We start from the raw sequence: 115,343 nt of genomic DNA on the forward strand, positions 1-115,343 counted from the left end.
CGGCAGATCAGCGGATTGTGTTGCACGCCCAAGACCGCGGCTGCACCCACCCCGACTGCACCGTGCCCGGATACCTCTGCGAAGTCCACCACATCACCGAATGGGCCGATGGCGGCCCCACCGACATCGACAACCTCACCTTCGCCTGCGCACCCCACCACCGCCTCCTCAACCACGGCTGGACCACCCAAAAACACACCAACGGCACCACCCAATGGATACCCCCACCACAGCTGGTTCGGGCGTAGCGTCCGACCAGCTCCGCCCGGTTCCTGTCGCCCCACTTCTCTAGTGGCTCCAGGGCGGCGCTCATCGACGCCAGCGACGCACGCGGCGAGACCGTCACCAGTTACCGGCTGATACGCGGTGACTGATCGGGCCGCGCCGTGAGGTACGCCCTCGACAACGCGAGGGCGATCACCACCACGACGACCAACACGTACACCGGCAGCAGATGCTCGAAATGCGTGTACCCAATGGCGAAGTGAATGGCCAGGACCGGCACGGTGCCGAACGCGCACCCGATCAACAACGACCACCACACCCAGCGCTCGCCCCGGCGCCAGCCCCACAGGCTGATCAGAAGCACCGCCAATCCGGCGCCCATCAACGCACCACCGAAACCCGCGCGGTCGTGCGCGATGAAGGACGGCAAATGCTGGTTGGCGGTATGCAGCGCCTCAGAGCTGGTACCCAGGAAATCGAGATCGGTGGGGACGAAAACCGATGTCAGCCCGATCGTCGAAATCACCGCTCCGGCAACGAACAACCCACCGCCCACACCGATCATGAGTAGCTGTCCCCACAGCGCGCACCGCCGCTCCGATTCGGGCCCTTCCACGATGGGCGGCCAACACGGGGCCGTGGGCACACGCCACACCGCGAGCAGCAGCAGGGGGAACAACCCGACAACGACGAGCGTGTGCAGTGGCTCGAGGAAACCCGTCACCAGGAAGTAGAAGTACGTCAGGAACGCGACCAGCCCCGAAATCAACAGCGCGTTACGGGCCCAGCGGTGCCCTTCTCTGATCCCACCCCAGGCCAACCCCAGATACAGAACACCGATACCAATCATGTTGCCCGCCATGGTGAGCCGGTCATGCTGCAGAAACCCGACCAGATGATGATTCACGCCGTGCAGGCCGTCGACCGACAGCCCCAGGTAGTCGCGGTCGTACCACAGCAGCACGGGGCCCAAAGAGATGGCGGCCGCCCCGATACCCGCGATAATAAGACCCAGCCCAACTAGTACACCCCATAGCCACGCGGGCCATCCGCGCGGGTCAAACTCGATATCGCGCAATGCCTTTGGCGGCGAAGTCGGCGTAGCGGCCTCGATCACCCGGCTGAACCAGCCCGGCCCGGCGTCAATCAAGACCGCGGGTGTGGCGAGCACGGTCGCCGACGGATCCGCCAGCGCGCGCACCGCGGCGTCCATCGATGGTTCGGTCAGTCGCACCGTCCCGGCATCCCCGGGCCAGGACACCGCGTCGACGAAGGGCGCCACCGCATCGGCCACCTCGGTGGTAGCGACGAGCGCGACAACCCGGCATCTGCGGTCGGCGGCCGCCCGCCGCACCGCGTCCACGTCGGCAGTGCCCACCGGTCCGATCTCGACGACACTGGCCCCCTGTACCGGCAACACCGCGACGGCCTCGCGCGCGATCGACGGCGGAACCGTCGCCCCGAACCGGCCGTGCCATTGCGGCGGAACCGGCGGATGGTCAAACACCCACGGAATCCAGCGCCGCCCTCCGGCGCACGTCACCACCGCCGCCAGGACCTTCATCGCCCAAACTCGTGTCCTGCGTTCACCGAGAACGGACGACGCGATCGGGCTCAGCGGGTGATATGTCCAGTCCGGCATTGGCGAATTCTCGCACCGCGACCAGCAACGCACCGCGGATCTGAACTCGGTATCCAAACTCGATGAGCCGACCACCCTCGAACGCGACTAGGCTCACAACGTGACCCTTCCGGCCGACCCCGCACCTGAATTCGCCGCCTACGCCCACCCAGAACGCCTCGTCTCCGCGGACTGGCTGTCCGGGCACCTAGGCACCCCCGGACTGTCCATCGTGGAGTCCGACGAAGACGTTCTGCTCTACGACATTGGGCACGTTCCCGGCGCGGTGAAGATCGACTGGCACGTCGACCTGAATGACGGCACCGTCCGCGACTACATCGACGGCGTGCAGTTCGCAGAGCTCATGAACCGCAAGGGGATCCGCCGCGAGGACACAGTTGTCATCTATGGCGACAAGTCCAACTGGTGGGCCGCCTACGCACTCTGGGTATTCACGCTGTTCGGCCACCCCGACGTCCGGCTCCTCGACGGTGGGCGGGATCTGTGGATCTCCGAGGGACGCGACACCACACTCGACGTTCCAGCCAAGTACACCGAGGGCTACCCCGTGGTGGACCGCGACGACGCACCGATTCGCGCGTACGCCGACGACGTGCTGGCCCACCTCGGACATGGACCGCTGGTCGATGTGCGTTCCCCCGCGGAATACACCGGCGAACGCACCCACATGCCCGATTACCCGGAAGAGGGAGCATTGCGGGGTGGACACATCCCCACCGCTGTCTCGATCCCCTGGGCCAAGGCCGCCGCGGACGACAGCAGGTTCCGGCGCCGCGCCGAACTCGACGCCATCTACGGCGATGTCATCGCCGCGGACGGCGACATCGTCGCCTACTGCCGCATCGGCGAGCGTTCCAGCCACACGTGGTTCGTCCTCACTCACCTGCTGGGCGTCGAGGGTGTGCGCAACTACGACGGCTCGTGGACCGAATGGGGCAACCGGGTCCGCACGCCGATCGTCAAGGGCGACAAACCAGGCGCGCCCCCTGCAGCATGAGCCTCCCTGCCGAACTCGCCGAGATCGTCGCCGATTTCAAGGCCGTCGACGGGCAGGACAAGCTTCGCCTGCTACTGGAATTCTCGGCCGAATTACCTGAGTTGCCATCGCATTTGGAACAGGCGGCGATGGAGCCGGTGCCGGAATGCCAGTCACCGCTGTTCCTGGACGTCGACGCCAGTGACCGCGATGGCGTACGCCTCTATTTCAGTGCGCCCGCCGAAGCTCCAACGACACGCGGGTTCGCCTCGATCCTGCACCAGGGTCTGGACGGCCAGTCCGCAGACGCAATCCTGGCGGTCCCCGACGACTTCTATGCGGACCTCGGATTGGCAGCGCTGATCAGCCCGCTGCGACTGCGCGGAATGTCGGCGATGCTGGCACGCATCAAGCGACGACTGTCCTGAACCTACTCGTCAGTAGGTAAAAACTTGGGGCGGCACACCCCATCCCGGATGTGTGTTTGATGCCACGGATGCATAAACTCACTGCCGAGACTCTAAGAAAGCACTAAAACCAGGAGGCCAGGTGCCCAATCACGCCAGCTCGAAGATCAGCAAGGTACTCGTCGCCAACCGCGGTGAGATTGCGGTCCGGGTTATCCGCGCGGCGAAGGATGCTGGACTGGGCAGCGTCGCGATCTACGCAGAGCCCGACGCCGACGCACCCCACGTCCACCTGGCCGATGAGGCCTTCGGTATCGGCGGTAACACCGCCGCCGAGTCCTACCTGGACTTCGGCAAGATCCTGGAAGCCGCCGAGAAGTCCGGCGCCAACGCCATCCACCCCGGTTACGGCTTCCTCTCCGAGAACGCCGACTTCGCCCAGGCCGTCATCGACGCCGGGTTGATCTGGATCGGGCCCAGCCCGCAGTCCATTCGCGACCTCGGCGACAAGGTGACCGCCCGCCACATCGCGGCCCGGGCGCAGGCCCCGCTGGTCCCCGGCACCGCCGACCCCGTTAAGGACGCGGACGAGGTTGTCGCCTTCGCCAAGGAGCACGGTCTGCCGATCGCCATCAAGGCGGCATTCGGTGGCGGTGGCCGCGGCATGAAGGTGGCCCGCACCCTTGAAGAGGTACCCGAGCTATTCGAGTCCGCCACCCGTGAGGCCGTCGCCGCCTTCGGTCGTGGTGAGTGCTTCGTGGAGCGCTACCTGGACAAGCCGCGCCACGTCGAGGCCCAGGTCATCGCCGACCAGCACGGCAACGTCATCGTCGCCGGTACCCGCGACTGCTCGCTGCAGCGCCGCTTCCAGAAGCTAGTCGAGGAGGCGCCCGCGCCGTTCCTCACCGACGCGCAGCGCAAGGAGATCCACGAGTCCGCCAAGCGCATCTGCAAGGAGGCCGGTTACTACGGAGCCGGCACCGTCGAATACCTGGTGGGCCAGGACGGCCTGATCTCGTTCCTCGAGGTCAACACCCGCCTTCAAGTGGAACACCCGGTCACCGAGGAGACCGCCGGCGTCGACCTGGTGCTGGAGCAGTTCAAGATCGCCAACGGCGAGGCCCTTGAGTTCACCGAGGACCCGACCCCGCGCGGCCACTCGATCGAGTTCCGCATCAATGGCGAGGACGCCGGCCGCAACTTCCTGCCGGCTCCCGGCCCGGTCAAGGTCTACGACACCCCCACCGGACCCGGCGTTCGCCTGGACTCGGGCGTGCAGGCCGGTTCGGTGATCGGCGGACAGTTCGACTCGATGCTGGCCAAGCTGATCGTCACCGGTCGCGACCGCAATGAGGCTCTGGCCCGCTCGCGGCGTGCCCTGGCCGAGTTCAATGTCGAGGGCCTGGCCACTGTCATCCCGTTCCACCGCGCAGTCGTCTCCGATCCCGCCTTCATCGGCGACGAGGACGGCTTCACCGTGCACACCCGCTGGATCGAGACCGAGTGGGACAACACCGTCGAGCCGTTCACGGCCGACGCCGCTGAGGCCGACGCGGACGAGGTTCTGCCCCGCCAGAAGCTGGTCGTCGAGGTTGGCGGCCGTCGTCTCGAGGTGTCGCTGCCCGGTGACATCTCGCTGGGCGGTGGGGGCGGTGGCGCCGCGAACGGTGTCATCCGTAAGAAGCCCAAGGCCCGCAAGCGCGGTGGCCACGGTGGCGGCGCCGCCACCGGCGACTCGGTGACGGCTCCGATGCAGGGCACCGTCGTGAAGGTCGCCGTCGAAGAGGGCCAGGAGGTCGAGGCCGGCGAGCTGATCGTGGTGCTGGAAGCCATGAAGATGGAAAACCCCGTCACCGCGCACAAGGCCGGCACCATCACCGGGCTGAGCGTCGAGGCCGGTGCCGCCATCACCCAGGGCACGGTCATCGCAGAGATCAAGTAGGACTTTTGTCGCCGAGCGTGAAGCTGTGGCGGGATTCGCACCGAATTGCCGCCATGGTTTCACGCTCGACGCATTTCTAGACTCATGGAACCCATCGAAATCAACGCGGGCGCGTGGTATTTGCGCGCCCTGCGTGCCGACGAACGCGTGGACGACCGTCCGGCATTGACATCGCTTGGTGTCGACGACTCCGAGTACGTGTCCGCACGCACGGCCGACTGGGACTCCGATCACCTCTACAGCTGGGCCGTCTGTGAACCCACCACAGCCGAGATGGTCGCCGAGGTGCTGCTCGACCCCGCCACCGGCACCATCGAGTCGAGGGCGCGCACCGACTATCCCGGCTCATCGGGCGCAGAGCAGGAAGCCGTCGCCGCGGTGCGTCGATTCGCCGACGCGATGCTCGCGTGACGGAAAGAATCCACTTGACCTCGAGTGCACTTTAGGTACGACGATGGGCGCGTGAACACGTCAACCACCCCACTGCGCCTCGCCGTGATCTGCGCCAGTACGCGTGATGGTCGGTTCGGTCCCACCGTAGCCAATTGGATCGCAGAAAAGGCCCGGCATCATCCGTCGTTCCAGGCCGGATACATCGACCTCGCGGAGTATCCACTGCCCCTTCATCTTTCCCGAAGAGAGGGTGCCGAAGGCACCGCCCAGCTGGCCAAGGTGACGGCACGGTTACGTATCGCCGACGCCTTCCTCGTGGTCACTCCCGAGTACAACCACAGCTTCCCCGCCCCGCTGAAGAATCTGATCGATTGGCATCACAGCGAGTGGCAGGCCAAGCCGGTCGGATTCACGTCGTACGGCGGCATGTCGGGCGGACTGCGCGCCATCGAGCAGCTGCGGCTGGTATTCGCCGAACTACACGCGGTGACCACCCGGGATGTGGTGAGTTTCCATGGTGTGTGGAGCCAGTTCGACGATGCCGGCCGATTGGTCGACAGCCGCGATGCCGAAACCGCCGCCAAGACAATGCTCGACGAGCTGGCGTGGTGGGGCTCGGCGCTGCGGACAGCGCGGGAGCACTCCCCCTACGCCTGGTGAGACAGCACCCTCGATACCGCGGCGACGGCGGCGTCGATCTCCTCGGCGCTGACGATCAGCGGTGGGCGGAATCGGACGCTGTTCTTGCCACTGGGCAGCAGGATCACGCGCTCCTGTGACCATAGACGCTGCACCAGGCGATCGCGCTCGGCGGAGCTCGGCAGGCTGAAGGCGCACATCAAGCCACGGCCCCGCACGTCGCTGACCTCACCGTGCCGCAGCGCGAGGGTCTGCAGGCGGTCGAGCAGGTATTCACCCATCCGCGTCGCGTTGCCGAAAAGCCGCTGCGACTCAATCACTTCCAGAATGCGGCGGGAGCGCACCATGTCGACCAGGTTTCCGCCCCAGGTGGAGTTGATACGCGAGCTGACGGCGAAGACATTGTCGGCCACCTCGTCAACGCGCCCACCCGCCATGACCCCGCACACCTGGGTCTTCTTCCCAAAGGCGATGATGTCGGGGGTCACGCCCAGCTGCTGGAAGGCCCAGGCTGTTCCGGTAAGACCACACCCGGTCTGCACTTCGTCGAAGACGAACAGCGTGTCGTTCTCGTGACACAGCGCACGCATGGCGTGGAAGAACTCCGGACGGAAGTGGTGATCTCCGCCCTCGCCCTGGATCGGCTCAGCGATGAAACATGCGATGTCGTTTGGATTTTCGGCGAAAACGCGGCGCGCCTGCTCCAGCGCCGCGGCCTCTAGCTCTTCGATATCGGCGTCGGGACGCAGGTATGGTGCGTCGATTCGCGGCCAATCGAACTTGGGGAACCGCGCCACCTTGTTGGGGTCGGTGTTCGTCAGCGACATGGTGTATCCGCTGCGACCGTGGAAGGCCTCCCGCAGGTGTAAAACTTTGGTGCCCAACGCCGGATCAATTCCGTGCGCCTCGTTCCAGCGGCTCTTCCAGTCGAAGGCGACCTTCAGCGCGTTCTCGACGGCCAGCGCGCCGCCGTCGACGAAGAACAGGTGCGGAAGCGCCGGATCGCCGAGCACGCGCGCGAATGTGTCGACGAAACGGGCCATCTCGACGGTGTAGATATCCGAGTTGCTCGGCTTGTTGATGGCGGCCCGGGTCAGTTCGGCACGGAACTCGGCGTCCTCGGCAAGCATCGGGTGATTCATACCCAGCGCCGACGAGGCGAAGAAGGTGAACATGTCGAGATAGGTGGTGCCGTCGCGCGCATCCACGAGGTGCGCCCCACGCGAACTCTCCAGGTCGAGTACCAGGTCCATTCCGTCGGCCAGAATGCTGCGCCGCAGCACCTCATGCACCCGGTCCGGTGTCACCGATTCCGGACGTGTTACCTCGCCATCGACCGTGGAACCAGCCTGGGCCCCCGGAAACATTAGTGCGGTCATGAGGCCAGACTAACGCAGTATTTACGACTTCTCTACATCAAGACAAGAATATTTACGGCACAAGCTGGCGGCCATCGTAAAAAGTTTGTAAGATGATGGTGCTTCGGGTGCGAACGTTGGCTGTGGTGCGGATCAGCTGCAGCAGCTCTTCGAGCGCACGAGGCGAGGGCACCCGCACCAGGAGGACGTAACTTTCCTCGCCCGCCACCGAGTAGCACGACTCAATGGCGTCGATGTGCTCAAGCCGTGCCGGAGCATCATCGGGCTGTGAAGGATCGAGAGGGGTGATTGCCACGAACGCCGACAGCATTTGGCCCACCGACTCCGGATTGACCCGGGCCGCGTACCCGGTGAGAACACCGCGAGATTCCAGCCGTCGCACGCGGGTTTGCACCGCCGAGATCGACAGCCCGGCTTTGGCGGCCAAATGGGCGAGAGTCGCCCGGCCATCGCGAGCCAACTCGCGCACCAGAATTCGATCGACGTCGTCGAGCGGACGCTCGGGTGCTCTCTCGGAATCCGCAGTCACGGGGGCAGAGTACCGCGACCAGCGACGACAAGGAACGGACTTGCGCAGGCCAATCACCTCAACTCTGAGACGAATACGATGACGGCACTCATCCCATGCTGGGAACTCCGGGCAGGTTTCGCGGCGGCACTCTCGCGGATGTATGGGACAGAGGTTCCCGCATACAACACGTTGGTCGATGTCAGCACCGAGGTGAACCAGACTTACGCCACAACACATCCGGATGCCGAGCGGCTCGGATCGGTCGAGCGGGTGACCGCCGAACGCCACGGTGCGATCCGCGTGGGCAGCCCACGCGAACTCGCCGCCGTTGCCGACCTGTTCGCAGCGTTTGGCATGTACCCCGTCGACTTCTACGATCTGCGTGATGCCGCGTCCCCGGTGCCCGTGGTCTCCACGGCGTTCCGTCCCATCGACGAAAAAGAATTGGCGCTCAACCCATTCCGTGTGTTCACCTCGATGCTCGCGACGGCTGACCGCCGATTCTTCGATACGGGCCTGCGCACCCGCGTGGAAAACTTCGTGGAGCAACGAGAACTGTTCGATCCCGCGCTGCTGGCACACGCACGAATGATCAGCGCCGCCGGAGGAGCCACCCCGGCACAGGCCGGGGATTTCATTCGCGAGGCCGTCACGTCCTTCGCGCTGTCCAGCACCCCCATCGACCGTGCCTGGTATGACGAGCTTTCCGCGGTCTCACCCGTCGCGGCCGATATCGCCGGTGTGAGCGGCACGCATATCAACCATCTGACCCCGCGCGTGCTCGATATCGACGACCTCTACCGGCGGATGACGGCACGCGGCATCACCATGATCGACGCGATTCAGGGACCACCCCGGTGGCATGGGCCCGACGTTCTCCTGCGGCAGACCTCATTCCGGGCGCTGGCCGAGCCACGCCGTTTCCGCATGAGTGATGGTTCCGTGGCCAGTGACACGCTGCGGGTCCGGTTTGGCGAAGTCGAGGCCAGAGGCATCGCCCTGACCCCCGCCGGTCGCACCCGCTACGACAACGCCATGGCCGCCATCGATGCCGCGCACGCAGATCCCGAACGGGCCGCGTCCATATGGGCCGATCACTTTCCCGATACCGAAGCCGGGCTGGCCGAAAAGGAACTGGCGTACTTCCGCACGGACACCGGCCCCGAAGGTGAGACCGTGCGCAGCCCCATCGTGTACGAGGACTTCCTGCCGCGCTCGGCCGCCGGGATCTTCCGATCCAATCTGGACGACGACGGTTCCTACGGGGACGGCGCAGATCGTTGCACCGCCGACTATTCGAAGGATTGGATGTCCGACGCCATCGGCCGGGACATCCACGATCCATACGCGCTCTACGCCACCATCGCCGCACAATCTGACCTCACGATAGGAGCCGATCGATGACCACCACCCTGCCTACCTCATCCCCCGAGGTGCTGCCGTCCGCCGAGGAGTTGCGCGCGCGGGCCCAGAACGCACTGCGCTGGATCGGCGCTGATCTAGAACTGAGCACGGAGTCGGGCGAGCATGGCGGCGTTGCGGTCCGTACACCCATTACCGGTGACACGCTTTTCACGCTCACGGCGAGTTCCACGGAAGATGTGGACAACGCCATCGCCGAAGCCGCTCAGGCGTTCTCACAATGGCGCACAACCCCCGCCCCCGTCCGCGGTGCGCTGGTGGCCCGTCTCGGCGAGCTGCTGACGGAACACAAGAAGGATCTGGCCGAGCTGGTGACCATCGAGGCCGGAAAGATCGTCTCCGAGGCCCTTGGCGAGGTGCAGGAGATGATCGACATCTGCCAGTTCGCCGTCGGCCTGTCCCGGCAGCTGTACGGCAAGACGATGGCGTCCGAGCGCGCCGGACATCGCCTGATGGAGTCCTGGCATCCGCTCGGCGTCGTCGGGGTCATCTCGGCCTTCAACTTTCCCGTCGCCGTGTGGTCGTGGAACACCGCGATCGCCCTGGTTTGCGGTGACACCGTGGTGTGGAAGCCGTCCGAACTGACACCACTGACTGCCGTTGCCTGCCAGGCACTTCTGGACCGGGCAGCCGCCGACGTGGGGGCACCGCCGGAGGTCAGCCGATTGATCCAGGGCGGCCGGGAGGTCGGCGAACAAGTCGTCGACGATCCGCGCGTCGCGTTGGTGAGTGCAACCGGGTCAGTGCGGATGGGCCAGGAGATCGGTCCGCGGGTGGCCGCACGCTTCGGCAGATCGCTACTGGAGTTGGGCGGTAACAACGCGGCGATCGTGACTCCTTCGGCAGACCTGGATCTGGCGGTGCGCGGCATCGTGTTCTCTGCTGCGGGTACCGCCGGTCAGCGCTGTACTACCTTGCGGCGGTTGATCGTTCACCACTCTGTCGCCGATGTACTGGTCGAGCGCATTGTCAATGCCTACGGCCAGCTTCCGGTGGGCGACCCATTCGACGAGCACACCTTGATCGGCCCACTGATCAACGAGAAATCATTCCGCGATATGCAGAACGCTCTGGAAGCCGCTCGCGCGCAAGGCGGAACCGTCATCGGCGGCGAACATCGGGAGCTGGGTGATGGCGCTTACTACGTCACCCCCGCCGTCGTACGGATGCCCGAACAGAGCGACGTCGTACACCGGGAGACCTTCGCCCCGATTCTGTACGTGCTGGGCTACGACACTCTCGACGAGGCGATCGCACTGAACAACGCGGTACCCCAAGGCCTTTCCTCGGCGATCTTCACCCTGGACATGCGCGAGGCGGAACGTTTTCTGGCGGCTGACGGATCCGACTGCGGAATCGCGAACGTCAACATCGGTACCTCGGGGGCCGAGATCGGCGGAGCGTTCGGCGGAGAGAAGGAAACGGGCGGCGGCCGCGAGTCGGGGTCCGACTCGTGGAAGGCGTACATGCGACGCGCCACCAACACGGTCAACTACTCCACGGAACTGCCCTTGGCCCAGGGCGTTCACTTCGGCTAGCCGGTTCAGCCCCTGGTAGCCGCCACGGTGCGCTACCAGGGGTGAGGCTGAAAGTCCTTCAGGAAGCAGCCATACAGATCGACGCCACGCTCACCCTGAACAATGGGGTCATACACCCGGGCGGCACCGTCCACGAGATCCAGCGGCGCCCGGAACCCCTCTTGTGCCAAACGCATCTTGCTGGTGTGCGGACGCTCATCGGTGATCCAGCCGGTATCGACGGCGGTCATCAGGATGCCCTCGGAAAACAGTTCCCCCGCACTGGTCCTGGTCAGCATGTTCAACGCGGCCTTGGCCATATTCGTATGCGGATGCCCGGGCCCCTTATAGCCACGCGAGAAATTGCCCTCCATCGCCGACACATTCACCACATACTTGCGCGTGGCGGTTGAGGCGCGCAGCGCGGGACGCAGCCGCGATAACAGAATGAAAGGCGCCACGCTGTTACACAGTTGCACCTCAAGCAGTTCCAGCGGGTTGATCTGATCGACCGTCTGCACCCAGCTGTTGGTATCGACGAGATCGGGTAGCAACCCACCGGCATCGACAGCCGTGCCATCGGCGACCCGGTCCGGCGTGGCCGAGCCCGCGGTCAACGCCAACGACACGAGCGAGTGCGCGGCGGCTTCGGATCCCTCTCCGAGCGCCAAGGTGTGCGGGTGCAACTCACTGGAATCACCCATCGCCGTAATCGGGACCCGCGCTGCGGCACCGCTGAGCGGCGCCTGCTCGGCATCGACCAATGACGTGTAGGAGCCCGGGCTGCGACGGACCGTCTGGGCGGCATTGTTGATCAGGATGTCCAACGGACCTTGTGCGGCCACCTCATCGGCGAAACGCGCCACCTGCGCCGGGTCGCGCAGGTCGATGCCCACAATGCTCAGCCGATCAAGCCAGCCCGCCGCATCCGGCAGCTGCGCGAATCTGCGGGCCGCATCCCGCGGGAAGCGGGTCGTAATGGTGAGGCTGGCCCCGTCGCGCAACAACATCAACGCGATGTACATCCCGATCTTGGCGCGGCCACCGGTCAACACGGCCCGCCGCCCGGTCAGGTCGGTACGCTGATCGCGCCGGGACCTGTTGGCGGGCGCGCAATCCGGGCACAGCTGATGGTGGAAGGCGTCGATCTCGGTGTACCTGACCTTGCAGATGTAGCAATGCTGCGGGCGCCGCAGCGTCCCCACGGCGTCACCACCACGCAAGGGCAGCCCTGCCGTCTCGTCGTCGATCCGATCGGCTGAACCCGTGGCCGTCGCTCCGATCACGGCGCGGTCGGCATCCAGCTCGGCCTGGCGCGCCTGGCGACGGCGCTGTCTCTTGAGAATCTTGAAGAGTTTGGCGACACCGCGCTGCACGGCAATCGAATCGGGGTGATCGGGCGCGAGCTCGGCGGCCTGATCCAGGACGCGCCCAAAGATGGCCATGTCCTCGGGGTCGATGTGCTTAGCCACCGAAGCAGTCTAGTTAGGCGGCTGGCGTCTCTCGACATGGCAGATCCGGCGGAACCCGTGTGAACCTGACGAGTGCTCACCGATCGCGCCAAGTGAGAACCCACCGCCTAGTAAAATCTGCTGGATGACCGACGACTCCGATGCAGTTCGCCCGAGCGGCTCATCGCCTCGCCGTCGGCTGACCCCCGAAGATCGGCGCGCCGAGCTCCTCGAGTTTGGAACTCAACTATTTGGCGAACGTCACTATGACGATGTCCGCATGGATGAGGTAGCTGAGCAGGCGGGCGTCTCGCGGGCGCTGCTGTACCGCTACTTTCCCGACAAGCGCTCGTTCTACACCGCGGTGATGCAGGCCGAGTACGACAGGCTCTACGACGCCACGATCTCACTGGACATGGACCCGACGCTCACAGGTTTCGAGCGCCTGCGGCGCACCCTCCTGGTCTATCTGCACTACCAGGAAGAACATCCTTACGCCCCGGTGACCGTCTTCCGCATGATCGATTCCGCCGATCCCACCGTGGCGGCCATCGAGCAGCAGGAATACGACAAGCAGACCGACCGCATTATGGCTGTCGTCAAACACGTCGCCGGCGATGAATTGACACCGGATCTTGTCACCATCTTGCGGGTGGTCATCCGGGCGTGGCTGACGTTCAACCAGGAACTGGCGCGCCAACGGGCCATCAACCCGGATCTCGATGTCGACTGGCTCGCCGATACCTCCGCACACGCCATGATCGACGCCGTGCGGCGGGTGCCGAACATCCCGAAGGCTGTCGTCGATCTCATGGGCGCCGATTAATTGTCGGTCCTTGTTGGCACGATGGTCTGATGAGCAGCGAGTCCGGTCCACTCGCCCGGTTCTCGGCACCCACCCGGGAATGGTTCGCCGAATCATTTCCGGCTCCCACGCAGGCACAGTCCGACGCATGGCAGTCCATCGCCAACGGCGATAACACCCTCGTCGTCGCCCCCACCGGATCCGGTAAGACCCTTGCGGCGTTTCTGTGGGCCATTGACACCCTGGCCGGTGCCGACCGTGTGGCCCCGGGAACCCGGGTCCTGTACGTCTCGCCCCTCAAGGCACTCGCTGTCGATGTCGAGCGAAATCTGCGTGCCCCTCTTGCCGGGATCGCCCGGACCGCACTGCGGAAGGGCCTGCCCGAGCCCTCGATCACCATCGGGGTGCGCTCGGGCGATACGCCAGCGCAGCGCCGCCGCGCATTGATCTCCTCTCCCCCGGACATCCTCATCACCACCCCCGAATCGCTGTTCCTGATGTTGACCTCGGCGGCGCGCGAAACATTGGGAACTGTCACCACGATCATTGTCGACGAGGTGCACGCGGTGGCCGGAACCAAACGCGGCGCGCATCTCGCGCTCTCACTCGAGCGGCTCGATGAGCGTCTTCCCCAGCCGGCGCAGCGAATTGGCCTGTCGGCGACGGTGAAGCCCGCGGCAGAGGTCGCGCGCTTTTTGTCCGGCCGCGCTCCCGCTACCATCGTCGCCCCCGCCAGTCCCAAGACCTTCGACCTGTCGGTGGTCGTGCCGGTTTCGGATATGAGCGCCCCCGACACGTACCCGGATCCGGAAGCCGGCGCCGATTCTCCACGGGCGGGCCGAAACACGATTTGGCCGCATGTCGAGCAGCGCATCGTCGACCTCATCGAAGTGCATCGGTCGAGCATCGTCTTTGCCAATTCACGTCGCCTCGCTGAGCGGCTCACCGCCAGGTTCAACGAGATTCACGCCGAGCGCCTCGGCGTGGACCTCACCCCCGCACCCAATCCCGGCGTACCCGGAGGACCCCCGGCGCACATCATGGGCAGCGGGCAGACCTATGGTGCCGCCCCCCTGCTGGCCCGCGCGCATCACGGCTCGGTGAGTAAGGAACAGCGCGCGAACATCGAGGACGATCTCAAGACGGGCCGGCTCAAATGCGTGGTGGCCACCAGCAGCCTGGAGCTCGGAATCGACATGGGCGCCGTCGATCTGGTGATTCAGGTAGAGGCGCCGCCGTCGGTGGCCAGTGGACTGCAACGCATCGGTAGAGCCGGTCACCAAGTGGGTGAGGTGTCCAGAGGCGTGCTCTTCCCGAAGCACCGCACCGATCTGCTGGGCTGCGCGGTCACGGTGCGGCGCATGCTCGCCGGCGATATCGAGACCCTGCAAGTACCTGCCAATCCGCTGGACATCCTGGCCCAACACACCGTGGCCGCGTGTGCGTTGGATCCGCTGGATGTCGAGACCTGGTTCGACGTCGTCAGGCGTAGTGCCCCCTTCAGCTCCTTGCCGCGCAGCGCGTTTGACGCGGTGCTCGACCTGCTCAGCGGCAAGTACCCCTCCACCGACTTCGCCGAGCTGCGTCCGCGCGTCGTCTACGACAGAGACGAAGGAACGCTCACCGGACGGCCTGGAGCGCAGCGGCTGGCGGTGACATCCGGTGGCGCCATTCCCGATCGCGGCCTGTTCACGGTGTACATGTACGCCGGTGCCGAGGGCGAGAAGCCCTCACGGGTGGGCGAACTCGATGAGGAAATGGTCTACGAGTCTCGGCCGGGCGACGTGATCTCATTGGGTGCCACCAGCTGGCGCATCACCGAGATCACCCATGAGCGGGTCGTGGTGGTCCCTGCCTTCGGGCAACCAGGCAGGTTGCCGTTCTGGCGCGGCGACGCGGTAGGGCGGCCCGCCGAGCTGGGGATGGCGCTGGGACACCTCACCGGCGAGCTGGCCGCCGCACACGATACCGATTTCGAAAGACGTTGTGCTGAAATGGGATTCGATGACTTCGCCATGGGGAATCTACGCAGGCTGCTCACCGACCAGCTGCAGTCGACGGGCGCCGTCCCCACCGATACCACGCTGATCGTCGAGAGGTTCCGTGACGAGCTCGGCGACTGGCGCATCGTGTTGCATTCACCGTACGGACTACGGGTCAACGGCCCGCTGGCACTCGCCGTCTCCGATCGGCTCCAACAGCGCTACGGCGTCAGCGAGTCACCCACAGCCACCGACGACGGCATCGTGGTGCGACTCCCCGACACCGATGACAACCCGCCCGGAGCAAGTCTTTTCGTCTTCGATGCCGCGGAAATCGAGGCCATCGTCACGCGGGAGGTCGGCGGGTCCGCGCTGTTCGCGGCGCGGTTCCGCGAGTGCGCGGCGCGCGCGCTACTACTACCCCGCCGAACTCCCGGCCGCCGATCGCCGCTGTGGCAGCAGCGCCAGCGCGCCGCACAACTGTTGGATGTCGCACGCAAGCACTCCGATTTCCCGATGGTCCTGGAGGCGCTGCGCGAATGCCTCCAGGACGTCTACGACATCGGCACCCTGGTGCGGTTGATGTCCGGTATCGAGCAGCGCCGGATCCGGATCGTCGAGGTGCAGACCGATACACCGTCTCCCTTCGCGGCCGCTCAACTGTTCAGCTACGTCGGCGGATTCATGTACGACGAGGATCGCCCACTGGCCGAGCGACGAGCCGCGGCACTCTCCCTGGACACCGGCCTGCTCGCCGAGCTCATGGGCCGTGTGGAGCTGCGGGAGCTGCTCGACCCGGCCGTCATCGAGGCGACCGAAAGACAACTGCAGCATCTTGCCGACGAGCGCAAAGCTCGCGACCCCGAGGGCCTTGCCGACCTGTTCCGGCTCCTCGGCCCACTCACCGCCGATGAGGTCGCCACACGGTGCACCGGCGTCGGGACCGACTGGCTACGTGAGCTCGTCACGGCACGCCGGGTGGTCGAGACCCACTACGGGCAGCGTTCTTGGTGGGCAGCCGTCGAAGACGTGGCCCGGCTGCGTGACGCGCTCGGGGTGCCCGTACCTCCGGGGGTGCCCGCAGCCTTCACCGACGCGACCGCAGACCCGCTCGGAGAGCTGCTGGGCCGATACGCCAGGACACACGGCCCGTTCGCCACCGGGCAGGCGGCCGAGCGCTTCGGCATCGGAGTCCGCGTCGCTGCCGACGCCCTGGCGGCGATGGCCGCCCGCGGCCAGTTGGTGCGCGGTGAATTCACCAGCCAATACGACTTAGGTGCCACAGATTCTGAGCAATGGTGCGACGCGGAGGTCCTCCGGATTCTGCGTCGACGGTCCCTCGCGGCACTGCGCGCACAGGTGGAACCCGTCAGCACGGCGGCGTTCGCACGGTTCCTGCCCGAGTGGCAGTACCTCGATTCCAGCCTGCGTGGGGTCGACGGAGTGGCCACCGTCATCGACCAGCTCGCCGGGGTACCGATACCCGCATCCGCCTGGGAGCCACTGATTCTGGCGCGCCGGGTTCGCGACTACTCCCCCCAGATGCTCGACGAACTGCTGGCCTCCGGGGAGGCGGTGTGGTCCGGACATGGCTCGATCACCGCACAGGATGGCTGGATCGCATTGCATCCGAGCGGGGTTGCGCCGGCCACACTCGCTGCCACCGATCCGGTTGTTCTCGACGAGGCGCACCGAGCGATCCTCGATGGCCTGGCCGCCGGCGGCGGATTCTTCTTCCGTCAATTCGGCGAGGCCGCGACCAGGGCGGCGTTGTGGGATCTGGTGTGGGCGGGGCAAGTGACGGGAGACACTTTCGCACCCGTACGAGCGCTGCTGGGTACCAGCACTAAATCACGTACCGCGCACCGAAACCGGCGTGCTCCCCGACTGCGCGCCTACACGCCACTCCCCACCGCGGCACCGGTCGATCCCGCGGTCGCGGGCCGGTGGTCACTACTCCCGGAGCGGCTAGCCGACGGTACCGAGCGCTCACATATGCAGGCCGAGTTGCTGCTCGGACGGTATGGCGTGGTGACCAAGGGCAGCGTCGTCGCCGAGGGTGTCGCGGGCGGATTCGCGTGGCTGTACAAGGTGTTGTCGACGTTCGAGGACAACGGACGCTGCCGCCGGGGCTATTTCGTCGAATCGCTCGGGGGTGCGCAGTTCGCCTCTCCCACGACCGTGGACAGGCTGCGTGAATATCTCGACGCCGTCGACGATGAGCGCACACCGTGCCGGGCTACCGTGCTGGCGGCGACCGATCCGGCCAATCCGTATGGGGCGGCATTGGTGTGGCCGCGGGCGGCGTCCGACTCTGGTCATCGACCGGGCCGTAAGGCCGGGGCGCTCGTGGCGCTCGTTGACGGCCATCTGGTTCTCTACATCGAAAGAGGCGGCAAGTCGCTGCTTAGCTTCGTGACCGACCCCACGATGCTGCACGCCGCCGCATTGGGCACGATGGAATTGGTCCGCGAGGGCGGGCTCGATGGTCTGGTGATCGAAAAAGCCGATGGCAGATCGGTCTTCGATATCGGCGAGTCGGCCGTCATCGCAGCCTTACTGGAGGCAGGTTTCGCACGTACGCCGAGAGGGCTGAGGGTACGCCGATGAGCGCCTGCGCGACGAGGAGACGGTACTGGTGAAAGTGACACGCTTCGACCACATCGTGATCAACTGCACCAACGTGGAGGCAACCGCGGCCTGGTATCAGCGCGTCCTCGGCATGACTCGGGAAACCTTCGGCCCCGCAGGCCGGACGGCGCTGACATTCGGCACGCAGAAGATCAACCTGCGGCCCGTCACGGCAACCCAGGACGAGTGGTTCACGGGCCGGGCGGCGGCCGCGGGATCAGACGACCTGTGTTTCATCACCGATGCCTCGGCGGCCGAGGTTCGCGAACACCTCGGCGCATGCGGTGTGGACATCGAGCAGGGCCCGGTGACCAAGATCGGGGCACTGGGCGAGATGACATCGCACTACTGCCGCGACCCGGATGGAAACCTGATCGAGATCGCGGTGTACCCATGACCAACAACCACTACCACCACCTCGCCTTCGGCGCGGACGCGATCGAGCGGCAGCGCGCTAACGGCAGCTATGTCGCCTACGGCACACATCTGGAACGCCCCGACGACGGCCCCGCCGACCTCGGGTCACGGGAGCTACGAATGATCGCCGAGGCGACCCAGTTCTGTCTGGGCACCGTGACCCCGACCGGATGGCCATACCTGCAATACCGCAGCGGCCCCGCAGGATTCGTCCGCCACCTCGGCGGTAACACACTGCGGTTCATCGACCTTCCGGGCAATAGCCAGTTCGTGACGCTCGGAAACCTCGCGGCCGACGATCGGCTGGCGATGTTCATCGTCGACTATCCACGCAAGCAGCGACTCAAGCTGTTCGGCCGCGGCACTGTGCACGACGGCGAACGCCGCGAGATCGGTATCGCGGTAGAAGCGTTCGACTGGAACTGCTCACGCAGCATCATTCCCCGCTATGACCAGCAGTACCTCACCGATCTCGGCAAGGCCTATCAAGAGAAAGCACAGGCCCGCGAGGCCGAGCTGACTGCCGAAATCGACAAGCTCCGCGCCCGCATCGCCGAGCTCGAAGCCGCGCGACCGTGAACCCCGCCACCCATCGGGTGCTGCGAACTCACCCGGCACGGTTCAGGGACTGGCGGATCTACCGGGACGCTACCTGCGGGGCTCCGCCGAACATCTCCAGGCGTCACTGCCGTAGCGCCCTCGCCGATTCGTACCGGACGTCCCTGCCGGTGAACGGGTCGCGGAATGCCAGCGAGCGCGCCACGAGTTGCAGCGGGCGGGTGAAGTCATCCGGAGCCACCTCCACAACCTCGGGATACAGCGGGTCATTGACGATCGGGATTCCCAGGCTGTTCATGTGCACCCGCAGTTGATGGGTCTGCCCGGTGCTCGGGGTCAGGCGGTACCTGCCGGTCGAACCGTCGTGTTCAAGCAGCTCGATATGGGTCTCGGCGTTCACCGGACCCGGCTCCTCACTCGCCTGAAGGATGCTGCGCCGCTTGATGATCCTGCTCCGCAGCGTCACCGGCAGGACGACTTCCGGGTCGACGGGCGCCAACGCCTCGTAGATCTTGACCACCTGGCGTTGCGCGAACAGCGACTGATAGGCGCCGCGGGCCTCGGGGCGCACCGTGAACAGCAGCACGCCCGCGGTGAGCCGGTCGAGGCGGTGTGCGGGCGCCAGTTCCGGCAGGTCCAGCGTCCTACGCAGCCGCACCAGTGCTGTCTCGGTGACATGGCGACCGCGCGGCATCGTGGCGAGGAAATGTGGCTTGTCAACCACGACAACGTCGTCATCCCAGTGCAATACGTCGATGGCGAAAGGAACAGGAACCTCCGCGGCCACGTCGCGATAGGTATACACCGACGATCCCGCGCGCAGATGTGTCTCCGCGGTGACGGCCACACCCTCGGCGTCGACAACCTCGCCCCCGCTCACCTTCTCGGCGGCGGCCGGTCCGAATCGGGACACCAGCTCATCAACCACCCGCCCGTCTGCTCGCAGGCGAATTCGGACCGGTCCCAAGCCGTCCCGAACCGGTAGCGGTGGCTCTGGAGCCCTTCTTCTCGGGCTCATCAGCGGGACTGACTGCCGAGTCTTACTTGGATGGAGACAGTACGTCGGTTACCGGTTCGACGATGAACGAGCGTGCCTCGGGTGCCGCGACCCGGAGCGCATCCGCCGACGCGTCGTCGGGCTGACGCTGCGAGCGCACCTCGGCATCCACTCGCGCACGGTAGGTATCCACCTCGCGCACAATGTCTTCCGCGGACCAGCCGAGCACCGGAGCCACCAGCTCGGCGACCTCCTGGGCGCAGTCGACGCCACGATGCGGGTACTCGATGGCAATACGCATGCGCCGGGCGAGAATGTCCTCCAGATGCAGGGCACCTTCGGCAACCACCGCGTACAGCGCCTCCACCTTCAAGTACATCGGCGCCTTGGCGATCGGCTCCAGCAAGGTGTGATCCGAGCCCGCACAGGCCAGCACCTCGCCGATCAGCGAACCGTACCGGTCCAGCAGATGCCGCACCCGGTAGGGATGCAGGCCGTAGGTCTCCCCCACATGCTCGGTCTGATTGATCAGCGCGAAGTACCCGTCGGCACCGAGCAGCGGCACCTTCTCGGTGATCGACGGCGCGACCCGTGCCGGCACGAACTCGCTTGCCATATCAATGGCATCGGAGGCCATGACGCGATATGTCGTGTACTTACCGCCCGCGATGGCCACCAGCCCCGGCGCCGCCACCGCGACGGCGTGCTCACGGGAAAGCTTGGACGTGTCGTCATCCTCACCGGCCAGCAGTGGCCGCAGGCCCGCGTACACGCCATCGATATCGTTGTGCGTCAACGGCGTTGCCAGCACCGTATTCACCTTGTTCAGGATGTAGTCGATATCCACCTTGGTGGCTGCCGGATGTGCCAGGTCGAGATTCCATTCGGTATCGGTCGTCCCGATGATCCAGTGGTTGCCCCACGGGATGACGAACAGCACCGACTTTTCCGTCCGCAGGATGATCGCCACCTCGCTGACAACCCTGTCTCGTGGCACCACGATGTGAACACCCTTGGACGCGGTCACCCGGAACCGGCCGCGGGTACGCGACAGCGCCTGGATCTCGTCGGTCCACACCCCGGTGGCGTTGACGACGACATGCCCGCGAACCTCGGTCTCGGCGCCGTTCTCGGTGTCACGCACCACCACGCCGGTGACGCGATCGCCCTCACGCAACAGCGAGACCACCTGAGTGGATGTTCTGACGACGGCCCCGTAGTGCGCCGCCGTGCGGGCCACGTTCATGGTGTGGCGAGCGTCGTCGACCACGGTGTCGTAGTAGCGGATACCACCGATGAGCGAGTTGCGCTTGAGCCCCGGCGCCAGCCGCAGTGCACCGGCGCGGGTGAGATGTTTCTGGGCGGGAACAGATTTCGCGCCACCCATCTGGTCATACAGAAAGATGCCGGCGGCAATGTAGGGACGTTCCCACCACCGATTGGTCAGCGGGAACAAGAACGGCAGCGGCTTGACCAGATGTGGTGCCAGCGTCGAGAGCGACAGCTCACGTTCGCGCAATGCCTCCTGGACCAAACCGAATTCGAGTTGCTCCAGGTAGCGCAGCCCACCATGGAACATCTTCGAGGAGCGGCTCGACGTCCCGGCGGCGAAGTCACGCGCCTCGACCAGCGCGACCTTCAGCCCACGCGTGGCCGCGTCGAGAGCCGATCCGGCACCGACCACACCACCGCCGATCACGATAACATCGAACTGCTCGGATCCCAGGCGCTCCCAGTTCAGCGAACGGGCCTGCGGTCCAAGGAACGTGTAGGTCGGTCCACCCGATACCGATGGGCTGGTTGCGTCACTCACGACTGCTCCCTTCCACTCCCATTAACGGGCCCCCGGAGTCCTTCCAGAAAGCCACGTTACCGGCCGGTAGCGCTCTCGTCTGTGATGCACGCCGCTGTAGCGCATGTCGCCCGAGGTCAGTCCAGGTCATCGTGGGCAATCAACTGGCGTGCCGCCTCCGTCACCGAACCGGACAGGGACGGGTACACCGACAGCGTCTGCGCCAAATCATTCACCGAGAGCAGGTTCTGCACCGCCAGGGCGATGGGCAAAATCAGCTCGGAGGCATTCGCGGCCACCACGACGCCACCGATCACCACACCGGTGGCCGGACGGCAGAAGATCTTGACGAAACCACGTTTGAGGCCCGACATCTTGGCCCGGGGGTTCGTATGCAGGGGCAGCGTGACCGTCCGCGCCGGCACCTCACCGTTGTCGATGGCCGCCTGGGACACCCCCACGGCGGCGATCTCCGGGCGAGTGAACACCGCGGCGGCAACGGTTTTCAACTTGATGGGATGCACCGCGTCACCGAGTGCGTGATACATGGCAATGCGACCCTGCATGGCCGCCACCGAGGCCAGCGGCAGCAGGCCGGTGCAGTCACCCGCGGCGTAAATGCCGGCCACCGACGTGCGCGACACCCGGTCGACGGTGAGGTAGCCGCCGGAGCCGAGCGTGATGCCGACCCGTTCCAGGCCCAGACCCGCGGTGTTCGGAATCGACCCCACGGTCATCAGCACGTGGCTGCCGTCGACCACGCGGCCGTCGGCCATCGCGACGCGGACGCCGGTAGCGGTTCTTGTCACCGAATCGGCCCGGGCGTTCTTGACGAGCGTCACACCCCGTTCGGCGAGCGTGTCCTCCAGGACCAGGGCCGCATCCTCGTCCTCGTGCGGCAGCACGCGGTCCCGGCTGGCCACCACGGTCACCTGAACGCCCAGCTCCGTGTACGCGTGGACGAACTCGGCACCCGTCACACCCGATCCGACCACGATGAGGTGCTCGGGCAGCTCGTCCAGGTCATAGAGCTGGCGCCAGGTGAGGATCCGTTCCCCGTCGGGGCGGGCATGAGACAGCACCCGCGGGCTGGCGCCGGTGGCAATGAGCACCACGTCGGCTTCCAGGATGGTGCTTGTCCCATCCGCAGCGGTGGCCTTGACCCGATGAAACGCCATCCCGACCACATGATCGACCAGCTCGGCACGTCCAGGGATCAGACGCACCCCGGCGTTGCGCAGCCGCTCGGCGATATCGGCCGACTGCTCGGAGGCAAGACGCTTGACGCGGTTGTGGATCTGCGGAAGCGAGATCTTGGCATGCTCCACGTCGATGTCAAAGCCCAGGTTGGGGGCGCGCCGCAGGTCGGTACGCACACCGGTGGACGCGATGAACGTCTTGGACGGCACGCAATCGAAGAGCACGCACGCGCCACCGATACCGTCCGAGTCGATCACCGTGACCTCGGTGGCGCTTCGCTCATGGGCGGCGGCCACAAGCGCCGCCTCGTATCCCGCTGGTCCTCCACCAATGATCACGATGCGCGTTGCCACGGCATCAAACCTACAAGTACAGACCCGACCCGGCTTGCCATCGTGGGGCAACCTTGCCGTCATCTCCACCACAGGACCACTAGGCTTGCCCCCGTGCCGCTCTACGCCGCCTATGGCTCCAACATGCATCCCGAACAGATGTTGCAGCGGGCGCCGCACTCGCCCATGGCCGGCACCGGCTGGCTACACGGCTGGCGGCTGACCTTCGGCGGTGAGGACATCGGCTGGGAAGGCGCGCTGGCCACGGTCGTGCAAGACCCCCACTCGAGGGTTTTCGTCGTGCTCTACGACATGACCGGAGCCGACGAGAAGAACCTCGATCGCTGGGAAGGTTCGGAGCTTGGCATCCACACCAAGATCCGTTGCCGGATCGACCGGGAATCCTCCGACACGACCATCGACCCGGTGCTGGCCTGGCTCTATGTCGTCAACGCCTACGAGGGTGGGCTACCGTCCGCACGGTATCTGGGCGTGATGGCCGATGCCGCAGAAATCGCCGGCGCCCCAGAAGATTACGTACACGGCTTGCGCACCCGGGCATCGCGCAACATCGGCCCCGGAACGAGCTAGACGGAGCCCTGTGCGGCGCTTTGTTCGACGAGGTTGACCAGCGTGCGCACACCGACGCCAAGCGCCCGTTCGTCGATATCGAAGTTCGGTTGGTGGATATCGAGCTGCGGGCCCGATCCCGACCACACGCCCAGTCTGGCCATCGCGCCGGGCACCTCCTCCAAATACCAGGAGAAGTCCTCACCGCCACCTGACTGGGTGGTCTCCGCGAGCGCGTCTAACCCGATGTCCTCGATCGCCCGCACGAAGATGTGCGTGGACTCGGGCTCGTTGATGACGGGCGGCACACCCCGGCGGTAGTTGAGGGTGTAATCGATGCGCAGCGGAGCCAACAGCCCCTCGATCACATCGCGCACGGTGCTCTCCAGTGTGATCCACACGTCCCGGCTGCCGGTGCGCACCGTGCCGGCCAATGAGCCGATCTGTGGAATAGCGTTGGCCGCCTGGCCCGCGTTGACGGCCCCCCACACCATGACGGTGCCGGCCCGCGGATCGATGCGCCGACTCAGCATCCCCGGCAATCCGGTGATGACGGTTCCGAGCCCGTACACCAAGTCGGCCGTCAGATGCGGCCGCGAGGTATGCCCGCCCGGGGAGTGCAAGGTGACTTCGACGGTGTCCGCGGCCGAGGTGATCGCCCCCGCACGGACTGCCACCTTGCCCACCTCGAGACGCGGATCGCAGTGCAGCGCAAAAATTCTCGTGACACCGGCCATCGCCCCGGCGGCCACCACGTCGATGGCGCCTCCCGGCATGACCTCCTCGGCGGGCTGGAAGATAAGGCGTACACCCGAGGGCAGCGAGGGAGCCGAGTTCAGCGCCATGGCCGCACCCAGCAGGATCGCGGTGTGTGCGTCGTGCCCACAGGCGTGCGCGACGTTCGGCACCGTCGAGGAGTAGGACGCCCCGGTGCGTTCCTGCATCGGGAGCGCATCCATGTCCGCGCGCAGCGCCACCCGCGGACCGTCCTCGGGCCCGAAGTCGCAGGTGATTCCGGTGCCTCCGGGCAGCACCTTGGGGTTGAGCCCGGCCTCTGCCAGCCGCGCGGCCACGTATTCGGTGGTGGCGTGCTCCTGGCGCGCCAACTCGGGATGTGCGTGGATGTGGCGGCGCCACCGGACAAGCGCCTCGGAGTTCTCGGCGAGCCAATGCTCGGCTATGGCGGACAGGGATGCGCCACCTGCGTGAAGACCATCATGTTCGCTCATACCGTCACCGTCCTGCGCGCCAGCCGATCCAGCACCCGGGAGCGCTCGGCGTCGTTCTCGGCCAGTCGTACCACGGTGCGCGCCAGCATCTTCGCGCCTTCAACCACGGCCCGATCAGCACCTGGTTCCTTGGCGGCCTTCTCGAAATCGGGTTGGTGGATGACCGCTCCGCCCGAATCGATGCCGATGACCGGGTGAATACCGGGCAGCACCTGCGTCACGTTGCCCATATCGGTGCTGCCCAAGGGCACATTGGCCTCGAATTCCGCGGGCACCGGCGTACGGCCGAGCGACTCCATTTCCTCGCGAAACACCTCAACCAGCCATGGATCCGGCGTCAGCTCCAGGTATGGCGGCGAAGATTCGATGAGTTCGTGGCTGCATCCCGTCGCCATCGCGCCCGCGGCGAAGCATGCGTAAACCTTCTCCTCCAGCTCACGCAGAGACGCTGATTCCACGGCACGCATGGTGTACTGCATCGCGGCGCAGGCGGGGATGATGTTGGCCGCCTCCCCACCCTCGGTGACGATGCCGTGGATCAGCTGTCCGGGCGACAGATGCTGACGCAAAAGACCGATTGAAACCTGCGCGACGGTGACCGCGTCGGCGGCGTTGATTCCGAGGTGCGGCGCGACCGCGGCGTGCGATTCCTTGCCGTGGTAGGTGACCATCACGTCGGTCAGCGCGAGAGAGCGCGCGCCCGCGATATCGATCGGCCCAGGATGCAGCATCACCGCCGCGGCGATGTCGTCGAAGGCCCCCGCCTTGAGCAGAAGTGCCTTACCGCCCCCGTACTCCTCGGCCGGCGTGCCGATAACCACCACGGTGAGTCCGAGGGCGTCGGCAACCTCGGCGAGCCCCAAGCCGGTGCCGACGGCGGATGCCGCGATGATGTTGTGGCCGCACGCGTGGCCGATCCCCGGCAGCGCGTCGTACTCGGCGCAAACACCGATGACCAGCGGGCCATCTCCATAAGTGGCGCGGAACGCCGTGTCCATACCGCCCTGACCGGTGACAATCTCGAATCCGCGCTCGGCGAGCAGCCGCTGCGTTTTCAGGGCGCTGCGAACCTCGTGGAATGCCAGTTCTGGTTCGGCGTGAATGTCGTGCGATAACGCCACCAGATCCGTCGCCGCGGCGTCCACGACCGTGCTGACGGTCTGGGCATGCGCGGCGGACGACGCTCCGGTGGTCAAGGGCATTAGATCAGTATCCCATCATGGTTAGGCTCCGTAGCTGTGACCGATAAGCGGCCTGCGCGAAGAGCCGACAGCACCGATGAGTCTCCGGATGACGCGGCGTCTGTCGCGGCCGCGGAGATCGCGGCGCGCACCGGCGTCGCATCCCACCCCGTCGCGGTGGTTCTCGGATCGGGCTGGGCTCCGGCGGCAGCCGAACTGGGCACCCCCGCCACGAGCATCCCGATGGCCGACCTACCCGGATTCAGCCCACCGAGTGCGGCCGGACACGGCGGTTCGGTGCTGTCGATCCCCATCGGCGACAGCGGCCAGCAGATGCTGGTGCTGCTGGGCAGGATTCACGCCTACGAGGGTCACGACCTGCGTCATGTCGTCCACCCCGTGCGTACCGCCTGCGCAGCGGGCGCTCGGACCATCGTGCTCACCAACGCTGCCGGTGGATTACGCGAGGACTACACGGTGGGGCAGCCGGTGCTGATCAGCGACCATCTCAACCTGACGGCCCGCTCGCCGTTGGTGGGTGCGCAGTTCGTCGACCTTGTCGACGCGTATGCGCCGCGATTACGGGCGCTGGCACGGGAGATCGACGACAGCCTCGCCGAGGGGGTGTACGCGGGTCTGCCCGGCCCGCACTACGAGACCCCCGCGGAGATCCGCATGCTGCGCACGCTGGGTGCGGACCTGGTGGGCATGTCGACCGTGCACGAGACCATCGCGGCCCGTGCGGCCGGGGCCGAGGTGCTGGGTGTGTCCCTGGTGACCAACCTCGCGGCCGGAATGACCGGAGAGTCCCTCAACCATGAGGAGGTGCTGGCCGCCGGGCGCGCGTCGGCCACTCGCATGGGCCAACTTCTCAGCTCGGTGATTGGCCGGTTATGACGGAGTCCCCGTCGGCAGCGCACGCGATCCAAGAGTGGATCGACCATGACCCCGACCCCGAGACCGCCGCCGAGCTGCGCGCCTGCTCCGATGACGAGCTGGCGCAACGATTCTCCGAGCCACTGGTGTTCGGCACGGCGGGCCTGCGCGGCACCATCCGCGGGGGCCCCAACGGCATGAACCTGGCCGTGGTGCTGCGTACCACCTGTGCGCTGGCCAAGGTTCTCAAGGATCGGTGCCTTGGCGGCTCCACCGTGGTGGTGGGGCGTGACGCCCGGCACGGATCGGAGAAGTTCGCACAGGGCGCGGCGGAAGTTCTTGCGGCCGAGGGGTTCAAGGTAATGCTCCTGCCCCGCCCGCTGCCCACACCGGTGCTCGCGTTCGCGGTACGCCACGTGGATGCGGCAGCGGGCATCCAGATCACCGCATCCCACAACCCACCCACCGACAACGGCTACAAGGTGTACTGGTCGGGGGGTGCACAGATCATCTCCCCTACCGACCGCGATATCGAATCGACAACAGCAGCAGCACCTTTCGCCGATCAGATTCCGCGCACCCCCGTCACCCCCACCGACGGCACCTTGGTGGATGCCTATATCCAGCGTGCCGCCACGGTGCGCCGGGGCTCCGGCGGTGTCCGCATCGCGCTCACCGCGCTGCACGGAGTCGGCGGGGATACCGCCGTGGCCACGCTGAATGCCGCGGGGATCACCGACATCCACGTGGTGGACGAGCAGTTCCAGCCGGATCCGGACTTCCCCACGGTCGCGTTTCCGAATCCCGAGGAACCCGCGGCCTCCGCCGCGGTGCTGAACCGGGCCGCCGAAGTCGACGCCGACCTAGCCATCGCGCTGGATCCCGACGCCGACAGGTGCGCCATCGGCATTCCCACCACGACCGGTTGGCGCATGCTCTCCGGGGATGAAACCGGTTGGCTACTTGGTGATTACATCCTCTCCACGCAACCACACTCATCCACTCCGCCGGTGGTGGCCAGCACGGTGGTCTCCTCCCGCATGCTCGCGCGCATCGCGGCATCTCTCGGCGCTCGACATGTGGAAACCCTCACCGGATTCAAATGGCTGGTCCGGGCAGCAGATTTCGACCTTGTCTACGCGTATGAGGAAGCGATCGGGCACTGCGTGGATCCGGCCGCCGTGCGGGACAAGGACGGTATCTCCGCCGCGGTGCTCGCATGCGACCTCGTGACACACCTGCGCGAGCTCGGATCGAGTGTGGAGGAAAAGCTCGAGAACCTGGCGATCAGGCACGGTATCCATGTCACCTCGCAGGTCTCGCTGCGCATGGACTCTCTCTCCGACATCACCGCCATGATGGCGCGTCTACGGGGTAACCTCCCCACCGCACTGTCCGGGTTCCCGATCACCGTCGAGGACCTCCTGGAGCGACGGGGCCAGCAGCGCACCGACGCGGTGATTCTTTCCGGCGAGATCGGGGGCTCGTCCATCCGGCTGGTGATCCGCCCCTCGGGAACCGAACCAAAGGTCAAGTGCTACATCGAGGTCCGCGAGCCCGTCATCACCGATGCGACCGTCGCACGGATCTGGGCGGGCGTGGTGGTCTCCGAGCTGGAGGCGTACGCCCGCAACATCTAGCTCGGCTCGATCTATCTGGGACCGTACTGACGATCGCCGGCATCGCCCAGGCCCGGCACGATGTATGCCGCATCGTTGAGACCCTCGTCTACAGCGGCCGTGAACAATCGCGCGGACGTCGACGGGCCGTAGCGTGCGACACCCTCCCGGACCGCCTCAACCCCCTGCGGTGCAGCGACCACACACAACATCGTCATGTCGGTGGCGCCGCGGGAATGCAACAGGTCGAGCGTATGGACCATCGACCCACCAGTTGCCAGCATCGGGTCCAGGACGAACACCGGTTGCGTCGACAAGTCGGCCGGCAGAGATTCCAGATACGGGGTGGGTTGCCAGGTCTCCTCGTCGCGGGCCATGCCGACGAACCCGACCCGCGCCTCGGGGATGAGGGCATGGGCCTGATCCACCATGCCCAATCCCGCCCGCAGAACCGGGACCAGCAACGGCGGATTCGCCAAACGGAACCCCGTCGTCACCGCCACCGGTGTGCGCACCGCGGAGGACTCCACCGGTGCCGAGCGGGTCGCCTCATAGACGAGCATCAGGGTCAGATCCCGCAGCGCGGCACGGAAAGCCGCGTTATCGGTGCCGGCATCGCGAAGGGTGGTCAGCCGGGCCGCGGCAAGTGGGTGCTCAACAACGTGCACATGCATGCCCCAGACCCTAGAACAGCCAGCGTCGATCACGTCGGTCCCGGACACCACGGGAATGTGATGGGCATCACGCGCAAAGCAGCGACAGCTTTCGCATCGATATCGTTCCTGGCAAAGCCAGCTAGCGATGCTGAGCAGGTAATATGACGGGGTGGCCACGTTGCCGAAAAATCTTTCAAAAAGTTTCGACAAAGATGGAACCGAATCGCGACTACCCCCGTCGTATCCAAGTACAAGGCAGAACCTGCCCGAAAACAGGCGGTAGCCGAACCACCGAGAAGATGGAGGGGACATGGCAGACGAATTAGCAGCCGACACGGACCTGCTGCGCGGCGTGGGCGGGGTTCAGCTGGGGATGGGCGGAACGCTCGCAGCGGTGGGCACCGCAGTCAGCATCTTTCCGGTGGCCGCGCTGGCGCCGATCTTCGGTCCGATTGGCGCGCACTACCTGGGCGCATTCGCCCTGACCTCCGCCAAGCAAGGGCTGGACGTCGGTCAGCTCGCGATGGGCGTCACCGAGTCCGGTGTCAGCACCAACCTGGCAAGCAAGGGCTACGACGACGATGACGACAACGTCGGCAAGAACATCAGCGCCACCGTCGACGGAATCGGGGCGTAACCATGGTTGAGACGCGGCCAATCCCGTCCGAGCTCCTCGCGGAGGCCACAAACACCAACTACCCGAGCTTTGAGAACAACCCCTTCTCGGCCAACCTGATCAGCAACGCCATGGACATGGCAGGGACCGTCGGTAACGGCCAGTTCAAGGAGGGCCAGGACCCCAGCAAGATGCTGGAGGGCGGCATGCAGGTCATGCAACAGGTCATGCAGCAAGGGATGCAGGCGGGAAGCCAGCTCATCGGCTCCTTCGCCGGTGCGGCGGCTCAGGCTCTGGGGCAGTTCGCCGGCATGGCCGGCCAGGCGTTGAGCAGCATGGCCACCCGCAGCGGCGCCATGGGCACCAATGTCGGACAGGCATCCGAGTCAACCGGCCGGGCAAGCGCTCTGATCACGGAGGCCCTGCAACAGTTCCAACACATCTCCGAGGTGCTGACACCGCTGATCGCCCTTTTTCCTCCCGCGGCCGCTGAGCTCGCCCAAGCGGCAGCCGAATGCACCACCAAGGTCTCGGCGTACACCGCGACGCTGGAGGGTGAGTTGGGCGGACAGGCCGGTGAACTCGCAGGGATGGCGGGCGCCGACATGGGAAACCCCTCGACGCCCGCATCCGGGAGTGTCCAGCCCGCCATGTCGGCCATGCAGGGCGGCATCCAGGCCGGGACTCAGGCGATGTCCGGCGTCGCGAGCGGCGTCACCCAGACCATGAGCTCGATGGGTCAGGGCCTCGGCCAGATCCCGCAGGCTCTTACCGGCTTGCTCGGCGGTGGCGGAGCCAGTGGTGCCAGTAGTGCGCTGGGTGGCGCCAACATGAGCGGTATTGCCGCCGGCGCATTGGCCAACCCGTTCGGTGCCGGTGGCGGCCACGCCTCCTCCACCGCTGGTGGAACCAGTAGCGGATTGGGCGGCGCCAACGCCAATGCGGCCAAGATGCTCCTCGACCCGCGCAGCATGGGCAAGGGTGCGCAGCTGTTCCTGCCCGACGGCAGCACCAGCCAGGCTCCGAATGCCGCCGCGGCAGAGGCCGTGCGCAAGGCGCTCAGCCAGGTGGGTGTGCCCTATGAGTGGGGTGGCACCAAGCCCGGGGTCGGCCTGGACTGCAGCGGTCTGACTCAGTGGGCCTACGGAGAGTCCGGCATCGACATCCCCCGACTCGCGCAGGAGCAGGGTGTCGGCATCCGGATCGATCAGGGATCTGTCATGCCAGGCGACCTGGCAGTGTGGGATGGCCACGTCGCCATGGTGATCGGCAACGGCATGATGGTCGAGGCCGGTGACCCGGTGCAGATCTCCCCGATCCGCACCACCAACGCCGGGCAGGGATTCCATGGATTCTACCGACCCACTTCCTAGCTCAGGAGTGCCGCGGCCCGAGCCGCGCGCGAGCATCGATATGACTAATCGTGCTCGCACGCTGCGGGTCAAGGTGTCCGAATTCGGCTTGCCGCTTGAGGTTCAGGTCGAACCCGACCTGCTCAGTCGCGGCGCTTCGGCACTGGCACGAGAGATCTTGAACCTGTGCGAACTGGGTGCCGCGCGCTGCGGAGCGGCTCGCCGCGAAGAGCTCGCCGAGACCGGCGTCCCGGATTACATCCTCGACAAGCTCGGTCTGGCGACACCTGCGCAGGTCGCCGACCTGGAATTGCGCCAATCCGCCGATCAGATGGAACGGAGATCCCGATGACCGAGCCAGATCTCGCCTTCTTCAAGGCGCTCGAACAGCAGTACCAGGAGACCATGACGAAGGCTCGCGCCGGCGGCCACATCCTGAACAGTGCAGTCGAAGAGCTCAAAGACCTTCGCGGATGGGCACGTTCGGCGCAGGGCCATGTGGAGGCGGAAGCCAACGGCAACGGCGCGCTGACCAACCTGAGACTCGACGACTCGGTCACCAAACTGTCTCCCAACCTCGTCGGGCAGATCGTGGTGGCCACCGCCGCCGCGGCCGCGGGCCAGGCCTTCGATCACCGTGAGCGGGTGTTCGCTCAGCTGATGGTCGATCTGAAGGACCCGCAGCCGTAGCCGGCTTCGGGCTACAGCCCCGCGCGATCTCGGTGTGAATCGGTCAGAAAGACCGTGTTTTTGGCGTCTCGCCAGTCTTGGCTGAGTCCGTCACCTCGATAGGCGTACGGTCGCAGCCCTGCTGGCTGCAACAGGGACACCACTTCGTCCGAGGGCGTCTCGATGATCATCACCGGCTGCGAAGCGGTGATGGTGGCGAGTCCACCACGAATCACCGCGGCCTCCATCCCCTGCACGTCGATCTTGATCACCTGAGGATCCAGGCCGAAATCATCCAGTCGGCGAACCTGTACGGGATGCCGTTCGATCGTCAGTTTTGATTCGTCGAATCCGGCCATGGTGTCGGGGTTGAGCCAACCGCGCGCCTCACCCTCGTCGAGCGAGGCCAGACCGTCGTAGACGAAGTTGCGGTATCGCGGAACGAACAGATCGAAGGTGCCGTCCCCATCGGAGAGTCCGCAGGCATGTACGCGCACGGCGCTGCTCTCATATCGGCGCCTAAGCCGCTGAGCAAGAACGGCATTGGGCTCGAAACTCACTATCGTCTCCGGCGCGGCCGTGCGCTGCAGCGCACAAATGCTCTGACCCCAGTTGCCGCCGATGTCGACCGCCTCGGAGATGGGTCCCAGACGGCCCAGGAGGTGGAATTCGGGATCGATACGCCACCCGAACCATCGAGTGCCCATGTTGTACGCGCCGAACTTAAGTGGCCGCAGAAACGGTAGATAGGTTTGCGCCATTCTCAACGCCGGCATGCTCACGTGGGCAGACTAGTCGACCGATACCCCGCCACCAGCTCGATCGCCGGGCACCCGGTTCAGCACCGTGACGTGGCACGCGGATCTCCAGGGTCGCCGTCACACCTACCGACCCCTCGTATCTGCATCGGTAGGTGCTCGCGGCGACCAAGACGATGAGCTTGTTTGCGGCTGAGCGGCCGCGAACATGGCGCATCCACGCTGCGGGCACGGCCCGAAGGAACAGGGTCCGTACTTAGCCCGCCGATCGCGGGAGCCAGCAGAAAATATCGCGTCTGACCTGCCCCGCGCAACCTTTTAGGAATTCTCGCCGCGCTGCCCCACCTGGGGCGCTGACCGATTGCCGCAGTTGCTCCGCTGATAACATCCGCATGTGGCACGCGAGTGGCTTCTCTTGGAAACACTCGGCGACGAACCAACTGTCATCGCCTCCGGCAACCAGCCGCGGAACATGGTTCCTCTCAGCGCTTTTCTACGGCGTAATCGAAATCTTGGGCTGATTCGCCGGGTCATCGCCGCGGCAACCAAAGCAAATAAGGCCGCCAGCATCGGCCCACCCGACTCCGATTCGGTCATCGACATCCGACCGATCGCCATGCCCGACGGTCGGGTGCACGGAGTGTGGCTGTGGACGGGATCGACGCCTCCTGCCACCGCTCCCCCTGCCGAAGGCGGAGCGGTAGTCCTCAACGCCGATACCGGCGCCCTGCACATGAGCGACGGTGCGGCCCTTGCCATGGGAATGGCTGCCACCGAGCCGCACGCCGAGATCAGCATGCCTGAGCTCTACCGCTACCTGGCACCCAATCCCGGCGAGACGGACGTCCTGGGGCTCATTGTGACCGCGACGGAAGACATGACCTACTGCGCCACCTGGCCCGGGGTGGACAGCGACGGCAATCCCACCCTGTGCCACTTCGCAAGCCGACTGGTCGTGGAACCCAACACCGAGGGGGTCCCCGAGCGGCTGGGGCGCGCGATCAACCTGCGAGTCGGTCGGCCGGCGCCACCGGTTCCGCTGCTCGAACAACAGGTCCTCGAGGCCGCCGCCGAACCCGGCGCGTATCGCGCGCTGGTGATGATCGCTTCACGGAAACTGATCAAGTGGATTGATCCTCCTGCACCGGAATGGCATTGGGAGTTCGACCCGCTGGGCCGCCCCAAGATTCACCCGGACGACGAAGCGAATCTGAACTTCATGATCGACAATGCCGTATTCGGTGCGACCGAGGCGGTAATCCGGTTCCGCTGCCACGATGACAGCTGGGAATCGCTGCACTGCTCGACCAATGTGGTCAAGTTGAGCGAAGACGCCACCGTCGCGCTCATCACGCACCGGCGCAGGCCCGCGAAGCCTCTCTAGCCGCCCATCTGAAGACAGCTACGGCGCCCGCCAGTTCGCCCGAAATTGCTAACATCCGGGCATGTCGCGCGATTGGATGCTGCTAGAGACCCTGAGTGAGGAACCCACGGTCATAGCCATCGGATTGCAGGCCCGAAACATGACGCCGCTCGAGGCGGTGCTGGGCCGCAACCGGCATCGCCCGTTGATCGAGGCGACGATCACCGAATGCCAGCGCACAGGCGAACCGGCGGTGGTTGTCACCCCGGCTGGAGACCGCGTCGTGCGCGTGCATCCGATATCCATGGGGCAGGGAGATATCCACGGCGTCCAGGTGTGGTTCGGCCCGGCAGACCTCGAGCCGCCGCGTCGACCCATCGCGGGGGCTTGCCTGGGCGATTTGGACACATCGGTCACGACGCTCACCGCGGAGTACTTCGATGTGATGGGTTTCGACCCGAGCAACAGATCCGAGAAACAGGCCATCGCCGAAGGCCTGGCACCGGTGTTACCGAGCCCTCACAACGCCGAATTGATGGCGAATGCCGTGAACCCCGAACTCGAGACGACCTTTTGCGGCACATGTCTAGCCGCCGACTACCAAGGAAACGTCCTCCAAGTCCACTACGCCGGACGGGCATCCAAGGAAATCAATGCGGCGGGCGCCGTGGAGCGCATCAACAGAATCGTCTGCACACGGGTGGAGAACCGCCCTGCCGAACCTCGGGTGGGGCTGGCACAGCAGATCCTGCACGCGGTCGCGACCCCCGGCGCGCATCGGCTGCTGATCAATGTCGACACCTTCGCCGTCCTCAAGTGGATCGACGAGCCGTTCCCCGACCTGGCATGGCGCTATGACCCCGATCGACCCGAGAGCATCCATCCCGAGGACGCGGCCGCGGCGCGAAACATGCGGGAGGAGCTTCGGGCCGGATCGACGACCGGGGTGCTCCGCATGCGAGCCGTCTCCGGTGGATGGCTGCGACTGAACGCCTCTGCCACGAAGTTCGCATTACGTGACAACGCTTTTGCGGCCCTGGTCACCCTGACGGCTGCGCCATCGACCCATGCCGAATCGTAGATCGCCGGGATGCGGGCGGCCGTCGCCGCCGCGTGTGTGCCGGTTCTCGCGGTGGGCCTTTCGCTCAACCCAGCCGTTCTGGCTAGGCTTGCCGCATGGCTGCTGACATCGTTCCCATCGAACTCGGGCTCACAGAAGGTGACGTGGTCACCCTGTGGGCCCCGCGGTGGCGCGACGCCGGGGACGAGTGGGAGGCGTTTCTCGGCAAGGACGACGATCTGTACGTGTTCGAGTCGGTGGCCGATCTGGTGGCCTTCGTGCGAACCGACAACGACAACGATCTGGTCGATCACCCGGCGTGGTCGACCCTCGGGGCTCTGTCGGCCGACGAGCTTGAGCCCGATGACGACAATCGCTTCGACCTGATCGGCGTACCGGAGCTGGTTGCCGACAAGCCGAGCGAGGACGCCGTCGACACGCTGCGCGCCACGCTCGCGATCGTGGCCTCCATCGGCGCGGTCTGCGAATTGGCACCCATCAACAAGCTCATCAACGGCAACCCGGTGCTGGCCACACTGTCGGGTGGAGCCGAAAGCTTTACGGGCAAGGACGGATTGAAGCGGTGGAACCAGATCGGTGCCATCGTCGGCAAGTCCTGGGACTCAGTGGTCGACGCCATCGACGAGATCGCCGCGACGCCGGATGTGGATGAGGAGCTCTCCGCCGCCGCGGATGCCGAGCTGCTTGCGGCCGCGGAGAATGCCGTCGACAACGAGGACGACCTCGAGGATGACGACGAACTGGATCTGCTCGACGAAGAATCCGACTCGGAGACCGACGGCTCCGAAAACGGCGAAGACGACGCGGATGACGCCGAGGACGAGTCTGCCGACGAAGACGAAGATGATGACGAGGACGCCGCGGACGACGATCCGGTTCTCGGTGGTGACGAGGATTTCTGGCTGGCAGTCGGTATCGACCCGATCCAGATGATCACCAACTCGGGAACGTTCTACACGCTGCGCTGCTACCTCGACGACGAACCGATCTTCTTGGGACGCAACGGAAGAATCAGCGTGTTCGGTTCCGAGCGGGCATTGGCCCGGTATCTCGCCGACGAGCACGACCACGATCTGGCCGACCTGAGCACCTACGACGACATCCGCACCGCCGCCACCGATGGCTCGCTGCGGATCGACATCACCGACGACAACATCTACGTGTTCACCGGGCTCGCCGATGACCTCGAAGACGGTATCGACGAGGTGGACCGGGACCAGCTCGAGCTGGCGGTGGAGCTGCTCACCGATGTCGCCGAGTACTCCGAGGACGACAGCGTCGACGCGGAGCTGGACAGCGATACCCCCCTGGGCAAGCTGGTCGGGCACCTGCTCGAACCGGATAAGCACGACGAGCCCACGGGCTCATTCGCGGACGCTGCCGAGAGCTGGCGGACGCTGGAGCGTGCGATGGAAGCGCGACTGCGCCGCGAATGATGCGTGCTAGCCGATCTACCGTGACGGCTAGATGATCACCGCGGCTGCTAACCGATCAGGACCGCGTATCCGGGTTTGATCACGTCATCGATGATGGCCAACCGTTCGTCGAACGGGATGAAGGCTGACTTCATCGCGTTGATGGTGAATCGCTGAAGGTCACTCCAGCCGTATCCGAACGTCTCGACGAGTCGCAGCATCTCGCGGCTCATCGAGGTATCGCTCATCAGCCGGTTGTCGGTGTTCACGGTCACCCGGAACCTCAGCCGCGCCAGCAGGTCGAAGGGGTGGTCGGCGATGCTGTCGACCGCTCCCGTCTGCACATTCGAGCTCGGGCACAGCTCCAGAGGCACCCGCTTGTCGCGCAGCAGCGAGGACAGCCGGCCGAGGTGGGCGGTGCCGTCGGGGTCGATATCGATATCGTCGACGATCCGCACTCCATGACCCAGCCGATCGGCACCGCAGAAGGCGATCGCCTCGTGGATCGACGGCAACCCGAATCCCTCACCGGCATGGATGGTGAACCGGGCGTTGGCATTCCGCATGTACTCGAAGGCGTCCAGGTGGCGACTCGGCGGATAGCCGGCCTCGGCCCCGGCGATGTCGAAACCCACGGCACCCCGGTCGCGGAACTTCACGGCCAGCTCGGCGATTTCCCGAGACCGCGCGGCGTGCCGCATCGCGGTGACCAGGGTGCGTACCTTGATGCGCTTACCGTCCGCGCTCGCCTTCCGCTCACCGTCGGCGAACCCGGCCAACACGGCATCCATCACGTCATCGAGGGTCAGACCCGCGTCGATATGAAGTTCCGGCGCGAAACGCACCTCCGCGTACACCACGCCATCGGCCGCGAGGTCCTCGACGCACTCGGCGGCGACGCGATGCAGCGCCGCCGCCGTCTGCATCACACCCACGGTGTGCGCGAAGGTTTCCAGGTACTGCTCCAGGGAGCCGCTGTCGGCGGCGGTACGGAACCACGAGGCCAGGGCACCCTCGTCCTCGGCCGGCAGGTTCTCGTACCCAGATTCCCGCGCCAGATCCAGGACGGTGGCGGGCCGCAGCCCCCCGTCCAGATGGTCATGCAGAAGCGCCTTGGGAGCCTGGGTGATTGACACCAAATCGAGTTCGGCCGTCACACCGAAAGTCTATCGATGATGAGCGCGGCAACGGGGGGCGCCGCACCGATACCCCAGCCACCATCCAGCGCGCCGAGTGCGGCCGGCAGACGTTCGGGGGTGTCGGTGTACAGCGTGAACAGCGGTTCGCCTGCGACAACCGATTCGCCCGGACGGCGGTGAATACGCACCCCGGCGCCGTACTGCACGGTCTCGCCCGGACGGCTACGCCCCGCTCCGAGCCGCCACGCGGCGACCCCGACCGGCATCGCATCGATGTGGTGGATGACACCGCTGGACGGAGCGAGCACGGTCTCCTGACACTGCCCGACCGGCAGTGGCACCGAGAGATCGCCGCCTTGTGCGCGGATCATCGCCCGGAACACGTCCATCGCAGTCCCGTCGATCAACGTCGCGGCCGGGTCTTTGCCGTCGATACCGGCCGCGGAAAGCATTTCGCGGGCCAGAGCCACGGTGAGTGCCACAACGTCATCGGGTCCTCCCCCGGCCAGCACGTCGAGTGATTCCTGCACCTCGACGGCGTTTCCGGCGGTGAGTCCCAGCGGCGTGTCCATCGCGGTCAGCAGAGCGCTGGTCGCGACCCCGTGTGCGGTCCCCAGATCAACCATCGCCGAAGCCAATTCACGCGCCTGCTGCTCGGACTTCATGAAGGCACCGGCACCCACCTTGACATCCAGGACCAGCGCAGCGGTTCCCTCGGCCAGCTTCTTACTCATGATCGACCCGGCGATGAGCGGTATCGATTCCACGGTGCCGGTGATATCGCGCAGCGCGTACAGCTTTCGATCAGCGGGCGCCAATGATGCCCCTGCGGCGCAAATCACCGCTCCGACATCGGAAAGCTGGTGACGTATCTCCTCGTTGGTGAGGTCGACACGGATTCCCGCGATGGACTCAAGCTTGTCCAGGGTGCCGCCGGTATGCCCGAGACCGCGCCCCGACAGCTGGGGCACCGCCGCACCGCAGGCTGCCACCACCGCCACCAGCGGCAGGCTGATCTTGTCTCCCACTCCCCCGGTGGAGTGCTTATCGACGGTCGGCCGGGACAAGCCCGACAGATCGAGCCGCTCACCCGAGGCCAAGATCGCCGCGGTCCATGCCGTCGTCTCGGCGGTGTCCATACCCCGCAGATAGATCGCCATCAGCAGTGCCGCGACCTGTTCTTCGCCGATGCCGCCGCGGGTGTACTCGCCGATCAGCCAGTCGATGGCTCCCGAGCTCAGTTTCCCGCCGTCGCGCTTGGCAGCGATGATCGACGGCATATCGAACGCGTACTCGCCCGGCTCAGAAGTGCTCATCAGATCCGGCCCCGGTCCAGGTCATCGGGGCCGAAGGCCTCCGGGAGTAGCTCCGCGAGTCGTCGCGGCGCATCTGCGTGATCAATCAACAGGTCGGGGCCGCCGTGTTCGAGAAGTAGCTGACGACACCGGCCACAGGGCATCAGCGGCTCACCGCGCGAATCGACACAAGACAGTGCCCGGAGCCGTCCTCCCCCGGTGGAGAACAGGGCGCACACCACAGAACACTCCGCACAGAGACCCAGGCCATATGAGACATTCTCCACATTGCAGCCGACGATCACCCGACCATCGTCGACGAGCGCGGCGGCCCCCACCGGGTATTTCGAATACGGCGCATACGAATGCTTCGTTACGGCATATGCCTTGTCCCGCAACTCTTTCCAATCGATCAACATGATCGGGAAACCTCCCTGTCGGCCCTATGAAAGTCGCGTCGGCTCATCATTTGCTCGTGCAAGGTTTACCTAACTTACTTTGGAGTACGGTGCTTTTCGGCGCTTTTCTATGCTCACGCGATTTCGGCGCCACCTCGGAATGGGTTTAGAGTTCGGGAGACGGTTCGCCGACCACCGTTGGGCCATCGGTTGCGCGTCATGGACGCCCCCATTGACCGCGCCATTTGGCCCCAGTCCACCATTGGTGTTGGAGGCCCACGTGACGACTGCGACGCCCGATACGGCCACATCTGGCCGCGAAGGTAATCGCCTCAAGCGATCGCTATACCGTGGTGATCCAGGAATGTGGTCCTGGGTCCTGCATCGCATTACCGGTGCCACGATTTTCTTCTTCCTCTTCGTCCACGTCTTGGATACTGCCCTCGTACGGGTGAGCCCCGAGGTGTACAACTCGGTGATCGAGACCTACAAGACCCCGATCGTCGGTCTGATGGAACTCGGCCTGGTAGCGGCGGTCCTGTACCACGCGCTCAATGGTGTCCGAGTCATCCTCGTCGATTTCTGGTCAAAGGGCCCGCGTTATCAGCGGCTCATGCTGTGGATCATCGGCGCCACCTGGTTTGTGGTGATGGTTCCCGCGGTAACCCGGATTCTCATGCACATGGCGGAGCGATTCCTGTGACAACACCTCAGACCGGCCCCAATGCGAGCACTCGCGCCAGCGGTCGCCTCGCTCCCGTAATGGAGCGCAACTACGACCGCCCTGCCGCGCTGGACAATCCCCGCGCGCCCCGGCGCGGGTCGGGCATGCCCAACTTCGAGAAGTACGCGTGGATCTTCATGCGTCTGTCGGGCGTCGTCCTGATCTTCCTGGCACTCGGCCACCTGTTCATCATGCTGATGTGGGACAACGGCGTGTACCGCCTGGACTTCAACTTCGTGGCGCAGCGCTGGGCAAGCCCGTTCTGGCAGACCTGGGACCTGACGATGCTGTGGCTCGCGCAGCTGCACGGCGGTAATGGCATGCGCACGATCATCGCCGATTACACCCGCAAGGACTCGACCCGGTTCTGGCTCAATTGCCTGCTGGCGCTGTCGATCATCTTCACGGTTGTGCTCGGCACGTACGTCCTGCTGACCTTCAACCCGAACATCGGTTAGGGGCTTTTCACTATGGGTTCCCCCATCATTCAGGAACATCGGTACGACGTCGTCATCGTCGGCGCGGGCGGCGCGGGTATGCGCGCCGCCGTGGAGGCCGGACCTCGCGTTCGTACGGCGGTATTGACCAAGCTGTACCCGACACGTAGTCACACCGGCGCCGCCCAGGGCGGCATGTGCGCCGCGCTGGCCAACGTCGAGGAAGACAACTGGGAGTGGCACACCTTCGACACCGTCAAGGGCGGCGACTATCTCGCCGACCAGGACGCCGTGGAGATCATGTGCAAGGAGGCCATCGACGCCGTCCTCGACCTCGAGAAGATGGGCATGCCGTTCAACCGGACGCCCCAGGGCCGAATCGACCAGCGCCGCTTCGGTGGTCACACTCGCGACCACGGTAAGGCGCCGGTGCGCCGCGCCTGCTACGCCGCGGACCGCACCGGCCACATGATCCTGCAGACGCTGTACCAAAACTGCGTCAAACATGATGTCGAGTTCTTCAACGAGTTCTACGCGCTGGATGTCGTGCTCACCGAGACGCCCAACGGCCCGGTGGCCACCGGTATCGTCGCCTACGAGCTCGCGACCGGCGACATCCATGTGTTCCACGCCAAGGCAATCGTTTTCGCCACCGGTGGTTCGGGCCGCATGTACAAGACCACTTCCAACGCGCACACCCTTACTGGCGACGGCCTGGGCATCGTGTTCCGCAAGGGACTGCCGCTGGAGGACATGGAGTTCCACCAGTTCCACCCGACAGGCCTTGCCGGTCTGGGCATCCTGATCTCCGAGGCCGTGCGCGGTGAGGGCGGTCGTCTGCTCAACGCCGACGGTGAACGATTCATGGAGCGCTACGCCCCCACCATCGTCGACCTGGCACCCCGCGACATCGTGGCGCGGTCAATGGTTCTCGAGGTGCTCGAGGGCCGCGGCGCCGGACCGAACAAGGACTACGTCTACATCGACGTGCGTCACCTCGGCGCCGACGTGCTGGAAGCGAAGCTGCCGGACATCACCGAATTCGCCCGCACGTACCTGGGCGTCGACCCGGTCACCGAACTGGTTCCGGTGTACCCGACCTGTCACTACGTCATGGGCGGCATCCCGACCAACATCAAGGGACAGGTGTTGCGCGACAACGACAACGTTGTCCCCGGTCTGTATGCGGCCGGCGAGTGCGCCTGCGTGTCGGTGCACGGCGCCAACCGGTTGGGCACCAACTCGCTGTTGGACATCAACGTGTTCGGTCGTCGGGCGGGTATCGCCGCGGCCGAGTACGCCGAAGCCCACGACTTCGTCGAACTGCCGGAGAACCCGGCCACGATGGTCACCGACTGGGTAGCGGACGTGCTCTCCGAGCACGGCGACGAGCGGGTGGCCGACATCCGCACCGAGCTGCAGCAGTCGATGGACAACAACGCCGCGGTGTTCCGCACTGAAGAGACACTCAAGCAGGCGTTGCAGGACGTTCACCGCCTCAAGGAGCGGTACAGCCGAATCACGGTGCACGACAAGGGCAAGCGCTACAACAGCGATCTGCTCGAGGCCATCGAGCTGGGCTTCCTGCTCGAACTCGCCGAGGTGACCGTGGTCGGTGCGCTCAACCGCAAGGAATCCCGCGGCGGACACGCCCGCGAGGACTACCCGAACCGCGACGACACCAACTACATGCGACACACCATGGCGTACAAGCAGGGTGCCGAGCTGCTGTCCGATATCCGGCTGGACTACAAGCCCGTTGTCCAGACCCGGTACGAGCCGATGGAACGGAAGTACTGAGATGACTGCGGTTATCGAGAAAGCCGAAGCAGGCGACCCGCCGCTGCCGCCGGTCCCCGAGGGCGCGGTCATGGTGGAACTCAAGATTCAGCGCTTCAACCCCGAGGATCCGGACGCCGCCGGTTGGCAGAGCTTCCGCGTGCCGTGCCTGCCGACGGACCGGCTGCTGAATCTGCTGCTGTACGTAAAGGGCTACCTGGACGGCACGCTGACCTTCCGTCGCTCCTGCGCACACGGCGTGTGCGGTTCGGATGCCATGCGGATCAACGGCGTGAATCGGCTGGCCTGCAAAGTCCTGATGCGCGATCTGTTGCCCAAGAAGCCCAAGAAGATGCTCACCATCACCATCGAGCCCATCCGTGGTCTCCCCGTGGAGAAGGACCTCGTGGTCAACATGGAGCCCTTCTTCGACGCGTTCCGCGCCGTGAAGCCGTACATGATCACCAGCGGCAACCAGCCGACACGCGAGTACATCCAGAGCCAGACCGACCGCGCACGCTTCGATGACACCACCAAGTGCATCCTGTGCGCCTGCTGCACCACCAGCTGCCCGGTGTTCTGGAGCGACGGAAGCTACTTCGGCCCCGCGGCGATCGTTAACGCGCACCGGTTCATCTTCGACAGCCGCGACGAGGCTGCCGCCGAACGCCTGGACATCCTCAATGACGTCGACGGAGTGTGGCGCTGCCGCACCACGTTCAACTGCACGGACGCCTGCCCGCGCGGTATCGAGGTCACCAAGGCGATCCAGGAGGTCAAGCGCGCGCTGATGTTCGCGCGCTAGCCGGTTTGATCTCTTTGCACGGCCCCTGTCACACATCTGCGGGCTGTCTCGTCATACGGATATGACTGAGACACCACGCACAACAACACGTATCGAGCCCATTGCCCCGCACCAGGCCTCACTGCTCACCCGCATCATGTACCGGGTCGCCAAACGGCGATACGGCCAAGTGCCTGAGCCGTTTACGATCATCGCCCACCACCGCAAGCTGATGGTCGCGGCCGCGATGCATGAGCAGATGCTAGGCAGCGCCTCGCAGGTGCTACCGGTGAGCGTCCGCGAACTCGCGGTGTTCTGGACCGCCCGTACGGTGGGCTGCTCCTGGTGTGTCGACTTTGGCTCCATGCTGCAGCGGCTCGACGGCTTGGATGTCGAGCGCCTCAAGGCCGTCGAGGGATATGCGACATCTCCGCTATTCACCGACGACGAGCGTGCCGCAATTGCGTACGCCGATGCGATGACCGGCAATCCACACGACATCACCGACGAACAGGTCCAGGACTTGCGGCGGCGGTTCGGTGACGCGGGAGTGATCGAGCTGACCTATCAGATCGGCGTCGAGAACATGCGCGCCCGCACCTACGCGGCGCTCGGAATCACCGAGCAGGGCTTCAATTCCGGTGATGCCTGCCGGGTTCCGTGGGCGACTTCCCAGGACTCCCTGGACGCCTAGCCGCTACGCAGCGGTGTGCCGGTGAATTTGTCGGGATTGCTGACGTCCCAGACTGCCAGCACCTTGCCGTCCCGCACCGTGTAGCCACTGACACGGGGCAGCACCGGCCTGAAGTCCGGGTCGGTGTCTGTCTCGGTCAGATACATGCCGAACTGCCCATTCACCAACGCCGGATTGATGGCCTGCATCATCTGCGGGCCGTAACGGTCCAGCAGGCCGAGCAGGAAACGGGCCACCTTGTCGGGGCCATGGATGACCCGGATGGCTGTCGGCGCCTTGCCGTTGGAATCCCCCGTCATCGTCACGTCCGGATGCAGCAGTCGGACAACGGCTTCCAGGCTGCCCGACATGAGGGCTTCGAGCAGCTTGCCGACCACCTCGTTGTGCTCGGCATCGGGCGCTGATTCCGGGGCTGCCGTCACCGCCCGGCGCGCACGCGTGGCGAGTTGCCGCGCCGCCGCGTCGCTGATGCCGAGAATCTCGGCAATCTGCTTGAACGGCACCGTGAATCCGTCGTGCAAGACAAACGCCACACGCTGATCCGGCGCCAGGCGGTCCAGCACCACCATGGCCGCAAAACGAGCATCCTCGCTGGCCACCAGCGCGGCCAGCGGATCATTGCCGTCCAGACCGGTGACCACCGGCTCCGGAAGCCACTCCCCCACATAGGTTTCCCTGCGATAGGCGGCGGATCGCAGCCGGTCCAACCCCAGCCGGGAGACCACGGTGGTCAGCCACGCCGGCAAGTCCTCGATCTCGGCGGTCGCGGAGTACAGGCGCAGCCAGGCGTCCTGGACGATGTCCTCGGCGTCGGCAACACTGCCGGTGAGCCGATAGGCCACCGCCTGCAGCCGGGGGCGCAGCGCCTCGAATTCGTCGGTGCGATCACGAACCGGAACTGCCATCATTTCAGGGTAGGCCTGCAATAGGGTGAGCCCATGGCCAAGCCGTCGATCGCTCCCGTCCGCTGGCAGCCGCCCGGGGTACGGGCGCTATCCCTGAACCCGCAGCCCCTGCCCTCGCTCACGGTGGTGCCGGTCCCCGGTCACGGTCCCGAGGACGTCGTGGCCGACGCAGCGGGCAACATCTGGGCCGGTGTGGTGGATGGAAAGATTCTCCGCATCTCGCCCGACGGTGCCGAGATCACGCATGTCGCAACCACCGAGCACCCACCCTTGGGCCTGCATATCGCGCGCGATGGGCGCGTGCTGATCTGCAGCCGTGACAAGCTGCTGGCGCTCGACCCGGCCTCTGCGGATATCGAGCCACTTGTCACCAAGGTTGATGGACCGCCGCTGATCTTCTGCTCGAATGTCACCGAAGCATCCGATGGGACAATCTATTTCAGCGAGTCGACGGCGCGATTCCCGTTCGAGGAGTACCGGGCGGCGGCCATCGAAGGGCGCGGCACCGGCCGGGTGTTTCGCCGCGATACCGACGGAACCGTCACCACGATCGCCGACGGCCTGTACTTCACCAATGGCGTCACCCTGACCGCCGACGAATCCCGGTTGGTGTACGCCGAGACCATCGGGCGCCGCCTGAGCACGATCACGCTGTCGGGCACCGGGCAGGGAGAGACATCACGGCTCGCCGAGGAACTGCCGTGCATGCCCGACAACATCAGCACCGGATCCGACGGCCGGATCTGGGTGGCGATGGCGGGGCCGCGCAATGCCGCGCTGGAGGCACTGGTGCCGCGCGCACCGATACTGCGGAAACTCATCTGGCAACTACCCGAATCGATTCAACCCGCTGTCACCGCCGATGCCTGGGTTGTCGCGTTCCATCCGGACACCGGAGCAGCAATAGCGAATATCCGCGGCCGCAACCCGGGCCTGCAGACCACCACCGGTGTCGTCGAATCGGGCGGCCGGCTCTGGCTGGGTTGCATCGGGTCATCGGCCGTCGGCCACCTCAGCCTGGCCGATATCGCACCGTCGCCGTAGTCGGCCGGTAAGTCACATCCGACACAGGCGTAACATCCCCCAGTTCAGGGTGGTGTTCACTTACTGTGGCAAGGCGATGACCACCTGGATTTCTGCGCCCGATCGCCGCCCGTCGCTGCGGACCGCCGCGACGCGCCTCGCCGCGGCCACCGCCGCCGGGCTGATCGTCGCCACCTTCCCCTTAAGCACACCACTCGCCACCGCCGAGCCCGGATTCACGCCGCCGGATACCAGCGGGTGCCCCTACAAGGTCGTCACGCCTCCGGCCGTCGATACCTCCGAGGTACCCAAGGCCGGCGGAGATCCACCCGCGCCGCTTCCGGTGCCCGCCAAGCCCATCGGCGGCGAGATGCTCGGGAGCTGCGACGTGATCACTCCGGACGGTGCCGGGCCCATCCCCAACGATATTTCCGCGGAGTCCTGGCTTATCGCCGACCTGAACACCGGAAATGTGGTGGCCGCCAAGGACCCCCATGCCCGGCACAGACCCGCGAGTGTCATCAAGGTGCTGATCGCGATGGATGCCATCAACAACCTGAACCTCAACCAGGCGGTAGTGGGAACCCAGGACGACGCGAACAGCGAGGGCACCAGGGTCGGCGTCGACGTCGGCGGTACCTACACCGTCCGGCAACTGCTCACTGGCCTGCTCATGAACTCGGGCAACGACGCCGCACACGCTCTGGCCGTCCAGCTCGGCGGCATGAATGAGACCGTCGCCAAGCTCAACGACATGGCGCAGAAACTCGGCGCGCGAGATACCCGAGTGGCGACTCCCTCAGGTCTCGATGGTCCCGGCATGAGCACCTCGGCCTATGACCTGGGGCTGTTCTACAAGTACGCGTTCGCGGACCCCACCTTCGCCGATCTGGTGTCGGCGCCGAAGGCGATGTTCCCGGGCCACCCCGCCAAACCCGGTGAGCACGATGACCACCCGCCCTACGAGATGACGAACGACAATCGGTTGCTCTACAACTACCCCGGTGCGCTCGGCGGAAAGACCGGATACACCGATGATGCGCAACAGACCTTCGTCGGCGCCGCCGAACGCGACGGTCGGCGCTTGGTCGTCACCATGCTGCGCGGCACGCGTCTTCCGATCGCACCGTGGGAGCAGGCAGCTCATCTGCTCGACTACGGGTTCTCGACCCCACGCGACGCCTCGATCGGCAAGCTCGTCGACCCCGACCCATCGCTGCTGACCAAGCCGCATGCCGATAACGGGGCCACTCCCCAAGCGGCCGGCCTCAGCACCGACGCGGTGAACAGCGTCCCCGTCCGGGTGGGCGTGACCATCATCGGCGCGATGATTGTCTTCGGACTTATCCTCGCGGCGAGATCACTCAACCGCCGCCAGGCCTAGACCCTATTTACCGGCCTTGGTTGACGGCCTTGGTTTGACGGCCTTAGTCGCCGCCGCGGCCTAGCCACGAAATACCCAGCGCGCCAAGAGCTCCTGCCCCAAAGGCGGCGATAACCCCCAGCTTGGAGGGCCGCTCGACGGTCTCGACCCGCGTGGTGATGACCACTGGGTCGGGCGGCGGCACATACACAAATGACCGGTTCGCATCGGATGTGGCCGCCCACGCGGTGGCATACAACAGCAGGCGGGCCGTGATGTAGGCGAACACCATGATGCCGAGCACCGGACCAAACGTGGAGCCCGCCGGGCCATGCATGATCACGCTCAGGTAGATCGAGGCGACCTGTTTGAACAGCTCAAAACCGATCGCCGCGATGAGCCCGGCCCGCACCGCACTCGAAAACGGCAGCCGCTCCCTCGGCAGCCGCGCGATCATCCAGGTGAATAACGCCCACGACAACACCGTCGCTATCGCGATCGTGACGACTTTGAGCAGGACCGCCGGTATGGAGACGTCATGCAGCCCCACCCAGCCGAGTATTCGCAGGATGGTTTTCTCGTTACCGACGACCGTGACCGCAATGGTCAGGGCCAGCGCCACGAAGGTTGAGCCCAAGGCCACCAAGTCCGACAGCTTGCCCCTCACGAATCCGTCGGAGTCGTTGGGCTGCTCCCACATCGCGCTGAGCGCCGCACGCACATTGGCCATCCACCCCAGCCCGGCCCACGCCGCGGTCGCAAGACCCGCGATACCCAAGCTGGTACGCGAGGCAATGGCCGTATCCATCAGATTGATTAGCTGATTGCCCACGTCGCCGGAGATCGCCCCGCTGATCCGGCCACGTAGCTCCGCAATCGTGTCCGGGCGCCTGGACAACACGAAGCCCATGACCGCGAAGCCGACCATCATGAGAGGGAACAGCGCAAAAACCGTGAAATATGTGATTCCCGCGGCGTAGAAGTTGCCGTTTACCTTCTGGTAGCGCTCCTGCATGCGCATGATGTGATCGAACCAGGGAAACCGTGCACGATAGCGGTCGAGAATCCCGGGCTTGTCGTCTTCGGCCACCACTCACCGCCTCTGTTATTCGCTACCTCGCGGGCCGGACAAACCCTATCCGGTCATAGACCTCGGTGAGCGTCTTCTCCGCCAGCTCTCGGGCGCGCGCCGCGCCTGCCGCCAGGATGTCGTCTAGCGCCGCGGTATCGGTGAGCAGCTCATTCGTCCGGTCACGCACCGGCGTGACGAACTCGACGAGCGCCTCGGCGGTGTCCTTTTTCAGATCGCCATAGCCGCGCCCGGCATAGCCGTCGACGAGCGTGTCGATATCGGCACCGGTGAGTGCGGACTGGATGCTCAGCAGGTTCGAGACACCCGGCTTGGCCTCCCTGTCGAAACGAATCTCCCGGTCGCTGTCGGTCTGCGCCGACTTGATCTTCTTGGCCGAGACCGCCGGATCGTCGAGCAGGTTGATCAACCCGGCGGGGGTCGAGGCCGACTTGCTCATCTTCACCGTCGGGTCCTGCAGGTCGTAGATCCGCGCCGCGTTCTTCGGCACGAATGTCTCCGGCAGCACAAAGGTCTCGCCGTAGCGGCCGTTGAACCGCTGCGCCACATCCCGAGTCAGTTCAAGGTGCTGACGCTGATCGTCGCCCACCGGCACCACATTCGTCTGGTACAGCAGGATGTCGGCGGCCATCAGCACGGGATAGGTGAACAGGCCGACGGTGGTGGCGTCGTTGCCCTGCTTGGCGGACTTGTCCTTGAACTGCGTCATCCGCGACGCCTCACCGTAGCCCGTCAAACATCCCAGGACCCAAGCCAATTCGGTGTGCGCCGGGACATGGCTTTGCACGAAGATGGCGCTTTCCGCAGGGGCGACGCCAAGCGCCACATACTGGGCGACCACCGCGCGGGTACGTCGGCGCAGTTCGTCGGGATCCTGCGCCACCGTGATGGCGTGCAGGTCAACGACGCAGAAGAGTGCTTCGTATTCATGCTGCAACCGCACCCACTGCTGCACCGCACCCAACACATTTCCGAGGTGCAGGGAATCGGCGGTGGGTTGGATACCGGAGAACAGGCGTCCCCGGAGGGCGGCATCAGCAGTCATAGTGCATCCATCCTGGCATGACCGGTCAACGCGATTCTGGCAGCTGCTCTTCGCGCGAGACGCTCATCGGTATTCGACCGTCACCGGCGCGTGGTCGGACCAGCGCAGTGCGTAGGCGTCCGCGCGCTCGACCCGTGCCGCGTGCGCACGTCGCCCCAGATCGGAAGTGGCAAGGTGATAGTCGATGCGCCAGCCCGCGTCATTGTCGAAGGCCTTACCCCGCCACGACCACCAGCTGTACGGTCCGTCGACATCGGGATGCAGCTGCCGGAAGCTGTCGACCCATCCGGCCTCGAGCAGCGAGCCGACCCAGGCCCGCTCCTGGGGCAAGAAGCCCGCCTTCTTCTGGTTCGCCTTCCACGCCTTGATGTCTCGCTCGGTGTGCCCGATATTCCAGTCGCCGCAGATCACCACGTCGCGTCCACTGCCCGCCAGCGTGGCCATTCTGGTACCCACCGCCGCCATGAAGCGCTCCTTCTCTTCCTGGCGCTCCGTACCGGCTTCTCCGGTAGGCAGGTAGATGCTCGCCACCGTGAGATCGCCGATCTGGGCCTCCAGGTACCGGCCGGCCTCGTCGAACTCGCCGCCGTCGGCGTCCAGCGTCGCCTTGGTGGAGGCAGCCGGGACGCGGCTAAGGATGCCCACGCCGTTGCGCCCCTTCACGCTCGACGAGGCGTTCACTACGTGCCACCCCGCGGCGAGGGCCGGGGCCAGCGCCTCGTGAAGCTGCTCGTCCTCCGCACGTACCTCCTGCAGGCACACGATGTCGGCGGTCGTCTGCTCCAGCCAGGGCAGCAGCCCCCGGTTCTCGGCGGATCGCTCCTTGACGGCGGCACGAATGCCATTGACGTTGATGGTGGTGACGGTGATCATCGGTCGCCGACGATAGTCGAGTGGTGTGACAGTGATGAGCACCACGGGGCACGGTAAGTTGACGCAACAGACAGTAATGTCAACGCCGATGTTGGCGCACTAGGAGGACCGCATGCTGGAAGCCATTTTGTCGAAGCCGTCGAACAGGCGGGCACCCATCGAGATGGGTGAGGGCGAGCCGGTCCTGCTGCTGCATCCGTTCATGCTGTCGCAGTCAGTCTGGGAGACCGTGGCCGAGCAGCTCGCCGACGCCGGGTATGAGGTGTTCGCACCCACCTACCCCGGACACAATGGCGGTGGACCGATGCCCCCGCTACCTCCGCTGTCGCAGCGCTCGGTCGACGTATACCTGGATCAGGTCGAACAGATCATGGACCAGAAGGGCTGGGAGACAGCGCATCTGGTAGGAAACTCACTGGGTGGCTGGATCGCCCTGGGCCTGGCACTGCGTGGCCGTGCCCGCAGTGTGACGGCCATCGCGCCGGCGGGCGGCTGGACCAAGTACTCGCCACTGAAGGCGGAGATCGTGGTGAAGTTCGCGGCCATGCTCCCCTGGCTGGCGTTCTCCCGGCTGTTGGGCCGTCGCGCGGCGGGCCTGCCGTTCGTCAAGTTCGCCACCGCCCGCGCGCTGTGCGGAGAGACCGAGGCGCTGAGCCTTCCGGACTTCCACAGCATCTTCGAGGACATCACGCACTGCCCCGCGTACTTCGCGTCGCTGACGTCGATTCTGCCGGCGCCGGGGCTGCAGAACCTGAACACCATCTCGGTACCGGCACAGCTGGTGTTGTGTGAGAAGGACGAGATCGTGCCCCCGGGCCGGTTCGGGAAGCTCATCGGCCAGGGGCTGCCCGCCGACGCGCGACGGGTCACCCTGGCGGGCATGGGTCACGTTCCCATGCTCGAGGCGCCCGGCCAGGTCACCGAGGTAATCACCGACCTGATCGACCCGCTGGTGGCCGCCAAGCGCGCCGCAGCATCCGACGTCGGCTAGGCATGTCGCCGAGTGTGAACCTGTGGCGGAGTTTCGGCTGATTCACCGCCCAGGTTTCACACTCGACGCGTCGAGCTACACCTCGACGGATGCCAGGGCGGCGTTGAAGGTCTGGCTCGGCCGCATCACCGCAGTGGTCTTCGCGGCGTCTGGCTGGTAGTAGCCACCGATATCGGCAGGGCTGCCCTGCACCGCGGCGAGCTCGGCCACGATCGCGTCCTCGTTCTCCACCAATTGCTTGGCCAGCGGCGCGAACAGCCCGGCCAGTTCCGGATCCTCGGTCTGCGCGGCAAGCTCGGACGCCCAGTACAGGGCCAGGTAGAACTGACTGCCACGGTTGTCGAGCTCACCGGCCTTACGCGACGGGCTCTTGTCGTTCTCCAGCAGCTTCCCGGTCGCGGCATCCAGCGTGGTGGCCAGGATCTTGGCCCGCGGGTTCCCGGTCTTGATGCCCAGGTCCTCCAGGCTCACGGCCAGCGCCAGGAACTCGCCGAGCGAATCCCACCGCAGGTGGTTCTCCTCGACCAGCTGGCTGACGTGCTTGGGCGCCGAACCACCGGCCCCGGTCTCGTACAACCCGCCACCGGCCATCAGCGGCACGATGGAGAGCATCTTGGCGCTGGTGCCCAGCTCCAGAATCGGGAACAGGTCGGTGAGGTAGTCGCGCAGGATGTTGCCGGTCGCCGAGATGGTGTCCAGCCCGCGGATCACCCGCTCCATCGTGTACCGAATCGCCCATACCTGCGGCATGATCTGGATCTCGAGGCCCTCGGTGTCGTAATCCTTGAGGTACGTCTTGACCTTCTTGCGCAGCTCGTTCTCGTGCGGGCGCTCGGTGTCCAGCCAGAACACCACTGTCATGCCGGATTCCCGCGCTCGAGTGACGGCCAACTTCACCCAGTCCTTGATCGCCGCGTCCGTGACGACCGGCATGCGCCAGATGTCGCCGGCCTCCACGTTCTGGCTCAGCAGCACCTCGCCGGTGTCGATGTCGACGATGTCGGCGACACCGGGCTCGGTGATCTCGAAGGTCTTGTCGTGGCTGCCGTACTCCTCGGCCTTCTGCGCCATGAGACCGACGTTGGGCACGGTGCCCATGGTGGTGGGGTCGAACTGCCCATGGGTCTTACAAAAATTGATCATCTCCTGGTAAATCCGGGAGAAGGTGGACTCGGGGTTGACGGCCTTGGTGTCCTTGAGCTTGCCGTCCGCGCCGTACATCTTTCCGCCGGCCCGGATCATGGCGGGCATGGAAGCGTCCACGATCACGTCGCTGGGCGAGTGGAAGTTGGAGATGCCCTTAGCCGAATCCACCATGGCCAGCTCGGGCCGGTGCTCGTGGCAGGCGTGCAGGTCGCGGATGATCTCCTCGTGCTGCGATGCGGGCAGCGCCTCGATCTTGCTGTAGAGGTCGGACATGCCGTTGTTGACATTGACGCCCAGCTCGTCGAACAGCTCCTGGTGCTTGGCGAAGGCTTCCTTATAGAAGATCTTCACCGCGTGTCCGAAGACGATGGGGTGGCTGACCCGCATCATGGTGGCCTTGACGTGCAGCGAGAGCATCACGCCGGTCTTGTACGCATCCTCGATCTGCTCTTCGTAGAAGTCGCAGAGCGCCTTCTTGCTCATGAACATGCTGTCGATGATGTCGCCCTCGCCCAGCGTGACCTCGGCCTTGAGCACGGTGGCCTCGCCATTGGGCGTCGTCAGCACCATCTTGACCTTGCGGGCGCGATCCAGGGTCAGCGACTTCTCACCGTGGTAGAAATCGCCTTCCTTCATGGTCGCGACGTGGGTGCGCGACGCCTGCGACCACTTGCCCATGCTGTGCGGGTGCTTGCGGGCGTACTCCTTGACCGCACGCGGCGCGCGACGGTCCGAGTTACCTTCGCGCAGAACAGGGTTCACGGCGCTGCCGAGACACTTGGTGTACCGCACCAAGATGTCCCTCTCTTCGTCGTTCTTCGGGTCTTCGGGGTAGTCGGGCAGCTTGTAGCCCTTACCCTGCAGTTCCTTGATGGCGGCCAAGAGCTGCGGCACCGACGCGCTGATGTTCGGCAGTTTGATGATGTTCGTCTCGGGCAGCTGCGTCAGACGGCCCAGCTCGGCCAGATTGTCCGAAACCTGCTGGTCTTCGGGAAGGTAGTCGGTGAACTCGGAGAGGATGCGGGCGGCAACGGAGATATCGCTGGTTTGGACGTCGATACCGGCTGGCCCGGCGAAGGCCCGGATGATCGGCAAGAAGGAGTACGTCGCGAGTAGCGGCGCCTCGTCTGTCAGCGTGTAGATGATGGTCGGCTGCTGCGCACTCATGGTCACTCCCGGCGTCGTTGGTCGGTCAGAATCTGAGGTAGATCTGGCGACCGGTGGGTCGCCAGGCTCGTCCTATTCAGTATCACGTCGTCTCCGAGCCTAGGCGGGCGGAGGGCCTGTGATCGCGCTCCCATCGCAACCTCCCGGGCACCGCCGAGTGGCGCCTCGCATACCTGGTGGCAACCATTCGGTGAATTGCGATAGGCTTCTCACTGGTCATGAGCACCAGCGTCAAGCCCCGGCTCGCTGGTCGGCAACCCTCCAACCGCGGTGGGGTGCCCCGGGTGATGACCAGGTTGAGTAGCCGACTGGGTTATGAAAGGACAGTCGGCCACACGGCAAGCGCGGGTCCGATGACGGGCCCCGAGAAGACAGGTTGGCCCGATGAAGTATTTGTCACCCGGGGGTGAATCCCTGCATTCCTGTTGTCGTTGTTGTCGCTGTCGCATGCCCTAAACCGCCAGCCCCGCACCGACCACCAGGAGGTTTTCCATGACCGATATCGATCCCACCGCCCAGTGGGCGTTCGAGACCAAGCAGATCCACGCGGGCCAGTCCCCCGATGCGGCAACCAATGCCCGGGCTCTGCCGATTTACCAGACCACGTCCTACGTCTTCAACGACACCGCGCACGCGGCGGCGCTGTTCGGCCTGTCCGAAGAGGGCAACATCTACACGCGCATCGGCAATCCAACCCAAGATGCCGTGGAGCAGCGCATCGCCGCCCTCGAGGGCGGCGTGGCGGCGCTGCTGCTGGCATCCGGACAGGCGGCCGCGACCTTGGCCATCCTCAACATCGCGCAGGCCGGCGACAACATCGTGTCCAGCCCGCGCCTGTACGGCGGCACCTACAACCTCCTGCACTACACGTTGCCGCGTCTGGGCGTCTCAACCACCTTCGTCGAGGATCCCGACGATCTGGAGTCCTGGCGCCGGGCCATCACCCCGCAGACCAAGGCACTCTTCGCCGAGTCGATCTCCAACCCGCAGAACGACATTCTCGATATTCCCGGCATCTCGGAGATCGCCCACGCGGCGGGCGTTCCCCTCATCGTCGACAACACCGTCGCCACGCCGTATTTGATTCAGCCGCTGGCGCACGGCGCCGACATCGTGGTGCACTCGGCCACCAAATACCTTGGTGGACATGGCAATGCGATCGGCGGGGTGATCATCGACGGCGGCACCTTCGATTGGACGCAGGGCCGCCATCCCGGATTCACCACGCCAGACCCGAGCTACCACGGCGTGGTCTTCGCCGACCTGGGCGCACCGGCTTACGCACTCAAGGCACGCGTGCAGCTGCTGCGCGACCTCGGCCCCGCCATCTCGCCGTTCAACGCGTTCCTCATCGCCCAGGGCTTGGAGACGTTGAGCCTGCGGGTGCAGCGCCATGTAGAAAACGCGGAACGCGTCGCTAATTACCTCGTCGCCCAGCCGGGGGTCACCCACGTCAACTACGCCGGGCTGCCCACCTCCCGCTGGCACGAACGCGCGAAAGAGCTGGCCCCCAAGGGTGCCGGCGCCGTGCTCGCCTTCGAGCTGGACGGCGGCGTCGAGGCGGCCACCACCTTCATCGATTCGCTGACCTTGCACAGCCAGGTTGCCAACATCGGTGACGTGCGATCGCTCGTGATCCACCCCGCGACGACGACGCACGCACAGCTCGCACCCGCCGAACAGGTGGCCTCCGGCGTTACGCCGGGACTGGTCCGATTGGCGGTCGGCATCGAGGGCATCGACGACATCCTGGCCGATCTGGACACCGGATTCGCGGCGGTGCGGAGACTCAAACAGCCCGCGGCGGTGGCATCATCGTGACCTTGACCGACGATCTTCGCGCCAGCGGCTCACACATCACCCTCCCCCAGGGCGATGAGATCGCCTATGTACCAATAGGTTCGATCACGCTGGAGAGTGGCGCTGTCATCGACGACGCGACCGTGGCGGTCCAGAGCTGGGGAGAGCTCTCACCGCGCCGCGATAACGTCGTCTTCGTCTGCCACGCGCTCACCGCCGACTCACATGTGGTCGGAACCGCCGGTCCCGACCACATCACCGGCGGCTGGTGGGAAGGGATCATCGGTCCGGGCGCAGCGATCGACACCGACCAGTGGTGTGCGATCGCCACCAACGTGCTGGGCGGCTGCCGGGGCACAACCGGCCCGACTTCCCTTGCCGAAGACGGAAAGCCCTGGGGTTCACGGTTCCCCGGGGTGTCGGTGCGCGATCAGGTGAATGCCGACATCGCCGCACTCGCACAATTCGGCATCACCGAAGTCGCCGCCGTCGTCGGCGGATCGATGGGTGGCGCACGTGCACTGGAATGGGCTGTCATGCAACCGGATTCGGTGCGGGCGGCGCTGGTGCTGGCAGTCGGCGCCCGTGCCACCGGCGATCAGATCGGCACCCAGAACACGCAGATCGCCGCCATCCAGGCCGATCCGGACTGGCAGGGTGGCGACTACCACGGCAGCGGACGCACTCCCGAAAAAGGGCTGAACCTCGCCCGGCGCATCGCACATCTGACCTATCGCGGCGAGGTCGAGCTGGACACCAGGTTCGGCAACGATCCCCAGGTCGGCCCGGACGGGCCCGAGGATCCGTGGGCAGGTGGCCGATACGCGGTGCAGAGCTACCTCGAACATCAGGGCGATAAGTTCGTTCGGCGCTTCGACGCCGGCAGCTACGTCATCTTGACCGAGGCACTCAACCGGCACGACGTCGGGCGGAGCCGTGGCGGTGTGGAGAACGCTCTGCGCGGCTGTCCAGTACCCGTCGTCGTCGGCGGCATCACGTCCGACCGGCTGTACCCGCTACGGCTGCAGGCGGAATTAGCGGACCTGTTGCCCGGTTGTACCGGCTTGCGGGTGGTCGAATCGGTGCACGGCCACGACGCGTTCCTCATCGAGTTCGACGCGGTGAGCGAGCTGGTGCGGGAAACACTCGCCCTGGCCAAGTCAACACAGGCTTCGTAACGGAACCCGAGGAGCGCGAATGCCGGACGCACACGCAGAGCCATCGCTGTCGTTCGGTTCCCAGGCCGCGGCCTACGAACGGGGCCGCCCCTCCTACCCGCCCGAGGCCATCGACTGGCTACTGCCGGCCGGAGCACACGACGTCCTGGATCTGGGTGCCGGCACCGGGAAGCTGACCACCCGCCTGGTGGAGCGCGGACTCAACGTGATCGCGGTGGATCCGCTCGCGGAAATGCTTGAGGTGCTCAGTAACTCACTCCCCGATACCCCCGCGCTACTGGGTTCCGCCGAGGAGATTCCGCTGCCCGACAACAGTGTGGATGCGGTACTGGTGGCGCAGGCCTGGCACTGGGTGGATCCCGAACGTGCCATCCCCGAAGTCGCTCGCGTGCTGCGCCCCGGCGGCCGTCTGGGGCTGGTGTGGAACACTCGCGACGAGCGGCTGGGCTGGGTCGCCGATCTTGGCAAAATCATCGGCAGCGAGGACGATCCGTTCAACCACGCCGTTAGCCTGCCCGCACCCTTCACCGGACAAGAGCGACACCAGGTCGAGTGGACGAGTTACCTTACTCCGCAAGCACTTCTGGACATGGTGGCATCGCGCAGCTACTGCATCACCGCCCCCGAGGCCGCCCGGAAAAAGACGCTTCAACAGGTACGGGAGCTATTGGCCACCCACCCCGCGCTGGCCCAGTCGACGGGCCTGGCGCTGCCCTATGTGACCGTGAGCATCCGCGCCAACCTGAACCAGTAGAAGCACCGCCGGATCAGGTGCCCCAGTTCACAGAGACGAACCCGCCCCGTGCCGCTACGGTGTACCCGTGCGTACGGATCGCCGCCTGCTGGCAGCCCTCTTTGTCACCACCACACTCCTGATCCCGGCCCTCGCCGGGTGTGGATCCAACGGGTCGTCTTCGGACACCAAGAACGAGTCCGCATCGACCGCCAGTAGCACCCCCGCCGAACGGCACACCCGACAGTTCATCCCCGAGCTGGGTATCTACGTCACGGTCCCGCACGACTGGGTGGCCTTCTCCGACGGGGTGCACGACAACAAGGGGCTGGTGACCTACCAGGTGCGGCCCAAGTGGGAGTCGTCGGAGTTCGCGCAGTATGTGCGCATCCGTAAGTTGGTGGCTTCCGACGAGAACACAGCTGCCCCGGAAGTAAAGGACTGGTTGGCGTCGTCGAACGCCGACGCGGTGAGCGCCTTCGTCAAGACCCGTAAGTCCAAAGTCACTGCAGACAAAAGAGATTCATGGGACGGACCGAACCTGCCCGGCGCCTCGGCCAGCCTGGAACTGGAGAAGCCCGCGGCCGCCGAGGGCAAGCCACCGGCCGACATTACGCCGAAGATCTACGTAGCGTTTGTCGGACAGGGCGATCAACGGTGGCAGATCGCCACGAGCAATACCGGCAGCCCCAGCGGAGAGCCGTCCGAACAGTTCTTCGGCGAGCAGGCCGACACCATCGCGCGCTCGGTGCAACTGCTCAAGTAGGCGCCTATCCGGTGCCCAGCGGGTCGATCGTCAACGCCAGGTAGACCATCACCGCTGCCACAGCCCCAAGGGCACCGACATCAAAAGTCTTGCCGCGTACCGCCAATAGCCCTGCGGCCTCGTCGGTAAGCACCAGCCGCAGCGCTGCGGCCACGCCCACGGCGATGCCCACGACCAGCGCGCCGCGCCGCCAGCGGTCGGCGACCACCAATCCCAATGCCACCAGGAACACCGCGGAGACCACCAGGATCGGCCACTGCTCCCGAGCGAAGCGGCGGATGGCGTCAAGTGTCGCCGCGAGAAGGCCACGTGACTCGGGTTGCAGGGCTGTCACGAATGTTCCGCCCGCTCGATCACGTTGGTGAGCAAGAAAGCTCGGGTCAACGGCCCGACTCCACCGGGGTTGGGCGAGACGTATCCGGCGACGTCCCAGACGTCCGGTGCGACGTCACCAGTCAACGTGTCGTCGACGCGGCTCACGCCCACATCTATCACCGCGGCGCCCGGCTTGATCATGTCGGCGGTCACCATGTGCGGCACCCCCGCGGCGGCGATGACAATGTCGGCCTGCCGGGTCAGCGCGGCAAGATCGCGAGTTCCGGTGTGGCACAGGGTGACCGTCGCATTTTCCGAACGCCGGGTGAGCAGCAGCCCGAGCGGACGGCCCACCGTGACACCACGGCCGATCACCACAACGTGCGCACCGTCGAGCGTGACGTCGTAGCGGCGCAGCAGATACACGATTCCGCGCGGCGTGCAGGGCAGCGGCGCTTCCTTGCCCAGCACCAGCCGGCCCAAGTTCGTCGGATGCAGACCATCGGCGTCCTTATCGGGGTCGATGCGCTCCAGCGCCTCGTTCTCGTCAAGATGCTTGGGCAGCGGCAACTGCACGATGTATCCGGTGCAGTCCGGGTTGGCGTTCAGCTCGTCGATGGTCGCGCACAGCGTGGCCTGATCGATATCGGCCGGCAGATCGCGGCGGATCGAGTTGATGCCCACCTTGGCGCAGTCGTTGTGCTTGCCGCGGACATAGGCCTGAGAACCCGGGTCATCCCCTACGAGGATGGTGCCCAGGCCCGCTGTCCTGCCCGCCGCGGTGAGCGCCGCGGCGCGCGTGGCCAGCTCCACAAAGATCTCGTCGCGGGTGGCCTTACCGTCAAGTCGAGTCGCCGTTGCCGAAGTCACCGAGCCAGTATCCACCACGTGATCACCAGGTGTCCCAGTGCAGGACGTCCGACAGCGGCTGACGCTTGGCCAGCCGGAAGTCGGTACCGACGGTGTATGCGATCGGGAAAAGCCCGCCCTGGGTGACCTTGTCGAACGGGATGCCCAGGATGTCGGCGGTGCGCTTCTCACCGTCGTCCATCAGGTGCAACGTCGTCCAGGCCGAGCCCAAGCCGCGGTTACGCGCGGCGAGCATGAAGCTCCACACCGCGGGCAACAGCGACCCCCAGGTGGACGCCGCCCCGACCACAGGCAGGTTGTCAAGGCGCCCCTCGATGCAGGGAATCAGGAACAACGGTGCCCGCTCGAAGTTCTCGGCGAGATAGCCGGCCGAGTCCACCACCTTGTCGCGTCGCTCACCCCGGGTGTCGCCCTCGGCGTACTCGGGGCCTTGGCCGGTGGCGTACTTGTTCCAGCCCGCGCGGTAGATGTCGGCGATGGCCTTCTTCTTGTCGGCGTCCTCGACGATGACAAAGTGCCAGCCCTGATGGTTGGAACCGGTCGGCGCCTGCATCGCGATGTTCAGACATTCCTCGATAACCGAACGTTCGACGGGCCTGTCGAAATCGAGGCGCTTGCGCACCGAACGGGTGGTGGTCAGAACTTCATCGGCTGACAGATTCAGGGAGGTCATGAGACGAACGTACAACGCGTGGCCGAGCCGAAAAGTAGGAGTGCACATCCAGAATTCGCCAGCCCCTTCCGCGGCGTAATCTCCGGAACGTGGCCGCCGACGTTCGCAATATCCCCGACGTGCTGGCACCCGCGCGGCTTGGCCCCATCACGCTGCGTAATCGGACGATCAAGGCCGCGACATTCGAGGCCGCCTCCCCCGACGCACTGGTCACCGACGATCTCATCGAGTACCACCGCAGGCCCGCGCTGGGCGGAGTCGGCATGACCACGATCGCGTACTGCGCCGTCGCCCCCGAAGGCCGCACGGAGTACGGCCAGGTATGGATGCGCGAGGAGGCGCTGCCAGGGCTGCGGCGCCTCACCGAGGCCATCCACGACACCGGCGCCGCTGTCTCGGCGCAGATCGGCCATGCCGGCCCGGTGGCCAACGCGCGATCGAATGGGTCGCCTGCCCTCTCCCCGATCCGGTTCTTCAACCCGTTGGGCATGAAGTTCGCCCGGCGGGCCAGCGCCTCGGACATCGAGGGCGTGATCGCCGCCCATGCGAACGCGGCCCGTCTCGCCATCGAGGCCGGTTTCGACGCCGTCGAAATCCATTTGGGCCACGGATATTTCGTGAGCTCCTTCCTGAGCCCGCTGTTCAACCGGCGAGGAGACGAGTACGGCGGATCGCTGGCCAACCGAGCCAAGGTGGCGCGCGCAGTGGTCCGGGCGGTACGCAAGGTGGCCGGTAACCGGCTGGCCGTGACCGCGAAGCTGACCATGACCGACGGCATCCGCGGTGGCATCCCCATCGAGGAATCGCTGCAGACCGCACAGTGGCTGCAGGAGGACGGCGGGCTCGATGCCCTCGAACTGACCGCGGGCAGCTCCCTGGTCAATCCCATGTACCTGTTCCGAGGCGAGGTGCCGATCCGCGAGCTGGCCCAGGGCTTCCCCAAACCCCTCGGGTGGGGCGTGCGCGTCACGGGGAAGAAGTTCTTCCGGTCCTACCCCTACCGCGATGCGTTCTTGCTCGACGATGCCCGCCGGTTCCGTGCCGAACTGGACATGCCCCTGATCCTGTTGGGCGGTATCGCCGGCGGCGACACCATGGACCTGGCGATGGCGGAGGGCTTTGAGTTCGTGGCCATGGGCCGCGCGCTGCTGGCCGATCCGGATCTGGTGAATCGCGTGGCGGCCGATCGGGCCGCTCATTCGCGGTGCACGCACTGCAATCAGTGCATGGCCACGATTTTCAGCAGAACCCACTGCGTCCTTACGTAAGCTGCGACGCCAGCGAAGGACCGGCGTCATGCGCCTCCCGGTTGCGCACGATGTGTGCAACGTGGCGCTCCGCCCACGACCTCAACTCGTCAATGGGCTGACGCAGAGAATCACCCAACTCGGTCAGTTCGTACTCCACCGTCGGCGGCACAGTCGCGTACGCCGTGCGTTCTACCAGTCCGTCGCGCAGCATCGACCGCAACGTAGAGGTCAGCACCTTGCCGGTGATGCCACCGATCCGTTCGCGCAGGACGGTAAAACGCAGTGGCCCGTCAACGAGAGCTAGTACCACCAACACAGTCCACTTGTCCCCGATCCTGTCCAACACCACGCGGGTGGGGCAGTTCTGGTCGAAGGCATTCCCCAGCCAGTCACCCACCGCGGGTTGTGATGCAGCAGACATCATGAGACTCCTTTAGTTACCTTGAGGTACCAAGTTACCACTGGATACCTTTGGAGCGTCCACCTCACCTACGGAAGGACCCACACCCATGAAGATCGCAATATTCGGCGTCACCGGGACAGTCGGCTCCCGCATCGCGGCCGAGCTCGCCGGTCGCGGACACGCAGTGACCGGGTACAGCCGTCGAGGCGGGGATCATGCCCAGGCCGGATCCCTTTCCGACGGAGCGCTCGTGGCGAGGGCGGCCGCCGAGCATGACGCCGTCATCTCAGCGATAGGCCCGAGCCGTTCCGGCGCTCCCCACAGCGAGTTCATCGACGCGATCACAACGGCCACTGCCAATCTCCACGGCACTCGGCTGTTCGTCGTCGGCGGCGCAGGGTCCCTGCGGGTAGACGGAAAACGCTTGGTGGATTCGCCAGAATTCCCCGAGTCGTACCGCGCCGAGGCGCTTGCCCACGCAGCCGTTCTGGAATCCCTCGAACTCACCGGCCAAGACGTGGACTGGGTGTACCTCTCACCACCGCCACTCATCGAGCCCGGAGAACGCACGGGCTCCTACCGTGTCGCCGATAGCTCTCCGGCCGGCCAGTCCATCTCAGCGGAGGACTTCGCGGTCGCGGTGGCCGACGAACTCGAACGCCCGGCGCACCGACGGGAACGATTTACGGTCGCGAATTGATACCGGCGGCGCCGGGCGCGATGAGCATTCGCGATCGTGACCGATACCGGCGAGTTGAGGCGATCGGCCGGCAGGGGCGCCGGGCCAGTCGAGACTGTCGTCAGCTGGCTGCTGTGGGTGCTGGTCAGTATCGCGGGGTGCATCGCCGCATTCGCGACCATCTTCCCCGTCGGGTTCGGCGGCGCCTTCCCGGAGCAGGCCGATGAAGCCGGCAAGGTTTTCGTCTGGTCGTTGCTGACGGTGCTGATGTGCATGGTTGCGCCGGTAGCGATGGGCATCGGACACTGGCGTCATTGGCACATTTGGTATTGGCCGGCGTTGTGCGTCGCCGCGCTTGCCCGGACCTTGTTTCTGCTCCAGAGCCTGTGAACCACCCGGCGCGGGAAGGACGGTCCCACGGCGCGACCCGATACAGTCGGTGACGATGACTGGTCGGGAAGCACCCACTCTCACCGTGGTATTCGATGGTGACGAACGAAAGTTCGCACCCGGGCACGACATTCATATCGGCCGCGATATCCACGCCGATGTACGCATCACGCACCCCTTGGTGTCGCGTATTCACCTGATAATCAGGTTTGTCGACGGCAAATGGATCGCCGAGGACCAGCGCAGCCTCAACGGCATCTTCGTCAACGGTCGTCAGGTCGGTTGGGTCGAGGTGCGCGATGACACCGTGATCAACCTCGGTGACCCTGGCGGACCTCGTATGACGTTCGCCCTCGGCGGTCTCGGCGGCGAGACACAGCTGGGGATCGCTCCCCCCACCATGCGCGGTCACGTGTCGGGCCTGCAGCCGGCCGCCTACACCGGCACCCAGCAGCACTACCCGACCGGCGGATACCAGTCGGCGCCGCAGACCTACGGGCAGCCGCCTAGCCAGCAGCACCCGTACAGCGCACCGCCCTCGGGGCCCCAGACCTATGGGACCTCCGGGCCCACCCGTCCGCGCCAGCAGTACCCGTCGGCGCCCACCCCGATACCCGCCCCGCACTCCGCCGAGCCGGTGGAGCCGTTCGGTACCCGCGCGATGCGGGCGCTGGGCATCGGCGGCGGCGCGCCGAAACCGTCACCCGGTGCCGTCACCGTCGGCCGTGCCCCCGACAACACCATCGTCGTCAACGACGTGCTGGCCTCACGGCACCACGCCCTGTTGCTTCCCACCGCTGGTGGCCTGGAAATCCAGGACCTGCACACCATCAACGGCACCTTCGTCAACGGTGTCCAGGTCGAGCAGGCAACGGTGCGCGAGGGCGACACCGTCACCATCGGTAACGTCGACCTCGTCGTCCAGGACGGCACCCTCGTCAAACCCACGATCGCCACCCGTGTCGGCGGTCTTGAGGTGCAGGGCATCGACTTCACCGTCGAGGGGGGCAAGAAGCTGCTCGACAACATCAGCTTCTCGGCGGGCCCCGGCTCGCTCACCGCGGTCATCGGCCCCTCGGGCGCCGGCAAGTCCACTCTGGCCCGGCTGATCGTCGGCAACACCCAACCGTCGGCGGGCAAGGTGTCCTTCGAAGGCCACGGGGTGCACGCCGAATACGCCGTGATGCGAAACCGCATCGGCATGGTGCCGCAGGACGATGTGGTGCACCCGCAGCTAACCGTCAGCCAGGCGCTGCATTACGCCGCCGAGCTGCGACTGCCACCGGACACCAGCAAGGAAGACCGCGAACAGGTGGTGTCCCGGGTTCTCGAGGAACTCGAGATGACCAAGCATGCCGAGACCCGCGTCGACAAGCTCTCCGGTGGACAGCGCAAGCGCGCCTCGGTGGCCATGGAGCTGCTGACAGGTCCGTCGCTGCTGATCCTGGACGAGCCCACCTCCGGTCTGGATCCAGCGCTGGACCGTCAGGTGATGAGCCTGATGCGCCAGCTCGCCGATGCCGGCCGCGTGGTTGTGGTTGTCACGCACTCGCTGACCTACCTGAGCTACTGCGACCAGGTGCTGCTGCTGGCGCCCGGCGGCAAGACCGCCTACTGCGGACCTCCGCGCACCATCAACCAGGAGATGGGCACCACCGACTGGGCCGATATCTTCGCTAACGCCGCGGCCGATCCGGACGGTGTGCACCAGGCCTATCTGACGCGGCACCCCGCCGCGAACAAACCCGTCACCGCCCCGGTGAAACCCGGCGACCTCGGGAAGCCACCCAAGACCAGTCTGCTGCGGCAGGTCTCGACGGTGGCGCGGCGTCAGGGGCGGCTGATCCTGGCTGACCGCGGCTATTTCATCTTCCTGGCGCTGCTGCCGTTCGTTCTTGCCGGACTGGTGCTGTCGGTACCCGGCAGCGCCGGTTTCAACGTGGCGCTGCCCGACAACCCGAACGAACCGGGACTGCTACTGGCGCTGACCAACCTCGGCGCAAGCTTCCTGGGGCTGGCGCTAACCATCCGTGACTTGATCGGTGAACGGGTGATCTTCCGGCGTGAGCAGGCAGTGGGCCTGTCGGCCACGGCCTATCTGCTGGCCAAGATCATCACGTACTGCGGTGCCGCCATCGTGCAGTCCGCGGTGATGACGGCGGTCATCGTGATTGTCCGCGGTGGGCCGACGCAGGGTGCGGTACTGCTCGGCAACGCCAACTTCGAGCTGTGGGTCGCCGTGGCCGCGACCGCGTGCGCGGCCACCGTGCTGGGCCTGGTGCTGTCCTCGCTGGCCACCTCCGCCGAGCAGGTGATGCCGATGCTGGTGATCGCCACCATGACGCAGATCGTCTTCAGCGGCGGCCTCATCCCGGTGACGGGACGTGCGGGGCTGGAACAGTTCTCCTTCCTGTTCCCGTCTCGCTGGGGATTCGCGGCGACGGCCTCGACCACCGACCTGCGCAAGCTGGTACCGGTGGGGCCGCAGGACGAGTTGTGGAATCACGATGCCGGAACATGGCTGTTCGACATGGGCATCCTGGCGCTACTGGCGCTGGTGATGGCGGGGTTCGTACGCTGGCGCATCCGCCTCAAGGGCTAGATTCGCTAGCCGCCGTGCACATCCAGTCCGTGCCCTGCGGCATACGCGACAGCCTGCGGCAGATCGACTTTCGCGGCGACCAGGCTTGCGGTGGTCCACAGCGTCGGGTCGATGCGGGCACCCCGCAGGTCGGCGCCGTCGAGCTTGAGGTTCTGCGTGCGGGCGCCGGTGAAGTCGGCGCCGTGCAGATTGGCCTTGCGCATATCGGTGCCCACCAGGTTGGCCTCCCGGAAACGGCAGTCCGACAGATCCATCTCACGCAGATCGAGCCCACCGAGCGAGGACAGGGTGAAATCGGTCTCGATGAACTTCGACGGACGCACCCGGCAGTCGGTGAGGGTGGAGCCCAGCAGGCTGCACTGGCGGAACTCCGAATGCCATAGGGAGGTGCGGCGGAAGGTGCAGTTACGGAAGGCCGTGCCGATATGCAGCGACTCGGTGAGATTGGCTCCGCTGAAATCGCATTCGGTAAAGACCACACGCTCGGTGCGCAGTTCGCGAAAGTCTTCGTCGTAGAAGGTCTCCGCGGTGATTTCACGGTCAACCCAGTGCTCGGCCATGACTGACATCATGCCCGGAGGGTCCGTCAGACGTTCACATCGAAACCCAGGTCGATATCACAGGCGGCCTGACCGCCACGGATTCCCCAGTTCTCTGTCACGCTCTCGCGCAGCACAATGGTGACGTGATCCGGTGGTATGCCCAGCAAGGAAAGCTGTTTCACAATCTCGGCATAGAGGTTTCGTTTCGCTCCTATCGATCGGCCCGCGAAGCAGTCGATGGAGACGAAGGTGTACAGCTCGGGCCGGGCCAGATTTGGCGCGTGCGAAAACCTATGGGGTTCATGCACAACGAGGCGCACATGCTTGTCCTCTTCCGGTATCTGAAAGGCAGTGACGAGCGCACCGTGAACCGCATCGATGATCGCCACCTCTTCGGCCTCGGTGTAGACCCGGCGGACCTCGACCACTGAACTGGGCATGCCGTGGATCATCACACGAAGGGGCTACACAGCCAACGAATTTATCGTCCGGATCATGCGGTGCGGTGAGCGGCGGCATCTGCATACTTGCTGAGCCGCGCGAAAGCACCGTCCAGAAGTGGCTTTACCGGGCCGTCGCCGCTCTGGTCGCCGTTGTTTGTATCTCACTGGCCCTCAAGAGCGTGCTTGCCGGTTTGGGGATCGGCGCCTTTGTGGTCTTGTTTCTCGCCCTGACGTACCTCCGATACGAGCTCTGGCACCCGACAGGTCGAGTACCGATCTTCGACATTTGAACGAAGACTCCGAGGTTCTTCGGCGTACAGTGCGCTCATTGGATAGGAATTGGGGAGGGAACCATGAGAGCTGTCCTGATTGTGCTGGCCACGCTAATAAGCTGCGCCCCAGTCAGTTATGCCGGCCCCATCGAATTCTTCAACAACACCGACCTCGGTACGTGGCTGGCATCAAACGGATTCAACTGCGTGCCCGCACTCGATTTTCTGCTGTGCTCTTACCAAGAACGTGCACATTCGTGGCAATTTCAGGTAGTCAATGGCGATACCACCGCCAAGCGAAAGGCAAGCTGCGACGCGGGAACTGCGTTGAGCCAAAGCCACCTACAAGGCGACACATGGGCCCTCTTCTCCGGGAAGGGAGATGCGGCCTTATCCGGGATGCTCGAAACGATGAGTACGAAGGGCTTGACCGACGGGAAGATCGTTACTTCATGCCCCTACAACTAGGCTGAACTATGTTCAGAGTTCTGTTTCATGAGCCGACAACCGCCTTCTGCTGAACACGCCACGACTCCTTATCGCTCCGGGCGATTCTGAACTACTGGATGGCTAGCGTCATGAAGATGCTGTGCGGATCTTCGACGTAATTACCGAAGGGGCCACACGCAACAAACCCGTGTTTACGGTAGAACTCCCGCGCGGGGGCGAAGAAGCTCATACTCCCGGTCTCCAACGAAATCCTGTACACACCAAGATGTTTCGCGTCATCGAGGGCATGCGCGAGGAGCATCGAGGCGACACCCAAACCTCGGTGCCGCGGATCAGTGCGCATGCTCTTGAGTTCTTCATGACATGCCGAGATCCGCACCAGTGCAACAGTTCCGACGAGATTTTGTCCGTCGGAAGCGACCCACATTCTGATTCCGGGTTTCTGGAGACCTGCAGCGTCTAGGGCATGCCGACTCCCCGGAGGCGCTGTCGGCGCCATATCGTCCAGGTGAGCCTGCAAGAACGCCAGTAGCGTGGCGTTCTTGAAATCTGCCGCAGTGACTAAAAACGCCACAACCTGCTCTCCATCACTTCCGCCGATGAGACTTCGTCGCCTCTAAACCATAATGGTTGGGTGTTCCGCATCCTCTTCCATGAGCCCCGTATCGCCCCGAATACCGGCAATGCGATTCGGATGGTGGCAGGCACCGGATGCGAGCTGCATCTGGTGCAGCCGCTGTTCGACCTCTCGGAAGCCAAAGTACGTCGGGCCGGCCTGGACTATCACGACATGGCTTCGGTGACGGTCCACGAGAGTCTTTCCGCTGCTTGGGAATCGCTGCGGCCGCAGCAGGTCTACGCCTTCACCGCGCATGCGAGCGTCAGGTACACCGATATCGGCTACCAGCCCGGCGATGTGCTGCTGTTCGGTCCCGAACCCACCGGGCTGGATGCCGAGGTGCTGGCCAATTCACACATCACCGAGAAAGTGCGCATTCCGCTGTTACCCGGCCGCAGATCCCTGAACCTGTCCAACGCCGCAGCCATCGTCGCTTACGAGGCCTGGCGTCAGCACGGTTTTCACGGGTCCATCTAGCGGAAGTCGCGCGAGGTGGATTTGACGCGCAGATCCAGTGGCCGCAGCTGATCGGCCACCACGGTGATGGCTCCGCTGGTGTTCTGTACCTGACCACGAATGATCAACGCCTGAGCGGTCACCGCCAGCTTGCGGTACCTCGCCCACAGGCCCACCGAGCACACCACGTTCACCATGCCCGTCTCGTCCTCAAGATTGATGAACGTCACCCCGGCCGCGGTGGCCGGCCGTTGACGATGCGTGACGGCTCCCGCCACCAGCACCCGCGCCCCGTCCGGAACATCGAACAGTCCCTTGGCCGGAACGACACCCAACTCGTCAAGCTGTTCCCGCAGGAACTGGGTGGGATACGCATCGGGGGTGACTCCGATGGCCCACACATCAGCGGCGGCACGAGTTACCTCCCCCATCGGCGGTAGCTCCGGAATCCGGGAAGACACCCCGACTCCGGGCAACCGGTCGGGCCGCTGCGCGGCGGCCGCGCCCGCGACCCACAGCGCCTCACGCCGGGACATACCGAAGCAGCCCAGCACGCCCCCCGTGGCCAAGGCCTCGACCTGCGCCGTGGTCAGCTGGATGCGGCCGGTCAGATCGAGCAAAGAGGCGAACGCGCCGTGCGCTTTTCGCTCCTGGACAATCGCCTGAGCCAGGTCATCCCCGATGTGACGGACGGCGCTCAGGCCCATCCGGACCTCCAGGCCCGCATTCTCCAACGTCGCATACGACAGGCTGGCGTTGACATCGGGGCCATGCACGGTGACACCGTGGCGACGGGCATCGGCCACCAAGGACTGCGGCGAGTAGAAACCCATGGGCTGCGCGCGCAACAGCGCCGCGCAGAACGCAGCGGGGTGATGCAACTTGAACCACGACGAATAGAACACCAACGAGGCGAAGCTCTGCGCATGACTCTCCGGGAACCCGAAATTGGCAAAGGCATAGAGCTTTTCGTAAATGCGGTCGGCCCGCTCTCCGGTGATATTGTGCAACCTGGCCATGCCCTCATAAAACCTGGCGCGTAATTGCTCCATCCGCTCTGGAGAGCGCTTGGACCCCATAGCGCGGCGTAGCTGATCGGATTCGGCAGGAGTAAAACCGGCCACATCGACGGCGAGCTGCATCAGCTGTTCTTGAAACAGCGGGACGCCGAGAGTCTTCTTCAGCGCCCGTTCCATCGACGGATGCTCATACTTCCAATCCTTTTCGATCCCGTTGTACCGCCGTATATATGGATGCACCGAGCCGCCCTGGATGGGTCCGGGACGGATGAGCGCCACCTCCACCACCAAGTCGAAGAACTTCGCGGGTTTCAGCCGTGGCAGCGTGGCCATCTGCGCACGCGATTCCACCTGGAACACCCCCACCGAATCGGCCCGGGCAAGCATCTCGTACACCGCCTGCTCCTTCAGGTCTATTTGAGCCAAGTCAACCGTGATGCCCTTATGCTCGGCGACGAGATCGATGCAGTAGTGCAGCGCCGAAAGCATGCCCAGACCCAGCAAGTCGAATTTGACCAAACCAACTGCGGCACAATCATCTTTGTCCCACTGCAACACGCTTCGGTCCTCCATGCGCGCCCACTCGACGGGCACCACATCCGCCAGCGGACGATCGCAGATGACCATGCCACCCGAGTGAATGCCCATATGCCGGGGAAAATCCTTGACCTGCTGCGCCAAATGGATAACCTGCGGCGGAATGCCGTCGACCTCGGCGGCGTCAGCCAAACCGCCCCAATGACCCATCTGTTTACTCCAGGCGTCCTGCTGTCCCTGTGCGTATCCGAGTGCTTTGGCCATGTCCCGCACTGCCATCCGCCCCCGGTAGGTAATGGTGTTGGCCACCTGGGCGGCACGTTCACGGGTGTGCTTGGTGTAGACGTACTGGATGACCTCTTCTCGGCGATCGGATTCGATGTCGATATCGATATCCGGTTCACCGTCACGCGCCTCGGACATGAACCGTTCGAACAGCAGGCCCTCCGCCACCGGGTCGATGCTGGTAACACCAAGCGCGTAACAGACCGCCGAATTAACGGCAGACCCTCGACCCTGGCATAGGATGTCACTGTCGCGACAAAACCGCGCAATGTCGTAGACGACCAGGAAGTATCCCGGAAAGTCTTTCCTTGTAATGATATTCAACTCTTTTTCGATCTGGGCGTAAGCCTTCTCAGCACCCGCCCGTGGCCCGTAGCGCCGAGCAGCGCCCTCGATCGCCAGCTTCCGCAAAAAGCTAGCCTCGGTGTGCCCGTCTTCGACGTCAAAGGGTGGCAGCTTGGGGGCAATGAGTTTCAAATCGAAAGCACACGCCTCCCCCAGCTCGGCTGCCGCCGTCACAGCGTGCGGACAATGCGAGAACAGCCGGGCCATCTCATCCCCGGACCGCAGATGCGCTCCCCCCACCGGGGCAAGCCACCCTGCGGCATCATCGAGACTCTTGCGTGCTCGCACTGCCGCCATCGCCATGGCGAGCCGCCCACTATCGGGTGTAGCGAAATGTGCTGCGGTGGTAGCGACCACACCGACACCAAACTTCGGCGCCAACTCGGCGAGCACCGCATTGCGCTCATCCTCATCAGGATGGCCATGCCGGCTGAGTTCGATGCTGACCCGATCCGCCCCAAACCGGTCGACCAAACCAGCCAGCGCCTTTTCCGCCGCGTCTGGTCCGTGAGCGATGAGTGCTCGTCGCACATGCCCCTTACGGCAGCCGGTCAGAATATGCCAATGACCACCGGCAGCCTCGGCCAAAACGTCAAGGTCGTAGCGCGGCTTACCTTTCCGATCCTTGGGTGTACCACCGGACATATGCGCAGCCGACATCTCACGCGATAACCTCCGATACCCCTCCTGGCCACGCGCCAACACCAATAGATGCGTGGAGTCCTCCGTGTTGCCCTGTCCACCAAGAGACAGCTCCGCACCGAACACCGTGGGCAAGCCGAGCTCCCTAGCGGCTTCCGCAAAACGGACCACCCCGTAGAAGCCATCATGATCAGTGAGCGCCAGAGCCTTGAGATCGAGCCGGGCCGCCTCCTGCGCCATCTCTTCCGGCAGGCTGGCGCCGTCGAGAAAACTGAACGCCGAATGCGCATGTAGCTCGGCGTAAGGCACCGACGACCGTCCGCGCTCACGGGTGGGCGGCTCATAGGGTGGGCGCTTTCGGCTCCACGCCGGACCATCCCCGCCATCCCCCGGAGGCGCGTGACGGTTGGGGCGCCCATCAAGCACCCTCTCCATTTCCGCCCAGGTTGGGGGACCCTGCGACCAGCCCATCCCACCAGTGTATCGAACATATGTTCTATACGTGGCCGCTCCCGCAATTCGTACAAGGCAGGTAACTAACTAGATATATACATGTATGCTGGCGGTACTGGCCCGCATCCGACGCGACGGCAAGCAGCTAGACGAGAATCTGGAGAAGCGAATGCCACACCACGGCAACTACACGCCCGAAAAGGTCGTCTTCCCCTCGCACGGCGAGGACATCGTCGGTGTCGTACACCGTCCCCACGGTGACGGCCCCTTCCCCGCAGTGGTCCTGCTGGGCCCCTATTCGTTCGAGAAAGAACAAGCGCCAATCCACTACGCCACCCGTCTCGCTGACGAAGGTTTCCTGGCGCTGGCGTTCGATCCCCGCACCGTGGGCGAGAGCGGCGGCACACCGCGCCGTCTCGAGAACCCGAAGATGAAGAACGAGGACGCCGTAGCGGCCATCGACTACCTGCTGAACCGCGATGACGTCGACCCATCGCGCATCTTCGGGGCCGGTGTCTGTCAGGGTGGGCCCGAGATGCTCGATATCGCCTCCTATGACGACCGGATCAAAGCCGTTGCCTCGGTGACCGGTTACTACCGCGACCGCGAGACCGACCTGTTCATGATCGCCGCCGGCGTCAGCGAGAACCCGTTCGATCCGGCGACCGCGCCCACCACCGAGCAGCTGGAAGCTCTCCTGGACGCCAGGCTCACGCGGGCGCGTGATGCCAAGGCCCGGTACGAGCAGACCGGCGAAGTCCTCTACGCACCGCTGGTCTCCCCCGACCTCGGTGACCCGGTCGCCGGATCCGATGCCGGGTTGCCCGGGCCGCTGGTGTGGAGCTGGTACGGATCGTGGACGCTCAAGGGCTGGGAGAACCGCTACGCCATCATGAGCGACCTCGACCACTTCGACTACACCACCGTGCCTGGTGCCGCCAGGCTGGAGAAGCCCGCATTGGTGATCCACTCCGACACCTGCATGAATCCGGCGGCAGCACGGCGGCATTTCGAGTCGATTCCATCCGCCGACAAGAAGCTCATCTGGGAGAACGGCACCAATCACTTCCAGTACTACGACCAGCCCGACGTCGTCGACCGCACCGTCGGTCACATCGCCGACTGGTTCAACAGCCACCTGGCCTGATGGGGGCGCACCGTCTGGGCTGGCGGCATAACCGCTGCCCCAGCCGGTGCGCTGCCGAAATCGCGCGGCGACATGCCTCTAGGCTTATGGGATGCCGCCCGACGCCTCTGCCACCAAGAAGCGGCTGCTCGATGCCGCGTACGCGGAGTTCGCCGAGCATGGACTGGCCGGTGCACGTGTCGACAGGATCGGTGCCGCGGCAGAGGCCAACAAGCGGCTGCTCTACGTCTACTTCACCAACAAAGAAACACTGTTCGACACCGTGGTCGCCCATTCCATTGAGCGGATGTCCGATGCCGTCCCCTTCACGCCCAGGGATCTACCGGGCTATGCGGGCGCGTTGTTCGACCATCTGATCGACCATCCCGAACATCTCAGACTTGCCACCTGGGCACAGCTGGAACGCCCCATCGCCGGTCCCGCGGAAACTGCCGCCTACGCAGGAAAAGTCCAAGCGATCGCCGAAGCATGCCCTCCCTCAGTGCGTGTGGAACCTGCCGACATCCTGGCCCTCACGCTCGGGCTGACCACCGCGTGGTTCGGTGCATCACCGGCGCTGCGCAGTCTCGCAACTACAGAGCCCTTCTCACCCGAGCGCCTGGCCGCCCACCGGGCCGTACTCATCGCGACCGTCGAGGCTCTCATCGATACCGCCGGACGATGACCGACACCGCGTTCCTCGACTCCATCGCCGACAGCCTGGTGGCACTTCCCGCAGTCGAGGCGGTTACCCTTGGCGGTTCCCGCGCACAGGGCACGCACCGCCCGGACAGCGACTGGGACCTGGCGATTTACTACCGCGGCGATTTCGACCCTGACGAACTGCGCCAGATCGGTTGGGACGGAGAAGTCTCCGAGATCGGCGCTTGGGGTGGCGGCGTGTTCAACGGCGGCGCTTGGCTTCACATCGACGGCCGGGATGTCGACGTGCACTACCGCGACCTGGCAGACGTCCAGAAACAACTGGTGCGCGCGGAGCGAGGCGAGTTCCACATAGAGCCGCTGATGTTCCACCTCGCGGGAATCCCCAGCTATCTGGTGGTCGGCGAGCTCGCCCTCAACAAGGTGTTGCGCGGCATCCTGCCATGTCCGGATTACCCTGCGGCGCTTCGTGAGTCGGCGCCCGAAATGTGGTCTGCGCGCGCCGCGCTGAATGTGCGCTATGCCGAGAAGAACCACGCACCGCACGGCCGGGTGACTCAATGCGCGGGACTACTGGCCGTCGCCGCGATGGAGTACGCCCACGCAGCACGGGCCGCACGCGGCGCGTGGGTAACCAACGAAAAGCACCTGCTCGAGGCCGCCGGGCTTGCTGCCGTACATACGATTCTCGCCGGCTTGTCACCCGATCCGGCAGCGCTCACCAAGGCCGCAGCCGAGATCCGCGCTCTCGGCGAAAGTGTCGGCTAACGCGATATCTTCGCGCGGAGCGGGTCGCAGCGGTGCAAACACTCACGACCTCGTGGTGGGCCAGGAACAAACGTCATCTATTGATATACCGAAGCCTCATCCACCAGCTCGAACAGCCTCTCGACGACCTCACGCGCGGTGTCGACGTCCAGGCCCACGATCCGCAGCTCCCCCTGATCCGCCCGCACCACCACCATCGCCAGCCCCAAGGATCGCGACAGTGGGTCTTGCCGCAGTTCCACGGTCCGCACCAAAGCAAACGGAATCACCCAGAAAGATTTGAGCCACAACGTCTTCGACGCGATATAGGCCAGGTCGTCGTCGAGGACACCCCAACGATATGTGCGATAACGCTGCAGTGGCCGAAGCACCACCCACGCCACCGCGCCCGCGATGCACAGCAGCCCCAACACGCCCACCGCATGCTGCAACGGGGTGCTCGCGTGTGCGGGCGGCGCCGTCACCGCCCACACCACCGCGACCACGACAACCAGAGGGATGCACGCCAACGCGTATTGGATGGCCCAGAGCACGGGCGCCGATCTACTGGCACCGAGTCCCACCGGTGCCATCGACGTCGCAGGCGCCGTGGGCACGGTATCGATCACCGTTCGTCCACCATCGTCGGAGCGAACCGACGCATCCACACCTGCCGTATCGCGACGGCCGCAAGTACAAACACCAGAACCACAGTCGGCGACCAGACGACGGTACGGTCGACGTCCCCAAACGCGTAGCCAATCATCCCCATCGATATGAAGGGGATGACAACCGCCACCGCGGCACGCCACTGCCGGCTGATCGCCATTTCGACGACGGCCGAGGCCACCACGAGCGAAAACGCGGCGAACACCACCACACCCATCAGCTGCACGGTGGAGTCGAACGACGGGGCGTAGTCGGCATAGCGGCGCGGCGCGCCATCGGTGAGCGGGGTGTACGCGGTCCAGCCGAGATCCCAGCCCCAAGGGTTGAGCCCCCGGTTCAACAGCACGGCTACCACGAACGTCCACCAGGCCGCATTGCCCGTGATCCGGGCAGCACTGAACACCTGGATGCGCGACATTCCTGGAGTATCCCCTATGGCTAACTCCCCGATGACGAACTTGTCACACATCGTTGACGAAACACCCCAAAACGGCAACGATGACTCCAACCGGGCCGATAAGCGGCCTAACAGTCTCAGAGGTAGCACGTGAAATACATCGTTACCGGCGGCACCGGCTTCATCGGACGACGGATCGTGACCCGAATTCTAGAGACCCAGCCGGGCGCCGAGGTCGCGGTCCTGGTGCGTCGCGAGTCCCTATCGCGGTTCGAAAAGCTCGCCGAACAATGGGATGACCGCGTGCAGCCGCTGGTGGGTGACCTCACCCAGCCCGATCTGGGCCTGCCCGCCGACGCGGATCCGGTCACCGCCGATCACATCGTGCACTGTGCCGCGATCTACGACATCACGGTGGACGACAAAGCACAGCGCGCCGCGAACGTGGAGGGCACGCGGTCGGTCATCGCGCTGGCCAAACGCGCCGGCGCCACCCTGCACCACATCTCCTCCATCGCGGTCGCGGGCAGTTACGAGGGCGAGTTCACCGAGGAAGACTTCGACGTCAACCAGGATCTGCCGACGCCGTACCACCAGACCAAGTTCGAGGCCGAGTTGCTGGTGCGCTCGGAACCCGGACTGCGCTACCGGATTTACCGGCCTGCCGTCGTCGTCGGCGATTCCAAGACCGGCGAGATGGACAAGATCGACGGCCCGTACTACTTCTTCGGGGTCTTCGCCAAGCTGGCGCGCCTGCCCCGATCCACGCCGATGATGCTGCCAAAAGCCGGGCGCTCCAACATCGTTCCGGTCGACTACGTCGTCGACGCGACCGTCGAGCTGATGCACCAGGAGGGCCGTGATGGGCAGGCCTTCCACCTGACCAATCCCGAGGTGACCTACCTGCGCGACATCTACTCCGGCATTGCCACCGCTGCCGGTCTGCCACCCGTGCGCGGCTCGCTTCCCCATGCCATGGCCACCCCGTTCCTGCGGGCACGGGGCACGCTCAAGGTCTGGCGCAACATGGTGGTCACCCAACTCGGCATCCCGCCCGAGGTCATCGACATCACTGAGATCATGCCCACCTTCGTCTCCGAGGCGACACAAAAAGCCTTGCGGCCCAGTGGAATTACCGTTCCTCCGTTCGACAGCTACGCAGGCAAGCTGTATCAGTATTGGCGTAAGAACCTGGACCCGGAGCGGTACCGCCGTGACGACCCCGCCGGGCCACTGGTCGGCCGGCACGTCATCATCACCGGCGCCTCCAGCGGCATCGGACGTGCGGCGGCCATCGCGGTCGCCCAGCGCGGCGGCACTGTCTTCGCCGTAGCGCGCGACGCCGAGGCGCTCGACAACCTCGTCGCGGAGATTCGCGAGGATGGCGGTAAGGCGCATTCGTTCCCCTGCGATCTGACCGACTACTCGGCCGTCGACGACACCGTGAAGAGCATCCTCGGCCAGTTCGGGCATGTGGACTACCTGGTCAACAACGCTGGTCGCTCGATTCGCCGCTCGGTGGTGAACACTGTCGACCGGTTCCATGACTACGAACGAGTCATGGCGATCAACTACTTTGGCGCCGTGCGCCTGGTCTTGGCACTCCTCCCCCATTGGCGGGAAAGGAAATTCGGCCATGTCGTCAATGTGTCGACGGCCGGGGTGCAGACCCGCAACCCCAAGTACGCGTCGTACATCCCCACCAAGGCGGCACTGGATGCCTTCTCCGATGTGGTCGCGACCGAGACGGTGTCTGATCACATCACCTTCACCAACATCCATATGCCGCTGGTGAAGACACCGATGATTCAGCCTTCGAACAAGCTGAACGTGGTGCGCGGGCTCACACCGGAACATGCCGCCGCCATGGTGGTTCGCGGACTGATCGAGAAGCCGACCCGGATCGACCATCCGATGGGTACCTACGCCGATATCGGCCGGTACATGACACCGAAGCTGACCCGCCGGATCATGCACCAGATGTATCTGGCATACCCAGACTCCCGCGCCGCCCGCGGCTTGGAGCCCGTCGACGATCGCCAAGACCTGTCGACCTCGCGACGTCGCCCCAAGGCCGCCAAGCGTGTTGCGGCCGTGCCGAAGTTACGTGTTCCCGGTCCGGTGATGAAGGTGGTGCGCCTCATCCCCGGGGTGCACTGGTGAGCTAGAAACGGGCCCCAAATCGCGTCGGTGCCCGGATTGGCGAGCTAACTGACGGTAGGTTGACGTCCATGGTTTCCGTTTTTGCCGACGTTGATACCGGAGTCGACGACGCACTGGGATTGATCTTTCTCCTCGCTAGCGAGGAGGTGGAGATCGTCGGTATCGCCTCTACGGCGGGCAATGTCCCGGTGGATCATGTGTGCGCGAACAATCTGGGCCTGCTGGAGCTGTGCAACGCCCCGCAGATCCCCGTGTCCAAGGGCGTCGCCGAGCCGTTGAGCGCGGCGCTACGGACTGCGGAAGACACGCACGGACCCACCGGGCTCGGATATGCCGTGCTGCCGGAGACCACGCGCACACTCACCGATTACGACGCGGCAGAGGCCTGGGTGAGGGCCGCGCACGCACACCCCGGCGAGTTGGTGGGCCTGGCGACCGGCCCGCTCACCAATTTGGCGCTGGCCCTGCGCGCCGAGCCCGAGTTGCCCAAACTCATCAAACGGCTCGTCATCATGGGCGGCTCCTTCGACTACCCCGGCAACACCACGCCGGTGGCGGAATGGAATGTCGTGGTTGATCCGGGCGCGACGGCGGAGGTGTACGCCGCTTGGGGAGCCGCTGGCGTACAGGAACTTCCGATCGTGTGCGGCCTGAATCTCACCGAGACGATCGCCATGACACCGGAGCATCTGGTCAGGCTGGCCGAGGCCACGGGTGCCACCACCGCGCCGTTGTCGGTGCTCGACCTTCCCTCGAGCCGTTCGGCGGCGACCAACTCACTACTGCGATTCATCGAAGACGCGGTGCGTTTCTATTTCGAATTCCACATGAAGCAGGACGAGGGCTTCTTGGCTCATATGCACGATCCGTTCGCCGCCGCGGTGGCGCTGGATCCAGCATTAGTCCAAACACGTTCCGCGACCGTGGATGTGGAGCTGACCGGCGATCTGACCCGCGCGATGACCATCGCGGACTGGAAGGGCCAGTGGGGCCAGAAGCCCAATGCACAGATCGCGGTGGAGACCGACCCCGGGGCCTTCTTCGCGCGATTCATCGAGCGAGTGAGCGTCTTCGCGCGAAAGGTTGACGGCACTCGCTGATTCCGGCCAGACCGTCATTCATAAACACCCTCCACGTACCATCGCTGCCTGCGGAAATGCAGGAGCAGCGCCCGACCGCCGCCCTTGTCTTCCAGCAGCACTTGGGCCCTGGCGGCCACGGATACCGGGGTGGGATTCGGCTCCGGCTCCTCCCACCATCGCTCATCGATCGGCCATGGTCCCGCCCACCAACTCAACTCCCACCGGCCATTACCCCGCCGGACCCCGGCCGGTTCCCCGGAGAACATTCCCCGTCCGGTCACCGTCACCGGCGCTCCATCGATATCTAACAGCTCCACCGGTTCGCCGTCCTCGCCGAGCAGCACCGCCGGAGCCGGATCGGGCAACCTCCCGGGCCACGGGGCATCGGGATCTGCCCGTGGCCTCAGCTCATCCCCTAAGGGCACCAACGTAATTCGCTCGGCCGGACCGCGCCCACCGCTGATCACTCCCACCTGTACCGACTCCTCTCCCAATAAATCCTGAACTCGTGTCAATGCACGGCGAGCGCGCTGGCGTTCCTCGGCGCCCACCGCTCCCCACAACGTCAGCTGCAATGCCTCGGCAGCCACCACCTCGACCGGCTCCAACCGCAACATCGCCACCGGCCCGTCCAGAGACCGGCGCCGGGCAAGCCAGCCGTCAAGCTGCCAGCGCACCCGGTCGGCGGTCGCCTCCTCGGTGAGCGGTTCGGCACACCGCCACACCCGCGACAACTCCTGGCCGTCCACCGTCACCGCGTGAATAGCCAACCGGGAGCAGGCCACTCCAGCCGAGGCCAGCGCCTCGTGCAGGCTCACCGCCAGCGTTCGCCCCGCGAAAGCCGCCGCATCCACCCGTTCGATCGGCGGATCGCACGGCAGCTCCACTCCCAGTTCGGCCGGGACCGCATGACCCGAGGGAGAGCGCTGCGGTTCGGCGCGCGCATGGCGGTGCGCCTGCACCGCGTCATCGTCGAACCGCGAGGCGACATCCGACCGTGCCAGTTCCGCGAAAGCACCTATTGTTCGAATTCCCATGCGCCACAGCAAATCCACCAAGTCTTCACGCTGCGGTCGACACAGGCTGGGTTCGGCGGCCATCTCCTTGATCGACAATGGAGCCAGGAACTCGGCATCCCCACCGGGTGACACCAATACCGCATGCCGCGCGGCGTACACCGCCGTGGACATCTGATCGGCAATGCCCACCTGACATTCGGCCCCGGCCACCGAGACCGCATCAGCCAGCCGTTCCGCCGCGGTCTGCTCACTGCCGAAGTACCGGGCAGCACCGGTCACCGGCAGCGCCATCAGCCCAGGGCGCAGGATCTCGGCCCCCGGCACCAGATCGTCTACCGCGGCGATCATCGGCTCGAAGAACCGCGCATCACGATCGACATCGGCCGCCACGACATGCAGTTGCGGACAACGGGCTTGGGACTCGCGCCGCCGCATCCCCCGTCGCACCCCCAGCGCCCGTGCAGCGGCAGTGCATGCCGTCACCCTGTTGGCCAGGGTCACCGCCACGGGGCGAGTGGCAGGAAGATCGGCCATCGCCGCGGCCGCCACCGCCGGCCAGTCCGGGCACCAAATCGCCAGCACCCGAGGAGCTTTACGCTGCCGTTTATGCAGACCTGATCGAGCCACGGCTGCCACACACCTCCCCGGCAGCTCTGGGCACCCTGCGCCCCGTCGCCCGTACCGCTGTCCGCACCCCACGAATCCGCCCCAGACCACAGGTGGACACTCCGTCATAGCCGGTTATCCGGGCCTGCAACCGCACCGCGGCACCTTCCCAGTCCCCATCGACGGCTAGCAATGTGCATCCGTTGCTATGCGCCCGGGCCACTATCGCGCGCGCGGACGTCGAGGTCACTCGTCGGCCACCCAGACCCAACACCACCAGATCCATCCCGTCCATGAGCACCGAGGCCACCTCCACCGCACTCAGGCCCGGGCGGGGAATCAGCGCCAGGCGGCTCAAGTCCGCTCCCCGCTCCACCGCCGCCAGCACGCTCACCTCCGACATGCCCACGATCGCGGCGTACCCGCCTGCCGCGGTTACCGAAGCCACCACATCCAAGGGCAGCGACCGGGCCCCGCTGGCCACCGCGACCGTGCCGCGCCGCAACACGTGACCTATCGAGCTGGCCAGCGCATCGGACCCTGGTAGCAAAGATTGAGCGTCCGGCAGTGCCTCCTGAAACCGGCCGGCCGACGACCTGTCCCCACCGACCTTTCCCGATATCGACGCCATCTGCTGCCGGAGCTTTTGTAGCTGGTCAGCACGGTTGATCAGCACCTCATCGGCGGCCGACACTGCCGTCACAACCGCACCTCCAGACACACTCGACTAGAACATATGTTCGATACTACGAGTAAACACCCACCCCCCGACAACCGTCAACACGTGATTAGTACCCTGACAACCAGCAAACTAACTCCAACGAAATGGTTGACATGAGTGACGAGCCCGAGTCCCACGAGGTACGTGCCCTCGTCGAGGCATACCTTCACGCAATCAACACCTCCGATATCGAAGGCCTGAAGAAGCTATCGATCGGCCCCGCGTTGGACGAACTTTCACCCAACTACAAAGGGGTGCCAGGCAAGCTGCCGTACTGGCATCACTTAATGATCCGCACCGAGAAAGACAATCCCTGTCACATTAAGACATTCAAAGTTTTGGCACACGGCCCAGAGCACATCACCGTGGAGGTATACACCGAGTTTGCTGATCAGCGCGAAAAGACGTACTACCTGCCCGGCACCTGGGTCAGGTATGATATCGCCTCGGTACGCGGCCGGTGGAAGATCGAACTGATCCGAGATTTCAGCGATTGGAACCGTCATTGGCGCAAAAAAGGCACCGTATTTCTCCGCGTTCCGGAATCCTGCGGCTTCCTTTCCCTGGGAGAAGCGGCTCCACACGCACTGGATAACACCGGCAGCATGCGGGTCACCTTCGATCTTGGTTCTGCCATCGCAGCCGGGAGACCTGCCATGCTGCCCGGTGAACTGGGTTTTGCGTATACCGTCCCAGTGCTGGCCACCGGGAAGAAGCCATTACCCCTATCAACCCTCGACGAGGCCGCACTCAAGGAATATCCACACCTCACGTACCGCACAGGCTACCCAGATACAGAGATCGACACGGTGGAAGAGGCCATGGGGTGGCCAGTCCCCGAACTATGGCGTCAATATCTCACTAGCCCAACCATTCTCCAGACTGGCTGTCTAGACACCGATGACTACATCGATATCTATCCCCCCGCTCAAATCGTCTCCCTAACCCGAGCCTGCGCCGATGGTGGCGCTCACAATCCTGGGTATCTCCATATAGCAGCAGCTGGCGGCGGCGATATCGCCATCGACACCCGCAACCCGAACGGACCCACGTACCTGATGTATGCATCGGAAGGCTGGGAATACCTGCAAGTCCAGACCAACACGCTCGAGGAATTCGTTACGCAGCTGGAATCCCGCACCTTCAAACTCCGATTCGACGAGTCCTAATCGAGCTGGCGGGTGTGCGCCCAACGAGTCAACGCGTTGCGATTGGACTGCTGTGTCTTACGCAGCACATTGGAGGCATGTGTCTCCACTGTCTTGACGGAGATCACCAGATCCTCGGCGATCTCCCGGTATGTGTATCCACGGGCAAGGAGCCGCAGCACCTCAAGCTCGCGTGGCGTCAATGAGTCCAGCTCCGGATCCAGCGCCGGCTCCGGAGTATTCGACCGTCCCGTGAACGAATCGAGCACGAATCCGGCCAGCCGCGGACTGAACACCGCATCCCCGCCTGCCACCCGGCGCACGGCATCGGCGAGTTCACTCCCCGAGATCGTCTTGGTGACATAGCCCCTGGCTCCCGCGCGGATTACCGCGATGACGTCCTCAGCAGCGTCCGACACACTAAGCGCCAGAAACACCGGTCCGGAACCACCGGCCCCATTGATGACGGCGACCCCTCCACCGGAGGGCATGTGTACATCGAGCAACACCACATCCGGTGCGCTGGCACGTATTCCGGTGACCGCCTCAACTACCGACCCCGCCTCGCCAACGATCTCGATATCCGATTCGCCAGCCAGCTCGGCCCGCACCCCGGACCGGAACACCCCGTGATCGTCGACCAGGAACACCCGCAGCATTACGCACCCTTCTGCGCGTCGTCATGATTGGCATCGTTGTACGGCATGGTAATTCGTACCTCGGTACCTTTGCCGATCTCCGATTTGAACTGAACCTGGCCACCCCGGCGCATCACCCTGGCTTTGATGGAGCGCACGATGCCCTGCCGGTCCTGTGGCACCGTCTCGAGATCAAACCCCTTGCCCCGATCCCTGACGAAAACGCTGATCTGCCCGGGTTCCACCTCGGCATACAGGTTGATATCCGATTGCCCGGAATGCTTGGCGGCGTTGACGAGTGCCTCACGGATGGCGCCGATCAGCGCGCGTCTGGTCTCAGGTTCCGCGGACAGGTCGGCATCGCCGACGATCACCGAACTGACCACCACGGTGTGCGCATCCTCGACCTCTCCGGCCACGGTGCGCAGCTCCTCTGCCAGCGATGAGTCCGAGGACACCCCTGCGGAGAACAACCAGCTGCGCAGTTCCCGCTCCTGGCTGCGGGCCAGCCGCAGCACCTCACTGGGGTTATCCGTCCGCTTCTGGATCAGCGCCAGCGTCTGGAGCACCGAATCATGCAGATGCGAGGCTATTTCTTCGCGCTCCTCGGTACGGATGCGTGCGGCACGTTCGGCACCGAGAGCACGCCACAACCGCAACCACAACGGCACTGTCAGCAGCACCGCACCCACCAGAGTGGCGGCGATCGCCACCAGCGAGTCGCGCAGCGAGGATAGATCCACATTGCGCAGGACCACCACCGCGATCCCGCCGAAGACCAGTGCCGCACCGGCGATCACCCGAACCAAGGTCAGCAGCGACGATTTTCCTGAATCGCCCAGCACCGCCGAACTTGGCCCCTGCGCATCGAATTCGCGCCACACCACGGCGAGCCCGACAAGCGCCAGCACGATCGGGAAGACCAATGCTGCCGTCGAACCACTGACCGTCGACATCAAGATGATCAGCGCGGCAAGACTCAACAGCAAGAGCCCTGTTGCCCGCCTACGGTCCGTCGCGCTGACAGCGGCGACGTCGTCGCCCGGCGGCATCAGCATCCACAACAGCCCGTAGGCCGCAATGCCCATACCGCTGGCCGCCCCGAGCACCGCGAAGGCCAACCGCACCCGAAACACCGGAACGTCGAGATGGTCAGCGAGCCCCCCGGCGACGCCGGCGACCACCCGTCCACCGGTACGCCGACGCAACGGCGGGGCGGCTGTCAGCCGATTCCCGCCGGCGAACGCATTCCGGAACGTGGGACTCACCTCTGCGATACTGCCATGGCAAAGCTCCCCACGGCATCGGGCTTATCCCTGAACCCCACCGTGCAAAGATCAGGGTGAATCCTGATGGCGTACATGCCCGCGGCTGGGCAACATAGCTGTCATGGACACGGATACCACCACCAAACGGACGCCGTCCTCCACCCTCGGAGACATGTGGCGGACGCGGCCGTTGCGGCTGCCGGGGCACGGCAAGCTCGCCGGTGTTGCCGCGGGAATCGGCTACCGCTACAACGTCGATCCGCTGTTGGTACGCGTAATTTTCGTGGTCACAACAATTTTCGGCGGTGCGGGCGCCATCATGTACGTGGCGTGCTGGTTGTTGATGCCCACCGCCCGCTACACCACTCCGTACCACGAGTCCAAGGTGAAGATGGTCTTCTGGATCATCGTCTTGCTGCTTGTCGGCGGGCCGTTCATCGATCCCGATCGCGACCCGTGGGGATTGGTCAGTGCCGTTGTCCTGCTCGGGGGCTGGTATCTGCTCTACCAGCGCCAGACTGAAACTCCGGTGCCTCCGGCGAGTTCGCCGGTGCAGTCCAGCACCGGCGAGCCTCTCACCACTGAAGATGACGAATCGAACAGCAACACCGCGGCCACCGAGCCGCTCTTGCCGCCGCCCCCGCCCACCTGGGATCCGCTGCGGGCGGCCCCTTTCGCCTGGGACTTGCCCGATCAGGCGCCGCTGCCAGCGCCACCTGCCAAACCCAAGTCTCGCGTGGTCTCGGTGACCATCGGAGCGGCGCTCATCATCAGCGCGGTGCTCGTGGCCATCGGGCTACTCGGCGGCACCTGGGTGACACCCGTAGTGGTGACAGCGGCGGCACTGGTTGTCCTCGGCGTGGGCATGCTGGTGGGAGCATGGCTTCGCAGCGGTTACTCACTGCTCTTCCTGGCGGTACCACTGGGCGTATTCGTCATCGTGGCCTCCTCCATTGGCCCGCTGGAGGTATCACTCAACGTTGGCGACCAAAGTTACCGCGTGACAGAGGCTTCCGAAATCGAGGATTACTACGAGATCGGCATCGGCACCATCACCCTTGACCTCACCCAGGTCACGCTCACCCATGATAAGACGGTGAACCTCGACGTCGGGATGGGCGATATCCAGGTGCTGGTTCCTCCCTCGATGAATGTGCGCACCTCATGCGAGGTGAGCATCGGCAGCTTTGATTGCCTGCCCTCGCCCAACGGCACCGGTCCGGTACTGACTATCAACGCAACGGCAAATGTAGGAAGCATTGAGGTGCAACGTGTCTGAGAACATCGACGAACCAGTAACCGGCGCCGAGAATCGAGCGGAATCCTCATCGGAGGCCACCACCGAAGAGAAGGGCAGACCGTCCATCCTGCTGGCGTTGTCCGGGCTGGTCGCCGTGGTCGTCGGGGGCTGGGCCCTCACCGGCCAAGACTTCGGGGCACTGGTGCACAGCAATCTGATCGGCTGGGTCGCTATTGCCGTGGCGATCGCCATCGGCGTTGCGCTAGTGGCAGTTCCGACCCGCCGTAACCGGACCTAGTAGCTCACTCCCATTCGATGGTGCCGGGCGGCTTGCTGGTTATATCCAGCACCACCCGGTTCACCTCGGGAACCTCGTTGGTGATTCGGGTCGAGATCCGCTCCAGCACCTCGTACGGCAGACGCGTCCAGTCCGCGGTCATCGCGTCCTCACTGGATACCGGCCGCAACACAATCGGATGCCCATAGGTACGGCCGTCACCCTGTACCCCGACCGAGCGCACATCGGCCAACAGCACCACCGGGCACTGCCAGATGTTGCGGTCCTGGCCGGCGGCGGTAAGTTCCTCGCGCGCAATGGCATCGGCACGGCGCAGAGTATCCAGCCGGTCGGCAGTGACCTCGCCGACGATCCTGATGGCCAGACCCGGTCCCGGGAATGGCTGGCGGCCAACGATTTCCTCGGGTAGGCCCAGTTCACGGCCGACGGCGCGAACCTCATCTTTGAACAACAGCCGCAGCGGTTCTACCAGGGCAAAGCTCAAGTCCTCGGGAAGTCCGCCCACATTGTGGTGACTCTTGATGTTGGCAGTGCCGCTGCCACCCCCGGACTCGACGACATCCGGGTACAGCGTGCCCTGTACCAAAAACTCGATCCCATCCTCGGAGTTGCCGATCGCATCGGAGACGGCCCCCTCGAACGCCCGGATGAACTCACGGCCAATGATCTTGCGTTTGGTTTCCGGATCGCTGACACCGGCGAGCTCACCGAGGAACTTCTCCGCGACATCAACAGTCACCAGCTTGGCGCCGGTGGCTGCCACGAAGTCGTGTTCCACCTGAGCCCGCTCTCCGCTGCGCAGCAGACCGTGGTCAACGAACACACAGGTCAGCCTGTCGCCGATGGCGCGCTGCACCAGGGCTGCCGCCACCGCGGAATCCACCCCACCAGAGAGCCCGCACAATGCGCGGCCGTCACCGATCTGCGCACGCACCTGCTCGACCAGAGTCTCGGCGATATTGGCTGCCGTCCACGCGGATTCGATACCGGCGAACTCGTGCAAAAAGCGGCTGAGCACCTGTTGTCCGTGCGGCGAGTGCAGCACCTCGGGGTGATACTGCACCCCGGCCAGACGCCGCGCCCGATCCTCGAACGCCGCCACGGGAGCACCCTCGCTAGTGGCGACCACGGTAAAGCCTTGGGGTGCTTCGGTTACGGCATCGCCGTGGCTCATCCACACGGGCTGGACGCCGGGCAGACCATCATGCAGGTCTCCGCCCACCACGTTCAGCTCGGTGCGGCCGTATTCGCTGGTGCCGGTGTGCGCGACAGTTCCGCCAAGCACCTGCGCCATGGCCTGGAAGCCGTAGCAGATGCCGAAAACAGGAACATCCAAATCGAATACACCGGGGTCGAGCTGGGGTGCGCCCTCTTCATAGACACTCGACGGGCCACCCGACAGGACGATCGCGCGGGGGTTGCGGGCCTTGATCTCATCGATGCTCGCCGAATGCGGGATCACCTCGGAGAACACCCGCGCCTCACGCACACGCCGCGCGATCAGCTGCGCGTACTGTGCCCCGAAGTCGATGACCAGAACCGGTCGGTCGCCATGCTGCTCCGTTTGCGCCACCGGCTTAGCTTAGTGGCGCTGGGGGCATCTCCCGCTTGCAGGGGGACTAGCTGACCGACCGCACCGGTTCGATCGGCAGACTCCGCAATGCGCCGGGGGCACCTGCCGGGACGACGGGGTGCGCCGGGGGCACCGCCGCCATCCGCTGATACGGCAGACCCTGCTCCGGGCGCAGGTCCAGCTCGCCCTTGTTGGGCCACAACGACGCCGCCCGCTCGGCTTGCGCGGTGATGCTCAGCGACGGGTTGACGCCCAGGTTCGCCGAGATCGCGGCACCGTCCACCACGTACATAGTCGGGTACCCGTACACCCGGTGGTACGGGTCGATGACGCCGTCCTCCGGGCTGGTTCCGATCACGGCCCCGCCCAGGAAGTGCGCGGTCAGCGGGATGTTGAACAGCTCGCCCCAGGTGCCACCCGCCACGCCATCGATCTTCGCGGCGAGTCGCCGCGTGGCCTCGTTGCCCGCGGGAATCCAGGTGGGGTTGGGTTCTCCGTGGCCCTGCTTGCTGTCCAAGCGCCGCCAGAACAGCGTCTTCTTGGTGAACGTGGTGATCGAGTTGTCCAGGTGCTGCATGACCAGCGCGATGACCGTCCGCTCGCTCCACTGCGTCACATTGAGCATGCGCAACGTACCCCGGGGGTCCGCCCGCGCGGCATCGATGAGCTGGCGCCACCGCGACTTCTCGCCATCGCCGTCGGTCATCAGGGTCTGCAGCAGGCCCATCGCGTTGGAGCCCTTGCCGTATCGCACCGGCTCGATATGCGTGTCGCTGGTCGGGTGGAACGAGGACGTGATGGCCACACCGTGGGTGAGGTCCAAATCGTCCTTGTACTCCAATCGGCCTGCACCGACGATGGATTCGGAGTTGGTACGGGTCAGCACGCCCAGGCGCTGCGACAGCTTGGGCAGCAGACCCTTGTCCTTCATCTTGAACAGCAGGTTCTGTGTGCCCCAGGTTCCGGCGGCCAGCACCACGTACTTGGCTGTGTAGGTCTTGCGCTGCTTACGCACCCAGCGCCCCGTGCTCTTGGTGGAGACCCGCCAAGTCCCGTCGGCTCCCTGCTCGACCGCGGTGACAGTGGTGAGCGGAATGACCTGGGCACCAGAGGATTCAGCCAGCCCCAGATAGTTTTTGACCAGGGTGTTCTTGGCGCCAACCCGGCAACCTGTCATGCAGGAACCACACTCGGTGCAGCCCACCCGGTCGGGTCCGGCACCACCGAAGTAGGGATCGGCCACCTTGACTCCGGGTGCCTTGGCGCCGTCTGGCCCAAAGTAGACACCCACCGGGGTGGCGACGAAGGTGTCGCCGGCACCCATGTCGTCAGCGACCTCCTTGATGAGCCGGTCCGCGTCGGTGAAGGTGGGGTTCTTCACCACGCCAAGCATCCGCTGCGCCTGCTCGTAATGCGGCGAGAGCTCGGAACGCCAGTCGGTGATGCCCTTCCACTGCGGATCGCTGAAGAAAGGCTCCGGCGGTACGTACAGCGTGTTGGCGTAGTTCAGCGAGCCACCGCCCACCCCAGCGCCCGCCAGGATCATGCAGTTACTCAGCAGATGGATCCGCTGAATCCCGAAACACTTGAACATGGGCGCCCACAGGAACTTGCGCAGATTCCAGGATGTCTCGGCGAACTCCTCGTCGGAGAACCGGCGACCGGCCTCCAGGACCCCTACGCGGTAACCCTTTTCAGTCAACCGCATGGCGGTGACGCTTCCGCCGAACCCTGATCCGACGATGAGCACGTCAAAGTCGGTATCTGCTTCAGATTTTACAGGGACTGCTACCGGTGATGACATCGTTGGCCTACCTCCGCATGGTCACGTTACCGACCAGTATGGAATACAACGAGGGGGGTTATGTAAATTAGGTCACCCTAAGTAGACACATGTCTAAGAGTTGACGGTCAACCCGACCTTCTGAAATTCCTTGAGATCGCAGTATCCGGACTTCGCCATCGAACGGCGGAGCCCACCAACGAGATTCAACGTGCCGAACGGGTCGTCGGACGGCCCGGCGAGCACCTCGCTCAGCGGCGGCCGCTCCCCGATCGCCACCTGCAGCAGTGCACCACGGGGCAGCGACGGATGTGCGGCGGCATTCGGCCAGAACCACCCGTCGCCCGCGGACTCCTGCGCGGCGGCCAGCGGTGTACCCAGTACGACGGCGTCGGCACCACAGGCGATGGACTTCGCGAGATCTCCCGACGTGTGGATGTCGCCGTCGGCCAGCACGTGCACGTACCGGCCGCCCGTCTCGTCGAGATACTCACGGCGGGCAGCGGCGGCATCGGCGATGGCGGTGGCCATCGCGACGCTGATACCCAACACCTCACCACTGGTCGTCGCGCCCGCGGTCTGCCCGTACCCCACGATGACGCCGGCAGCCCCGGTCCGCATCAGGTGCAAGGCCGTGCGATGGTCGATCACGCCACCGGCGACGACGGGGATATCCAGTTCGGAGATAAAGGTTTTCAGGTTGAGCGGCTCACCGTCGCGGGCCACCCGCTCGGCCGAGACGATGGTGCCGTGAATGACCAGCAGGTCGATACCGGCGGAGATCAAATGCGGGGTGAGCAGCTGCGCGTTCTGCGGACTCACGCGCACCGCAGTCGTCACCCCGGCACCGCGCACCTCGGCGATCGCCGCCGCCAGCAGCTCGGGATCGATTGGCGCCGAATGCAATTGCTGCAGCAAGCGAATAGCGGCGGACGGCTCCGGCTCCTTCTGGGCAACCTCGACCACCTCGGCGATGCGAGCCTCGACATCGGCGTGCCGGCCCCACAGTCCCTCACCGTTGATCACGCCGAGCCCACCGGCCCGGCCGAGTTCGATCGCGAAGCGCGGCGAAACCAGTGCATCGGTCGGGTGCGCCACCACCGGAATCTCGAAACGGTAGGCATCGAGCTGCCATGCCGTCGACACGTCCTGTGAGGAACGGGTGCGACGCGACGGGACAATGTTCACATCATCGAGTTCGTAAGTACGGCGGGCGCTTCTGCCCATGCCGATTTCGACGAGGTCACGCATGTTGAGTTCCTTTGCGGTGCCGACAGTTAACGCACGTAGTAGTTCGGCGCTTCGGCCGTCATGGTGATGTCGTGCGGATGGCTCTCCTTGAGCCCCGCCGCGGTGATCTGTACGAACTGGGCGTGCTGCAACTCTTCGATGCTCGACGCCCCGGTGTACCCCATGGCAGCGCGCAGGCCGCCCGTCAATTGGTGCATAACCGTCGACAATGGACCACGGAACGGAACCCGGCCCTCGATGCCCTCGGGCACCAGCTTGTCCTCCGACAGCACGTCGTCCTGGAAGTAGCGGTCCTTGGAGTAGCTTCGTCCGGTGTTCCCGGCCGCACCGCGGCCCTGCATGGCGCCCATGGACCCCATGCCGCGGTAGCTCTTGAACTGCTTGCCGTTGACGAAGATCAGCTCGCCGGGCGACTCCGCGGTACCAGCCAGCAGCGACCCGAGCATGGTGGTGGATGCGCCCGCCGCAAGCGCTTTGGCGATATCGCCCGAGTACTGCATGCCACCGTCAGCGATCACGGGAACACCGGCAGGGTGGCAGACCGACGCAGCCTCGAGGATTGCGGTGATCTGCGGTGCGCCGACACCGGCCACCACACGAGTGGTGCAGATGGAACCGGGGCCTACGCCGACCTTCACGGCGTCAGCGCCTGCCTCGATGAGCGCCGCGGCGCCCGATCGGGTGGCGACGTTCCCGCCGACCACGTCGACGCGCTCGCCCACCTCGGCCTTGAGCTTGCCGACCATGTCCAGCACCTTGCGGTTATGCGCGTGCGCGGTGTCCACGATCAGCACGTCGACACCGGCGTCCACGAGCGCCATGGCCCGCGTCCACGCATCATCGCCCACACCGACGGCCGCGCCGACCAGAAGCCGTCCGTCGCTGTCCTTGGTGGCATTGGGGTGCTGTTCGGTCTTCGCGAAATCCTTGACCGTGATGAGGCCGGTCAGGCGGCCCTCCCCGTCGACAATGGGCAGCTTCTCGATCTTGTTGCGCCGCAGCAGACCCAGCGCGGCGTCCGCGGTCACGCCCTGGCGCGCGGTGATCAGCGGCGGCTTGGTCATCACCTCGGCGACCGATTTGGACAGGTCCGCCTCGAACCGCATATCGCGGTTGGTGATGATGCCGACGAGCGAACCTGCCTTGTCGACGACCGGCAGACCCGAGATCCGGAATCGAGCGCACAGTGCGTCGACCTCGGCCAGGGTGTTGTCGGGCGAGCAGGTCACCGGGTTGGTCACCATCCCGGCCTCGGACCGCTTGACGGTCTCGACCTGGCCGGCCTGGTCCTCCAGAGAGAGGTTGCGATGCAACACCCCCATGCCTCCGGCGCGGGCCATCGCGATAGCCATCCGGGCCTCGGTCACGGTGTCCATCGCCGAGCTGACGAGCGGAACGTTCAGTCTGATCCGCTTCGTCAGCTGCGAAGACGTGTCGGCGCCGTTGGGCAGCACATCCGAGGCGGCGGGCAGCAACAGCACATCATCAAAGGTCAACCCGAGCATGGCGACCTTGTGCGGATCGTCGCCGCCGGTGTGGACGGACCCTGCCGCAATGGTCATTCAGGCCTCCATGCCAGATAGCCGTCGTATACATCCCAGGAGTGGGATGGAAAGGAGTAGATCCATCCTATCGGCTCGCCTCGGCTGCAATCTCCCGGACGTGTGCTCGGACATGCGCCACGTGAGCTGGCGCGCGAACCCGCGAACTGCGTACTCTAGGAGTGTGCGCGACCACTTTCCGCCGGGATTGCCGCCAGATCCGTTCGCCGACGATCCCCACGATCCGTCGGCCGCACTCGACGCGATCGAGCCGGGTCAGCCGCTTGATCCGCAAGAGCGGATCGCGGTCGAGGAGGATCTCGCCGACCTCGCGGTCTATGAGGCGTTGCTCGCCCATAAGGGAATTCGCGGATTGGTCGTTTGCTGTGACGAATGCCAGCAGGACCACTATCACGACTGGGACATGCTCCGCGCGAACCTGCTGCAGCTGCTCGTCGACGGAACCGTGCGACCGCACGAGCCCGCCTTCGATCCCGAGCCCGAAGCCTACGTGACCTGGGATTACTGCCGCGGGTACGCCGATGCCTCGCTCAACGAGGCGGCGACGGACCGCGACGGATTCCGCTGATTTAGCTGCTCTGGAACCTATTCGCCGGAGCTCGAACCCGCGCCGCTGCCGTGGCTCGACGATCCACCCCCGGGATTGGCCGGCGCCACCGGCACCGACGTCATCACTGGCATATGCCGTGATGGATTGTCGGAGTCAGAGCCCGCGCTCCCGCCACTGCCGGGGAAACCATGGATGTTCCCGGAGCCCGGGTTGTTGACGGGTGCCTGATAGACCGGCACCGGGTTATCGGGGGTGCGGGTAATCGGGGACGGAGCCTGGATCGTCGTCGGCGCGGTAATGACGGGTGTGTCCACCGCTCCGCGCTGAGTGGTGACGATGGTCACCCCGTCGGGAGTGGTGGGGACGGTCACAACGGGTGCCGTCGAGGGCACCGTGGTGATGACCGTCGACCCCGCCACGGACGTGGACGGCGTGGGCACCGTCGTCGTCACCGGCGCATTGGACGCGGTCGAGGTGGCCGTCGATGTCGAACTCGGCGGCGTCGACGTGGCCGACACGGTGATCGACGTTGATGCCGAAGGGGATGTCGACGCGGAGCTCGACGACGCAGAGCCGGAGGTGCTCGCCGATGTCGAACTTGTTGTCTCCGTCGGTGACGAGGCGGTGGTCGAAGTCTCCGTCGACGATGAGGGCGTTGACGTCGGGGTCGCGGTCGTCGTCGTAGGCGTGGATTCCGATGACGTCGAAGTCACCGAAGTCGTCGTGTTGGTGGCGGTCGTAATGACCGGAGGCGACAGCATGATTCGCGGCGTCTCGGTCACCATCTCCGGCGGCACCGTCGCCACTGGGTCCTTGGCGTCGATCCTGACCTCCGCCTGCTGCACCCGGCTGGCCAGTTCGGCCTTCTGCTGAGCGTCGCCCACCTCGTTGACGCGCGCGGCGGCCACCCCGAGCTGCTGCTGTGCACCCTCCCAATCGCCTTGGGAAATAAGCTTTTCCACCTGAGCGAGCTCAGTCTGCGCCGACAGCACCACGGGATCGGTGCGCACCGCCGGTCCGGCACCGAACAACGAGGTACGCAGCCCGTACAACGCGTCACCGGGATGCGATTGGTACACCGCCGCACCGAATCCACCGAACAGCAATGTCACGGCGGCAGCCGAACCCACCGTGGTGGCCAGCAGCCGTGAACGGCCACCGCGATCACGTAGGGCGTTACGCGCCTGCCCGAGTGTGGGTTTCGCGGGCATTGGCTCACGCCCGACATCCTCGCGCCACGCCGCCAACATCATCGCCACGGCGTACTCGTCGGAATCGGAGGTGGCCACCGGCAGATCCGCCGCGATGGCGTCGATCATCCGGTTGGTGCGCCGCAGTGCCGCCAGGTCCTCGGGCCCCTCGTCACCCTGCCCGCCGGGGAACCATCCGCGTTCATCAGCCACGGTGATCACCCGCCCGGGTCATCTCGGCCTTGAGTCTCTGCAATGCCCGGTGCTGCGCCACGCGCACCGCGCCCGCGCTGCTGCCCACCGCGTCGGCGGTCTCCTCCGCCGACAGGCCGACGACCACTCGCAGAATCAGGATCTCGCGCTGCTTCTCGGGCAGCACCTCCAGCAGGGCCTGCATCCGTCGTGCCGACTCGGAGTTCAACGCCTCCTGCTCGGGCCCCGCGTGGCGGTCGAACTGCTCGGGAAGACTCTCGGTCGGATCGGACTTGTCACGAGCCATCGCACGATGCGCATCAGCCACCTTGTGCGCGGCGATGCCGTACACAAACGCCAGGAACGGGCGTCCCTGATCCTGATAGCGAGGCAGCGCTGCGATCACCGCGAGACACACCTCCTGCGCTACGTCGTCTGCGGAGAGACCACTTCTTTCCGCCGTTCCGACACGCGCGCGGCAATATCGCACCACGACGGGCCGGATGGCACTAAGTACCTCGGAAAGCGCGTCGCGATCGCCCTTGACGGCAGCAGCAACGACGTCGTCGAGCCCGCTCTCCGTACTTGTCATCGACTGCGCATTCCCCAGTGTTACGTGTGGTGCACCGTGGTGGTGCTGTCACCTAGGACAATAGCGTTGGACGCGGAGGGGTAACGCATTTAGTCCACCACCTCGAGGCGCCACCGGCCGCCCGCCTGGGCTATCCACGCGGCACAGTCGCGGCGAATAGCAACGAGGTCTTCACGGCTTTGCCCCACCTCCTCAGCGGCGGGCAGACTCGCCAGCATCGCCGCCAGCGCCCAGCGCAGCGGTACCAGCCCATGGGCCGTCGCGGCCTGCAGCCCTCGCGCCGCGACGGCCGCCGATTCCGCGAGATCGCCCGCACTACTGAGCGCCGCCGCAAGCACCATCTCCGTCTTGACCTGGTGTCTTACCGACGGCACGTCCTGCGCGAGCCGTTCGGCGGTGCGGGCATACCGCAACGATCGCACGCCGTCACCGGACACCATGGCCAGCTCGGCGCGCACCCAGGCCAGCCGCAGGGGCAGGCGCCATGGCCAACGAGGGTCGCCATGCGCGGATAGCCGCTGCGCCTGTTCCAGTAACGCGTGAGCAAGCGGGAATCGCCCCAGCCCCAGCGCATCCGCCGCCAACCCGACGAGCGCGTCAGAGCGAGCCTCCGCGTCCGCATGGGCCATCGCCAACGCTCGGCCGTCGAACCCCCGGGCCAGCGCATGCCAGCCGAGCTGACGCAGGAGCGACGCGCGTGTGCTCAGCGCCAGCGAGGCAATCCGATCCGTGTGACCCCTCGGCACCTCCAAGGCGTTCAAGCCGGCGTGCGCGGCGGCATAGCGTCCTGCTCCCCCCAACGCCACCGCGCGCAGCCAGGCATCCTCGGGTGCCGAGGCAGACGGAAGTGGCCAGATTGCTGGATGCGGCCCAAAGGCGGCATCGGTGAGCTCGGCCGCTGTGGACGTTCGGAAAGTCACCATGGGAGCGGTCACGGTACCAATTCCCTCGAAAATGGAGTTAACAGTTGATGCAGCGGACGTTAAATCCACGTCAACGGGCGTCGTAAACGCTAACCCAACGCAGCGTTAAGGAAACGGAAAACCCACGGCCAAAACCCGCTGACCACGCGGGTGAGCGAACGTTACGTACCAACGAAGAGCAAAGACGATGAACGTGATGTTAATTCTGGACCTAATGGCGTGATGTTGCCATGATCATCGCCTATTGACTGCATTTCGACCGCGCACCTACTTTGTGTACACCGCTTGTCATCGGCGACACGTCTGGTGCACTTCACTCACGCGCAGGTCGACTGCGCGCGCAGCGAGAGGGTTAACCACATGCCGCAGCCACAGCAATTGCCTGGGCCCAACGCAGATATTTGGGATTGGCAGATGAAAGGCCTTTGCCGAGGGGTCGATTCGTCCGTTTTCTTCCATCCCGACGGTGAACGCGGCCGTGCCCGCGCACAGCGGGAGATGAAGGCCAAGGAGATGTGCCGGGCATGCCCGGTGCTGGTGCAGTGCCGCGCACACGCGCTGGCCGTCGCCGAACCGTACGGAATATGGGGTGGACTCTCCGAGTCCGAACGCGAACTGATTCTGCGCCGCGGGATACGCCGCAGCGCCTAACACGTGCAGCATGCGTTGGGCCCCCGCAACCATCCATCAGGTTGCGGGGGCCCAACGTTTGCGGAGGCCGATCTAGGTGGTGGCGCCCGCCGGCTGATCGTCGACCTTCCAGGTGAAGGAAATCTGCGATCCCTGGACATCGGTTGCCGTGACGGTGACGCCGATCGTCTTCCCCTCACCGTCGACAACCGCACACCGCCGCGTGGCGCCCTTCTCCCCCTTCAACGGCCCGTCACACGTGGCGCCGGTGAGCGTGACCCCTGTCTTGTCCTTGATGCCATCCTTGAGCCCCTGCTCCAGCTTCGCCGTGGCGAGCTCAGGGGACGATGACCCCAGACTGAACTGCGTCTCGCAGCCCGAAAGCAACAGCCCAACGAGGATCAACCCCGTCCGTCGCGGCATGTGAGTGGCCATCGGATCAGTAAACCTCCGCACGGCACAGACGAAAACACCCCCGGTCCACACGGGCCGGGGGTGTTTTCGTAGTGCGTTGAGCTAGTGAGCGTGACCGTGGTGTCCGTGGCCGTGGCCGTGGTCGGCCTGCTCAGCCGGCTTCTCGACGATGCTGGTCTCCGTGGTCAGGATCATCCGGGCGGCCGATGCGGCGTTGATGACGGCCGAACGGGTCACCTTCACCGGGTCGATGACGCCATCGGCGATCAGGTCGCCGTACTCCAGCGTCGCGGCGTTGAAGCCGTGCCCGGCGTCTAGCTCGGCCACCTTGCTGACTACTACGGCCCCATCGAGGCCCGCATTGGTGGCGATCCAGAACAGGGGCGCGGACAGCGCGGCCTCGAACACGTCGACACCCTTGGCCTCATCACCCTTGAGCTCGACGCGCAAGCCGTCCAGCGCCGAACGAGCCTGCACCAGGGCGCTACCGCCGCCGGCGACGATGCCCTCCTCCACGGCCGCCTTGGCCGCCGAGACAGCGTCCTCCACGCGGTGCTTGCGCTCCTTGAGCGCGGTGTCGGTGGCAGCGCCCACCTTGATCACCGCGACGCCGCCGGCCAGCTTGGCGAGGCGCTCCTGCAGCTTCTCGCGGTCCCAGTCCGAGTCGGTGGTTTCGATCTCGGCCTTCAACTGGGCGACACGCGCCTGGATGGCGTCCTCGGTGCCGCCGCCCTCGACGATGACCGTCTCGTCCTTACTCACCACGATGCGACGGGCGGTGCCGAGCACCTCGATACCCGCCTCGCGCAGCGACAGACCCACATCGGGGTTGACCACCTGGGCGTTGGTGACGATCGCGAGGTCCTCCAGGAACGCCTTGCGGCGGTCGCCGAAGAACGGCGCCTTGACCGCAACGGCCTTGAGGGTCTTGCGGATCGCGTTGACGACCAGGGTGGACAGCGGCTCGCCCTCGACGTCCTCGGCCACGATCAGAAGCGGCTTGCCCTCCTTGGCCACCAGCTCCAGCAGCGGCAGCAGATCGGGCAGCGAACTGATCTTGTCGCGGTGCAGCAGCACCAGCGCGTCTTCCAGGATCGCCTTCTGCTCGTCGAAGTCGGTCACGAAGTACTGCGACAGGTAGCCCTTGTCGAACTGCACACCGTCGGTGATGACCAGCTCGGTGTTGATGGTCGACGATTCCTCGACACTGACCACGCCGTCCCGGCCGACCTTGGTCATGGCCTGGCCAACCAGCTCACCGATCTCGGCATCACGCGAGGAGACCGTGGCCACCTGGGCGATGGCGTGCTCGCCGGACACCGGGGCGGCGACCGTCAGCAGCCGCTCGGACACCGCGTCCGCGGCGCGGGCGATACCGGCGCCGAGTGCGATCGGGTTGGCACCGGCGGCCACATTGCGCAGGCCGGCCTTGACCAGCGCCTGGGCCAGCACCGTGGCGGTGGTGGTGCCGTCACCGGCGACGTCATTGGTCTTGGTCGCCACCGACTTGACGAGCTGGGCGCCCAAGTTCTCGAACGGGTCCTCCAGGTCGATATCGCGGGCGATGGTGACGCCGTCGTTGGTCACGACGGGACCGCCGAATGCCTTGGCCAGCACCACGTGCCGTCCACGGGGACCGAGCGTGACCTTGACCGCGTCGGCCAGCTTGTTGACCCCGGCTTCCAGGGCGCGGCGCGCGGTCTCATTGAATTCGATCAGCTTGCTCATGTGTTCTCTCTATTCGGCTGATTCAGTACCGGACAGGAATAGGTAAAAACGCGTGCCGCCCCGGAAATCGCCTGCGGTGCAGGCCGATTCCGGGGCGGTCACACGGTGTTACTTGCTAACGACAGCCAGCACGTCGCGAGCCGACAGGATCAAGTACTCCTCGCCGTTGTACTTGATCTCGGTGCCGCCGTACTTGCTGTAGATGACGACGTCGCCTTCGGACACGTCCAGGGGGATCCGCTTGTCGCCATCCTCATCCCAGCGGCCGGGGCCAACTGCGACGACGGTGCCTTCTTGCGGCTTCTCCTTGGCGGTGTCCGGGATGACCAGACCGGAAGCGGTCGTGGTCTCGGCCTCATTGGCCTGAACGAGGATCTTGTCCTCGAGTGGCTTGATGTTCACGGCCACAGTGATCCCTTTCCCTCTCAGGGTGGCTCGGTGGGCCTGATGCCCATGAGCCTGGATTGTCAACAGATGTTTCGGCGGCCGGATGAGTGTCGCGCCGTCGTCGCGGGTGCCGACACGACGTCCAACCGATCGCCATCTAGCACTCTATACATGAGAGTGCTAGCGCTCAAGGCTGGGTTCTGGTTACCCGCTCAGAGTCTCGGGATCCATGAGCAGATGTGCCGACACATCGCCGATCATCTCGACATCCACCCGGCGCGAGCTGAAGTACCAACCCCGCTCGTCCCGGGCGAATGTGTCCCGATATCGGCCCACGACGATCGGCTGCAGCGGCAGCTGCTCGGTGGCCTGCACCACGCAAAACGTCGATCGGGCCGAGGCTGTGCCGTCGTCGGTGACCTCGACGATCGGGTTGAGCACCAGATGCCTGGTGCGCGGTGTGCCGCCGGTCTCGCGGTAGCGGCGGGTGGTGGTGAAGAAAAGTTTGGTGATGGCCGAGGCGCCGGAGACGCTCCCCTGTTCCCCGCCAAAGGAGCCGCGACCAAGGAGCTCACCGACCCCGTCGAAATCGCCCGCGTCCATCAGCTCGGCGTACCGGTACAGCAGATCGGTGATGGCAAGGCGGTCCGCGACGCTTGTCACCGCACCTGGCCCCGGACGACCGGCAGCCCCGGATCCACAGCAGCCTGTAGCGAGGACGGCTGCGCCCCCGCCGCCACCAAGTGCGCCGCGAAGGAGGCGATCATGGCGCCATTGTCGGTGCACAACCGCAACGGCGGCACACGAAGCGTCAGGCCTGCCTCGGCGCACCGCTGCTCCGCCAGCTCACGCACCCGCGAGTTGGCGGCCACACCACCGGCGATCAGCAGCGTCGTCACCCCCAGGTCTGTCGCCGCACGCACCGCCTTCATGGTCAGCACATCGGCCACCGCCTCCTGGAACCCTGCGGCCACATCCGCCGGAGAGAAATCGAGTGCTTCACGGTGTTTTTCCACGTAGCGCGCGACAGCCGTCTTGAGCCCCGAGAAACTGAAGCTATGTCTGTCGTCGCGCGGCCCCGTCATCCCGCGCGGAAACGGAACCGCCGACGAATCACCTTGCCGGGCAAGCTCGTCAAGCGCCTTGCCGCCCGGGTATCCGAGACCGAGGAGCCGGGCCACCTTGTCGTAGGCCTCACCGGCGGCATCGTCGACCGTGGCACCGAGTTCCTCGATCGGCTCGGCGAGCGACCGCACGTGCAACAGACTGGTGTGCCCTCCCGAGACCAACAGCGCCACGCATTCGGGCAGCGGCCCGTTCTCGTAGACATCGGCGGCAATGTGTCCGCCCAGATGATTGACGCCGTAGAAGGGCAGCCCCCAGGCCAGTGCCAGCCCCTTGGCCGCCGAGACCCCGACGAGGAGCGCCCCCGCCAATCCCGGCCCGATGGTCGCGGCGATCACGTCAGGCTTCTGCACCCCCGCGATATCCAACGCGCGCCGGGCAGTGGCACCGAGCGCCTCCAGATGAGCGCGGGATGCGATCTCGGGCACCACCCCACCGAAACGTGCGTGCTCGTCGACGCTGGAGGCCACCTCGTCGGCCAACAGCACCACCGACCCGTCCGGGGTCAGCTCGGCGATACCCACTCCGGTTTCATCGCAGGAGCTTTCAATGGCGAGGATGACTGTCATGGCAGCATCAGCCTATTTCACAGCACCGTGCGCAGGGCGTTTCATGGTAAAGGCGTCTGCCCCACTGCCTGGGTAGTACCGCTTGCGCACGCCGACGGTCTCGAATCCAGTGCCGTGATAGAGCGCGATCGCGGCCTCGTTGTCGGTGCGCACCTCCAGGAACACTGGCCCTGGGTCCCGGTCGGCATGCGCGAGCAACGCATCCAGCAGACGCCGTCCTATCCCCTGCTTCTGATAGGCGGGATCGACGCCGATGGTGTGAATCTCGTACTCCGGTTCCTGATGTCCCAACCGGGAGATGCCGCCGTATCCCACCACCGTGTACCCGTCCCTGGCCGCCAGGTAGTAGATGTGGGTGGATGCGAGCTCCGTGCGGAATGCCGACTCCGGCCACGGGTCGTCACCTGCGAACAGAACCGCCTCGAGTTCGGCGCATCGACGAGCATCGCGCCGGCGAAGCGGCTTGAGCACGACCGTCATCGACGTGGTTCTTTGGCATCGGGGCGGCGCAGATACAGCGGAGTAAGAGCACCCGGGGGCCGGCCCCAGTCCACCGCCTGCACCAGCCTGGACGGCGACGGGTACTGACGGTCGAGCACCGGGAGGTCGAAAAGCACTGTGTGGTCCGGTGATCCGGCCACCCGGGTGAATCCCTCTGACGACACGGCTGCGGGCGCATCGACGGCCGGGCCGCTGATGCGTGTGCCGTCCCGATAACCGGCCCAGTACACCTCACGCCGGCGCGCGTCGGTGACGACGAGAACGCTGCCGCTGGTGCCGTGGCCGATGGCGTCGAGCGTGCACACCGGGTACACCGGAATATCCAGCGCCAGGCCCATGGCCGATGCGGTGGCCATGCCCACGCGCAGGCCCGTGAATGGACCCGGGCCGCAACCCACCACGATCGCGTCGAGCTCGCCCACCGATACGCCGGCGTCCACGCAGGCCGCACCGATGTTGGGCGTGAGCGCCTCGGCATGCCCCTTGGCACCCATGGTGATTCGCTCAGAAAGGGCGTCCACCGATCCATCTGGCGCGCGTCTGACAAGGCCCGCCGTGATGGCAGGGGTGGCCGTGTCCACGGCGAGTATCACGCTCATGGCTCACGGCTCCAATGCCAGGTTGCGGTGCGCTCATCGGAGTCGGCCGCGCGCTCCAGCCGGATGTCCAGATGGTGTTCCGACAGTCGCTCCGCAAGCCCCTCTCCCCATTCGACGACCACCACCGAATCGTCGAGGTCGGTATCGAGGTCCAATGAGTCGAGTTCACCGATCAGGTCGGCACTCTGATGTTCCAGCAATCGGTAGACGTCCACGTGCACCAGCGCCGGGGCCCCTGGGCGGCGCGCCTCATGAACCCGCGCGAGCACGTAGGACGGCGAGGTTACCGGGCCGTCGACATCCATGCCCTGCGCAATCCCCTTGGTCAACGCCGTCTTTCCGGCCCCGAGAGGCCCACTGAGCACCACGACATCGCCCGCGGCGAGGTCGCGTCCGATCCGCGCACCGAAATCCAGCGTGTCCTCCAGCGTCGGCAAGGCGACGCTTCCCGACTCATCGATCACAGCCCGGTCCGATCACGCAGACGCTGTTTGATCGCGGCGAAGAGTGTTGGGGTTGATCGCCTGACTAGCCGATCAATGCCGTCGTTGACGATTCCCGGATGCTCCAGCTGCACCAGATGTCCCGATTCGCGCACCAGGATCAGCTCATCGAGTCCACGTGTCCCCAATTGCGCTGCCATGGACTCCGATTGGACCTGCGGGGTCAGCATGTCCGTATCGCCGCACACCACCAGACTGGGCAGCGGCGCGATGGTTGGCAGCGCCGCGGTCTCATCGTGCTCCTCCAGTGCCCGCAGAAAATCCACGATGGTTGTGACGGGTGTCTGATGGATCATCCGCTCGCTGAACTTCACCAGCGTAGGGCTCACCCGCTGGCCGCCATACGAGGCGGCCTGCAGCACCGGACCAACGAGTGACTTGACCGCGCCGCGGCCGTGGTGGGCGGGACGCGGCGCGTAATGAACGGCCGTCCGCAGGACACGCAGTGCCGGATTGCGCAACCCCTCGCCAATCGCCGTGTGCGAAAGACCTTCGGCCGCACTGGCGATCAACCCGACACCGACAATTCTGCGGCCATACTGCCCGGGATGGCGACCGGCGTGCGCGAGGATAGTCATGCCGCCCATCGAATGCCCCACCAGAACCGCATTGCCCCGGGGCACCAACACCCGCAGCACCGTTTCGAGGTCATCGCCGAGCTGTCTGATGGTGCACGACTTCGGGGCAGGAAGACCCGAACGCCCATGTCCGCGTTGGTCATAGAAAACCATCCGAACCTGGTCGCCCCAGCGGTCGGCGAGCTCGCGGCGCTGGAAATGAAAGGACGCCATCTGCAGACAGAATCCGTGTACGAACACGACGGTCAGTGGCGCATTCGACGGGCCTACCTCGCGAACCGCGAGCGGCACACCGTCATCGGTCATCACGATGCTGCCGCGATCGGTCTCCAACAGGTCGAAGTCCTCATCGCGGTAGGGATCGTCGAACCTGCGCCGACCGATCGAGCGCGCGGTGCCCACACCGGCCACCGTGACCACGGCACCGAGCCCTGCCACGCCGGCCAGCCAGGCGTTCGACTTACTGCTCAACGGACCTGGAATCCCGGTAGGTCCGCACGACCCTGCCCCGCGGGCAGGTGACCACCTCGTAGGCGATGGTGTCGAGCAGCTGCGCCCAGTCCTGCGCGGTCGGCTCTCCGTCCACGCCCGGCCCGAAAAGTGTTGCGACATCGCCCGACTTCACCCCGGCCTCGTTGTCGCCCAGATCAACCACGAACTGGTCCATACAGACGCGTCCGATGTTGGGGTAGCGGCGCCCACCGATGGCCACCTCGAAGCGGTTGCCCAGTCCGCGGATCACACCGTCGGCGTACCCGATGCCGACGAGCGCCGCGTTGGTGTCATGCGGAGCCGTCCATACGTGCCCGTAGGACACGCCCTCACCGGCCCGCACCGGCTTCACCGACGACACCGCACAGGTCAGGGACATCGCCGGGATCAAGCCAAACGACTCGTCACCCGGGCCGGATGTCGCCGACTGCGCGGCTCTCGGCATCGGGCTGATGCCGTACAGCGCGATACCCGCGCGCACCATGTCATATCGGGCATCGGGCCGGGTCAACATGGCCGCCGAATTCGACAGGTGCGCCACCTCGTAACGCAATCCCAGACCACGCGCCAATTCGAGTGCCTCGTTGAACCGGCCGATCTGCGTGTCGATGGTGGGATTACCGGGCTGATCGGCATATGCGAAATGAGACATGATGCCGCGCAATCGGACTGACTGCTCGGCCTGCGCCTTCGCCACGGCCTCGAAGAGGTCGCGGGTGTACTCGGCCGGTACCCCATTGCGATTGAGTCCGGTATCCACCTTGACGGTCGTGATGGCCTGACGCCCGGTCGTTCGGGCGGCCTCGAGCAGCTCATCGAGCTGCTCGAGAGAGGACACCGCGACCTCGACATCAGCCGCCAGAGCGGCGGCGTAGTCGGCGCCCGGCGCATGCAGCCAGGCAAGCAGTGGCGCGTCGATCCCGCCCGCGCGCACCCGCAGCGCCTCGCTGATGGTGGCGACACCCAGCTCGTCGGCTCCGGCGGCGAGTGCGGCACGGGCCACCTGCACCGCTCCGTGCCCATACCCATCGGCCTTGACGACCACCATGAGCCGCGCCGGACCGGCGTACTCGCGCAGCAACCGAACGTTGTGCGCGATGGCGCCGAGGTCGATGACGGCCTGGGCCGTGGTCTCCCCCCTGTTCGGCGGGAGACCGGCTGCTGTCTGCGGAATTTTTGTCACCGCCGCTATTGTCCCATCACCCCGCTAGTGCGCGAACGGCTGCACCGCGTCGAAGTGCCCGTTCGGTTTCAGCTCGTCAAGCCCCTTCAGCACGGTGACCAGGTCGTCGCGCAGTGCCCGGGCAAGGTCACCCGAGAAGCCCTCGCGCACCACCACCCGCAGCACCGCGATATCGGTGACGTCCTCGGGCATGGTGTAGGCCGGCACCTGCCAGCCGAAGGCCCGCAGCGAATGCGAGATATCGAACTCGGTGTACGGGCGCTCGCCCTTGAGCCGGAACGACACCACGGGGATCGCCGAACCGTCGGTGATCACCTCGAAGTGCTCACTCTTGCTCAGCTCATCACCGAACCAGCGGGCAGTCTCGGACAAGCAGCGCATCACCTGTGCGTATCCGGCCCGGCCGAGTCGCAGGAAGTTGTAGTACTGCCCCACCACCTGATTACCCGGCCGGGAGAAGTTCAGGGTGAACGTCGGCATGTCACCACCGAGGTAGTTGACCCGGAACACCAGCTCTTCGGGCAGGTGTTCCTTGCTGCGCCACACCACGAAACCGATTCCGGGATAGGTCAGGCCGTACTTGTGCCCGCTGACGTTGATCGACACCACCCGGGGCAGCCGGAAGTCCCAGTGCACTTCAGGGTGCAGGAACGGCACCACGAAACCACCGCTGGCGGCATCGACGTGCACCGGCACATCGGGCTTGCCGGGCGTGGCCGCCAATGTGTCCAGGGCCGCGCAGATCTCGGCGATGGGCTCCAGCTCACCGGTAAAGGTGGTGCCGAGGATGCCCACCACCCCGATGGTGTCGTCGTCCACCGCACCGAGCACTTGCTCGGGCGTGATGACGTACCGGTCCTTCGCCATCGGCAGGTATCGCGGCTCGACATCGAAGTACCGGCAGAACTTCTCCCACACCACCTGCACGTTGGAACCCATCACCAGGTTCGGCGTGCGTCCCTTCCAGCCGTTCCCGTCGGCGCCGCCCACCTTGGCGCGCCAGCGCCACTTGAGCGCCAGCCCGGCGAGCATCACCGCCTCACTCGACCCAATCGTCGACACCCCAACCGCCGACGACGGATCCTCGGCCGACAGGTCATCGGCGTGGAACAGATCGGCCACCATGGCCACACATCGCGACTCGATCGCGGCGGTCGCCGGATACTCGTCCTTGTCGATCATGTTCTTGTCGAATGTCTCGGCCATCAGCTTCTCGGCCTCGGGATCCATCCACGTCGTCACGAAGGTGGCCAGGTTCAGCCGGGAACTGCCATCGAGCATCAGCTCGTCGTGAATGAACCGATAAGCGGCCTGCGGGTCCATTGGCTCGTCGGGGAGGCGCAGCGCCGGGATCGGAGCCGTCGACAACCGGCCGGTATAGGCGGGGCTGAAGGACGAGGCGTTGATCTTGCCGGCGTGGGCCGAGAGGCTGAACTGATCGCGGGGATTCGACATAAGCCGATTCTCACCCTATTTCGGCGATCGCCCACCGCAGATGTCCAAGAAGACGGGAAGCCGAGATAGGGGCCGTGCCCGGACCCGGATCCGCCGCAGCGGCGGCAGCCGCTCGAGCATGCACGTAGGCACCCATCGCGGCGGCCTTGTCCGCCGGTACTCCAGCGGCAAGCAGGGCACCGATCACACCCGAGAGCACGTCACCCGAACCCGCCGTCGCGGCCCACGATCCGTACGACCGATTTACGTATGCAGTCCCGTCCGGCTGCGCGATGACGGTCACGTTCCCCTTGAGAAGCACCGTGGCGCCCAGTTTCACCGACAGCGACCGCGCCGCGCCGATTCGGTCGGGGCCGGGCAGCACACCTGCGAGCCTGCGGTATTCACCGGCGTGTGGGGTCAGGATCGTGGCCGCCTCGCGCGATGCCACCAGATCCGCCAGCTCGGGGTGCTCGGCGAGGATCGTCAGGGCGTCGGCGTCGACGAGTACGGGCAAGCCGCCCGACAGCACCCGCCGCAATGTTCGCGTCTGGCGCTCGCCGGTTCCGTATCCGGGACCGATCACCCAGGCCTGTACCCGACCGGCCGCCTCTTCCGTCTGGGTGGCAATCACCTCCGGCCAATGCGAAACCACCTCGGCAGCAGCAGATCCGGCATATCGGACCATCCCGGCCGTCGCGGCGACGGCGGCACCCGTGCACAAGATGGCCGCCCCGGGGTAGGTATGTGATCCCGCCAGCACCCCCGTGACGCCCTGCGTGTACTTGTCGTCGGCCGGTCCGGGTACCGGCCACGCGACCGACACATCCTCGGCATCGAGTTCCCGGATCGCCGTCGCGGGCAGATCGAGCCCGATGTCGATCAACCGCACGACACCACAATCACCCAGGGCATGAACGGGTTTATAGCCACCGAACGTCACGGTGACCGCGGCACGGAAGGCCGGGCCGTCCACCATCCCGGTGTGCACGTCGACGCCGCTGGGTATGTCCACCGCGATCACCGGAATGCCCTCGGCGTTGGCCTGCTCGGCGATCTCGGCGGCGCCCGGCCGCAGCGGGCCGGTTCCCGAGATTCCCACCACACCGTCGACAATCAGATCGGTCTCGCCGGGTACCGCGGACACCACCCGGCCGCCGGCCTTGCGGAAGGCGGTCAGGCCGGCGTGATGGGCCCGGTCCGGATTCAGCAGCACCGCACTGGCGGCGACCCCACGTCGACGCAGGAAGGTCAACGCCCACAAGGCGTCTCCTCCATTGTCGCCGGAACCCACGATCGCGCACACACGTCGCCCGGCTACCACTCCGGCCCGGCGTGACAGCTCGTCCGCGACGACCGTGGCCAGTCCATACGCCGCGCGCCGCATCAAAGCTCCCTCGGGCAGCGCCGCCAACAGCGGCGCCTCGGCCTCCCGAATCTGCTCGGCGCTGTAGTAGTGCCTCATGAACTGTGGGCTCCCCTCGCTCCCCCGTCGATGTCGTCGAGGAACTGGTGGGTGGCATCGGAAATCCGCTCCGGGAACTCGCCGTTGAGTGCATGCGAGGCGTCGTTCCACCGCAGGATGCGCGCGTGCGGCAGCAGCAGCGCCCGGGCCGCGGCCCGCTTGGGGCGGTGCACGATGCTGCGCCCCGCGATCACCGCCAACACAGGCAATCTCAACCCTCGGAGCTGCTCGTCGGTAAACGGTCGCGGCACGGGGAGATACATCGCGAAATCTCGCATGCCGGAGGAAATCAGCGCGGCCTCGGGCATCGAATCGTCGACCGGTACGCCGCCAGAAATCCAGCTCAACAAGCGATTTCGGAGCCACTGCGGCATACCGGGGACAACTGCGCCGAGGGATACCACAAGCATCTTCCAGGTGACCGGTGCGAACGTCATCGCTGGATCCAGCAGAGTCAGCGAAGCGAGCCGGTTCGGGTATCGGACTGCGTGATTGACGGCATTCCAACCACCAATGGACAGGCCGAGCATGTGTACGCGGTCGAGCTCAAGTCCGGCGAGCGCTTCCTCCAGCCAAGCAGCCTGATCCTCGGCACCGGTGATCGCCTTGTCTTGCACGCTCATACCGGCCTCCCCAAGCAGATCCAGGGTATAGACGGTACGCCGCGTGATCAGCCGATGCCAGGTTGGCGCGCCACATGGGGGTGGAGGCGTTCCGGCCGGGAAGCAACACCAGCGGAGTCCCCGGCACCGACCCAAATCTGTACGCCCGCACAGTCCCAAGCCGAGTGTCAATGTCGGCACCGGACATCACGGCGGGCAGGTCATCCATTCCGCGCAGATATGCCCGCACGAACCTGTCGAACGCCGCTTCATCGGTGAAATGCCCGACCTTCTCAGGGGCCCAATGCCTTCCGACGCGATGCACAGGTACCGCAACGGAATTCATGCAGACGGCCTACGGCTGTCGCTACTCGACGGTTACCGACTTGGCCAGGTTTCGCGGCTTGTCCACGTCGTACCCGCGGGCCTGCGCGACCGCCGCGGCGAACACCTGCATTGGAATCGTGGACAGCAGCGGTTGGTACAACGTCGACACCGCCGGAATCTCGATGAGATGGTCCGCGTACGGCCGAATCGTCTCATCACCCTCTTCGGCGATGACGATCGTCCGCGCGCCGCGGGCCTGAATCTCACGAATGTTGCTGAGCAGCTTCGAATGCAATAGCCCCATGCCCTTGGGCGACGGCATCACCACGATGACCGGAAGTCCCTCTTCGATCAGCGCGATCGGCCCGTGCTTGAGCTCTCCGGCCGCGAAACCCTCGGCATGCATGTACGCCAGTTCCTTGAGCTTGAGCGCACCTTCGAGTGCCACCGGATACCCCACATGGCGCCCCAGGAACAGGATGCTGGAGGACTGCGCGTACTGCCGCGCGAGCTCGGCGACCGGATCCATCGCGTCGATAACGCGCTGGATCAATTCCGGCATGGCCTCCAGCTCGTGGTACTCGCGTGCCACCTCGTCTGGATACTTGGTCCCGCGTGCCTGCGCCAAGGCAAGGCCCACAATGTAATTGGCGGTCACCTGCGCAAGGAACGTCTTTGTCGCGGCGACACCGATCTCCGGCCCGGCCCGCGTGTACAGCACCGCGTCGCACTCACGGGGAATCTGCGAACCGTTGGTATTGCAGACGGCCAGCACCTTGGCCTTCTGCTCCTTGGCGTGCCGCACCGCTTCCAGGGTGTCCGCTGTCTCACCCGACTGCGAAATGGCGACGACCAGGGTGCTGCGATCCAAAACCGGGTCGCGGTAGCGGAATTCGCTCGCGAGCTCGATCTCCACGGGCAGCCGTGTCCAGTGCTCGATGGCGTATTTGGCCAGCAGACCCGAGTGGAATGCCGTACCGCAGGCCACCACGAACACCTTGTCGATGTCACGCAGTTCCTGATCGGAGAGCCGCTGCTCGTCCAGCACTATCCGGCCGAGGTCGAAGTGCCCCAACAAGGTGTCGGATACCGCCGCCGGCTGCTCGGCGATCTCCTTGAGCATGAAGTATTCGTAACCGCCTTTCTCGGCGGCCGACAGGTCCCAATCGATCGTGAATACCCGGGCGTTGTGGGCGTCGTCGTTACCCGCGAAATCGGTGATGCGGTAGCCGTCGGCGGTGATGACGACAACCTGGTCCTGCCCCAGTTCGACGGCTTCCCGGGTGTATTCGATGAATGCGGCCACATCGGACCCCAGGAACATCTCGCCGTCGCCGATGCCGACAACCAGTGGGGTGGACCGGCGTGCGGCCACGATCGTGCCCGGGTCGTCGGCGTGGGAGAAGACGAGGGTGAAATGCCCCTCCAGCCGTCGCACGACGGCCTGCACCGACGCCACGAAGTCGCCGGCGGTATCTCCGGATTCGTACTGGCGCGCCACTAGATGCACGGCCACCTCGGTGTCGGTGTCACTGGCGAACTCGACGCCAGCGGCCTCCAGCTCAGCGCGCAGCGCCGGGAAGTTCTCGATGATCCCGTTGTGGACGACCGCCACCTTGCTGCTCGCATCCCGATGCGGGTGAGCGTTGCGGTCGGTGGGAGCACCGTGGGTGGCCCAGCGGGTGTGCCCCATCCCCGTCGTCGCGGCGAAGGATTCGCCGGATTCCGCGATCGCGGACTCCAGGTTGGCCAGCCGGCCGGCCTTCCGCTGCACCAGGAGACCGCCGCTGCCGTCGGCCAGCGCAACTCCTGCGGAGTCGTAGCCCCGGTACTCGAGCCGCCGCAGCGCCTCAAGGACGACACCAAGGGCGTCCCGGTGGCCGACGTACCCGACGATTCCGCACATAGCCCACCAGGGTAGTTCAGTTCCCGCTGCAGTCCGTAACGGCAACGATCCGCTACGGTCATGCCATGGCGAGTACCCGCACGCTATTCAAAGCCCTGACCCGCCGCGGTCCGCACAAGGTTCTGCGCGGCGACCTGGCCTTCGCGGGGGTAACCGGCGTCGTCTACACACCGGATTCCGGCTTCAATCTGCCTGCGGTGGCGTTTGGACACGACTGGCTGACCGGTACGGACAAGTATCGAGCGACCCTGGAACACCTCGCGTCCTGGGGAATCGTCGCGGCCGCCCCCGATACCGAGAAGGGGTTGATCCCGTCACACCTCAACCTCGCTGCCGACTTGGCCACAACGCTCGAGATTGTGACCCGGGTGCGGCTTGGCGACGGCAAGATCAGCGTGCACCCGACCAAGCTCGCGCTCGCGGGGCACGGACTGGGCGCCTCGGCGGCGGTCTTCGCGGCGACCCGGTCTCCGGCGCCGGCGGACAAGAAGAATCGGCCCTCGGGGGCTAAGGCCGTCGTCGCACTATTTCCCAGCCAGACCCAGCCACCCGTGGAGAACAGCGCGGCCGCGCTGGCCATCCCCGGACTGGTGGTGACGAGCACCGAGGACACCCAATCGCTGCGCTCGAATGCCCTGGCTCTGTCGCGGGCGTGGCCGGGTGCCGATCTGCGAAATGTCGCCAAGGCGAAATCCGGTGGGCTACCCGAACACAGCTGGCTGCGTAGGTTTGTCGGGCTCGGCGGGTCGAACCGCGCAACCCAGCGCAACACTCGCGCCCTGCTGACCGGCTATCTGCTATTCCAGCTGGCGGGCGACAAGCGCTACCGGGACTTCGCGGACGCCACGGCGGAGCTACCGAACACCTCGCTGCCCGACGTAGCCGAACTGGAGATCAGCGAGATCGATCGCGTGCAGTCGCTGCTGCGGTAGTCAGCGCCTCCACCGCTGCCAGCGGTACAGGTCGTCCTCGTCGAAATCGGACTCGTTCACGTGGACCTGTGTGGGCATCTGAAATTCATGAACGGATTTCACGGTTGTCGCGGGCATCTGTGCGCCGGGCAGGATCTCGTCGCGAGCCGCGTCGGCCTCGTCGCGCAGCTGGTCAAGCGTGCTCTCGAAATCCGAGACGATTCCCGCAAGTGCGTCGGTGATATCGATCATCGTCCGGCCTTGGGCAGCTCGTCGGCGGCAATCTCACACGGCGTCTCGCCCGCATCGGTCCCTGCGGCCTGAGGCCGCGCCGACGGGCTGGTGGGCCCCACCGATGGCACGGGTGACGGCTGCTGCGCCGCGGCAGGCTGAGGCTCGGGCTGCTGAGGCGCGGCGGCCGGTTGTTGCGCATGAACCGGTGGTGGGCTCATCGAGCCCGCGGGTTGTGCCCCCGGGAAGCCGCCGGTGGACGGAGGAACCGCACCCCCTGGCGGCGTCGTGCCCAGCGGTGCACCCGGGGCGGTCTGGCCCGCGGGGGTCAGTGTGGCGTCCGGCCCACTCGCCCCCGCCAACTGAACACCCGGGCCCTGCATCGGCTTGCCATCTGTGGCGAACGTTGCCCCCGCATCGGTGCGGGCCTCCTGGATCGCAGCGTCCTTGGCCGCCGCCATCTTGGCGTCCGGCTCCTTCTTGTCGGCGGCCTCGTCGGCTTTCCCGTCGATCTTGTCGTCGGGCTTCTCGTCCCCTGGTCCCGGCTCGCCGCCCTGCCCCATCTGGTCGAACGGGATGCTGGAGAGGCCCTCGGTGATCGCGCTGACAATTCCGCTCGCCGCCTGGCCGATCGATCCCAGGGCACCTGTCATGGCGCCGGTCAGGCCACTGACGATCTGACTCGGGTCCATGCCCTGCTGTCCTTGTCCCTGCCCGGCACCCTGCTGCCCACCGCCGGACATCTGGCCGCCCTGGGCACCCATCGCGGATGCCGGCGTGGCCGAGCCCTGCGTTCCGCCACCTGTTGCACCGCTGGAGGAACCACTGGCGCCACTGCTCTGGCCGCCGCTGGCGCCGGGCTCCTGCTCCCCGCCCTTGTCCTTGGCCTTGGCCCTGTCTGCGGGGTTCTGCTGGGGCTCGGTATCCGCGTCATACTCGGGCCCGAGCTGGCCGGGCGGGTTCTTGAACTCCGGAGGCAGCTCTTGCTTCAGCGCGCTGGTGAAGGTGTCGTACGCCTCGCCGCCCTTACCCCAGGCAAGCTTCATCGCGGGCAGCCATTTGCCCTCGATGTTCTGCTGAACATGGGGCCCGATCTTCGTCGCGTTGGTCTCATCGGCGACGGACTTGTCGCCAGTGCCGGTCTTGTAGGTCGCGACAGCACTGTCGAAGGACGCGCGGTCGGTGACCAGCCCGTCGACCATGGTCGACGCCTGCTTCTTCAGATCGACGATGGTCCACAGCGCTTCGCGCAGCCCATCCAGACCGGTGGATACCTGTCCGAACTCCTTGGTCACCGCGTCGGCAGTGGAGTTGTGTCTCCTGAGGAATTGGTTAGCGGCCTCCGAACCTTTGCCTTCCCACATCCCCATGAGCTGCTGCAGCTGCCCGTGCTGACGCTCGGCCGCGGCCTTCATGGTGGTCACCGCGCTCTTGAACAGCTCGAGATCCGCGCCGAGCTTGTTCAGATCCATGCCGGCATCCATGTCGTACCAATCGAACAGCTGACGCTCGTTGGCGGTGAGGTCCGGGTTGGTGATCGTGACCGGCGACTTCCCGTTTCCCCGGATCGCGGTGGTCGTGTAGTTCTGCGAGTTCGCGATCGCCTGGATTCCCTCGCTGCGCAGCGACTCGATGTCGTACTTACCGGCCATTGGTCGCAGCCATCCTGGCCTTGTTCTTGGCATCACGATCGGCATACCGCTGCGCGGCCGCACGGAGCTGCTCGGCGATCGCGGTGTTGGTGCGCTGCCAATTCTCCAGATGGGTGACCACCTCGTGCAGACCGTTCCTGACGTCATCACCCTTGGCGGTGTGCCACTGACCGGCCGATGCCCCGCCGAAGGACAAACCACGCAACTGCGTAATCGCTTTGTTCAGCTCATCTGCCACGCTGTCGAACTCCCCAGCGACCCCCCGGACACCAGCGACATTGATCGAGGTTTCTCCCATATTGACTACGACGGGTGCATACCAATTCCGGTTCCATCTTTTTTCGCCGATCTGTGGATCATGCATCTTCCCGTTCAACCGCTTGGTCGGGTAGGGTCGCCGCATGCGCATTGGAACCACGCTGAGCTATGCCGGCGGATTCACCGAAGTCGTTGACGAGCTCGCTGAGCTGGAGAAAGTCGGACTGGACATCGCGTTCGTCGCCGAGGCCTACTCCTACGACGCCGCGAGCCAGCTCGGATATCTCGCTGCCAAGACATCCACCGTAAAGCTCGCGTCGGGCATCTTCCAGCTGTACACCCGCACCCCGACCCTGCTGGCGATGACAGCGGCCGGCCTGGACTACGTCTCCAACGGCCGGTTCGTCCTCGGCATCGGCGCCTCAGGCCCTCAGGTCATCGAGGGATTCCACGGCGTGAAGTACGACGCACCCCTGGGCCGCACTCGTGAGACGGTCGAGATCTGCCGCAAGGTGTGGCGCCGTGAACGCCTGGAGTTCGAGGGCAAGTATTTCACCGTGCCGCTGCCGCCCGAGCAGGGCACCGGCCTGGGCAAGGCCCTGAAGCTGATCAATCACCCTGTGCGCGAGCGCATTCCGGTGCTCATTGCCGCTCTTGGCCCCAAGAACGTGGCGCTGACCGCGGAGATCGCCGAGGGCTGGCAGCCCATCTTCTTCCTTCCGGAGAAGGCCAATGACGTGTGGGGTGCCTCCCTGGCCGAGGGCAAGGCCAAGCGCGATCCGTCGCTCGGCGAGCTTGAGGTCTACGCAGGCCCAGCTCTTGCCATCGGCGATGACGTCGAGGCGCTGTACGGGTTCGTCAAGCCGAGCCTGGCGCTGTACATCGGCGGTATGGGCGCCAAGGGCAAGAACTTCTATCACAACCTCGCGACCGCCTACGGGTACGGCAAGGAAGCCGACCGCATCCAGGAGCTCTACCTGGCGGGCAAGAAGGCCGAGGCAACCGACGCAGTGCCCGACGAGCTGGTCAGAAACGTCTCCCTCATCGGGCCGAAGAGCTTTGTCGCCGAACGGGTAGCGGCCTTCAAAGAGGCGGGTGTCACGACCCTCAATGTGGCACCGCTCGCCGCCGACGCAGCAGGCCGGATCAAGCATGTCGAGGCACTGCGCGAGCTGCTCTGATTCGCCCGCCGTTCGCGTAGCGTTCGGCGTGTGTTCGCGCGGCACCCGGAAAGTGGTGGGATGACAGCCATCCCGCGCCGAACCGTCTTGCGGGCCGCCCTATTGGGACTCGCGGTGGCTCCAGCCGTCGCGTGCGGGCCGACGTTGGTGACAGCGCGGCCGAGGCTTACCCATGGGGTGGCCAGTGGATTCCCCCGCACCGACGGCGCAGTGATCTGGGCCCGCTCCGATCGCCCCGCCACCATGATCGTCGAAACGGCTGCCACCGAAAGCTTTTCGGATGCAAGACGTTTCACCGGGCCGGTGCTCACGCCGGAATCGGACGGGACCGGTCGGCTACGCCTCACCGGCCTGCCCGCCGGCACCGAGGTGCATTACCGGGTGACACTCGACTCGGAGGGGTCACTGAGTGAGCCTGTCACCGGCGTCTTTCGGACTGCACCGACGACCGCAGGAAATGTGCGGCTAATCTGGTCGGGCGATGTCGCCGGACAGGGGTTCGGTATCAATCCGGATGTCGGCGGAATGAGAATCTTCCGCACCATGGCAGACCGAAATCCGCAGTTCTTCATTCACAGCGGAGACACGGTGTACGCCGACGTGGCAATTCCGGAGACACTGACATTGCCCGACGGACGGATCTGGCGAAATCAGGTGTCGGAGGCGAAAAGCGCTGTCGCGCAAACCCTCGAACAGTATCGCGGTCAACACGCCTACAACCTCACCGATGCCAACTACCGATACTTCAACGCACACGTGCCGCAACTTGTGCAGTGGGATGACCACGAGGTGATCAACAACTGGTATCCCGGGGAGATTCTCGACAACGACAAGTACACCGAAAAGAGAGTCGACGTCCTCGCGCAGTACGGACACCGGGCATTCCACGAATGGCAACCGATCGAACCCCGCGAGGCCGTAGATGGTCTTGTATACCAACGGGTCTCATACGGTCCACTGTTGGACGTATTCATTCTCGACATGCGCAGCTACAAGGACCCCAACTCCCCGAACCGACAGCAGCACGGCGCAATCTTCGGCGCCCGCCAAACCGAATGGTTGATCAACGCCATGGCGTCATCGACAGCCATATGGAAGATCGTCGCCAACGATCTGCCGCTCGCACTGGTGGTACCCGACGGCAAGACACATTTCGAGGCCGTCGCCAACGGCGATAGCGGCCCCCCACTCGGACGGGAAACCGAACTGGCGCATATTCTCTCGCAGCTCAAGATGCGACAGGTTCGCAACGTGGTGTGGCTGACAGCCGATGTGCATTACACCGCGGCGCACGAGTACTCACCCGCGCGCGCCGCCTTCACGGACTTCGATCCGTTCTGGGAATTCGTGTCTGGCCCGCTGAACGCCGGCGCCGGCGAGGAGAAGCCGCTCGATGGAACCTTTGGCCCGCGAGCAGATTTCGTTCATGCGGCACGGCCTGATCAGCAATCACCGCTGGACGGTTACCAGCATTTCGGACAGATCGACATCGACGGCGGAAGCGGCGATCTGACCGTCACCCTATGCGATGCCGCAGGGTCCGCGCTGTACACACGCAGCCTGACACGCACCTAGACCGCGCCGACCACTTCAGCCACCCGCTCCGCCAGACGCTGGGCAGTCGACTGCTCATCCGCCTCAACCATGACGCGCACCAGCTGCTCGGTTCCGGAGGGACGCAACAGGATTCGCCCATTACCCGCGAGCTCGGACTCCACCGCGGCAACGGCGGCGAGCACCTCGGGCGCCTGCGCCACCGTGTGCTTGTCCGAGACCGGCACATTGATGAGCGTTTGAGGAAGACTACGCATCGCGGACGCGAGGGTGGCCAAGGACTTACCGGTTTGCGCCATCCTGGACATGAGTCGCAAGCCTGTCACTATGCCGTCTCCGGTGGTGGCCAGAGAAGGCAGCACGATATGACCGGATTGTTCACCGCCCAGGGCGAATCGGCCCGCACGCAGCTCCTCCAGCACGTAACGATCGCCGACGGCGGTCACCTTGACGTCGATGCCTGCGGCGCGCATGGCGATATGCAGCCCCTGATTACTCATCACCGTGGTGACCAGGGTGTTGTCGGTGAGCTCA

The 115,343-nt window shown here is 65.3% G+C and carries 111 protein-coding genes, 1 pseudogene and 1 riboswitch (1 of these 113 running past the window's edge); of the genes and pseudogenes, 54 read left to right on the forward strand and 58 right to left on the reverse strand.

What is annotated here, in order from left to right; translation table 11 throughout:
* A partial coding sequence (locus B4394_RS04440; protein WP_139359944.1) for an HNH endonuclease signature motif containing protein occupies nt 1-248 on the forward strand: 248 nt, incomplete at its 5' end.
* Nucleotides 249-349: 101 nt separating this feature from the next.
* Here the strand turns inward: B4394_RS04440 and B4394_RS04445 are convergent.
* Entirely contained in the window at nt 350-1,867 is a 1,518-nt protein-coding gene (locus B4394_RS04445; RefSeq protein ID WP_078314320.1) for a hypothetical protein, read from the reverse strand.
* Nucleotides 1,868-1,967: 100 nt separating this feature from the next.
* Here B4394_RS04445 and B4394_RS04450 point away from each other — a divergent pair, with 100 nt between their 5' ends.
* The 5 genes from B4394_RS04450 (at nt 1,968) to B4394_RS04470 (ending at nt 6,245) form a co-directional block, all read left to right on the forward strand.
* Nucleotides 1,968-2,864, forward strand: coding sequence for a sulfurtransferase (locus tag B4394_RS04450; RefSeq protein ID WP_078314322.1), 897 nt, complete (start codon nt 1,968-1,970; stop codon nt 2,862-2,864).
* On the forward strand, nt 2,861-3,271 hold the full coding sequence (locus tag B4394_RS04455; protein ID WP_078314324.1) for a SufE family protein: 411 nt from the start codon (nt 2,861-2,863) through the stop codon (nt 3,269-3,271). The genes B4394_RS04450 and B4394_RS04455 overlap by 4 nt, the downstream gene beginning before the upstream one ends.
* A 121-nt stretch (nt 3,272-3,392) precedes the next feature.
* Nucleotides 3,393-5,192, forward strand: a complete 1,800-nt coding sequence (locus B4394_RS04460) for an acetyl/propionyl/methylcrotonyl-CoA carboxylase subunit alpha (RefSeq protein ID WP_078308676.1) — start codon at nt 3,393-3,395, stop codon at nt 5,190-5,192.
* Nucleotides 5,193-5,276: 84 nt separating this feature from the next.
* A complete protein-coding gene (locus B4394_RS04465; RefSeq protein WP_078314325.1) occupies nt 5,277-5,603 on the forward strand; it encodes a hypothetical protein in 327 nt (108 codons plus the stop codon).
* Nucleotides 5,604-5,654: 51 nt separating this feature from the next.
* Nucleotides 5,655-6,245, forward strand: a complete 591-nt coding sequence (locus B4394_RS04470) for an NADPH-dependent FMN reductase (RefSeq protein WP_030096859.1) — start codon at nt 5,655-5,657, stop codon at nt 6,243-6,245.
* Here the strand turns inward: B4394_RS04470 and lat are convergent.
* Together lat and B4394_RS04480 are read right to left on the reverse strand one after the other, a co-directional pair.
* Nucleotides 6,233-7,531, reverse strand: a complete 1,299-nt coding sequence (gene lat / locus B4394_RS04475; protein WP_212566633.1) for an L-lysine 6-transaminase — start codon at nt 7,529-7,531, stop codon at nt 6,233-6,235. The two genes, B4394_RS04470 and lat, sit on opposite strands and share 13 nt — an antisense overlap.
* 124 nt (nt 7,532-7,655) lie before the next feature.
* Nucleotides 7,656-8,132: an Lrp/AsnC family transcriptional regulator gene (locus B4394_RS04480; protein ID WP_030096857.1), complete on the reverse strand. Its 477-nt coding sequence runs from the start codon at nt 8,130-8,132 to the stop codon at nt 7,656-7,658.
* Nucleotides 8,133-8,210: 78 nt separating this feature from the next.
* On the opposite strand from B4394_RS04480, the gene hglS reads away from it, so the two are divergent.
* Together hglS and amaB are read left to right on the forward strand one after the other, a co-directional pair.
* Nucleotides 8,211-9,518 (forward strand): 2-oxoadipate dioxygenase/decarboxylase, encoded by a 1,308-nt coding sequence (gene hglS / locus B4394_RS04485; protein WP_078314327.1) that lies wholly within the window; start codon nt 8,211-8,213, stop codon nt 9,516-9,518.
* Nucleotides 9,515-11,074, forward strand: a complete 1,560-nt coding sequence (amaB, locus tag B4394_RS04490; RefSeq protein ID WP_078314328.1) for an L-piperidine-6-carboxylate dehydrogenase — start codon at nt 9,515-9,517, stop codon at nt 11,072-11,074. The genes hglS and amaB overlap by 4 nt, the downstream gene beginning before the upstream one ends.
* A 32-nt stretch (nt 11,075-11,106) precedes the next feature.
* On the opposite strand, the gene B4394_RS04495 is transcribed toward amaB, so the two are convergent.
* Complete coding sequence (locus tag B4394_RS04495; protein WP_078308991.1) at nt 11,107-12,498, reverse strand: SDR family NAD(P)-dependent oxidoreductase; 1,392 nt, start codon at nt 12,496-12,498, stop codon at nt 11,107-11,109.
* 151 nt (nt 12,499-12,649) lie between these two features.
* On the opposite strand from B4394_RS04495, the gene B4394_RS04500 reads away from it, so the two are divergent.
* The 4 genes from B4394_RS04500 to B4394_RS04515 are packed head-to-tail and all read left to right on the forward strand — an operon-like array spanning nt 12,650 to nt 18,918.
* Complete coding sequence (locus B4394_RS04500) at nt 12,650-13,330, forward strand: TetR/AcrR family transcriptional regulator (RefSeq protein WP_078314330.1); 681 nt, start codon at nt 12,650-12,652, stop codon at nt 13,328-13,330.
* 29 nt (nt 13,331-13,359) lie between these two features.
* Nucleotides 13,360-17,901: an ATP-dependent helicase gene (locus B4394_RS04505; RefSeq protein WP_078314332.1), complete on the forward strand. Its 4,542-nt coding sequence runs from the start codon at nt 13,360-13,362 to the stop codon at nt 17,899-17,901.
* A gap of 4 nt (nt 17,902-17,905) precedes the next feature.
* A complete protein-coding gene (locus B4394_RS04510) occupies nt 17,906-18,319 on the forward strand; it encodes a VOC family protein (protein ID WP_078314334.1) in 414 nt (137 codons plus the stop codon).
* A complete protein-coding gene (locus B4394_RS04515) occupies nt 18,316-18,918 on the forward strand; it encodes a pyridoxamine 5'-phosphate oxidase family protein (RefSeq protein ID WP_078314336.1) in 603 nt (200 codons plus the stop codon). The genes B4394_RS04510 and B4394_RS04515 overlap by 4 nt, the downstream gene beginning before the upstream one ends.
* A gap of 103 nt (nt 18,919-19,021) precedes the next feature.
* On the opposite strand, the gene B4394_RS04520 is transcribed toward B4394_RS04515, so the two are convergent.
* The 3 genes from B4394_RS04520 to B4394_RS04530 form a co-directional block, all read right to left on the reverse strand.
* On the reverse strand, nt 19,022-19,915 hold the full coding sequence (locus B4394_RS04520; protein WP_078308666.1) for a pseudouridine synthase: 894 nt from the start codon (nt 19,913-19,915) through the stop codon (nt 19,022-19,024).
* A 22-nt stretch (nt 19,916-19,937) separates the two neighbouring features.
* On the reverse strand, nt 19,938-21,707 hold the full coding sequence (locus B4394_RS04525; protein WP_078288275.1) for a glycerol-3-phosphate dehydrogenase/oxidase: 1,770 nt from the start codon (nt 21,705-21,707) through the stop codon (nt 19,938-19,940).
* A gap of 116 nt (nt 21,708-21,823) precedes the next feature.
* Nucleotides 21,824-23,239 (reverse strand): NAD(P)H-quinone dehydrogenase, encoded by a 1,416-nt coding sequence (locus tag B4394_RS04530; protein ID WP_078314338.1) that lies wholly within the window; start codon nt 23,237-23,239, stop codon nt 21,824-21,826.
* Between the two features lie 93 nt (nt 23,240-23,332).
* On the opposite strand from B4394_RS04530, the gene B4394_RS04535 reads away from it, so the two are divergent.
* Nucleotides 23,333-23,809, forward strand: a complete 477-nt coding sequence (locus B4394_RS04535; protein ID WP_078288277.1) for a gamma-glutamylcyclotransferase family protein — start codon at nt 23,333-23,335, stop codon at nt 23,807-23,809.
* Here B4394_RS04535 and B4394_RS04540 read toward each other — a convergent pair.
* Both B4394_RS04540 and B4394_RS04545 read right to left on the reverse strand, forming a co-directional pair.
* Nucleotides 23,806-25,017, reverse strand: coding sequence for a M20 family metallopeptidase (locus tag B4394_RS04540; protein ID WP_078314340.1), 1,212 nt, complete (start codon nt 25,015-25,017; stop codon nt 23,806-23,808). The genes B4394_RS04535 and B4394_RS04540 overlap by 4 nt on opposite strands.
* A complete protein-coding gene (locus B4394_RS04545) occupies nt 25,014-26,219 on the reverse strand; it encodes a M20 family metallopeptidase (protein WP_078314342.1) in 1,206 nt (401 codons plus the stop codon). Before B4394_RS04545 ends, B4394_RS04540 begins: the two co-directional genes overlap by 4 nt.
* 36 nt (nt 26,220-26,255) lie before the next feature.
* Between B4394_RS04545 and B4394_RS04550 the strand changes: the two genes are divergently transcribed.
* Both B4394_RS04550 and B4394_RS04555 read left to right on the forward strand, forming a co-directional pair.
* Nucleotides 26,256-27,095 carry a purine-nucleoside phosphorylase gene (locus B4394_RS04550; protein WP_078314344.1) on the forward strand — a complete coding sequence of 280 codons (840 nt, stop codon included), beginning with the start codon at nt 26,256-26,258 and terminating at the stop codon, nt 27,093-27,095.
* A complete protein-coding gene (locus B4394_RS04555) occupies nt 27,092-28,714 on the forward strand; it encodes a phospho-sugar mutase (protein WP_078308661.1) in 1,623 nt (540 codons plus the stop codon). The genes B4394_RS04550 and B4394_RS04555 overlap by 4 nt, the downstream gene beginning before the upstream one ends.
* Nucleotides 28,715-28,725: 11 nt before the next feature.
* On the opposite strand, the gene upp is transcribed toward B4394_RS04555, so the two are convergent.
* Nucleotides 28,726-29,367: a uracil phosphoribosyltransferase gene (gene upp / locus B4394_RS04560; RefSeq protein ID WP_078314346.1), complete on the reverse strand. Its 642-nt coding sequence runs from the start codon at nt 29,365-29,367 to the stop codon at nt 28,726-28,728.
* 292 nt (nt 29,368-29,659) lie between these two features.
* On the opposite strand from upp, the gene B4394_RS04565 reads away from it, so the two are divergent.
* The 4 genes from B4394_RS04565 to B4394_RS04580 are packed head-to-tail and all read left to right on the forward strand — an operon-like array spanning nt 29,660 to nt 32,007.
* Nucleotides 29,660-29,986: a hypothetical protein gene (locus B4394_RS04565; RefSeq protein ID WP_078314348.1), complete on the forward strand. Its 327-nt coding sequence runs from the start codon at nt 29,660-29,662 to the stop codon at nt 29,984-29,986.
* Nucleotides 29,987-29,988: 2 nt separating this feature from the next.
* Nucleotides 29,989-31,338 carry a C40 family peptidase gene (locus B4394_RS04570; protein ID WP_078308658.1) on the forward strand — a complete coding sequence of 450 codons (1,350 nt, stop codon included), beginning with the start codon at nt 29,989-29,991 and terminating at the stop codon, nt 31,336-31,338.
* Nucleotides 31,313-31,669: a hypothetical protein gene (locus B4394_RS04575; protein ID WP_170914905.1), complete on the forward strand. Its 357-nt coding sequence runs from the start codon at nt 31,313-31,315 to the stop codon at nt 31,667-31,669. The genes B4394_RS04570 and B4394_RS04575 overlap by 26 nt, the downstream gene beginning before the upstream one ends.
* Nucleotides 31,666-32,007, forward strand: a complete 342-nt coding sequence (locus B4394_RS04580) for a YbaB/EbfC family nucleoid-associated protein (RefSeq protein WP_078308656.1) — start codon at nt 31,666-31,668, stop codon at nt 32,005-32,007. Before B4394_RS04575 ends, B4394_RS04580 begins: the two co-directional genes overlap by 4 nt.
* An 11-nt stretch (nt 32,008-32,018) precedes the next feature.
* On the opposite strand, the gene B4394_RS04585 is transcribed toward B4394_RS04580, so the two are convergent.
* Nucleotides 32,019-32,762, reverse strand: a complete 744-nt coding sequence (locus B4394_RS04585; RefSeq protein ID WP_139359995.1) for an FkbM family methyltransferase — start codon at nt 32,760-32,762, stop codon at nt 32,019-32,021.
* Between the two features lie 376 nt (nt 32,763-33,138).
* On the opposite strand from B4394_RS04585, the gene B4394_RS04590 reads away from it, so the two are divergent.
* From B4394_RS04590 to B4394_RS04600, 3 genes are all read left to right on the forward strand, one after another.
* Entirely contained in the window at nt 33,139-34,128 is a 990-nt protein-coding gene (locus B4394_RS04590) for a GAF domain-containing protein (RefSeq protein ID WP_078308654.1), read from the forward strand.
* A 61-nt stretch (nt 34,129-34,189) separates the two neighbouring features.
* On the forward strand, nt 34,190-35,188 hold the full coding sequence (locus B4394_RS04595; RefSeq protein ID WP_078314352.1) for a PAS domain-containing protein: 999 nt from the start codon (nt 34,190-34,192) through the stop codon (nt 35,186-35,188).
* Nucleotides 35,189-35,283: 95 nt separating this feature from the next.
* Nucleotides 35,284-36,624 carry a SatS C-terminal domain-containing protein gene (locus tag B4394_RS04600; protein ID WP_078308652.1) on the forward strand — a complete coding sequence of 447 codons (1,341 nt, stop codon included), beginning with the start codon at nt 35,284-35,286 and terminating at the stop codon, nt 36,622-36,624.
* Nucleotides 36,625-36,671: 47 nt separating this feature from the next.
* On the opposite strand, the gene B4394_RS04605 is transcribed toward B4394_RS04600, so the two are convergent.
* Genes B4394_RS04605 through B4394_RS04615 form a run of 3 tightly spaced genes read right to left on the reverse strand, consistent with a single transcriptional unit; the run spans nt 36,672 to nt 39,456 of the window.
* Nucleotides 36,672-37,760, reverse strand: a complete 1,089-nt coding sequence (locus B4394_RS04605) for an adenosine deaminase (protein WP_078308651.1) — start codon at nt 37,758-37,760, stop codon at nt 36,672-36,674.
* A complete protein-coding gene (locus tag B4394_RS04610) occupies nt 37,757-39,058 on the reverse strand; it encodes a thymidine phosphorylase (RefSeq protein WP_078314354.1) in 1,302 nt (433 codons plus the stop codon). Before B4394_RS04610 ends, B4394_RS04605 begins: the two co-directional genes overlap by 4 nt.
* Entirely contained in the window at nt 39,058-39,456 is a 399-nt protein-coding gene (locus B4394_RS04615; protein WP_078314356.1) for a cytidine deaminase, read from the reverse strand. The genes B4394_RS04610 and B4394_RS04615 overlap by 1 nt, the downstream gene beginning before the upstream one ends.
* A 343-nt stretch (nt 39,457-39,799) precedes the next feature.
* Here B4394_RS04615 and sdhC point away from each other — a divergent pair, with 343 nt between their 5' ends.
* The 5 genes from sdhC (at nt 39,800) to B4394_RS04640 (ending at nt 43,853) form a co-directional block, all read left to right on the forward strand.
* Nucleotides 39,800-40,138, forward strand: a complete 339-nt coding sequence (sdhC, locus tag B4394_RS04620; RefSeq protein WP_233146583.1) for a succinate dehydrogenase, cytochrome b556 subunit — start codon at nt 39,800-39,802, stop codon at nt 40,136-40,138.
* Nucleotides 40,139-40,197: 59 nt separating this feature from the next.
* Complete coding sequence (locus B4394_RS04625; protein WP_167668237.1) at nt 40,198-40,617, forward strand: succinate dehydrogenase hydrophobic membrane anchor subunit; 420 nt, start codon at nt 40,198-40,200, stop codon at nt 40,615-40,617.
* A gap of 24 nt (nt 40,618-40,641) precedes the next feature.
* Nucleotides 40,642-42,396, forward strand: a complete 1,755-nt coding sequence (sdhA, locus tag B4394_RS04630) for a succinate dehydrogenase flavoprotein subunit (protein ID WP_078314600.1) — start codon at nt 40,642-40,644, stop codon at nt 42,394-42,396.
* A 1-nt stretch (nt 42,397) separates the two neighbouring features.
* Entirely contained in the window at nt 42,398-43,180 is a 783-nt protein-coding gene (locus B4394_RS04635; protein ID WP_078297605.1) for a succinate dehydrogenase iron-sulfur subunit, read from the forward strand.
* A gap of 61 nt (nt 43,181-43,241) precedes the next feature.
* Entirely contained in the window at nt 43,242-43,853 is a 612-nt protein-coding gene (locus B4394_RS04640; protein ID WP_078314358.1) for a carboxymuconolactone decarboxylase family protein, read from the forward strand.
* On the opposite strand, the gene B4394_RS04645 is transcribed toward B4394_RS04640, so the two are convergent.
* On the reverse strand, nt 43,850-44,758 hold the full coding sequence (locus B4394_RS04645) for a sigma-70 family RNA polymerase sigma factor (RefSeq protein ID WP_078314360.1): 909 nt from the start codon (nt 44,756-44,758) through the stop codon (nt 43,850-43,852). The two genes, B4394_RS04640 and B4394_RS04645, sit on opposite strands and share 4 nt — an antisense overlap.
* Nucleotides 44,759-44,791: 33 nt before the next feature.
* On the opposite strand from B4394_RS04645, the gene B4394_RS04650 reads away from it, so the two are divergent.
* Together B4394_RS04650 and B4394_RS04655 are read left to right on the forward strand one after the other, a co-directional pair.
* Nucleotides 44,792-45,802, forward strand: coding sequence for an SMP-30/gluconolactonase/LRE family protein (locus tag B4394_RS04650; protein ID WP_078308645.1), 1,011 nt, complete (start codon nt 44,792-44,794; stop codon nt 45,800-45,802).
* Nucleotides 45,803-45,878: 76 nt separating this feature from the next.
* Entirely contained in the window at nt 45,879-47,165 is a 1,287-nt protein-coding gene (locus B4394_RS04655; protein WP_078308644.1) for a D-alanyl-D-alanine carboxypeptidase family protein, read from the forward strand.
* A 43-nt stretch (nt 47,166-47,208) separates the two neighbouring features.
* Here B4394_RS04655 and yhjD read toward each other — a convergent pair whose 3' ends face one another.
* From yhjD to B4394_RS04670, 3 genes are all read right to left on the reverse strand, one after another.
* The gene (gene yhjD, locus B4394_RS04660; RefSeq protein ID WP_078314361.1) at nt 47,209-48,237 is read right to left on the reverse strand and encodes an inner membrane protein YhjD; all 1,029 of its coding nucleotides are present in this window, start codon (nt 48,235-48,237) and stop codon (nt 47,209-47,211) included.
* Nucleotides 48,238-48,256: 19 nt separating this feature from the next.
* Nucleotides 48,257-49,279, reverse strand: a complete 1,023-nt coding sequence (gene trpS / locus B4394_RS04665; protein ID WP_078314363.1) for a tryptophan--tRNA ligase — start codon at nt 49,277-49,279, stop codon at nt 48,257-48,259.
* Between the two features lie 63 nt (nt 49,280-49,342).
* Entirely contained in the window at nt 49,343-50,152 is an 810-nt protein-coding gene (locus tag B4394_RS04670; RefSeq protein ID WP_078314601.1) for an exodeoxyribonuclease III, read from the reverse strand.
* 112 nt (nt 50,153-50,264) lie between these two features.
* Between B4394_RS04670 and ephH the strand changes: the two genes are divergently transcribed.
* Nucleotides 50,265-51,143 (forward strand): epoxide hydrolase EphH, encoded by an 879-nt coding sequence (gene ephH / locus B4394_RS04675; RefSeq protein ID WP_078314364.1) that lies wholly within the window; start codon nt 50,265-50,267, stop codon nt 51,141-51,143.
* A gap of 75 nt (nt 51,144-51,218) precedes the next feature.
* Here the strand turns inward: ephH and B4394_RS04680 are convergent, their stop codons facing one another.
* Nucleotides 51,219-53,456 (reverse strand): NADP-dependent isocitrate dehydrogenase, encoded by a 2,238-nt coding sequence (locus B4394_RS04680; protein WP_078314366.1) that lies wholly within the window; start codon nt 53,454-53,456, stop codon nt 51,219-51,221.
* A 214-nt stretch (nt 53,457-53,670) separates the two neighbouring features.
* Nucleotides 53,671-53,807, forward strand: a riboswitch (SAM riboswitch).
* 141 nt (nt 53,808-53,948) lie between these two features.
* Here B4394_RS04680 and B4394_RS04685 point away from each other — a divergent pair.
* From B4394_RS04685 to B4394_RS04700, 4 genes are all read left to right on the forward strand, one after another.
* Complete coding sequence (locus B4394_RS04685; protein WP_078314368.1) at nt 53,949-55,277, forward strand: bifunctional o-acetylhomoserine/o-acetylserine sulfhydrylase; 1,329 nt, start codon at nt 53,949-53,951, stop codon at nt 55,275-55,277.
* A 2-nt stretch (nt 55,278-55,279) separates the two neighbouring features.
* The gene (metX, locus tag B4394_RS04690; RefSeq protein WP_078314602.1) at nt 55,280-56,434 is read left to right on the forward strand and encodes a homoserine O-acetyltransferase MetX; all 1,155 of its coding nucleotides are present in this window, start codon (nt 55,280-55,282) and stop codon (nt 56,432-56,434) included.
* A 19-nt stretch (nt 56,435-56,453) separates the two neighbouring features.
* Nucleotides 56,454-57,188 (forward strand): class I SAM-dependent methyltransferase, encoded by a 735-nt coding sequence (locus B4394_RS04695; RefSeq protein ID WP_078308639.1) that lies wholly within the window; start codon nt 56,454-56,456, stop codon nt 57,186-57,188.
* A gap of 67 nt (nt 57,189-57,255) precedes the next feature.
* Nucleotides 57,256-57,933, forward strand: a complete 678-nt coding sequence (locus tag B4394_RS04700) for a hypothetical protein (protein ID WP_078314370.1) — start codon at nt 57,256-57,258, stop codon at nt 57,931-57,933.
* A 4-nt stretch (nt 57,934-57,937) separates the two neighbouring features.
* Here B4394_RS04700 and B4394_RS04705 read toward each other — a convergent pair whose 3' ends face one another.
* The 3 genes from B4394_RS04705 to B4394_RS04715 are packed head-to-tail and all read right to left on the reverse strand — an operon-like array spanning nt 57,938 to nt 59,791.
* Nucleotides 57,938-58,267, reverse strand: coding sequence for a DUF3017 domain-containing protein (locus B4394_RS04705; protein ID WP_078308637.1), 330 nt, complete (start codon nt 58,265-58,267; stop codon nt 57,938-57,940).
* The gene (locus tag B4394_RS04710) at nt 58,264-59,118 is read right to left on the reverse strand and encodes a bifunctional methylenetetrahydrofolate dehydrogenase/methenyltetrahydrofolate cyclohydrolase (RefSeq protein WP_078314603.1); all 855 of its coding nucleotides are present in this window, start codon (nt 59,116-59,118) and stop codon (nt 58,264-58,266) included. The genes B4394_RS04705 and B4394_RS04710 overlap by 4 nt, the downstream gene beginning before the upstream one ends.
* 22 nt (nt 59,119-59,140) lie before the next feature.
* Nucleotides 59,141-59,791 carry a nitroreductase family protein gene (locus tag B4394_RS04715; RefSeq protein WP_078288307.1) on the reverse strand — a complete coding sequence of 217 codons (651 nt, stop codon included), beginning with the start codon at nt 59,789-59,791 and terminating at the stop codon, nt 59,141-59,143.
* Between the two features lie 89 nt (nt 59,792-59,880).
* Here B4394_RS04715 and B4394_RS04720 point away from each other — a divergent pair, with 89 nt between their 5' ends.
* Nucleotides 59,881-61,059: an NADH:flavin oxidoreductase gene (locus B4394_RS04720; protein WP_078308636.1), complete on the forward strand. Its 1,179-nt coding sequence runs from the start codon at nt 59,881-59,883 to the stop codon at nt 61,057-61,059.
* Here B4394_RS04720 and B4394_RS04725 read toward each other — a convergent pair.
* Nucleotides 61,052-61,462, reverse strand: a complete 411-nt coding sequence (locus B4394_RS04725; protein WP_078308986.1) for a winged helix-turn-helix transcriptional regulator — start codon at nt 61,460-61,462, stop codon at nt 61,052-61,054. The genes B4394_RS04720 and B4394_RS04725 overlap by 8 nt on opposite strands.
* Nucleotides 61,463-61,550: 88 nt before the next feature.
* Here B4394_RS04725 and B4394_RS04730 point away from each other — a divergent pair, with 88 nt between their 5' ends.
* From B4394_RS04730 to B4394_RS04740, 3 genes are read left to right on the forward strand one after another with little or no spacing between them, the layout of a single operon-like run.
* The gene (locus B4394_RS04730) at nt 61,551-62,144 is read left to right on the forward strand and encodes an NAD(P)-dependent oxidoreductase (RefSeq protein ID WP_078314372.1); all 594 of its coding nucleotides are present in this window, start codon (nt 61,551-61,553) and stop codon (nt 62,142-62,144) included.
* A gap of 36 nt (nt 62,145-62,180) precedes the next feature.
* The gene (locus B4394_RS04735; protein WP_286141900.1) at nt 62,181-62,513 is read left to right on the forward strand and encodes a hypothetical protein; all 333 of its coding nucleotides are present in this window, start codon (nt 62,181-62,183) and stop codon (nt 62,511-62,513) included.
* A gap of 55 nt (nt 62,514-62,568) precedes the next feature.
* Nucleotides 62,569-65,115, forward strand: a complete 2,547-nt coding sequence (locus tag B4394_RS04740; RefSeq protein ID WP_078308634.1) for an ATP-binding cassette domain-containing protein — start codon at nt 62,569-62,571, stop codon at nt 65,113-65,115.
* Between the two features lie 5 nt (nt 65,116-65,120).
* On the opposite strand, the gene B4394_RS04745 is transcribed toward B4394_RS04740, so the two are convergent.
* Together B4394_RS04745 and B4394_RS04750 are read right to left on the reverse strand one after the other, a co-directional pair.
* Nucleotides 65,121-65,675: a pentapeptide repeat-containing protein gene (locus tag B4394_RS04745; RefSeq protein ID WP_078308983.1), complete on the reverse strand. Its 555-nt coding sequence runs from the start codon at nt 65,673-65,675 to the stop codon at nt 65,121-65,123.
* 26 nt (nt 65,676-65,701) lie between these two features.
* Nucleotides 65,702-66,097, reverse strand: a complete 396-nt coding sequence (locus B4394_RS04750; protein WP_078308984.1) for a tautomerase family protein — start codon at nt 66,095-66,097, stop codon at nt 65,702-65,704.
* 65 nt (nt 66,098-66,162) lie between these two features.
* On the opposite strand from B4394_RS04750, the gene B4394_RS04755 reads away from it, so the two are divergent.
* Nucleotides 66,163-66,390, forward strand: a complete 228-nt coding sequence (locus B4394_RS04755; protein ID WP_078308633.1) for a hypothetical protein — start codon at nt 66,163-66,165, stop codon at nt 66,388-66,390.
* Nucleotides 66,391-66,453: 63 nt separating this feature from the next.
* Nucleotides 66,454-66,840 (forward strand): hypothetical protein, encoded by a 387-nt coding sequence (locus B4394_RS04760; protein WP_078314374.1) that lies wholly within the window; start codon nt 66,454-66,456, stop codon nt 66,838-66,840.
* Between the two features lie 91 nt (nt 66,841-66,931).
* On the opposite strand, the gene B4394_RS04765 is transcribed toward B4394_RS04760, so the two are convergent.
* Nucleotides 66,932-67,396 carry a GNAT family N-acetyltransferase gene (locus B4394_RS04765; protein ID WP_078314376.1) on the reverse strand — a complete coding sequence of 155 codons (465 nt, stop codon included), beginning with the start codon at nt 67,394-67,396 and terminating at the stop codon, nt 66,932-66,934.
* A 60-nt stretch (nt 67,397-67,456) separates the two neighbouring features.
* On the opposite strand from B4394_RS04765, the gene B4394_RS04770 reads away from it, so the two are divergent.
* A complete protein-coding gene (locus tag B4394_RS04770) occupies nt 67,457-67,918 on the forward strand; it encodes a tRNA (cytidine(34)-2'-O)-methyltransferase (protein WP_078314378.1) in 462 nt (153 codons plus the stop codon).
* Here the strand turns inward: B4394_RS04770 and B4394_RS04775 are convergent.
* Entirely contained in the window at nt 67,915-71,196 is a 3,282-nt protein-coding gene (locus B4394_RS04775) for an error-prone DNA polymerase (RefSeq protein ID WP_078308630.1), read from the reverse strand. The genes B4394_RS04770 and B4394_RS04775 overlap by 4 nt on opposite strands.
* A 151-nt stretch (nt 71,197-71,347) precedes the next feature.
* On the opposite strand from B4394_RS04775, the gene B4394_RS04780 reads away from it, so the two are divergent.
* The 3 genes from B4394_RS04780 to B4394_RS04790 all read left to right on the forward strand — a co-directional run bounded on the left by B4394_RS04780 (nt 71,348) and on the right by B4394_RS04790 (nt 73,735).
* Complete coding sequence (locus B4394_RS04780; protein ID WP_078314604.1) at nt 71,348-72,325, forward strand: alpha/beta hydrolase; 978 nt, start codon at nt 71,348-71,350, stop codon at nt 72,323-72,325.
* 91 nt (nt 72,326-72,416) lie between these two features.
* Complete coding sequence (locus B4394_RS04785; protein ID WP_078308629.1) at nt 72,417-72,989, forward strand: TetR/AcrR family transcriptional regulator; 573 nt, start codon at nt 72,417-72,419, stop codon at nt 72,987-72,989.
* A complete protein-coding gene (locus B4394_RS04790) occupies nt 72,986-73,735 on the forward strand; it encodes a nucleotidyltransferase domain-containing protein (protein ID WP_078308628.1) in 750 nt (249 codons plus the stop codon). Before B4394_RS04785 ends, B4394_RS04790 begins: the two co-directional genes overlap by 4 nt.
* A gap of 77 nt (nt 73,736-73,812) precedes the next feature.
* On the opposite strand, the gene B4394_RS04795 is transcribed toward B4394_RS04790, so the two are convergent.
* Both B4394_RS04795 and B4394_RS04800 read right to left on the reverse strand, forming a co-directional pair.
* Nucleotides 73,813-74,343 carry a PH domain-containing protein gene (locus B4394_RS04795; RefSeq protein ID WP_502688513.1) on the reverse strand — a complete coding sequence of 177 codons (531 nt, stop codon included), beginning with the start codon at nt 74,341-74,343 and terminating at the stop codon, nt 73,813-73,815.
* Entirely contained in the window at nt 74,340-74,801 is a 462-nt protein-coding gene (locus B4394_RS04800; protein WP_078314379.1) for a hypothetical protein, read from the reverse strand. The genes B4394_RS04795 and B4394_RS04800 overlap by 4 nt, the downstream gene beginning before the upstream one ends.
* Before the next feature lie 129 nt (nt 74,802-74,930).
* Between B4394_RS04800 and B4394_RS04805 the strand changes: the two genes are divergently transcribed.
* Nucleotides 74,931-76,943, forward strand: coding sequence for an SDR family oxidoreductase (locus tag B4394_RS04805; protein WP_078308626.1), 2,013 nt, complete (start codon nt 74,931-74,933; stop codon nt 76,941-76,943).
* A gap of 68 nt (nt 76,944-77,011) precedes the next feature.
* A complete protein-coding gene (locus B4394_RS04810; RefSeq protein ID WP_078314381.1) occupies nt 77,012-78,043 on the forward strand; it encodes a nucleoside hydrolase in 1,032 nt (343 codons plus the stop codon).
* A gap of 14 nt (nt 78,044-78,057) precedes the next feature.
* Here the strand turns inward: B4394_RS04810 and B4394_RS04815 are convergent, their stop codons facing one another.
* Both B4394_RS04815 and imuA' read right to left on the reverse strand, forming a co-directional pair.
* Nucleotides 78,058-79,578 carry a DNA polymerase Y family protein gene (locus B4394_RS04815; RefSeq protein WP_502688516.1) on the reverse strand — a complete coding sequence of 507 codons (1,521 nt, stop codon included), beginning with the start codon at nt 79,576-79,578 and terminating at the stop codon, nt 78,058-78,060.
* A gap of 70 nt (nt 79,579-79,648) precedes the next feature.
* Entirely contained in the window at nt 79,649-80,353 is a 705-nt protein-coding gene (gene imuA' / locus B4394_RS04820) for a DnaE2-dependent mutagenesis accessory factor ImuA' (RefSeq protein WP_078314382.1), read from the reverse strand.
* A 131-nt stretch (nt 80,354-80,484) separates the two neighbouring features.
* On the opposite strand from imuA', the gene B4394_RS04825 reads away from it, so the two are divergent.
* Nucleotides 80,485-81,540, forward strand: a complete 1,056-nt coding sequence (locus B4394_RS04825) for an SMI1/KNR4 family protein (RefSeq protein ID WP_078314384.1) — start codon at nt 80,485-80,487, stop codon at nt 81,538-81,540.
* On the opposite strand, the gene B4394_RS04830 is transcribed toward B4394_RS04825, so the two are convergent.
* Together B4394_RS04830 and B4394_RS04835 are read right to left on the reverse strand one after the other, a co-directional pair.
* Entirely contained in the window at nt 81,537-82,178 is a 642-nt protein-coding gene (locus tag B4394_RS04830) for a LuxR C-terminal-related transcriptional regulator (protein ID WP_078308623.1), read from the reverse strand. The genes B4394_RS04825 and B4394_RS04830 overlap by 4 nt on opposite strands.
* A complete protein-coding gene (locus B4394_RS04835) occupies nt 82,178-83,383 on the reverse strand; it encodes an ATP-binding protein (protein WP_170914912.1) in 1,206 nt (401 codons plus the stop codon). The genes B4394_RS04830 and B4394_RS04835 overlap by 1 nt, the downstream gene beginning before the upstream one ends.
* A gap of 163 nt (nt 83,384-83,546) precedes the next feature.
* Between B4394_RS04835 and B4394_RS04840 the strand changes: the two genes are divergently transcribed.
* Nucleotides 83,547-84,704 (forward strand): PspC domain-containing protein, encoded by a 1,158-nt coding sequence (locus tag B4394_RS04840; RefSeq protein WP_078314385.1) that lies wholly within the window; start codon nt 83,547-83,549, stop codon nt 84,702-84,704.
* The gene (locus tag B4394_RS04845; protein WP_078308621.1) at nt 84,697-84,963 is read left to right on the forward strand and encodes a tetraspanin family protein; all 267 of its coding nucleotides are present in this window, start codon (nt 84,697-84,699) and stop codon (nt 84,961-84,963) included. The genes B4394_RS04840 and B4394_RS04845 overlap by 8 nt, the downstream gene beginning before the upstream one ends.
* A gap of 4 nt (nt 84,964-84,967) precedes the next feature.
* Here the strand turns inward: B4394_RS04845 and guaA are convergent, their stop codons facing one another.
* The 4 genes from guaA to guaB form a co-directional block, all read right to left on the reverse strand.
* Complete coding sequence (gene guaA, locus B4394_RS04850) at nt 84,968-86,536, reverse strand: glutamine-hydrolyzing GMP synthase (RefSeq protein ID WP_078308620.1); 1,569 nt, start codon at nt 86,534-86,536, stop codon at nt 84,968-84,970.
* A gap of 46 nt (nt 86,537-86,582) precedes the next feature.
* The gene (locus B4394_RS04855) at nt 86,583-88,340 is read right to left on the reverse strand and encodes a GMC oxidoreductase (RefSeq protein WP_078308619.1); all 1,758 of its coding nucleotides are present in this window, start codon (nt 88,338-88,340) and stop codon (nt 86,583-86,585) included.
* A gap of 93 nt (nt 88,341-88,433) precedes the next feature.
* A complete protein-coding gene (locus B4394_RS04860) occupies nt 88,434-89,570 on the reverse strand; it encodes a GuaB3 family IMP dehydrogenase-related protein (RefSeq protein WP_078314387.1) in 1,137 nt (378 codons plus the stop codon).
* Nucleotides 89,571-89,596: 26 nt separating this feature from the next.
* A complete protein-coding gene (gene guaB, locus B4394_RS04865) occupies nt 89,597-91,132 on the reverse strand; it encodes an IMP dehydrogenase (protein WP_078308618.1) in 1,536 nt (511 codons plus the stop codon).
* Between the two features lie 163 nt (nt 91,133-91,295).
* Here guaB and B4394_RS04870 point away from each other — a divergent pair, with 163 nt between their 5' ends.
* Nucleotides 91,296-91,700: a DUF5319 domain-containing protein gene (locus B4394_RS04870; RefSeq protein WP_005056069.1), complete on the forward strand. Its 405-nt coding sequence runs from the start codon at nt 91,296-91,298 to the stop codon at nt 91,698-91,700.
* A 17-nt stretch (nt 91,701-91,717) separates the two neighbouring features.
* Here B4394_RS04870 and B4394_RS04875 read toward each other — a convergent pair whose 3' ends face one another.
* The 3 genes from B4394_RS04875 to B4394_RS04885 all read right to left on the reverse strand — a co-directional run bounded on the left by B4394_RS04875 (nt 91,718) and on the right by B4394_RS04885 (nt 94,579).
* Nucleotides 91,718-93,085, reverse strand: coding sequence for an anti-sigma-D factor RsdA (locus B4394_RS04875; protein WP_078314607.1), 1,368 nt, complete (start codon nt 93,083-93,085; stop codon nt 91,718-91,720).
* The gene (locus tag B4394_RS04880; protein ID WP_078314388.1) at nt 93,078-93,656 is read right to left on the reverse strand and encodes a sigma-70 family RNA polymerase sigma factor; all 579 of its coding nucleotides are present in this window, start codon (nt 93,654-93,656) and stop codon (nt 93,078-93,080) included. The genes B4394_RS04875 and B4394_RS04880 overlap by 8 nt, the downstream gene beginning before the upstream one ends.
* A gap of 89 nt (nt 93,657-93,745) precedes the next feature.
* Nucleotides 93,746-94,579 carry a hypothetical protein gene (locus tag B4394_RS04885; RefSeq protein WP_078314390.1) on the reverse strand — a complete coding sequence of 278 codons (834 nt, stop codon included), beginning with the start codon at nt 94,577-94,579 and terminating at the stop codon, nt 93,746-93,748.
* A gap of 360 nt (nt 94,580-94,939) precedes the next feature.
* Here B4394_RS04885 and B4394_RS04890 point away from each other — a divergent pair, with 360 nt between their 5' ends.
* On the forward strand, nt 94,940-95,230 hold the full coding sequence (locus B4394_RS04890; RefSeq protein WP_030096777.1) for a WhiB family transcriptional regulator: 291 nt from the start codon (nt 94,940-94,942) through the stop codon (nt 95,228-95,230).
* Between the two features lie 72 nt (nt 95,231-95,302).
* On the opposite strand, the gene B4394_RS04895 is transcribed toward B4394_RS04890, so the two are convergent.
* From B4394_RS04895 to glmS, 14 genes and pseudogenes are all read right to left on the reverse strand, one after another.
* The gene (locus tag B4394_RS04895; protein WP_139359946.1) at nt 95,303-95,644 is read right to left on the reverse strand and encodes a DUF4333 domain-containing protein; all 342 of its coding nucleotides are present in this window, start codon (nt 95,642-95,644) and stop codon (nt 95,303-95,305) included.
* Nucleotides 95,645-95,725: 81 nt separating this feature from the next.
* Complete coding sequence (gene groL, locus B4394_RS04900) at nt 95,726-97,351, reverse strand: chaperonin GroEL (RefSeq protein WP_078314393.1); 1,626 nt, start codon at nt 97,349-97,351, stop codon at nt 95,726-95,728.
* A 108-nt stretch (nt 97,352-97,459) separates the two neighbouring features.
* Nucleotides 97,460-97,759, reverse strand: coding sequence for a co-chaperone GroES (gene groES / locus B4394_RS04905; protein WP_070952100.1), 300 nt, complete (start codon nt 97,757-97,759; stop codon nt 97,460-97,462).
* Nucleotides 97,760-97,942: 183 nt separating this feature from the next.
* Nucleotides 97,943-98,401, reverse strand: a complete 459-nt coding sequence (locus B4394_RS04910) for a nuclear transport factor 2 family protein (protein WP_078308614.1) — start codon at nt 98,399-98,401, stop codon at nt 97,943-97,945.
* Complete coding sequence (tsaD, locus tag B4394_RS04915) at nt 98,398-99,432, reverse strand: tRNA (adenosine(37)-N6)-threonylcarbamoyltransferase complex transferase subunit TsaD (RefSeq protein ID WP_078314394.1); 1,035 nt, start codon at nt 99,430-99,432, stop codon at nt 98,398-98,400. Before tsaD ends, B4394_RS04910 begins: the two co-directional genes overlap by 4 nt.
* Before the next feature lie 12 nt (nt 99,433-99,444).
* Entirely contained in the window at nt 99,445-99,912 is a 468-nt protein-coding gene (gene rimI / locus B4394_RS04920; RefSeq protein WP_078308612.1) for a ribosomal protein S18-alanine N-acetyltransferase, read from the reverse strand.
* Nucleotides 99,909-100,532, reverse strand: coding sequence for a tRNA (adenosine(37)-N6)-threonylcarbamoyltransferase complex dimerization subunit type 1 TsaB (tsaB, locus tag B4394_RS04925; RefSeq protein ID WP_078314396.1), 624 nt, complete (start codon nt 100,530-100,532; stop codon nt 99,909-99,911). Before tsaB ends, rimI begins: the two co-directional genes overlap by 4 nt.
* A complete protein-coding gene (tsaE, locus tag B4394_RS04930; RefSeq protein WP_078308610.1) occupies nt 100,529-100,996 on the reverse strand; it encodes a tRNA (adenosine(37)-N6)-threonylcarbamoyltransferase complex ATPase subunit type 1 TsaE in 468 nt (155 codons plus the stop codon). The genes tsaB and tsaE overlap by 4 nt, the downstream gene beginning before the upstream one ends.
* Nucleotides 100,993-102,084, reverse strand: coding sequence for an alpha/beta fold hydrolase (locus B4394_RS04935; RefSeq protein ID WP_078308609.1), 1,092 nt, complete (start codon nt 102,082-102,084; stop codon nt 100,993-100,995). Before B4394_RS04935 ends, tsaE begins: the two co-directional genes overlap by 4 nt.
* Entirely contained in the window at nt 102,074-103,279 is a 1,206-nt protein-coding gene (alr, locus tag B4394_RS04940; RefSeq protein ID WP_212566635.1) for an alanine racemase, read from the reverse strand. The genes B4394_RS04935 and alr overlap by 11 nt, the downstream gene beginning before the upstream one ends.
* Nucleotides 103,280-103,312: 33 nt before the next feature.
* Nucleotides 103,313-104,743, reverse strand: coding sequence for a glutamate decarboxylase (gad, locus tag B4394_RS04945; RefSeq protein WP_078308607.1), 1,431 nt, complete (start codon nt 104,741-104,743; stop codon nt 103,313-103,315).
* Between the two features lie 10 nt (nt 104,744-104,753).
* Nucleotides 104,754-106,187, reverse strand: a complete 1,434-nt coding sequence (locus tag B4394_RS04950; RefSeq protein ID WP_078314399.1) for an NAD(P)H-hydrate dehydratase — start codon at nt 106,185-106,187, stop codon at nt 104,754-104,756.
* A pseudogene (locus B4394_RS04955) lies at nt 106,184-107,135 on the reverse strand (alpha/beta fold hydrolase). The gene B4394_RS04950 and the pseudogene B4394_RS04955 overlap by 4 nt, the downstream one beginning before the upstream one ends.
* Before the next feature lie 21 nt (nt 107,136-107,156).
* Entirely contained in the window at nt 107,157-109,022 is a 1,866-nt protein-coding gene (gene glmS, locus B4394_RS04960) for a glutamine--fructose-6-phosphate transaminase (isomerizing) (protein ID WP_078308604.1), read from the reverse strand.
* A 65-nt stretch (nt 109,023-109,087) separates the two neighbouring features.
* On the opposite strand from glmS, the gene B4394_RS04965 reads away from it, so the two are divergent.
* Entirely contained in the window at nt 109,088-109,954 is an 867-nt protein-coding gene (locus tag B4394_RS04965) for a dienelactone hydrolase family protein (protein WP_078308603.1), read from the forward strand.
* Here B4394_RS04965 and B4394_RS04970 read toward each other — a convergent pair whose 3' ends face one another.
* The 3 genes from B4394_RS04970 to B4394_RS04980 are packed head-to-tail and all read right to left on the reverse strand — an operon-like array spanning nt 109,955 to nt 112,114.
* A complete protein-coding gene (locus B4394_RS04970) occupies nt 109,955-110,185 on the reverse strand; it encodes a hypothetical protein (protein WP_078314400.1) in 231 nt (76 codons plus the stop codon). It abuts the gene before it with no gap.
* A complete protein-coding gene (locus B4394_RS04975) occupies nt 110,182-111,816 on the reverse strand; it encodes a hypothetical protein (protein ID WP_078314402.1) in 1,635 nt (544 codons plus the stop codon). The genes B4394_RS04970 and B4394_RS04975 overlap by 4 nt, the downstream gene beginning before the upstream one ends.
* Nucleotides 111,806-112,114, reverse strand: a complete 309-nt coding sequence (locus B4394_RS04980; RefSeq protein WP_078314608.1) for a type VII secretion target — start codon at nt 112,112-112,114, stop codon at nt 111,806-111,808. Before B4394_RS04980 ends, B4394_RS04975 begins: the two co-directional genes overlap by 11 nt.
* Before the next feature lie 103 nt (nt 112,115-112,217).
* On the opposite strand from B4394_RS04980, the gene B4394_RS04985 reads away from it, so the two are divergent.
* Both B4394_RS04985 and B4394_RS04990 read left to right on the forward strand, forming a co-directional pair.
* Nucleotides 112,218-113,255: an LLM class F420-dependent oxidoreductase gene (locus B4394_RS04985; protein WP_078308600.1), complete on the forward strand. Its 1,038-nt coding sequence runs from the start codon at nt 112,218-112,220 to the stop codon at nt 113,253-113,255.
* 60 nt (nt 113,256-113,315) lie between these two features.
* Complete coding sequence (locus tag B4394_RS04990) at nt 113,316-114,830, forward strand: alkaline phosphatase D family protein (RefSeq protein ID WP_078314403.1); 1,515 nt, start codon at nt 113,316-113,318, stop codon at nt 114,828-114,830.
* Here B4394_RS04990 and glmM read toward each other — a convergent pair.
* On the reverse strand, nt 114,827-115,343 hold the final stretch of the coding sequence (glmM, locus tag B4394_RS04995) for a phosphoglucosamine mutase (protein WP_286141901.1). Its footprint extends 827 nt past the window's final position; 517 of the gene's 1,344 nt are visible here — the last part of the coding sequence; the start codon falls outside the window, past its right edge; the stop codon is at nt 114,827-114,829. The genes B4394_RS04990 and glmM overlap by 4 nt on opposite strands.

This window comes from Mycobacterium sp. D16Q16, from assembly GCF_002013745.1.
Taxonomy (GTDB): domain Bacteria; phylum Actinomycetota; class Actinomycetes; order Mycobacteriales; family Mycobacteriaceae; genus Mycobacterium.

Bases quoted from the DNA above. Each gene is read 5' to 3' on its own strand.
- B4394_RS04610 (WP_078314354.1), bottom strand. From the start codon at position 39,058: ATGAGCACTTCTGAGCCGGGCGAGTACGCGTTCGATATGCCGTCGATC.
- B4394_RS04790 (WP_078308628.1), top strand. From the start codon at position 72,986: ATGACCGACACCGCGTTCCTCGACTCCATCGCCGACAGCCTGGTGGCA.
- B4394_RS04465 (WP_078314325.1), top strand. From the start codon at position 5,277: ATGGAACCCATCGAAATCAACGCGGGCGCGTGGTATTTGCGCGCCCTG.
- B4394_RS04985 (WP_078308600.1), top strand. From the start codon at position 112,218: ATGCGCATTGGAACCACGCTGAGCTATGCCGGCGGATTCACCGAAGTC.
- B4394_RS04885 (WP_078314390.1), bottom strand. From the start codon at position 94,579: ATGGTGACTTTCCGAACGTCCACAGCGGCCGAGCTCACCGATGCCGCC.
- trpS (WP_078314363.1), bottom strand. From the start codon at position 49,279: ATGACTGCTGATGCCGCCCTCCGGGGACGCCTGTTCTCCGGTATCCAA.
- B4394_RS04655 (WP_078308644.1), top strand. From the start codon at position 45,879: ATGACCACCTGGATTTCTGCGCCCGATCGCCGCCCGTCGCTGCGGACC.
- B4394_RS04980 (WP_078314608.1), bottom strand. From the start codon at position 112,114: ATGGGAGAAACCTCGATCAATGTCGCTGGTGTCCGGGGGGTCGCTGGG.
- B4394_RS04500 (WP_078314330.1), top strand. From the start codon at position 12,650: ATGACCGACGACTCCGATGCAGTTCGCCCGAGCGGCTCATCGCCTCGC.
- B4394_RS04780 (WP_078314604.1), top strand. From the start codon at position 71,348: ATGCCACACCACGGCAACTACACGCCCGAAAAGGTCGTCTTCCCCTCG.
- B4394_RS04545 (WP_078314342.1), bottom strand. From the start codon at position 26,219: ATGCCCTTGACCACCGGAGCGTCGTCCGCCGCGCATGCCCAGACCGTC.
- B4394_RS04520 (WP_078308666.1), bottom strand. From the start codon at position 19,915: ATGAGCCCGAGAAGAAGGGCTCCAGAGCCACCGCTACCGGTTCGGGAC.
- B4394_RS04595 (WP_078314352.1), top strand. From the start codon at position 34,190: ATGTCGCGCGATTGGATGCTGCTAGAGACCCTGAGTGAGGAACCCACG.
- B4394_RS04575 (WP_170914905.1), top strand. From the start codon at position 31,313: ATGGATTCTACCGACCCACTTCCTAGCTCAGGAGTGCCGCGGCCCGAG.
- B4394_RS04775 (WP_078308630.1), bottom strand. From the start codon at position 71,196: ATGGGCTGGTCGCAGGGTCCCCCAACCTGGGCGGAAATGGAGAGGGTG.
- B4394_RS04950 (WP_078314399.1), bottom strand. From the start codon at position 106,187: ATGAGGCACTACTACAGCGCCGAGCAGATTCGGGAGGCCGAGGCGCCG.
- B4394_RS04585 (WP_139359995.1), bottom strand. From the start codon at position 32,762: ATGCCGGCGTTGAGAATGGCGCAAACCTATCTACCGTTTCTGCGGCCA.
- B4394_RS04565 (WP_078314348.1), top strand. From the start codon at position 29,660: ATGGCAGACGAATTAGCAGCCGACACGGACCTGCTGCGCGGCGTGGGC.
- B4394_RS04615 (WP_078314356.1), bottom strand. From the start codon at position 39,456: ATGTTGATCGATTGGAAAGAGTTGCGGGACAAGGCATATGCCGTAACG.
- B4394_RS04650 (WP_078308645.1), top strand. From the start codon at position 44,792: ATGGCCAAGCCGTCGATCGCTCCCGTCCGCTGGCAGCCGCCCGGGGTA.
- B4394_RS04540 (WP_078314340.1), bottom strand. From the start codon at position 25,017: ATGAGCGAACATGATGGTCTTCACGCAGGTGGCGCATCCCTGTCCGCC.
- tsaB (WP_078314396.1), bottom strand. From the start codon at position 100,532: ATGAGCGTGATACTCGCCGTGGACACGGCCACCCCTGCCATCACGGCG.
- B4394_RS04640 (WP_078314358.1), top strand. From the start codon at position 43,242: ATGACTGAGACACCACGCACAACAACACGTATCGAGCCCATTGCCCCG.
- B4394_RS04840 (WP_078314385.1), top strand. From the start codon at position 83,547: ATGGACACGGATACCACCACCAAACGGACGCCGTCCTCCACCCTCGGA.
- B4394_RS04990 (WP_078314403.1), top strand. From the start codon at position 113,316: ATGACAGCCATCCCGCGCCGAACCGTCTTGCGGGCCGCCCTATTGGGA.
- B4394_RS04515 (WP_078314336.1), top strand. From the start codon at position 18,316: ATGACCAACAACCACTACCACCACCTCGCCTTCGGCGCGGACGCGATC.
- B4394_RS04760 (WP_078314374.1), top strand. From the start codon at position 66,454: ATGAGAGCTGTCCTGATTGTGCTGGCCACGCTAATAAGCTGCGCCCCA.
- B4394_RS04855 (WP_078308619.1), bottom strand. From the start codon at position 88,340: ATGTCATCACCGGTAGCAGTCCCTGTAAAATCTGAAGCAGATACCGAC.
- B4394_RS04800 (WP_078314379.1), bottom strand. From the start codon at position 74,801: ATGTCGCGCATCCAGGTGTTCAGTGCTGCCCGGATCACGGGCAATGCG.
- B4394_RS04625 (WP_167668237.1), top strand. From the start codon at position 40,198: ATGGAGCGCAACTACGACCGCCCTGCCGCGCTGGACAATCCCCGCGCG.
- ephH (WP_078314364.1), top strand. From the start codon at position 50,265: ATGCTGGAAGCCATTTTGTCGAAGCCGTCGAACAGGCGGGCACCCATC.
- B4394_RS04895 (WP_139359946.1), bottom strand. From the start codon at position 95,644: ATGGCCACTCACATGCCGCGACGGACGGGGTTGATCCTCGTTGGGCTG.
- B4394_RS04555 (WP_078308661.1), top strand. From the start codon at position 27,092: ATGACGGAGTCCCCGTCGGCAGCGCACGCGATCCAAGAGTGGATCGAC.
- B4394_RS04645 (WP_078314360.1), bottom strand. From the start codon at position 44,758: ATGGCAGTTCCGGTTCGTGATCGCACCGACGAATTCGAGGCGCTGCGC.
- B4394_RS04965 (WP_078308603.1), top strand. From the start codon at position 109,088: ATGGCGAGTACCCGCACGCTATTCAAAGCCCTGACCCGCCGCGGTCCG.
- hglS (WP_078314327.1), top strand. From the start codon at position 8,211: ATGACGGCACTCATCCCATGCTGGGAACTCCGGGCAGGTTTCGCGGCG.
- B4394_RS04455 (WP_078314324.1), top strand. From the start codon at position 2,861: ATGAGCCTCCCTGCCGAACTCGCCGAGATCGTCGCCGATTTCAAGGCC.
- B4394_RS04815 (WP_502688516.1), bottom strand. From the start codon at position 79,578: ATGGCCGATCTTCCTGCCACTCGCCCCGTGGCGGTGACCCTGGCCAAC.
- rimI (WP_078308612.1), bottom strand. From the start codon at position 99,912: ATGACGGTCGTGCTCAAGCCGCTTCGCCGGCGCGATGCTCGTCGATGC.
- sdhC (WP_233146583.1), top strand. From the start codon at position 39,800: ATGTGGTCCTGGGTCCTGCATCGCATTACCGGTGCCACGATTTTCTTC.
- B4394_RS04725 (WP_078308986.1), bottom strand. From the start codon at position 61,462: ATGTCTGCTGCATCACAACCCGCGGTGGGTGACTGGCTGGGGAATGCC.
- B4394_RS04505 (WP_078314332.1), top strand. From the start codon at position 13,360: ATGAGCAGCGAGTCCGGTCCACTCGCCCGGTTCTCGGCACCCACCCGG.
- B4394_RS04670 (WP_078314601.1), bottom strand. From the start codon at position 50,152: ATGATCACCGTCACCACCATCAACGTCAATGGCATTCGTGCCGCCGTC.
- B4394_RS04830 (WP_078308623.1), bottom strand. From the start codon at position 82,178: ATGCTGCGGGTGTTCCTGGTCGACGATCACGGGGTGTTCCGGTCCGGG.
- glmS (WP_078308604.1), bottom strand. From the start codon at position 109,022: ATGTGCGGAATCGTCGGGTACGTCGGCCACCGGGACGCCCTTGGTGTC.
- B4394_RS04890 (WP_030096777.1), top strand. From the start codon at position 94,940: ATGCCGCAGCCACAGCAATTGCCTGGGCCCAACGCAGATATTTGGGAT.
- B4394_RS04860 (WP_078314387.1), bottom strand. From the start codon at position 89,570: ATGCGTGACCTCGTCGAAATCGGCATGGGCAGAAGCGCCCGCCGTACT.
- B4394_RS04715 (WP_078288307.1), bottom strand. From the start codon at position 59,791: ATGACCTCCCTGAATCTGTCAGCCGATGAAGTTCTGACCACCACCCGT.
- B4394_RS04970 (WP_078314400.1), bottom strand. From the start codon at position 110,185: ATGATCGATATCACCGACGCACTTGCGGGAATCGTCTCGGATTTCGAG.
- B4394_RS04570 (WP_078308658.1), top strand. From the start codon at position 29,989: ATGGTTGAGACGCGGCCAATCCCGTCCGAGCTCCTCGCGGAGGCCACA.
- B4394_RS04445 (WP_078314320.1), bottom strand. From the start codon at position 1,867: ATGCCGGACTGGACATATCACCCGCTGAGCCCGATCGCGTCGTCCGTT.
- B4394_RS04880 (WP_078314388.1), bottom strand. From the start codon at position 93,656: ATGACAAGTACGGAGAGCGGGCTCGACGACGTCGTTGCTGCTGCCGTC.
- B4394_RS04730 (WP_078314372.1), top strand. From the start codon at position 61,551: ATGAAGATCGCAATATTCGGCGTCACCGGGACAGTCGGCTCCCGCATC.
- B4394_RS04580 (WP_078308656.1), top strand. From the start codon at position 31,666: ATGACCGAGCCAGATCTCGCCTTCTTCAAGGCGCTCGAACAGCAGTAC.
- B4394_RS04740 (WP_078308634.1), top strand. From the start codon at position 62,569: ATGACTGGTCGGGAAGCACCCACTCTCACCGTGGTATTCGATGGTGAC.
- B4394_RS04785 (WP_078308629.1), top strand. From the start codon at position 72,417: ATGCCGCCCGACGCCTCTGCCACCAAGAAGCGGCTGCTCGATGCCGCG.
- B4394_RS04600 (WP_078308652.1), top strand. From the start codon at position 35,284: ATGGCTGCTGACATCGTTCCCATCGAACTCGGGCTCACAGAAGGTGAC.
- B4394_RS04695 (WP_078308639.1), top strand. From the start codon at position 56,454: ATGCCGGACGCACACGCAGAGCCATCGCTGTCGTTCGGTTCCCAGGCC.
- B4394_RS04825 (WP_078314384.1), top strand. From the start codon at position 80,485: ATGAGTGACGAGCCCGAGTCCCACGAGGTACGTGCCCTCGTCGAGGCA.
- B4394_RS04750 (WP_078308984.1), bottom strand. From the start codon at position 66,097: ATGCCCAGTTCAGTGGTCGAGGTCCGCCGGGTCTACACCGAGGCCGAA.
- B4394_RS04680 (WP_078314366.1), bottom strand. From the start codon at position 53,456: ATGAGTGCGCAGCAGCCGACCATCATCTACACGCTGACAGACGAGGCG.
- gad (WP_078308607.1), bottom strand. From the start codon at position 104,743: ATGTCGAATCCCCGCGATCAGTTCAGCCTCTCGGCCCACGCCGGCAAG.
- amaB (WP_078314328.1), top strand. From the start codon at position 9,515: ATGACCACCACCCTGCCTACCTCATCCCCCGAGGTGCTGCCGTCCGCC.
- B4394_RS04685 (WP_078314368.1), top strand. From the start codon at position 53,949: ATGACCGATATCGATCCCACCGCCCAGTGGGCGTTCGAGACCAAGCAG.
- upp (WP_078314346.1), bottom strand. From the start codon at position 29,367: ATGCATGTGCACGTTGTTGAGCACCCACTTGCCGCGGCCCGGCTGACC.
- B4394_RS04635 (WP_078297605.1), top strand. From the start codon at position 42,398: ATGACTGCGGTTATCGAGAAAGCCGAAGCAGGCGACCCGCCGCTGCCG.
- B4394_RS04745 (WP_078308983.1), bottom strand. From the start codon at position 65,675: ATGGCCGAGCACTGGGTTGACCGTGAAATCACCGCGGAGACCTTCTAC.
- B4394_RS04495 (WP_078308991.1), bottom strand. From the start codon at position 12,498: ATGGCCATCTTTGGGCGCGTCCTGGATCAGGCCGCCGAGCTCGCGCCC.
- tsaD (WP_078314394.1), bottom strand. From the start codon at position 99,432: ATGACAGTCATCCTCGCCATTGAAAGCTCCTGCGATGAAACCGGAGTG.
- groL (WP_078314393.1), bottom strand. From the start codon at position 97,351: ATGAGCAAGCTGATCGAATTCAATGAGACCGCGCGCCGCGCCCTGGAA.
- guaB (WP_078308618.1), bottom strand. From the start codon at position 91,132: ATGACCATTGCGGCAGGGTCCGTCCACACCGGCGGCGACGATCCGCAC.
- B4394_RS04975 (WP_078314402.1), bottom strand. From the start codon at position 111,816: ATGGCCGGTAAGTACGACATCGAGTCGCTGCGCAGCGAGGGAATCCAG.
- B4394_RS04810 (WP_078314381.1), top strand. From the start codon at position 77,012: ATGGTTTCCGTTTTTGCCGACGTTGATACCGGAGTCGACGACGCACTG.